Raw genomic sequence first — 113438 nt, 5'->3', positions numbered from 1 at the left:
CCGAGGTAATGCTCGATGGCAAGGTAGGCAGCGATATACGGGTCGAGCTCGTTCAGATCGAACCGCCCTTGATAGATGGCCTGTTTGAAGTCCAGCGCCAGGCAGCGCAGCTGCGGATACTGACTGGCGTAGACCTCCACCAGCAGCAGCTTGAACAGCGATTTGTAGGGCGAGGCTATGGCCTTGTAGAGCTGCCAGAGTCCGGCGCCGACGAACTCGCCGGGCGGCACCTGGCCCAGGTGGCCGAGGTCGAGTACTTCGTCGGCGCGCACGAAACGCTTGGCCAGCAGCGTCGCCACATACTCGTCGTAGCGGTGCTCCTCGTAGTCCGGCACCAGCCACCAGAGCGGGGTGCGCCCGCCGAGCCAGAGCGCCGTACGGTAGAACTCGTCGAGCAGCAGGTAGTGCTGGGTGGTGCCACAGTCATCGGAGGTCAGCCTGGCTTCGCGCTGGCCATGGGTGAATCGTTGCGGATCGACCAGAAAGAAGTGCGCTTCGCTGCCCTGGCTCGCCGCCCAGGCTTGCAGCAGTTCGCACTTGCGGCGCAGCTCCTCGATCTGGCCGGCGTCCAGGGCGGGGTCGTGGCAGACCCACACGTCCAGATCGCTGTGTTCGTCCTGCGCCACGGTGCCGAGGCTGCCCATGAGGAACAGGCCGAGTATCGGCTGCGGCAGTTTTCCGCGCGCCGACTTGTAGGCGAACGAGCGGCTCAGGCGCTGTGCTTCGGCGAGCTGTTCGGCGTCCGGCACGAAGTGCGCGAGTCCGGCAGGGGTAGTCGCCGAGACATAGCCGGGGAGAATTGGATGGTTGACGTGAAACAGCAGCGGCAGCAACTTCAGCACCTGCTGCTGGCGCGTCGACATGGCCTGCAGGGCCCGCTCCAGGCGTGCCGAGTTGACCGCGAGAAAGCGCGCCCGCAGCGTGGTCAGCACCTTGCGGTCGATGCCTTCTTCGAGAATCGGGTGGATGTGTTGGGTGCGGGTCATTGTGGTTCGTGCAGGCGAGGCTAACCCCTGTTCATCGGCCAATCGGCGTGCGGCTTGAGGTGCGGTGCAAGTTTGCCTGCAGTGAGCGACCAACGGCCAGGGCCGGCGTCATCCGTGCCCTGGACTGGTGAAGCGGAACGGCATGGCGATGTCAGGCCGTGACGGTTTCCGAGAGGATGGTATGCAGCGTTTGCGCCTGTTCGGCCGCGTCGCGGCCAAGGCTGGTGAGGTAACCGCCGTCGGCCTGGGTGATCAGGCCCTTGGCGTGGAGGCGGCCGAAAGCGGCGATGGTGGCGGGGCTGGCTTCGTGATGCACCTTCAGCCCTTCCTGCAGATTTTCCAGATTGAACTGTCGGAGTACGTCCAGTTCGGCAACCAGCTCAGGGGTGTACGACATGCTCGCTCCTCGGATGGTGGGCTCATGCCCTGTTTGCTGAGTGTAGATGCTGTCGGTGGCCCTGCCTTGATCCAGATCCTATTCGGATGCTTCCGGCAGTTCCGGCAGCTGGCGCAGCATGGCCTCGTAGGCGGCACCGTCGAAAGGACGGTCCTCGCTGAGCATCGTGCGGATCTCATGGGCCAGGACCAGCGCCATCATCTGCAGGCATTCGTCCCGCTCGTAGCCGACCAGGGTGAGCTTGTTCAGCGTGGCCTGGGTAGCCGCGGGCTCGCCGGCTTCAAGTTGGTTCTCGATCGCCTGGATCAGGGTCGACTCGGCGAAGGCTTCATCTTCATCGTTGCTGGGATTGTCTTGCACCATGGCGGGGGTCTCGTCGAGCGGTGCCGGATTTTCTGCGTCCAGCTGGCAGATCGTGCAGCTGCCGTCATCCGGGCGGTTGGTTTCGACGTAGCGTACCCGGCGTTGGGCGGCCTGGCGATCAGCATCGACGCGATAGCGGGGGCGGTCTGAATCGGACATGGGTTCCTCCATACGGATGCGTCCAGCTAAGCACCTGCTGCCACGTGGAGCAATGCTGCGGTGTGCGGTGCGTCAGTCCATCAGGCTCAGGGCCAGGCAGAGCAGGCCAAATGCGCTCCAGACCAGCGAAAAGATGATTGGCGTGCGCAGCGAAAACAGCAGGGTGCGCTTGTAGCGAGGCCCACCGACCGGGCTGCTGCCTTCGCCGAACAGCGCCGATTCGTTGTTCGGAAGCATGCCGACGCGGCCTTCGAGCTGCAGCAGTTCGGACTGTTTCTGATGCCAGCGCTCGATGACGTCGAAATTGGACTTGATGCCGGGCATCGCGTGCAGCGATGTGATGAGGCCAAGCACCGAGAGAATCGCCGGCACCACCAGGCGGAACAGCTCGCCCCATTCAGGGTTGCTGTTGGCCATCGACGAGGCAAAGGCAATCATCAGGAACGACTGCGACGACAGGTAGGCGCTGGTGCGTTCGGCCAGCAGCGAGGACTCGAAATGTATTTCGGAGCGGTAGAAGGTCAGGCGCTCCTTGGGCGAGTCGAAGAGCTCGGCGCCCTGGGTGTCCTGGTTCAGCAGCAGGGTGCGCAGGTCGGTCATGCAGGCCTCGGCGAATGCGGCGGCGGACATGGGAGGAGTCGCCGGCGGTTGCATGTAGGTCAAGCGTAATGCGTGAGAGTTCCGGTTGATGACTCAGTTGTCAGCGTTGCCGCGAGGGCTGTCCGCGTGCGCGTCGCGACAACGCCAGAGCAGCAAGGTCAGCGCCAGAAAGGCCAGCGACCAGCAACCGGCGGCGAGCAGCAGCCAGGCTGGGTGAGGCTGACTCAGCAGGGCGGGCAGCACGCGAGCCAGCGCCGCCAGGGTGATCAGCAACGCCACGCCCTGTATCCAGGGCTGCGCCCCGGGATCGCGGAAACGGTAGATCAGCCGCGTGCGGGCCATGACCGCGAAAGTCAGACTGCCCAACGCGCCGACGGTCAAGGCGTGCAGCGTTGCGTTCAATGGCAGCGCCGGTAGCAGCGTACCCAGGCCAAGCAATAGCAGGCCAATGGCGAGCCAGGCATAGCCGAGCAGCAGCGTCAGCAACTCCGGCCGCGCGCAGCGCCAGGGTTGCCAGCGCAGCAGGCGGATGGTCGTGAGTACGGCAGCGGCGACCAGTACGGCGCCGGTGAGTTGCCGGGTCAGCGGCCAGGGCAGGAGATTCAACAGCAGGGCGAGGCCGAGCAGGATCAGCACGGCGCCTTCGATCTGCGGCTGCACCCGCGCATCCAGTCGCCATCCCCGGCTCTGCGCGTAACCGGCGATGGCTGGCGCGATGATCCGTCCGCCCATGAAGAACATCAGGGTGGCGAGCAATAGCAGCGCCTCCTCCAGCATGAGGCGGTCGTAGCTAGCTCCAAAGCCGCCGCTGGCGATGGCGCTGAGCAGACTCAGCCCGGCGACCACGGGTGCGACGCTCTGGTTACGCCATTTCTTCGCGGCGCCGAGAAAGCGCGGCAACACTTTCCAGGCAAGGCCGGTGGCAAAGGCGGCGGCGCAGATCAGTGCCAGCCACGAGCCTGGCCACAGCAGGAAGCTCAGTCGTGCCAGCGCCCAGCAGCCGAGCAGCGTCAGGGTAAAGCGCAGTCGCTGCGGGCCGAGCAGGTAGCCGGCGATCACCGCCAGGGCAAAGCCGAAGAGCATTTCGTGGGCGTGACCGGCGGATGTGGCGAGCCCGGGCAACGCGGGAAGCAGGCCAAGTAGTGCCAGTACCGAATACGGCAGGATCAGCGCCGCGTAGAGCGCGGCAGCTGGGAAGAACCAGGTATTGGCAAAGGGCAGGCGCGCTTTGCGCGGCGGCACCGCGGCGGGTGGCGCAGGCGTGCTGGAACGATTGCTCAACCGGCCGCGAACTCTGACAGTGCGTCGCCGGCAAGGCGGTAGCCGATCCACTCGTTCTGCGGCCTGGCGCCGATGGATTCGTAGAAGTCGATGGCTGGCTGATTCCAGTCCAGCACCGACCACTCGAAGCGCCCACAGCCGCGTGCCACCGCCAGTTTGGCCAGATAACGCAGCAGCGCCTTGCCGGCGCCGACGCCACGCTGCTGCGGGGTGACGTAAAGGTCTTCCAGATACAGACCGTGCTTGCCCAGCCAGGTCGAGTAGTTGAAGAAATACACCGCATAACCGATCGGCTCGCCGTCCAGCTCGCAGATCAGGCCATGTGCGGTGCTGCCGTCGGCGAACAGGCTGTTCTCGATGCCGGCGACGTCGGTCTTGACCTCGTGCTCGGCCTTTTCGTAGATGGCCAAGTCGGTGATGAAGCGCAGGATCAGCGCGGCGTCTTCGCGAACCGCGGGGCGAATGTGCAGAGACATTACAGGCAGGCCCTCAATAAGGTTTAACGGGACGACAGGTTCGCCAGAAAGGCGTTGATGGCCTGCCGTGAGTCCAGTCGTAGGTATCGGCAGGATGGCGGTGCGTTACGCATTTCCTCGGCGTAGCGCTGCCGGTAAACCGGGTGGCGGGTCCACGACCAAGCCAGGATGGATTGGCGTGGGTTCAATTTGAATAAATTGCTCCAGCGCTCGCGGTTGCCATTCCACAACTCCTCACGGCAGGCCAGGCGTCGCAGGGTGCGCCAGATGACTTGGCGCATTACCTTGTGGCGTGGCAGATCCAGCCAGATCACCATGTCCGAGCGCTCTCGCACCAACGGGCGCACCGCTGAATAATTGCCTTCTGCGACCCAGCCGTCGCCCTGCAGCGCATCACGGGTCGCCTGCTGAAACTGCTCGGTGGGCAATGGCTGCCAGCCCGGTTGATGGAACAGGGCATCCAGCTCGATATGGCGATAACCGAGCTGCTGCGCCAGACGGCGCGACAGCATGGTCTTGCCGGCACCTGAACAGCCGACCACCGAAATACGGCGGCCAGACGTGATCATCTGGTCGTCAGCAGATTCTTGCCACGAGCCACCGCGGCGCGCACCTGGTTCGGCGCGGTGCCGCCGATATGGTCGCGGGCGTTGACCGAGCCTTCCAGGGTCAGCACGGCAAACACGTCGTCAGTGATCTGGTCGCTGAACTGGCGCAGCTCGTCGAGGCTCATCTCGGCCAGGTCCTTGCCGGTCTGCACTCCGTACTTCACTGCGTGGCCGACGATCTCGTGGCAGTCGCGGAACGGCAGGCCCTTGCGCACCAGGTAATCGGCCAGGTCCGTCGCGGTGGAGAAGCCGCGCAGCGCCGCTTCGCGCATGATTTCGCGCCTGGGTTTGATCGCCGGGACCATGTCGGCGAAAGCTCGCAGGCTGTCGCGCAGGGTGTCGGCGGCGTCGAACAGCGGCTCCTTGTCTTCCTGGTTGTCCTTGTTGTAGGCCAGCGGCTGGCCCTTCATCAGCACCAGAAGGCCTGCCAGCGCGCCAAATACGCGGCCGGTCTTGCCGCGCACCAGCTCGGGTACGTCCGGGTTCTTCTTCTGCGGCATGATCGAGGAGCCGGTGCAGAAGCGATCCGGCAGGTCGATGAACTGGAACTGAGCGCTGGTCCAGAGCACCAGCTCTTCGGAGAAGCGCGACAGGTGCATCATCGCCACCGAGGCGGCGGAACAGAATTCGATGGCGAAATCGCGATCGGACACGCCATCCAGCGAGTTGCCGGAGATCGCTTCGAAACCCAGCAGTTCGCAGGTGATTTCCCGCTGGATCGGATAGGTGGTGCCGGCCAGCGCGGCCGAGCCGAGCGGCATGCGGTTGGTGCGCTTGCGGCAGTCGACCAGGCGCTCGTAGTCGCGGCTGAGCATCTCGAACCAGGCCAGCAGATGGTGGCCGAAGGTCACCGGCTGCGCGGTCTGCAGGTGGGTGAAGCCGGGCATGATGGTGTCCGCTTCGGCTTCCGCCAGACCCAGCAGGCCTTCTTGAAGACGGGTGATTTCGCCGAGGATCAGGTCGATTTCGTCACGCAGCCACAGGCGGATGTCGGTGGCGACCTGGTCGTTGCGCGAGCGGCCGGTGTGCAGCTTCTTGCCGGTCACTCCGATGCGGTCGGTCAGGCGTGCTTCGATGTTCATGTGCACGTCTTCCAGGTCGACGCGCCAGTCGAAGGTGCCGGCTTCGATTTCGCCCTGGATGTCTTTCAGATTGGCGATGATCTGGTCACGCTCATCGGCGTTCAGCACGCCGGCTTTTTCCAGCATCGTCGCATGGGCGATCGAACCCATGATGTCGTGGCGGTAGAGGCGCTTGTCGAACTCGACGGAGGCGGTGAATCGGGCGACGAAGGCGTCGACGGGCTCGCTGAAACGGCCGCCCCAGGACTGGTTGGTCTTGTCGGTGCTCATGTATGCGCTCGCTGAAATCCGAAGGCTGAGGAAAGGCGGCGATGATAACAGGGATGGCGCCGCTGTCGGGGACGTCGCCGCTACGGCGGCGAAGGGTGAGCTGGCTGGCAATTCCGGATTATTCCACTTGGCTGACCGGCGCCCGGCTTGCCGTTGACCGGGTGTGCAAGGAAACTGCCGGGCAGGTAAACCACAGGCTGAAGCGCGTGAAATCCACTGCCGTATCCGATGACTTCTTCGTCCCCGAGCTGTGCCAGCCCGATGCCTTGCTTGGCCTGGTCCTGCTCGCCGAGTTGCTGGTGTTCGTGCTGGTGCTGGCTGAGCCGATGCAGCCGGGCTTTGACTGGATGCGGCTGGCGCTGACGTCGTTGTTCGTGCAGTGGATCGTGCTGCTCTCGGCCGGCACCATGTGTCTGCTGCGGCCCGTGCTGGCGCGTCTGCGCACCGCCTTCGCCGGGCTGGCCTGCTGCGCGCTGGTGGTCGGGCTGACCCTGGCCTGCACCGCGGTGGCCGATATCTACCAGCTCGGCGGCCCGCTTTCGCGCGACGGGGAGGTCAATCTCTACCTGCGTCACGCGCTGATCAGCCTGATCATGTCCGGGCTGTTGCTACGCTATTTCTATCTGCAGAGTCAGTGGCGCCGCCAGGAGCAGGCCGAGCTGCGGGCGCGGATCGAGTCGCTGCAGGCGCGCATCCGTCCGCATTTCCTGTTCAACAGCCTCAACAGCATCGCCGCACTGGTGGCCAGCGATCCGGTCAAGGCCGAGCAGGCGGTGCTGGATCTGTCGGACCTGTTCCGTGCCAGCCTGGCGCGGCCCGGCACGTTGGTGGCCTGGAGCGAAGAGCTGGAGTTGTCGCGGCGCTACCTGTCGATCGAACAATATCGCCTGGGCGACCGTCTACAGATGGACTGGCAGGTCGCCGGCGTACCGGACGATCTGCCGATTCCGCAGCTGACGCTGCAACCGTTGCTGGAGAATGCGCTGGTGTATGGCATCCAGCCCCGTATCGAGGGAGGTGTGGTGAGCGTAACCGCCGATTATGTCGATGGCGTGTTTCAGTTGGTGGTCAGCAACCCCTTCGACGAAACCGCTCAAGCGCAGGCTTCACGCGGGACACGGCAGGGTCTGCAGAACATCGACGCACGATTAGCGGCACTTTTCGGTCCGCTAGCGAGTCTCAGCGTGGAGCGCCGTGAAGGCCGCCATTACACATGTCTACGCTATCCATGTGCGAGACAAACGCAGGAAGCCAGATCTATATGAATGTCCTGATTGTCGATGACGAACCTCTAGCCCGCGAGCGCCTCAGCCGACTGGTAGGTGACCTCGACGGCTATCGTGTCCTCGAGCCCGCTGCCAGCAATGGCGAAGAAGCACTGACGCTGATCGAGGAACTGCGCCCTGATGTCGTGCTGCTGGATATCCGCATGCCGGGGCTAGATGGCCTGCAGGTTGCAGCCAGGCTTTGCGAGACGGATGCGCCGCCTGCCGTGATCTTTTGTACTGCCCATGATGAATTTGCTCTGGAGGCTTTCCAGGTCAGCGCGGTTGGCTATCTGGTCAAGCCGGTGCGCCCGGAACACCTCACCGAGGCCTTGAAGAAGGCGGAACGGCCGAACCGAGTGCAGCTCGCTGCGTTGACCCGGCCGGCAGCGGTTTCCGGTGCCGGGCCACGCACCCACATCAGCGCGCGTACCCGCAAGGGCATCGAGCTGATTCCGCTGGACCACGTGATCTACTTCATCGCCGACCACAAGTACGTCACCCTGCGCCATATCGGTGGCGAGGTGCTGCTGGACGAGCCGTTGAAGTCTTTGGAAGACGAGTTCGGCGAGCGCTTCGTGCGTATTCACCGCAACGCGCTGGTGTTCCGTGATCGTATCGAGCGCCTGCAGCGCACGCCGCTCGGGCATTTCCAGCTGTTCCTCAAGGGGCTCGAGGGTGAGGCGCTGACGGTGAGCCGTCGCCATGTGGCCGGTGTGCGCAAGCTGATGCAGAACCTCTGAACCAGTACGGTTCGCTGCGTTGGAGGCCGTCAGCTCGTGCAGCTGGCGGGCGCTGGCGCGGTGGCGTGACACCACCTTTTACTTGATTCCGGCCAACCCAGGCTGGTTGTCCGGCCTGTTATCATCGCCGGCAATTCACTGTTCTGGAATTGCCCATGTCTCGCGAAATTCGCATCGCTACCCGCAAGAGTGCCCTGGCCCTGTGGCAGGCCGAATACGTCAAGGCGCGCCTGGAGGCGTCGCACCCAGGGCTGAAGGTCAGCCTGGTGCCGATGGTCAGCCGCGGCGACAAGCTGCTTGACGCGCCGCTGGCGAAGATCGGCGGCAAGGGCCTGTTCGTCAAGGAGCTGGAAACGGCGCTGATGGAGAACGAAGCGGACATCGCCGTGCACTCCATGAAGGATGTGCCGATGGAGTTTCCCGAAGGGCTAGGCCTGTACTGCATCTGCGAGCGCGAAGACCCGCGCGACGCCTTCGTCTCCAATCATTTCGACGACCTCGATGCACTGCCGCCCGGCAGTGTGGTCGGCACCTCGTCGCTGCGCCGTCAGGCGCAGCTGCTGGCACGTCGGCCGGACCTGAAGATCCAGTTCCTGCGCGGCAACGTTAACACCCGACTGGCCAAGCTCGATGCTGGCGAGTACGACGCCATCATTCTCGCTGCCGCCGGGCTGATCCGCCTTGGCTTCGGTGAACGCATCCGCTCCAGCATCAGCGTCGACGAGAGCCTGCCGGCCGGCGGTCAGGGTGCGGTCGGCATCGAATGCCGTACCACCGACAGCGAACTGCATGCGCTGCTGGAATGCCTGAACCACGCGCCGACCGCGACACGTGTCGTCGCCGAGCGCGCCTTGAACAAGCGCTTGAACGGCGGCTGCCAGGTGCCGATCGCCTGTTACGCGGTGCTCGAAGGCGAGCAGCTGTGGTTGCGCGGATTGGTCGGCCAGCCGGACGGCACCGTGCTGCTGCGCGCCGAGGGCCGTGCGCCCGCCGCCGATGCCGAGGCGCTGGGTGTGCAGGTTGCCGAAGCGCTGCTGGATCAGGGCGCGGAGCAGATTCTCCAGGCAGTCTACGGCGAGGCTGGTCACGCGTGACCAGCTGGCGTCTGCTGCTGACCCGGCCGGCCGAGGAGTGTGGCGCGGTTGCGGCGGTATTGGCTGAAGCAGGGATTCACAGTGCCAGCCTGCCGCTGCTGGCGATCGAACCCTTGCCGGAAACCGCCGAGCAGCGCGCGACGGTTCTCGAGCTGGATCGCTACTGCGCGGTCATTGTGGTCAGCAAGCCGGCGGCCCGGCTGGGTATCGAGCTACTCGATCGCTATTGGCCGCAACCTCCGCTCGGCCCAGCCTGGTTCAGCGTCGGTGCCGCCACCGGCGCGATACTCGCCGACTACGGACTGGACGCCAGCTGGCCGGAGCGCGGCGACGACAGCGAGGCGCTGCTGGCGCTGCCGCGGCTCGGCGAGGCGTTGGCCCGACCCGATCCGAAGGTGCTGATCCTGCGCGGGGAGGGCGGTCGCGAGCTGCTCGCCGAGACATTGCGCGCGCGCGGGGTGCAGGTGGATATCCTCGAGCTGTACCGGCGCTACTTGCCCGATTACCCCGCGGGAACGCTCGCCGCCACGCTCCGCTCGGAACGGCTCAACGGCCTGGTGGTCAGCAGTGGGCAGGGTTTGCTGTCGCTGCGTGAGCTGGCGGCCGATACCTGGCCTGAATTGCTTGAGCTACCCTTGTTCGTACCCAGTCCGCGGGTAGCGGAGATGGCTCGGCAGTTGGGCGCCAAACGAATTGTGGATTGCCGCGGCGCCAGCGTCGCGGCCTTGCTGGCGGCGTTGCGGGAAACCGCGGTGGCCGCCTCCTGAAGCAAAGGATGGAAACGTGAGCGAAGCAGATTCCAAGAAAGAACCGCTGCAACCCCCCGCCAGTGAGCCGACCCCCGCTGTTGATCCGGTCAAACCCGCCAAGCCTGCGCCATCCAGGCCGGCGTCCAGCGGTGGCGGGAAGTCTCTTGCGGCTCTGGCCTTGCTGGTCGGCCTCGGCGGTGTGGCGCTTGGCGGCTATGGCGTCTGGCAGCTGCAGCAGCTTGGCGCCGACGAGGATCGTCAGCTCGAAGCCCTGCAGAGTGCCGATGAGAAGACTCGCCAGCTGGCCGAGCGTGAGCGTGAGCTGGCGGCACGTCTGGGCCGGCTGGAGCAGCTGCCTTCGGCTAGCGAGCTGGAGGAGCGGCGGCGCTTGCTGGCGACATTGCAGAGCGATCAACAGCGCCTTTCCGGGCGTGTCGAGCAGGTGCTCGGTGCCAGTCGCGAAGAGTGGCGCCTGGCCGAGGCCGAACACCTGCTGCGCATGGCGATGCTGCAGCTCTCAGCCATGCAGGACGTGAACAGCGCCGAGATGCTGGTGCACGAAGCTGACCTGATTCTGCAGAAGCAGGACGACCCCGGTGCCTACAGCACGCGGCAGAAACTGCTGGAAGGGCTCGAAGCCCTGCGCAGCCTGCCGGAGCTCGATCGCACCGGGCTGTTTCTGCAGCTCGGCGCCTTGCGCGGGCAAACCGCTCAGCTCAGCGCGCTGGCACCGGAGTTCGTCAATGGCGAGGCGCAGTCGGAAAGCGCGCAGGACAGCCGCTGGCAGCGCTGGCTGAACGAGCTGACGCGCTATGTGCGTGTGGAGTTCGATGCCAGTGGCGACGTCAAGCCGCTGCTCGCCGGGCAGACCCTGGGGCAGGTGCGACTGGCCCTTTCGCTGGCCATCGAGCAGGCCCAGTGGGCGGTGCTCAATGGCAATGCCGAGGTCTACCGGCAGTCGCTGGAGCAGGCCAGCTCTGTGCTCAAGGATCACTTCAGCGAAGACAATGGCCAGGCGAGTGGCCTGCGCAAGCGTCTCGACGAGCTGTCACGGCGCGAGGTGGAGGTGACCCTGCCTGATCTCGCGCCAGCATTGCAGGCGCTGCAGGGCTACGTGCAGAAGCGTGAGCGCGGCGATGAGGCGCAAGCGCCGGAATCGTCTGAATCCTCAGATTCGCCGGCTCAGCCCGAGGCGGAGAGTGAGGCGCAGGAGGCTCAGCGCACATGAAACGTCTGGCTCTTGTATTCATCCTTCTGCTGGCGATCGCGGGCTTTCTCGGCTGGGCAATCAGCCAGAGTGCCGGCTACGTGCTGATCACCTACGACCAGTTCCGTTACGAATCCAGCTTCTGGGTATTCCTCGCCCTGGTCGGCTGCCTCTGGCTGGTGGCCATGGTGGTGCACTGGTTGCTCGGGCTGCTGCAGGTCTCCGGGGCGCTGGTCAACCCCTGGTCGCGCCGGCACCGCGTCCGGCGGGTGGAGAAGGCTTCTCGCCGTGGGTTGCGCGAGCTTGCCGAGGGGCAGTGGGCGCCGGCGCTGGGGCATCTGCAGCTGGCGGCAGAAAAGGATCAGCAGCCGCTGGTGCATTACCTGGGTGCTGCGCGCGCAGCCAATGAGCTGGGTGAATATGCGCAGAGCGACGAGCTGCTGCAGAAGGCGCGCGAGCGCGAGCCCGAGGCGGCGCTGGCGATCGGCCTGACGCAGGCGCAGCTGCAGATCGCCCGCGGCCAGTATGTCGAGGCGCGCGCATCGCTTGGTGACCTGCAAAACGATCATCCGCGTCACCCTTACGTTCTTACCTTGCTCCAGCAACTCTACGTGCAGCTGGAGGACTGGTCGGCGCTGTGCCGGTTGCTGCCGGAGCTGCGCAAGCACCGCGTGCTGCCACCGGCACGCCTGAACGAGTTGGAAGTGCTGGCCTGGACTGCCGCGGTGGAACAGGCCGGTCAGCCGTCCGAACTGCCTGCCGAGACCAGCCTCGAAGCGCTGAACCAGCGCTGGCAGACTGTGCCCAGCGCGCTGCGCAGCGAGCCGTTGGTGGTGCGTGCGTATGCGGATGGGCTCGCTCGTCTCGGCGCCCAGGTGAAGGCCGAAGAGGTGCTCTACACGGCGATCAAACGCCAGTTTGATGATCGCCTGGTCGAACGCTATGGAAGGGTGCAGGGCCGCGATCCGGCGCGCCAGCTCGCACACGCCGAAGGCTGGCTCAAGGATCATCCACAGAACCCGGTGCTGCTGCTGGCGCTGGGGCGGATCAGCCTGCGCAACGAGCTGTGGGGCAAGGCGCGTGATTACCTGGAAGCGAGTCTGCGCTTCGATCATCGTCCGGAAACCTGTGCCGAGCTGGCGCGGCTACTAGCTCAGCTGGGTGATACCGAAAGCAGCAATCGGCTATTCCAGCAGGGCGTGGTTCTGCTCGATCGCAATCTCCCGGCCACCTTGTGATCGGTTAGTCAGGTCCGCCATGTGGCGGGCCTGACGCTGCCGCGCGGCTTGTAAGCCTATCGACGTTTCCACTACCGTAGCGAACTTTTCCAGCTAGTGGAGCCATCATGCGCCTGGCCAGCCCTCGTTCCCTGTTCGCTCTCGCCTCTCTGGGCAGCGCCCTGCTGATCGCCATCGCGCTCTACATGGAGCACGTGATGGGGCTTGCGCCTTGCCCACTGTGTATTGTCCAGCGCATCTGCGTCATCGGTTTCGGCCTGATCTGCCTGGCCGCGGCGATTCACGGGCCCGCAAAGACGGGGCGGCGTGTCTACTCCGGTTTCGCCTTGCTCTTCGTGGCTGCCGGCGCGGCCACGGCGATTCGCCAGATCTGGTTGCAGAGCGTGCCTGCCGATCAGCTGCCGAGCTGCCTGCCGAGCCTGGAATACATGATGGAGGCGTTGCCGTTTCAGGAGATCGCGCGGCTGGTGCTGCACGGTACCGCCGAGTGCGCCGAGGTGAGCTGGACCATGCTCGGCCTGAGCATCCCCGAGTGGAGTCTGCTGGGCTTCATCGGCATGGCCATCGTCTGTGCGTGGCAACTGCTGCGTCGCGACTGAACCGATCTTTACCTTCCCCTGGCGAACTCCCGTCACGCTTGTGCGGTCTTCTTCTCGACGTGCGGTATCCACCCGGTGCCGCTGCGCTCGAAGATTCGTCGGCATTTTGCTTGATGCTTCGAGCAGCGCGGCATAGTCTGCTCGTGCGGTGACGGATTCTTGCCACTCGTCACCGTCACTCACCCAAAGGCCGATACCGAAAGACAAAAACGTCTCGGAATGGCGTAAAGCAACATCGATTAGGGAAGTGAGGTCATCATGCTCGAGAGCTGTCGGAATGCCCAGGAACGCTGGGGTGGTGTACATCTGCTGATCGACCGTTGGTTGAACGAGCGCCACGCGCTTATCAATGCGTACGACGGGCTGCATACCGAGCGTGACGATGCCGCCGCTCGCCAGGCCCTGCAGCGGTTTTGCGAATATCTGGTCGACTACGTCTCTGCCGGCCACTTCGAAATCTATGAACAACTGCTCGCCGAGGCCGAAGCCTTCGGTGATGCTCGTGCCATCGAACTGGCCAAGCAGATCTATCCGCGTATCGAAACCATCACCCAGGTCTCGCTGGGCTTCAACGATCGTTGCGAGAAGGGCGATTGCTTGGGTAGCCCGGGCTTGGCCGATGAGCTCAAGAAACTCGGTCAGCTGTTGCATGAGCGGTTCGAGCTGGAAGACTGCCTGATCGAGGTGCTGCATACCGCGCATAAGCAGGCGGCTGCTCCGGCCTGAGATCTTCCATCCGCTTCGGCGGGTGTGGCGCTTCGCGTCCCCTGGCGGCCACCTGGCGGGCCGTCTAGTATGGGGGCATCGTTCCCGCCAGGAGGCACTTTCATGCCCGCGAAGAAGAAGTCGGTCACCACTCCGCTGCATCTGTTGCAGCAGCTTTCCCACAGTCTCATCGAGCATCTGGACAAAGCCTGCAGCCAGGCGATCAAGGATGCGGAAAGTGCGCTCGCCAAGCTGCAAAAGCAGCGTGGCAAGGCGCAAGACAAATTGACCAAGGCGCGCGCCAAGCTCGACGAGGCCGGCAGCACGGGCAAGACCAAGGCGCAGACCAAAGCGCGCTCCCGGCTCGGCGAGCTGGAAGAATCCCTTGCATTGCTGCAGAGCCGGCAGAGCGAAACCCTGACTTACCTGGCCGACCTCAGGCGCGATGCCGAGCAGAGCCTGAAGCTGGCTCAGGGCATCCGCAAGGTCGCAGATGACGCTGACAAGGCCTTGCGCGCCCAGCAGCAGGCGACGGCCGTCAAGCCCGCCGCAACCTCCCGTCAGGCAGCGCGCAAGCCGGCCAGCAAGGCCGCCCCGACTGCAGCCAAATCGCCAGCAGCATCCGCCAAGGCTCCGACCACCAAGGCAGCGACAGCGCCGGCGGCTAAAACGCCAGCCAAGGCTCCAACGAAAGCACCGACCAAGACAGCAGCGAAGACATCAGCTGGCGGTGCCGCGGCCAAGCCTGCAGCCTCACGTCCTGCAACGGCCAAGGCACCGACTCGCGCCCGCTCGGCTACTGTGGCCAAACCCGCTGCGGCCGCGCAATCAGCTGACAGTGCAGCGCCCGCCGCGGCTGACTCAGCGGCCAAGCCTGCGACTGCGAAGCCCGCCGCCAAGGCCGTGGCGAAAAAGCCTGCCACTCGCAAACCTGCAGCCAAGCGCACCGCGACTCAGACACCGGCCAGCTCCAGCTGAGTCTGATAGGCCGCGTTGCGCAGGGTTTCCAGCGCAACGCGGCAACTACCTTTCGGCGCAAGAGCGCTCAACCACTGGTTGGCGTCAGCGCTTTCGTCCCATTCGCGGCTTGCCGTCTGTAGCCGTTCCAGCAGGCTGCGCTCGGCTTGCAGTTCCAGTGTCTTGAGTGTTTTGCGCAGTTCTCGCAGCGCTTCGTCCTGTTCAGCCGGCGAGCGCCATGCCTGACGCAGTTCGCGCAGCGGCTCCACCACTATGTGTCGCCAGGGTGCAGCGACTTCTTCCAGCGCACACATCCGCTCCTGATTGCAGGCCACCCCGCGTGCTTCCAGCCAGGCCGCGCAGATCAGCACACAGACGTCCGCCCCCTGACTTTGCAGTTCCAGGCAGGCAGTCTCGACCCCCTCTCGTGCGTAGCAGTTGAGGGCAAACGTCCAGAGATCCAGGTTGGGCATAAGTGGTACGCCTTTTTTTGCGGGTGGCCCGGCTGGCTTTCCAGGCGAACTGATAAACTCGCCGGCATTATGATCCGACTCCAGAACCTCACTCTACAGCGTGGCCCGCAGCGTTTGCTGGAAGGCGCCGAGCTGACCCTGCACCCCGGCCAGAAGGCCGGCCTGATCGGCGCCAATGGCGCTGGCAAATCCACCCTCTTCGCGCTGCTGCGTGGCGAGCTGGTGCCCGACGGCGGCGATTGCCAGTTGCCGCCGGACTGGCGCATCGCGCACATGCGCCAGGAGATCGATACCCTCGATCGCCTGGCCGTGGACTATGTGCTTGATGGCGACGTCGAGCTGCGGCGCATTCAGCGCGAGCTTGCCGCCGCCGAACAGGCCCACGATGGCAATGCGCTGGCGCGTCTGCACACCGAGCTGGACAACGTCGACGGCTACAGCGCCGACGCCCGCGCGCGCAAGCTGCTCGCCGGGCTGGGCTTTGCCAACGAGCAGATGGCGCTGCCGGTCAGCAGCTTCTCCGGTGGCTGGCGCATGCGTCTCAACCTTGCTCAGGCACTGATGTGCCCGTCCGACCTGTTGCTGCTCGACGAACCGACCAACCACCTCGATCTCGATGCGATCCTCTGGCTCGAGGACTGGCTCAAGGGCTACCCCGGCACCCTGCTGCTGATTTCCCACGACCGCGACTTCCTCGACTCGGTGGTCGATCACGTCATCCATCTGGAGCAGCGCAAACTGACGCTTTACCGCGGCGGCTACTCGGCCTTCGAAAGAACTCGCGCCGAGCGTCTGGCGCAGCAGCAGCAAGCTTTCGAGAAGCAGCAGGCGCAGCGCGCCCACATGGAAAGCTATATCCGCCGCTTCAAGGCCCAGGCGACCAAGGCACGCCAGGCCCAGAGCCGGATCAAGGCGCTGGAGCGCCTCGAAGAACTGGCGCCGGCGCACGTGGACTCGCCGTTCGACTTCCGCTTCCGCGAGGCGGACAAGGTGTCCAGCCCCTTGCTGGACCTCGCCGAAGGGCGCCTCGGCTACGGCGAAAAGATGGTGCTGGACAAGGTCAAGCTGCAGCTGGTGCCCGGCGCGCGTATTGGTTTGCTGGGGCCGAATGGTGCCGGCAAATCAACGCTGATCAAGACACTCTCCGCTGAACTGGCCCCGCTGTCCGGCCGCCTGCAGCGCGGCGAGAACCTGGCGGTCGGCTATTTCGCCCAGCATCAGCTGGATTCGCTCGATCCCAAGGCCAGCCCCTTGCTGCACCTGCAGCGCATCGCTCCGGCCGAGCGCGAGCAGACGCTGCGTGATTTTCTCGGCGGCTTCGATTTCCGCGGCGCGCGCTGCGACGAGCCGGTGCTGAATTTTTCCGGCGGCGAGAAAGCGCGCCTGGCCCTGGCGCTGATCGCCTGGGGCAAGCCCAACCTGTTGCTGCTCGACGAACCGACCAACCACCTCGACCTGGAAATGCGCCTGGCCCTGACGCTTGCCCTGCAGGATTTCGAAGGTGCGGTGCTGGTCGTATCCCACGACCGTCATCTGCTCAAGAGCACCACCGACGAGTTCCTGTTGGTCGCCGACGGCCAGGTGCAGAGCTTCGACGGCGATCTCGAAGACTATGCACGCTGGCTGGTGGATTACCGTACGCGCCAGCAACCCGTGGCCAGCGGCGAGCCAGCGGCGGACAAGACCGACAAGCGTGCTCAGCGTCAGGCCGCCGCCGCCCTGCGCCAGCAGTTGGCGCCGCACAAGCGCCAGGCGGACAAACTGGAGAAGGATTTGGCGATGGTGCACGAGAAGCTGGCGACGCTCGAGGCGCAGCTGGGCGACAGTGCGCTTTATGAGTCTGCTCGCAAGGACGAGTTGCGCCAGCTGCTGGCCAAGCAGACGGAGCTGAAGGTTCGCGAAGGCGAGCTGGAGGAAGCCTGGCTGGAGGCGCTGGAAATACTGGAGAGCCTGCAGGCGCAACTGGAGGCCAGTGCATGAGCGAACCCTGGCTGACATTGGTTGAAGAATGGCGCTTGCAGTGGATGCTGGGCTTGCAGGTGCTGTTGATCCTGCTGGTCGCCTATGTCCTGCAACGCTTGGTCGCCCGTGGACTGACTCGGCTGTCGTCGCGTTATCCGTTGCCGCCGGAATTGCTGATCCCGGTGCGCGGCGGTATTCGCTGGTTCATCATCGGCGGCGCACTGCTCATGGTGCTGGAGCGCTTCGGCGTCTCCGCCACCGTGCTGTGGACAGCCATCTCCGGTTTTGTCGCAGTGGCGGCCATCGCCTTCTTCGCGATCTGGAGCGTGCTGTCCAACCTGCTCTGTGCGGTGCTCATCCTCACTGTCGGCCCGTTCCGGCTGGGCGATGTGGTGGAAATTGTCGAGGCGTTCGACAAGCCGATCGTCAAGGGTCGGGTCATCGACATCAATCTGGTCTACACCACCCTCGAAGAGGTGGCCGAAGCCGGAACCGGCGCTATCGTGCAGGTACCCAACAGTCTGTTCTTCCAGAAAGCCGTGCGCCGTTGGCGTGGCAGCGAAGTGCAGCTCTACAACCGTAACCCCAGCGAGTAATAACCCTCATGGAATGGCTCAGCAACCCTGAGATATGGGTCGCCTTTCTGACCCTGACCGCCCTGGAAATCGTCCTCGGCATCGACAACATCATCTTCATTTCGATTCTGGTCAGCCGCCTGCCCAAGGAGCAGCAGCCGAAGGCGCGCTTCTTCGGCCTGGCGCTGGCCATGGGCACGCGGATCCTGCTGCTGCTATCCATCGCCTGGGTGATGCGCCTGACCAATGACTTGTTCACGGTGCTGGGCGAGGGCGTTTCCGGGCGCGACCTGATCCTGTTCTTCGGAGGCCTGTTCCTCCTGTTCAAGAGCACCATGGAGATCTGGCACAGCGTCGAAGGCGAGGAAGAGGAGCAGGCTGCGGGCGCCGCCGTGGTAAAGGCCGGGTTTATCGGGATCATCCTGCAGATCGCGGTGATCGACATCATCTTCTCGCTGGACTCGGTGATCACGGCGGTCGGTCTGGTGCAGAACGTCCCGGTGATGGTCGCGGCGATCGTCATCGCGGTGCTGGTGATGATGCTGGCTGCCGGTACCATCAGCGAGTTCATCGACAAGCACCCGACGCTGAAGATTCTGGCGCTGTCGTTCCTCATCGTCGTCGGTACGCTGCTCATCGCCGAAGCCTTCGATGTGCATGTACCGAAGGGCTACGTCTACTTCGCGATGGCTTTCTCGCTGGGCGTCGAGGCACTGAACATCCACATGCGCAAGGCGATGAAGCGCAAGCTTAAAGAACCGGTCAAACTGGGCAAGGACATGCCGGACTGAACCGAAGCGCCGGCTGGACCGCCGGCGCTCGTTGAATGGAGGTAATCAGCATGTCTCTGGAAACCTGGCTCGCGTTCTTCGTTGCCTGTTGGGTGATCAGCCTGTCGCCAGGCGCCGGCGCCATCGCGTCGATGTCCTGCGGGCTGCAGTACGGCTTCTGGCGCGGCTACTGGAATGCCATCGGCCTGCAGCTGGCGTTGGTCCTGCAGATCGCCGTGGTCGCGGCCGGCGTCGGTGCGGTGCTGGCCACCTCGGAGCTGGCGTTCAGCCTGATTAAATGGTTCGGTGTCGGCTATCTGCTCTGGCTGGCCTGGAAGCAATGGCAGGCGCAGCCTGAGGCGCTGGATGATTCCGCCGCCCCGCGACCCATCGGCAGGCCGCTGAGCCTGATGCTGCGCGGGTTTGTGGTCAACGCCAGCAACCCCAAGGCAATCGTTTTCATCCTCGCCGTACTGCCGCAGTTTCTCGACCCGCAGCGGCCGTTGCTGCTGCAATACAGCGAGATGGCCGCGACCATGGTGGTGGTCGACCTGATCGTCATGGCCGGCTACACCGGGCTGGCGGCGAAAGTGCTGCGGCTGTTGCGCACGCCGCGTCAGCAGCGCCTGGTCAACCGCAGTTTCGCCGCAATGTTCGCCGGCGCGGCGGCGCTGCTGGCGACCGTAAGGCGCGCGGTGGCATGAGCGAGGCAACCGCCATGCGCGTGTGGATCGATGCCGATGCCTGCCCGCGCGCAGCCAAGGACCAGGTGATCAAGTTCGCCCTTAAACGGCGGTTCGAGGTGCTGCTGGTTGCCGGCCAGAGCCAGGTCAAGCCGGCGTTCGCCTGCGTGCGGCTGATCGTGGTGCCGAGCGGGCCGGATGCAGCCGATGACTATCTGGTCGAACATGCCGAGCCCGGTGATCTGGTGATCTGCAGCGACGTTCCGCTGGCCGATCGACTGGTGAAGAAGGGCGTCGCGGCGCTCGACCCGCGCGGTCGCGAGTTCGATGAGCGCAACATGGGCGAGCGGCTGGCGGTGCGCAACCTGTTCACCGATCTACGCGATCAGGGCCAGATGGGCGGCGGCCAGGGGGCCTACAGCGAGCGCGACCGCCAGGCTTTCGCCAATTCCCTGGATCGCCTGCTCACGCGATTGTCGCGCCCGCAGTGAGCGGCCGCCGCGCGGCCAGCCAGTCGCGCAGTGCCGACAATGGCAGCGGGCGGCTGTAGTAGTAGCCCTGGATGTAATCGCAGCCGTTTTCGCGCAGGTAGGCCAGCTGTACCTCCTCCTCGACGCCTTCGGCCACCACCTTGAGACCGAGTTTATGCGCCATGGCGATGATCGCCGCGGTGATGGCGCGGTCATTGGCCTGCTCGGCGATTTCCTGAACGAAGGCGCGGTCGACCTTGAGGGTGTCCACCGGCAGCTTGCGCAGGTAGGCCAGCGAGGAATAGCCGCTGCCGAAATCATCGATGGACACCTTCACCCCGAGTTCACGGACGGCATCGAGGGTGCGCACCGCTGCGCCAAGGCTGTTCATCAGCGCATTCTCGGTGACTTCCACGGTCAGCCGCGCCGGGTCGAGACCGGTACGTTCGAGAATGCGCGCGACGACCTCCGGCATCTGCAGATTGGACAGGTTGAGCGCTGAGCAATTGACCGCTACCCGCAGGTCGTAGCCCTCATCGAGCAAGGCGACCAGGTCGGCACAGGCGCGGCGCGCGACCCAGGCGTCCAGCTCGGCGACGAAGCCGTGTTGCTCGGCTAGTCCGACGAAGCGCTCGGGGCTGATGAAACCCTGCTGCGGATGCTGCCAGCGCACCAGCGCCTCGAGGCTCACCGGCTCGCCGCTGCGGCCATCGACGATGGGCTGATAGTTCACGCTGAGGAGGTTTTCGTTCAGTGCCCGGCGCAGGTCCTGTTCCAGCGACAGATCCTCCTGGGCGCGCAGTTCCAGCGCGGGGTTGAAGCGCAGGCTGCGGTTGCGGCCGCTGGCCTTGCACTGGCCGACCGCGAGGCCGGCGTGGCGGAACAGCGCATCGAAGTTCAGGCCGTCTTCGGGGTACTGGCTGATGCCGATGCTGGCGGTCAGGCGCAGCTGGGTGTCGCCGAGGGTGAAGGGCGGGCGCAGCTGTTCGAGGATGTGGTTGGCCAGCGCCTGGGCCTGCTCCCACTGGCCGAGGGTCAAGACGCAGAACTCGTCGCCGGAGAAGCGCGCCAGCATGTCGTGCTGACCGAGTACCGCGCGGATTCGATGCGCCGCCTGTTGCAATGCCAGGTCGCCGCTGCGGTGGCCGAGGCTGTCGTTGATGCGCTTGAAGTTGTCCAGATCCACCACCAGCACGGCCAGCGCCTGACGTTCCTCGCGCGCGGCCAGGACCTGGGTGACCATCTCGGTGAAGGCGCGACCGTTGAACAGGTTGGTCAGCGGGTCGTAATGGGTCATCGCGTTTAGCTGGTGCTCGGCCTGGTCGAGTGCCTGGCGTTGCTCGCTGAAGCGCTGCTCGGCCCAGCTGGCGGCGATGCCGGTGACGATCACCAGCAGCGCGACCAGACCGATTGCCGATGCGAGGACGGCATGCTGGCCGCCATGACTGCCGAACGGGGCGGTGTGCTCCAGCATGTGGGCGGGGACTGCCATGGTCAGCGCATGCATGCCGGTGTAGTGCATCGAAACGATCGCCGCGCCCATCAACAGGCTGCAGAGCAGGCGCTGCCAGTGCTGGTGCCGGCTCTGGCTGGCGCGGAAGTGATATCCCAGCACCAGCGCGGCGATCGAGGCGCCGATGGCGATCAGAACAGAGGCAGCGAAGGCCAGCGGTGCGTAGTAGAGCGTCGCCAGCGAGCGTATCGCCGCCATCCCGGTGTAGTGCATGGCGGCGATGCCGAAGCCGGCGGCCGTGCCGGCCAGCGCGTACTGCGGCACGCTGAGGCGGTCGCGGCCGAGTAGACGCATCACCACATAAGACACGGCCATGGCGATCAGCAGCGAAAGCAGGGTGATGCGATGGTCGTAGCTGATATCCAGCGGCGCGCTGAAGGCCAGCATGCCGATGAAGTGCATCGACCAGATGCCGCCACCCAGAGCGAACGCGCCGACCCAACGCCACAAGTCGCGGCCGCGCGGGCTGCCGCTGCGGCTGACCCGCTTGGCCAGCGCCAGCGCGGTGAACGCCGCCGCGCTGGCGACCAGGTAGGAGAGAACGACCAGCAGAGGGTCGTGACTGTGGCCGAGCAGGGCAACCTGGTCGGCGGGAAGGTCGGAAAACAGAAGTCTGGACACGCGGCGGCACTCGAACAGTCGGGCGTCCTGCCTCGTGAGAATAGTGGCGCATAGCCATCTGCGGCAGAGTGTACGAGAGGTCACCCTGGCCGCCAATCTCCTATCGGCTGATCAACCGCAAAGATAAGTGCCGGTGCCCACGGCGATCAGGGTGCCCAGTTCGTTGTGCAGCTCAGAACGCACCACCGCGACCTTGTTGCCCGAGCGCAGCAGCATCGCACTGGCACTGAAGCGGGTGCCTCGGCCTGGGCGCAGGTAGTCGATGCGCAGGTCGATGGTTCCCAGCCGGGAAAGCCGTGCGGCGCGCTCCTGGGTAGTCAAATGGCGATGCTTGTCGAAGGCACCGAGCATTGCCATCGCCCCGCCGGCCACGTCCAGCAGCGAGGCGATGACCCCGCCATGCAGGATGCCGTGGACGAAGTTGCCGACCAGCTCCGGCTTCATCGGCAGGTGCATGACGACCTGGGAGGTCGATACCTCGTCCAGTTCTATGCCCAACGCCTGGTTGAAGGGGATGCGTTCGAACATCTGGCGTACCGCCTGGGCCTGCTCGGCGAGCAGGGCGTCGTCGTGGTTCATGGTCGGCGTTCCTGTGGATGAGCGATCAAGCTGCCCGAGGATGTTCGCGCTGAACAGAGTGGCGGCACGAGCAGCCGCGGCTTTGGCGGCTTTCGCGCAAAAAAATCCCGGGCGGACCCGGGATCATTCGGCGGCGTTCGGATCAGTCTTCGGTGGTCATTTCCAGTACCCGGTCGACCAGCTTGTAGATGCCCGAAGCGGCTTCGCTGATGGATTGCGCCAGCATGTACGCCGGTGTGGTGACCAGTCGATGCTGCTTGTCCACGACGATGTCGCTGACTTCGCACGCCTGATGCTCGGCGCCCATCTGCGCGACCGCCTTGGCGGCATCGGCCTCGTCACTGCCAAGAGTACAGACCACGCCGGCGCCGAAGATCTGCGCGGCCATGGTCGGCGCGATGCACATCATCCCGACCGGCTTGCGTGCCTCGGCAAAGGCCTGCGCGAGCGCCACCACATCCGGCAGTGCCTTGCTGCTGGCGCCTTCGGTAGCGAAATTGGAGAGGTTCTTCGCGGCGCCGAAACCGCCAGGGATGATCAGCGCGTCGAAATCCTCGGCGCGCGCCTCGCGCAGATCCTTGATCTCGCCGCGGGCCAGGCGAGCGGATTCGGTCAGCACGTTGCGCGACTCCGGCATCTCGTCGCCGGTCAGGTGATTGATCACGTGCATCTGCGCGATGTTCGGTGCGAAGCACTGCACCTTGACGCCACGCTGGTCCAGGCGCAGCAGGGTGATGACGCTTTCGTAGATCTCCGAGCCGTCGTAGACGCCACAGCCGGAGAGGATCACGGCGACTTTCTTGTTCATAGTGGTACTCCTGGTCAAGTTCAGCGGCCCTGCGTCGGGCACGGCGGATGCGTTCGATGCTAATACCTGGGACGGTTCCAGGTAAGCCCCACACGTTCCGTTGGATTCGCGCGATGCGCCGGTGTTCATTGCCGCAGGTCTGGCGCGGCAGTTTGCGCCTGATCAAAGCACTGGCAGTCGCCGGCATGGCTGGCGACAATGGGCGCGGTTTCGGAGGCCCGACGGCCTGGCGTTGTCATCATTTCGTCATGTGTCGGGCCTATAAACGTCATATTCGCCCGTTCTGCGGGCCAGGAGTCCGTCGTGAGTTTCGTTCCTGCCAGCCGGCTGTTCCCCGCTACTCGTCTGCGTCGCAATCGTCGTGACGATTTTTCCCGCCGTCTGGTGCGCGAAAATGTGCTGACCGTCGATGACCTGATCCTGCCGGTGTTCGTGCTCGACGGCGAGAACCGCCGCGAGCCGGTGCCGTCGATGCCGGGAGTGGAGCGACTGTCCATCGACCTGCTGCTCGAGGAGGCTGAAGAGCTGGTGGCGCTGGGCATTCCGGCGCTGGCGCTGTTTCCGGTGACACCGCTGGAGAAGAAGTCCCTCGATGCGGCCGAAGCCTGGAACCCGGAGGGCATCGCCCAGCGCGCCACGCGCGCCTTGCGCGCGCGTTTCCCTGAGCTGGGGATCATCACCGACGTAGCTCTCGATCCTTTCACCACGCACGGCCAGGACGGCATTCTCGACGACAACGGATACGTGCAGAACGATGTCACTGTCGACGCGCTGGTCCGCCAGGCGCTGTCCCACGCCGAAGCCGGCGCTCAGGTGGTCGCGCCGTCGGACATGATGGATGGTCGTATCCAGGCGATTCGCGAGGCGCTGGAAGTGGCCGAACACCACAACGTGCGCATCATGGCCTACTCGGCGAAATACGCCAGCGCCTATTACGGCCCGTTCCGAGATGCGGTGGGCTCTGCCGCCAACCTCGGCAAGAGCAACAAGAATACCTATCAGATGGACCCGGCCAACGGTGACGAGGCGCTGCACGAAGTGGGCGCCGACCTGGCCGAAGGCGCGGACATGGTGATGGTCAAGCCCGGTCTGCCCTACCTGGATATCGTCTGGCGGGTCAAAGATGCCTTCAAGGCGCCGACCTTCGTCTATCAGGTCAGCGGCGAGTACGCCATGCACATGGCCGCCATCCAGAATGGCTGGCTGAGCGAGGCCGTCATCCTTGAGTCTTTGGTCGGCTTCAAGCGTGCCGGGGCCGATGGCATCCTGACTTACTTCGCCAAACAGGCGGCACAACAATTAAAACGGGGCCAGTGAGCCCTTTCGAGGCAAAGCGATGATCAACCAGGGACTCAGCGAAAAGGATCTGCAGGACGCCGTGGTCGGCGAGGTGCTGGAACAGACGTTGCCCGAGGTGGTGTCTGCGCCACTGGAAGTCGTCGAGGAGACGCCGGTCGCGCTGGTGACCAACCTGGACGACAGTGCGCTGTACATCCATCGCGAGCTTTCGCAGCTTCAGTTCAACGTCCGCGTGCTCGAGCAGGCGCTGGATGAGTCCTATCCGCTGCTGGAGCGGCTGAAGTTCCTGCTGATCTTCTCCAGCAACCTAGATGAGTTCTTCGAGATTCGCGTCGCCGGACTGAAGAAGCGCGTCACCTTCGCCCGCGAACAGGCGGGCGCCGACGGCCTGCAGCCGCATCAGGCGCTGGCGCGAATCTCCGAGCTGGTCCACGAACAGGTCGACCGCCAGTACGCGATCCTCAACGACGTGCTTCTGCCAGCGCTGGCCGAGCATCAGATCCGCTTCATTCGCCGCAGGCACTGGACGGCCAAACTCAAGACCTGGGTGCGCCGCTATTTCCGCGACGAGATTGCGCCGATCGTCACGCCGATCGGTCTCGATCCGACCCATCCGTTCCCGCTGCTGGTGAACAAGAGCCTGAACTTCATCGTCGAGCTGGAAGGCGTCGATGCCTTCGGCCGCGATTCCGGTCTGGCGATCATCCCGGCGCCACGCCTGCTGCCGCGGGTGATCCGCGTGCCGGAGTCGGTCGGCGGCGCCGGCGACAACTTCGTCTTCCTCTCCTCGATGATCCATGCCCATGCCGACGACCTGTTCCACGGCATGCGGGTCAAGGGCTGCTACCAGTTCCGCCTCACCCGTAACGCCGACCTTTCGGTTGACACCGAGGACGTCGAGGACCTGGCACGCGCGCTGCGTGGCGAGCTGATCTCGCGTCGTTATGGCGATGCCGTGCGCCTGGAAGTGGCCGATACCTGCCCGCAGCACCTGGCCGATTTTCTGCTCAAGCAGTTCAGTCTGGGCGAGGGCGAAATGTACCGGGTCAACGGCCCCGTCAACCTGACCCGCCTGTTCAGCATCACCGGGCTGGACAGCCACCCGGAGCTGCAATACAGCCCATTCACACCATCAATTCCGAAGTTGCTGCAGAACAGCGACAAGATATTCAGTGTGATCAACAAGCAGGACATCCTGCTGCTGCACCCGTTCGAGTCCTTCACGCCGGTGGTCGATCTGCTGCGTGAAGCTGCGAAGGACCCGTGCGTGCTGGCGATCAAGCAGACGCTGTATCGCTCGGGTGCCAATTCGGAGATCGTCGATGCGCTGGTCGATGCGGCGCGCAGCGGCAAGGAAGTTACCGCGGTGATCGAACTGCGCGCCCGCTTCGACGAGGAATCCAACCTGCAGCTCGCCAGCCGCCTGCAGCAGGCCGGCGCGGTGGTGATCTATGGCGTGGTCGGCTACAAGACCCACGCCAAGATGATGCTGATCCTGCGTCGCGAAAATGGCGAGCTGTGCCGTTACGCGCATCTGGGCACCGGCAACTACCACGCGGCCAACGCCCGGCTGTATACCGACTACAGTCTGCTGACATCCGATGACGCTCTGTGTGAGGACGTCTCCAAGCTGTTCAGTCAGTTGATCGGCATGGGCAAGACCATGCGCATGAAGAAGCTGCTGCACGCGCCATTTACCCTGAAGAAGACGCTGCTCGACCTGATCGCGCAGGAAACCCAGCACGCGGCCGAGGGGCGGCCCGCGCATATCATTCTGAAGATCAATGCGCTGACCGATCCGAAGATGATCAAGGCGCTGTACAAGGCCAGCCAGACCGGCGTGCGCGTCGATCTCATCGTGCGTGGCATGTGCTGCCTGCGGCCGGGCATCGCCGGTGTCTCGCACAACATCCATGTGCGCTCGATCATCGGCCGGTTCCTTGAGCACAGTCGGGTGTTCTACTTCCAGAATGACGGTGACGAGAAGCTCTACCTGTCCAGTGCCGACTGGATGGAGCGCAACCTCGATCGTCGGGTGGAAACCTGTTTCCCGGTGGAAGGCAAGAAACTGGTGATGCGGGTTAAGAAGGAGCTGGAAGGCTTCCTCAGCGACAACACCCAGAGCTGGATTCTGCAGCCTGACGGCAGCTACCTGCGCAACAGTCCCACCGGTAATCAGAATGCGCGCAACATACAGAGTACGTTGCTGGAGCGTCTCACCGGGCCGCAGGTCGGCGTGCGCTGAGTCAGGTGTTTCCCGCGGTGCGTTTTCAGGCATGTGGCTGGCGCGCGCCGCGTCGGCCTGGCTGAGGAGGCGAAGACTGGTTACCTGTATCATCAAGGGCCCCTAGGGCCCTTGTTTCATTTCATCCGCAGTTCGTAGCCCACGCGCGCGAGCCAGGCGGCTTCGGCCTCGAAGTCGGCCCTGGTCAGTGGGTTCGCGCCCAGCCAGCCGGTCGGGAAGATCAGCTCCAGGCCCCTTTCGGTCGCCTTTAGCTGCACCTCGGAGACGGCGTTGGCACCGCGGATGTGGTGGAACAGGATGGCGAAGCGCAGCAGGATGCACAGTCGCACCAGTGCATCGGCATCGACCCCGGTCTCGCCGAACTTGTCCTGAGGAATATTGCGTCGGTGGCCGCGCACCAGCAGCGCCAGCATCAGCTGATCCTGACGGGAGAAGCCGGGCAGGTCGGAATGCTCGATCAGGTAGGCGCCATGCTTGTGGTAGTGGTAGTGCGCGATATCCAGGCCCACTTCATGGACCCGTGCAGCCCAGGCGAGCAGCTCCCGGTGCCAGTCCTGATCCAGGCTCCACGCCTCGGCCACCTGGTCGAACGCCTCCAGCGCCTTGGCTTCGACTCGCGCGGCCTGTTCCATGTCGACATGGTAGCGCTCCATCAGGAAGCTCAGCGAGCGGTCGCGGATGTCCTCGTCATGGTGACGGCCTAGCAGATCGTAGAGCACCCCTTCGCGCAGGGCGCCTTCGGAGTGGGTCATGCTGCTGATCTCCAGCGCATCGAATATCGCCTCGAGAATCGCCAGGCCCGCAGGAAACACGCCGCGACGGTCCGGCTTGATGCCGTCGATGTCGATCTTCTCCACGTCGCCGAGCTTGAACAGCTTGCGTTTGAGCCATCCCAGCCCTTCGAGGTTGACCTCGCCGTTGCCGAAGCCGCCGCTCTTGATCGCCAGACCGACGGCTCGGATGGTGCCGGACGCGCCGATGGATTCCTGCCAGCCGAGCCGGCGCAGACCATGCTCGATGCCCATCAGCTCTACCCGCGCGGCGGTGTAGGCCTGGGCGTAGCGTGCCGGGGTGATCTTGCCGTCACGGAAGAAACGTTGGGTGTAGCTCACGCAGCCCATCTGCAGGCTTTCGCGCAGCTGCGATTCGAACCCTTCGCCGATGATGAACTCGGTGCTGCCGCCGCCGATGTCTGCCACCAGGCGGCGGCCGGAACTGCTCGGGATGGTGTGCGACACGCCGAGATAGATCAGGCGCGCTTCTTCGCGGCCGGAGATGACCTCGACCTGATGGTTGACGATCTCTTCGGCGCGGCGGATGAAGGTGGCGCGATTGCGCGCTTCACGCAGTGCGTTGGTGCCGACGATGCGTACGGCGCCCTGCGGCAGATGATTGACCAGCTGGGCGAAGCGACGCAGACAGTCCAGCCCACGCTGCATGGCGGCCTCGTCGAGTAGACGGTTTTCGTCGATCCCGGCAGCCAGCTGGACCTTCTCGCCGAGCCGTTCGAGGATGCGCATTTCGCCATTGCTGGTGCGCGCGAGCACCATGTGAAAGCTGTTCGAGCCCAGATCCAGGGCGGCGATCATGGGAAAGGTCTCAGCGGTGTTATGGCGCATTGGGCAGTCTCGATGCAAAACTCAGACATCCTGACATGATCGCCCCCATCCGCCAACGCAGTCGTTGACGCACGGAGGCGCCGCTCGCGGGCGATCGTCGCCGACCCGAGGGTCTGCAGCTTTCGATCCGCTCACAGTAGGGCTATGATGGCGACCTTTCCGTTCCGACCCTGGAGAAAATCCATGAGCGAATACATCAACAATGTCAGCGACAGCAGTTTCGAGCAGGACGTCCTCCAGGCCGACGGTCCCGTACTGGTCGACTACTGGGCCGAGTGGTGTGGTCCGTGCAAGATGATCGCGCCGGTACTCGACGAGATCGCCAAGGACTACGAAGGTCGTCTGAAGGTTTGCAAGCTCAATATCGACGAGAACCAGGAAACCCCGCCGAAGTACGGCGTGCGCGGTATCCCGACGCTGATGCTGTTCAAGAACGGCAACGTCGAGGCGACCAAGGTCGGTGCACTGTCCAAGTCGCAGCTGGCGGCGTTCCTCGACAGCAACATCTGACTTCGCCGAAGTTCCCCTCTAAAGCCCTCGCAGTCGCGGGGGCTTTTTTCATCGGCAGGGTGGACGCTTCGTCTGCACGGTGCTAAATTCGGCCTCGCGACGCATTCTTCCGTCGCCCTCTGCACGCCGTCGCCGACGCACTTCAGCCTCATAAAGCACAACGAACCTGTTCGTCTCTTGCTGCGCGGCTTCTCAAGCTAATCGCTTTCTACATCCTTCCTGACTCTCTCTATGAATCTGACTGAACTCAAGCAAAAGCCCATCACCGAACTGCTGGAAATGGCCGAACAGATGGGCATCGATAACATGGCCCGTTCGCGCAAGCAGGACGTGATTTTCTCCCTGCTCAAGAAGCACGCTAAAAGCGGCGAGGAAATCTCCGGTGATGGCGTGCTGGAGATTCTCCAGGACGGCTTCGGCTTCCTGCGCTCTGCGGATTCTTCCTACCTGGCCGGCCCGGACGATATCTACGTCTCGCCCAGCCAGATTCGCCGCTTCAACCTGCGCACCGGTGACACCATCATCGGCAAGATTCGCCCTCCGAAGGAAGGTGAGCGCTACTTCGCCCTGCTCAAGGTCGACTCGATCAACTACGATCGGCCGGAGAACGCGAAGAACAAGATCCTCTTCGAGAACCTGACCCCGCTGTTCGCCAACGAGCGCCTGAAGATGGAAGCCGGCAACGGTTCCACCGAAGACCTCACCGGTCGCGTAATCGACCTCTGTGCTCCGATCGGCAAGGGCCAGCGCGGCTTGATCGTCGCTCCGCCAAAGGCGGGCAAGACGATCATGCTGCAGAACATCGCCAGCAACATCACCCGCAACAACCCCGAGTGCCACCTGATCGTTCTGCTGATCGACGAGCGTCCGGAAGAAGTGACCGAGATGCAGCGCACCGTGCGCGGCGAAGTGGTCGCCTCCACCTTCGACGAGCCGCCAACCCGTCACGTGCAGGTCGCTGAGATGGTGATCGAGAAGGCCAAGCGCCTGGTCGAGCACAAGAAGGACGTGGTCATTCTGCTCGACTCCATCACCCGTCTGGCGCGTGCCTACAACACCGTGATCCCGAGCTCCGGCAAAGTGCTCACTGGTGGTGTCGATGCCCACGCCCTGGAGAAGCCCAAGCGTTTCTTCGGTGCCGCGCGCAACATCGAGGAAGGCGGTTCGCTGACCATTCTCGCCACCGCGCTGGTGGAGACCGGCTCGAAGATGGACGAGGTGATCTACGAGGAGTTCAAGGGCACCGGTAACCTGGAGCTGCAACTGGATCGTCGCATTGCCGAGAAGCGTGTCTTCCCGGCCATCAACATCAACCGTTCGGGTACTCGCCGCGAAGAGCTGCTGACCAGCGAGGAAGAGCTGCAGCGCATCTGGATCCTGCGCAAGCTGCTGCATCCGATGGATGAAAGCGCTGCGATTGAGTTCCTGCTCGACAAGCTCAAGGACACCAAGACCAACGACGAATTCTTCATGTCCATGAAGCGCAAGTAAGCGACTCGTCGTTGCCAACAAGGCCGGGGAAACCCGGCCTTCGTTTGTCTGCAGGTTTTGGAAAACCCGACGCGGGCGCTAAACTTTGCGCCTCGTCCCTGCCGGCCCATGCGAGGCTCAAGCATGCAGTATCGCGATCTGCGCGACTTTATCAGCGGCCTGGAAAAACGCGGTGAGCTCAAGCGCGTCACGGCTGCTGTCTCCCCGGTTCTGGAAATGACCGAAATCTGTGACCGCACCCTGCGCAAGCAGGGCCCGGCACTGCTCTTCGAGAACCCGACGGGTTTCGACATGCCGGTGCTTGGCAATCTGTTCGGCACGCCGCAGCGGGTCGCCCTCGGTATGGGCGCCGAGGATGTCTCCGAACTGCGTGAGATCGGCAAGCTGCTGGCGTTTCTCAAGGAGCCGGAGCCGCCGAAGGGGTTGAAGGACGCCTGGAGCAAGCTGCCGATCTACAAGAAGGTCATCAGCATGGCGCCCAAGGTGCTCAAGGACGCGTCCTGCCAGGAAGTGATCATCGAAGGTGATGACGTCGACCTGGGGACAATCCCCGTACAGCACTGCTGGCCGGGCGACGCCGCGCCGCTGATCACCTGGGGTCTGACCATTACCAAGGGGCCGAACAAGGAGCGGCAGAACCTCGGTATCTACCGCCAGCAGGTCATCGGCCGCAACAAGGTGATCATGCGCTGGCTCAGCCATCGTGGTGGGGCCTTGGATTTCCGTGAATGGTGCAATAAGTACCCGGATCGGCCGTACCCGGTCGCCGTGGCACTGGGCGCGGATCCGGCGACGATTCTCGGTGCGGTGACGCCTGTGCCCGATACGCTGTCCGAATATGCCTTCGCCGGCCTGTTGCGCGGTTCGCGCACCGAGCTGGTCAAGGCGGTCGGCTCTGATCTGCAGGTGCCGGCGTACGCCGAGATCGTCCTCGAAGGGCATATCCATCCGGGCGAGATGGCCGATGAAGGACCTTACGGTGACCACACCGGCTACTACAACGAGGTCGACCGCTTCCCGGTGTTCACCGTCGAGCGCATCACCCATCGCCGAAACCCGATCTACCACAGCACCTATACCGGGCGTCCGCCGGATGAGCCGGCGATTCTCGGCGTGGCGCTGAACGAGGTGTTCGTACCGATCCTGCAGAAGCAGTTCCCGGAAATCGTCGATTTCTACCTGCCGCCGGAAGGCTGTTCCTATCGCATGGCGGTGGTGACCATGAAGAAGCAGTATCCCGGCCACGCCAAGCGGGTCATGCTCGGCGTGTGGAGCTTCCTGCGTCAGTTCATGTACACCAAGTTTGTCATCGTCACCGACGACGACATCAACGCCCGCGACTGGAACGATGTGATCTGGGCCATCACCACACGCATGGATCCCAAGCGCGACACGGTGATGATCGACAACACGCCGATCGACTACCTGGATTTCGCCTCGCCGATCTCCGGGCTGGGCTCGAAGATGGGCCTGGATGCCACCCACAAATGGCCGGGCGAAACCAACCGCGAATGGGGGCGGGTCATCGTTCAGGACCCGGCGGTGAAGCAGCGGGTTGATGAACTCTGGTCGCAGCTGGGTATCGACTGACATATCCGAAGAGGCGGGCCCGAGCCCGCCCGAAAGCCTTGGCGGGTCATCCCGTTCACTGATAAGACGTGCACATGAAAGTTACTTTGCAGCCATCCGGCGCCGTGCTCGACGTGCGGCCCGGCGAACGATTTCTCGATGCCGCCAGGCGTCTGGGCTACGAATGCCCGCAGAGCTGTCGCAACGGCAATTGCCACATCTGCGCCTCGCTGCTGGTCGAAGGACGTGTGCGGCAGGCCGGCGAGGTGCGCGATCACGGCGAACTGCTGGCCTGCCTGGCCGAGCCACTGGAAGACTGCGTGCTGCTGTGGGATGGCGTGCTGGCGCCCGGCGAATTGCCGGTACGCGAGCTGAGCTGCCAGCTCAGTGGCTACGAAGAGGTCGGTGGCGATGTGGTGCGCTTGCGCCTACGCCTGCCGGCCGGTCGCCAGCCGCGCTATCACGCCGGTCAATATCTGTTGCTGCAACGGGAGGACGGTGAGTGGTCCGCGTTTTCCCTCGCCTCTGCTCCCGGCAGCGGCAGAGAGCTGGAGCTGCACGTGCTGGCGCGTGAGGAATCCGCGATCGAGCTGCTGGCATTCCTGCGGCGGCAGGGCTTTGCGCGGATCCAACTGCCATTCGGCGACACGCATCTGGCAGAACTGCCGGACGGTCCCTTGGTGCTGGTTGCAGCGGGCACCGGCATGGCGCAGATGCACAGTCTGATCGAATATTGCCGCGCAGCCGGGTTCTCGCATCCGGTGCATCTGTACTGGGGTGTTCGCCATCCCGAAGACTTCTATCAGCTGTCGCACTGGGATGAATGGCAGGGCATGAGCAATCTGCATCTGCACCGTGTCGTCAGCGACGTCTGCGGCTGGGAAGGTCGCTGCGGCATGCTGCACGAAGCGATTCGCGAGGATTTCAACGATCTCAAACCGTTGCATATCTATGCCAGCGGCTCGCCGTCGATGGTCTATGGCACGCTGGATGCGTTGGTGGAGGCGGGGATGGACCCGCATCAGATGCGCGCTGACGTGTTTGCCTACGCGCCGCGGGAAAGCTGATTCGCTTTGCTGCGCCAGAATGAAAAACGCCGGGTCGAAAGCCCGGCGTTTTTCGTTCAGCGCGTCTGCCGCTGTTGCAACAGCAGGTTCTTATAGCCGCTGGCGGCCAGCGTCTTTTGTGCGGCATTCAGTTGCTCGCGGCTGCCGAAGGGTCCGACCAGTACGCGATACCAGGGCTCATCACGCACCTTGACGCTTTCCACGCGCACGTCCTGACCAAGCAGGATGATCTGCGCGCGTACCCGATCAGCCTCCGCCTGCTGGCGGAACGAGCCGGCCTGCAGAAAGAACTGGGTAACTGGTGCCTTGGCCACAGTGGGCGGCGGCGGTGGTACCTGGCCATTGAGTGCGGCCTGCGCGCGGGCTTCGTCGATCTTCGCTGCTTCCTCCGGCGTTACCGGCTTAACCGGCGGTTCCGGCTGCTTGGCTTCCGGCGGCAGAATCACTTCCGACTCCGGCAGCAGCGTATAGAAGTCGTACTTCGGCTTGGTCGCCTGCTCGCTCGCTGGCGTGCGCTTGGGCTGCTCCTTGATCGCGGTCTTGGGTGCGTCCTTGTTGCGCTTGACCTCCTCTCCACCCGGTTCGAGGCTCATCAGAAACATGATGAAACCGCCGATGACCAGGCCACAGACCAGCCAGATCCAGCCTGGTACGGCCTGTTTGGCCGGCGCCTGATAGCGGCTCGCGCCTCGTTTGGGCGCGGCTTTCTTCCTTGCAGCCACTTACATGCGCTCCAGAGTTTCCAGGCCGAGAAGTTCCAGGCCCTGCTTGAGGGTCTTGCCGGTCAGGGCAGCGAGGCGCAGTCGACTCTGCTTCTGCTCTGGCTGTTCGGCGCTGAGGATCGGGCAGTGCTCGTAGAAACTGGAGAACAGCCCGGCCAGATCGTACAGGTAAGCGCACAGCAAGTGCGGTTCGCCTTTCTCACCGACGCTGTTCAGCACTTCGCCGAACTGGGCGAGCTTGGCGGCGAGCGCCAGTTCCTGCTCAGCCTCGAGCTGAATCTGCCCGGCGATCTCATCGATGCCTTGACCCAGCTTGCGGAAAACGCTGGCCACGCGGGTGTAGGCATAGAGCAGGTATGGCGCGGTGTTGCCTTCGAAGCTCAGCATCAGTTCGAAGTTGAAGCGATAGTCGCTGGTGCGGTGCTTGGACAGGTCGGCATATTTGACGGCGCTGATACCCACCGCGCGGGCGATCTGGCGCAGCTCGGCTTCATCGAGGTCCGGATTCTTGCCCTTGACCAAGGCATAGGCGCGCTGCTCGGCTTCGTCGAGCAGATCAATCAGCTTTACCGTGCCGCCGTCGCGGGTCTTGAACGGGCGGCCGTCGGCGCCGTTCATGGTGCCGAAGCCCATGTGCTCAAGCTGCATACCGGCATGGACAAAGCCGGCGCGACGCGCCACTTCGAAAGCCATCTGGAAATGCAGGGCCTGGCGCTGATCGACGAAATACAGCGCGCGATCGGCATGCAGGACCTGGCTGCGGTAACGCATGGCCGCCAGGTCGGTTGTGGCGTAGAGGTAGCCGCCGCCGGCCTTCTGCACGATCACCGGGAGCGGATTGCCTTCGGCGTTCTTGAATTCGTCGAGGAAGACGCACTGCGCGCCGTTGTCCTCGGTGAGCAGACCTTTACTGCGCAGGGCTTCGACGATATCTGCAAGCTCGCCGTTGTAGGCGCTCTCACCCTTGACGTCGGCCGGGGTCAGCTTGACGTTGAGGCGGTCGTAGATCTTCTGGCAGTGCGACAGGGAAATATCGTTGAAGCGCGTCCACAGGCTCAGGCACTGTGCGTCCCCGGCTTGAAGCTTTACCACCAGTTCGCGGGCGCGGTCGGCGAACTCGGCGGACTCGTCGAAGCGCTGTTTCGCTGCGCGATAGAACTGCTCCAGGTCGGACAGCTCGCTTTCCGCCGCCGCCGGTTTTTCCTCGAGGTAAGCCAGCAGCATGCCGAACTGGGTGCCCCAGTCGCCTACGTGGTTCTGCCGGATCACCTCGTCGCCGAGGTACTCGAGCACACGACCGACGGCGTCACCAATAATGGTCGAGCGCAGGTGGCCAACATGCATCTCTTTCGCCAGGTTCGGCGATGACAGGTCGATCACCACGCGCTGGGGCGCCGACGCCTTGCGCACTGCCAGCTGTGGATCGGCCAGGGCCGCTTCGAGGCGCCCGGCCAGTGCGTCGCTGTTCTGGAAGAAGTTCAGAAAGCCTGGTCCGGCGATTTCCACCTTGCTGATCTGCGCGTCCTGCGGCAGCGCGGCGATCAGCTTCTCGGCCAGGTCGCGCGGCTTCAGCCCGGCCGGTTTGGCCAGCATCATGGCGATGTTGCTGGCGAAATCGCCGTGGCTCTTGTCCCTGGTGTTTTCCACCTGAATCGCGGGGGTCAGCCCTTCAGGCAGGACGCCTTCGGCGGTCAGGCGGACGAGGGCTTGCTGGATCAGGTGGCGAATGCTGTCTTTCATGGTCGGCTCAGTCCGCAAGTGTGCGCGAAAACCCGGCATTATCGGGGCGCGATGGGTATCGCTTCAAGGTGCGTGGCGCGCAGGGCGGCAAAAGTCCGGGTTTCGATCAGGCGATCAGAACAGATCGATCGGGTCGACATCCAGGCTCCAGCGCACGGCGCGACCGCCGGGCAGTTGTTCGAGCACCGGGACCCAGGCGTCCATCAGCCGGTGCAGGGTCGCCCGCGCGTTGCCCTGAAGCAGTAATTGCGCCCTGTAGCGGCCGGCACGCCGTTCCATCGGTGCGGGAACCGGTCCGAGCAGGTCGACGCCGTTGAGCTGCAGCTGGTCGAGCAACTGTTCGGCGAGGTTGCAGGCGTCGTCGAGGAAGGCTTCGGCCTGGCCGGGCTTCTGTGCCTCGGCGCGCAGCAGCGCCAGATGGCTGAACGGCGGCAGGCCGGCCGCGCGGCGCTCGGACAGGGCCTGCTCGGCGAAGGCGAAATAACCCTGTTCGGTCAGCTGCACCAGCAGCGGATGGTCGGCCAGATGCGTCTGGATGATGACCTTGCCAGGCTCCTCTGCGCGCCCGGCGCGCCCGGCGACCTGGACAATCAGTTGGGCCATGCGCTCGCTGGCGCGGAAGTCGGCTGAGAACAGCCCGCCGTCGGCATCGAGAATCGCCACCAGCGTGACGCGCGGAAAATGGTGACCCTTGGCGAGCATCTGCGTGCCGACCAGCAGGCAGGGTTCGCCTCGGTTGATGGTGCCGATCATCTGCTCCATCGCGCCCTTGCGCGAGGTGCTGTCGCGGTCGATACGCAGCACCGGATAGTCGGGAAAGAGGATGCCCAGGCGTTCCTCGGCGCGTTCCGTTCCGGCGCCAACCGGGCGCAGATCCACCTTGCCGCAGTCCGGACAGTTGCGCGGCGGTCGCTCGACGTGCCCGCAGTGGTGGCAGCGCAGTTCGTTGTGACGTTGATGCAGGGTCATCCGCGCGTCGCAGCGTGGGCACTGGCTGAGCCAGCCGCAGTCATGGCAGAGCAGGGTGGGGGCGAAGCCACGTCGGTTGAGGTAGACCAAAACCTGCTGGCCGGCGCCGAGGGTTTGGGCGATGGCCTGTTGCAGCGGGCCGGATATGCCGGCGTCCAGCGGGCGACTCTTGACATCCAGGCGCAGGAAGCGCGGCGACTGTGCATTGCCGGCCCGTTGCGTCAGCTTGAGCAGCGCATAGCGGCCGCTGTGGGCGTTGTGCAGGCTTTCCAGAGAGGGCGTGGCCGAACCGAGCACAATCGGCAGGTTCTCCTGGCGCGCGCGCAGCAGGGCCAGATCGCGGGCGTGGTAGCGCAAGCCTTCCTGCTGTTTATAAGAGGCGTCGTGCTCCTCGTCGATGATGATCAGGCCGGGATTCTTCATCGGCGTGAACAGGGCCGAACGGGTACCGATGATGATGTCCGCCTCGCCATCGCGGGCGGCGAGCCAGGCATCGAGTCGTTCACGATCGTTGACGTTGGAGTGCAGCAGCGCGATCCGGGCATTGAAGCGCTGTTCGAAGCGGGCGAGCGTCTGCGGCCCCAGGTTGATCTCGGGGATCAGCACCAGCGCCTGCTTGCCGGCTTCCAGTACGCGATGAATCAGTTGCAGGTAGACCTCGGTCTTGCCGCTGCCGGTCACCCCCGCCAGCAGGAACGCCTGAAATCCTCCGAGGCCCGCGCTCACCGCCTCGAAGGCCGCGCGTTGCTGTGTATTCAAGGTGAGCTCGGCCTGTAGCAGCCAGCCGCCACTGTGCCCGCGCGTCGGCCTGCTGCGGCGGGATTCGATACGCACCAGCCCCTTTTCCAGCAGCAGATCGAGGCTGTCCTTGTTCAGTTGCAGTTTGCTGAGCAGCGCATGTGGCAAGCCGTGAGCGTGCTGGGCGATGGCCTTCAGCGCTTCGCGCTGCCTGGGAGCACGAACCAATCGCGGATCGTCAGGGCTCGCGCCTTCGGCTACGTGCCAGTAGCGCTCTTGTCGCGCTTCGGCGGGTTCGCCCTGACGCAGCAGTACCGGTAGTGCCCAGCTGAGGGTGTCGCCAAGGCTGTGCTGATAATACTGCGCGGTCCACAGGCAAAGCTTGAATAGCGGGGCGGGCAGGGGTGGTTTGCTATCCAGCAGTTCCAGAGCCGGCTTGAGCTTTTCCGCCGGCACTTCGCTGTGGTCGCTCAGCTCGACCAGAATGCCGACCACTTCGCGTCGACCGAATGGCACGCGCAGGCGTACGCCTGGTTGAAGAGCAGCGGGTGACACGCCAGCCGGCGGCAGGTAATCGAACAGGCGACGCAGGGGTGAGGGCAGCGCCAGGCGGAGGATGCTGGAAGACACTCGATGATCCTTGGTGATGTGCGGCGATGGTAAACGATGACGCGATTCGGCGTCGTCGCGAGCGCGCCAGCGGCTCAGCGCGTCTGTCGCCCGCGCTTGCATCACCCTAGCGCTCTGGTATGATTCGCGCCCTACTTCGTGCGGTACTCGACATAGGGTCGGGTGGCGGCACACAATCCTAGAGGATTCACCATGAAAGCCGATATCCATCCTAATTACGTCGAAATCGAGGCCACCTGCAGCTGTGGCAACGTCATCAAGACCCGCTCCACGCTGGGCAAGAACCTGAGCCTCGACGTGTGCTCCGAGTGCCACCCGTTCTACACCGGCAAGCAGAAGGTGCTGGATACCGGCGGCCGTATCGATCGCTTCAAGCAGCGTTTCGGTGTGTTCGGCGCCAAGTAAGCTGGCGTACCGGGAATCCAATGGGGTTTTCCGAGCACATGAAAAAGGCGTCCCTGGTGGGCGCCTTTTTCGTTTCCGTCTTCTGGCAAATTCAAGCGCTTGCCTTTTGCCCGTCGCCGGGGCGCTTGTCGACGCTGGAAGTGGCCCAAGTCGTTGACGGCGATACGCTGCGTCTGGTCGATGGTAGCAGCGTGCGGCTGATCGGCATCAACACGCCGGAGCTGGGTCGTGACGGGCGCAAGGCCGAGCCTTTCGCACTGGCCGCACGGCGCCGACTGCAGGCATTGGTGCAGGTCAGTGACGGGCGGGTCGGTCTGGTCCTGGGTCAGGAGCGGCAGGATCGCTATGGGCGCACGCTGGCCCATGCTTATGACGCGCAGGGACGTAATCTCGAAGCCGTGCTGCTGGCCGATGGTCTTGGCTTCATGGTCGCGGTGGCGCCGAATACACGGCTGGTGGCCTGTCAGCAGCGGGCCGAGCAGCAGGCGCGGCAAAACGGTCTGGGTGTCTGGCGCGAGCTGAAGCCCGGCTCGCCGCAATCGTTGAAGCGTGGTGGCTTCGCGCTGCTCGATGGCAGGGTCGAGCGGGTCGAGCGCAATCGCGGCGGCTATTGGCTGGAAATGGATGGTCCGCTGGTGGTGAACATACCGCCGCAGGCGCTTGACGCATTCGATGTCCGGACAATGACCGTGCTTGCCGGGAAGCGACTCGAGCTGAGGGGCTGGGTAGTCGACCGTCGCGGACGGGTGGGTGCCGGGCAGGCCCGCTGGATGCTGCGCGTCACCCATCCGGCGATGCTGGGGTTGTCGCGCTGATCGGCTGTTCGTACCGGCGCGTGAATCTACCCGGAAAGTCGTAGCGGCTTGGGCTTGACAGTCAGCCGGCCCGCTGGCTTGTGAGTGCGCTTGTTCTTGGCGTATGCTCGACCGCCTGTCTGTCCCAGTAAAATAAGCGGAAATGCCACATGACTGACCTGAAAACTGCCGCGCTCGAATACCATGCCCAGCCCCGTCCAGGGAAATTGAGCGTCGAGCTGACCAAGCCCACCGCCACTGCTCGTGATCTTTCCCTGGCCTACAGCCCGGGTGTAGCTGAGCCTGTGCGCGAGATCGCTCGCGATGCGGAACTGGCTTACCGCTACACTGGCAAAGGCAACCTGGTGGCTGTTATCTCCGACGGCACCGCTATTCTCGGCTTGGGCAACCTTGGCCCGCTGGCTTCCAAGCCGGTGATGGAAGGCAAGGGCGTGCTGTTCAAGCGTTTCGCTGGCGTCGACGTATTCGACATCGAAGTCGATGCGGAAAGCCCGCAGGCCTTCATTGATACCGTCAAGCGCATCTCGATCACCTTTGGTGGCATCAATCTGGAAGATATCAAGGCGCCGGAGTGCTTCGAGATCGAGCGGGCGCTGATCGAGCAGTGCGATATCCCGGTTTTCCATGACGACCAGCATGGCACCGCCATCGTGACGGCTGCCGGCATGCTCAATGCGCTGGAAATCGCCGGCAAGACTCTCGAGCAGGCCAAGATCGTCTGCCTCGGTGCTGGGGCTGCCGCAACCTCGTGCATGAAGCTGCTGGTCAGCATGGGTGCGAAAATCGAGAACATCTTCATGATCGATCGCAAGGGCGTCATCCACGCCGGCCGTGACGATCTGAACCAGTACAAGGCTGTGTTCGCCCATGAAACCGACAAGCGCACTCTGGACGATGCGCTCGAAGGTGCCGACGTTTTCGTCGGCCTGTCAGGCGCCAACCTGCTGAGTCCGGAAGGTCTCAAGCGCATGGCGGCCAATCCGGTCGTCTTCGCCTGCTCCAATCCTGATCCGGAGATCAGCCCGGAGCTGGCGCATGCGACGCGTTCGGACGTGATCATGGCAACTGGTCGCTCGGACTACCCGAACCAGGTCAACAACGTACTGGGCTTCCCGTTCATCTTCCGTGGTGCGCTGGATGTTCGCGCCAAGCGCATTAACGAGGAGATGAAGATCGCGGCCGCCATTGCGCTGCGCGATCTCGCCAAGTTGCCGGTGCCGGCTGAAGTGGCTGCTGCATACGGTGTGGATAGTCTGGAATTCGGCCGCGAGTACATCATTCCGAAGCCAATGGATCCGCGTTTGATTACGTTGGTGTCTGATGCCGTGGCCAAGGCAGCCATCGAAAGTGGCGTGGCGACATTGCCTTACCCGTCGCATTATCCGCTGCAGTCGGTTAACGACGTTTTCAACGGCTGACCGCGCTGAAAAAACAAACCCCGCCAAGGCGGGGTTTTTTGTTGCTGGCGAAAACCGGTCGATCAGAACAGATCCAGCGGGGCGACTTCATCGGCCGGAAGAGGGCTTCCAGGTGCCTGGGTTCCAGAGTCGAATTCACCCATGGGGGGCGGCGAATCCTCGCTCTTGAAGACCTCGAAATAGGCGTCAGGCGTGCTGGGTGTGGCAGAGCGACCGCTGACCGGATCGATGCGCAGCTTGAGCAGCCCGTCCGGCTCCGCTGGCGGGTGCTCGGGCATGTCCTTTAGCACTGCGCTCATGTAGCTCATCCAGATCGGCAGAGCGACCGTGCCGCCATATTCGTTGCGCCCCAGGCTTTGTGGCTGGTCGAAGCCCGCCCATACCGTGGTTACGATGTCGGCGTTATAGCCGGAGAACCAACTGTCGATGGAGTCGTTGGTGGTGCCGGTTTTGCCTGCGATGTCACCGCGCCCCATGGCCAGCGCACGTCGCCCTGTGCCGCGCTTGATAACGTCCTGCAGCATGCTGGTCATGATGTAGGCGGTACGTTCATCGAGTACCTGCTCGGCAAGGCGTGGTTCGGCGTCGAGTACCTCGCCGTCATTCAGGTCTCTAGTGTCAGGCGCTGCGTAAGCCTCGGCCTCTGTTTCCTCGATCTGGGTATTTCGCGATGGCACGCGTGCCGGGTTGGCCTCGAAGAGCAGCTTGCCTTCACGGTCTTCTATGCGCTGGATCAGGTATGGCTCGATCTTGTACCCACCGTTTGCAAAGGTCGTCCAGCCGGTGGCGATCTCCATAGGTGTAAGCGTCGCCGTACCCAATGCCAGAGATAGGTTGCGCGGCAGGTCCTGCGGATTGAAGCCGAAGCGGCTGATGTAATCAACCGTGTGGTCGATGCCCATTGTCTGCAGCAGGCGAATCGAAACCAGATTCCTCGATTTGTACAGCGCCTCGCGCATGCGGATCGGACCGAGGAACGTATTGTTGTCGTTCTTCGGGCGCCAGATGCGGTCCATGCCCTGTTCGACAAAGACGATGGGGGAATCGTTGACCAGGCTCGCGGCGGTGTAGCCCGCGTCCAGCGCTGCGCTGTAAATGAACGGTTTGAAGCTTGACCCGGGTTGGCGCTTGGCCTGGATGGCGCGGTTGTAGTTGCTCTGGCCAAACGAGAAACCGCCTGCGAGCGCTTCGATCGAACCATCCTGGGGGTCGAGTGAAACCAGTGCCGCCTGCGCCTGCGGCACTTGGCTGAATACGGCTGTTTCATCATCCTGCCAGCGAATGCGGACCACGTCGCCTAGCTTGACCACGTCGGCTGGGCGCTGCGGCCTTGGTCCCATGCTGTTGATGCCGAGGTAGGGACGGGCCCACTTCATGCTGTCCCAAGCGACTGCGTGCTCGTTTCCGTCGCGCGTCAGCACCAGAATCCCGCTGGTCTCTACCTGCGTGACGACGGCCGGCTGCAGCCCGGAAAGGCTTCGGTACTTGGCCAGCTCGCTGGGCCAGCTATCGCGCGGCAGTTCTGCGAGGCGCGCTTCCGGTCCGCGGTAGCCGTGCCGCTGGTCGTATTCAATCAGTCCATTGTCGAGTGCGAGGTTGGCAGCAAGCTGCCGCTCGCTGGACACCGTGGTCTTTACCCGGAAGCCATCCGTGTAGGCGGCGCTGCCGAAGCGGCCCACCATCTCGGCGCGCGCCATCTCCGCGATGTAGGCGGCATCCAGCTCGGGGGCGGCGCCGTGGTACCGAGCGGTCTCAGGTTCGGCGAGTGCTTGCCGATAGCTAGTTTCATCCAGTGAGCCAAGTCTGTGCATGCGGCCCAGGATCCAGTCGCGTCGCTCTTTGCTGCGGGTCGGATTAACCAATGGATTGAATGCAGAAGGTGCCTTCGGCAGGCCGGCGATCATCGCCAGCTGTGCGACGCTAAGCTCCGAAATGGGCTTGCCGTAATACACCTGAGAAGCCGCCTCGATTCCATAGGCACGATTGCCAAGGTAGATCTTGTTGACGTACAGCTCGAGGATTTCGTTCTTGCTGAGCTCTCGCTCTATCTGCAATGCCAGCAGTATCTCGTTGATCTTGCGCGAGAAACTCCGCTCGCTGGTAAGGAAGTAATTCTTTGCCACCTGCATGGTAATGGTGCTGCCGCCGGTCTGAATCTGCCCACTTTTCAATAATTGCGTGGCAGCGCGCATCAGGCCGGTTATGTCGACGCCATAATGATTAGCGAAATTGTCGTCCTCGGCAGCCAGCAGTGCGTGGATGAATTCCTCAGGGATGTCCTCGAAGTGGATCGGTGAGCGTCGCATTTCCCCGAACTCGGCGATCAGCTTGTCATCCGCGCTATAAACCCGCAGCGGAATTTGAAGCTGTATGCTCCGCAGGGAATCGACGGAGGGGAGGTTGGGGCTGAGGTAGAGAAATGCGCCGCTGATGCTGAGCAAGAGTGCGCAAAAGACTGCGAAGCACGACCAGAGAAAAAATTTCAAAAAACGCATCAGGGTTCTTGGAATCCAGGATTTGGGGGAGGAAGACTGCGGCGATGCTGAAAGGGAAAACCGTTCACATTATATGCGGTTTTTTTGCCGGGTAGCCATTTGCGCTTCTGTCAAGGCTGTTATCTAATGTGGATAAACATAATTAATCCGTAACTTGCGGATAAAGATAGGAAATCGGTCGTGCTAGGGCTCTTCACTAAGAAAGCGAACACGCTGCTTGGGATCGATATCAGTTCGACCTCAGTCAAGCTCCTCGAATTAAGTCGATCAGGTAGTCGCTACCGCGTCGAGGCGTATGCTGTCGAGCCGCTCCCGGCAAACGCCGTAGTTGAAAAGAACATCGCCGAGCTCGAGGGCGTCGGCCAGGCATTGCAGCGGGTGGTTGCCAAGGCCAAGACCGGATGCAAGTCTGCGGTAGTGGCTGTTTCAGGTTCCGCGGTAATCACCAAGATCATCGAGATGGATGCTGGTTTGTCCGACGAAGAGCTCGAGAATCAGCTGAAGATCGAGGCGGACCAGTACATTCCCTATCCGCTGGAAGAAGTGGCGATCGACTTCGAAGTCCAGGGGCCGGCTCCTCGCTCTCCTGGCCGAGCAGAAGTCCTGCTCGCCGCTTGCCGCAAGGAAAACGTCGAAATTCGTGAGGCAGCGCTTGCGCTGGCGGGGCTCACTGCCAAGGTGGTTGACGTCGAAGCCTATGCGCTTGAGCGGTCATACGGGCTACTCGCTCCACAGTTGGGTGCGGCGCATGGAGAGCTGACCGTCGCCGTGGTGGATATCGGTGCCACCATGACTACCCTCAGTGTTCTGCATAACGGTCGTACTATTTATACCCGTGAACAGCTTTTTGGCGGGCGTCAGCTGACGGAGGAAATTCAGCGACGCTACGGCCTTTCACAAGAAGAAGCTGGTCTAGCCAAAAAGCAAGGCGGCCTCCCAGACGACTACGACAGTGAGGTTTTGCTTCCGTTCAAAGAGGCAGTTGTGCAGCAGGTTTCTCGCTCGTTGCAGTTCTTCTTTGCGGCAGGACAGTTCCATGATGTCGACTGCATCCTGTTAGCGGGCGGGACGGCATCGATACCTGGGTTGGATCACATGATTCAGCAGAAGATCGGTACTCAGACTCTAGTTGCGAATCCATTCGCCGATATGGCGTTGAGCAGCAAAGTGAATGCTGGAGCGTTGGCTAGCGATGCGCCGGCCTTGATGATTGCTTGTGGCCTGGCGCTGAGGAGCTTCGACTAATGGCGCAAATCAACTTGCTTCCGTGGCGTGAACAGCTGCGTGAAGAACGAAAGCAGCGTTTCCTAGCGTCTCTGGTCGGTGTGCTGGTCATAGCGGCTGGTCTGGTCTTTCTTGGAGATCGTTATTTCCAAGCTGCGATTGAGCAGCAGAGTGCGCGCAACGAGTTTGTCAAAAAGGAAATTGCGGTTCTTGATGCTCGTATTAAAGAAATCAAGGAATTGAAAGAGCGTCGTCAGCAACTACTGGAGCGAATGAAGATCATCCAGGACTTGCAAGGTAATCGACCTATTATCGGGCGAGTTTTTGATCAGCTTGTAAGAACTCTGCCGGATGGAGTGTATTTCACTTCGGTAAAAATGACCGGAAAGAACATTGCGATCATTGGTGCTGCCGAATCGAACAATCGTGTCTCCAACCTTATGCGCAATCTTGATGCCTCTGATTGGCTCGAAGCGCCGAATCTGAACGAGGTGAAAGCCGTCACCGCCGGTGCCGTGGATCAGGAAAATGTGTTCCAGCTGACGGTTCAGCAAACGCAGCCGGTTGCCGCTACGGAAGGAGCAAAGCCATGAGTCTGGCTGAATCGTTAGATAGTTTTCGCAAGATAGACTTCGCTGATCTCGATCTTAATAACCTCGGTTCTTGGCCTGCGCCGGTCAAGTTCATTGCTGGCGTTATGCTTCTCGCAGCGGTGCTTGCTCTAGGTTATTACTTTCATTTGCAGGATATGCAACTGCAATTGGAGCAGCAGCGCGCTCAGGAAGAAACCTTGAAGCAGCAGTTCTCGACCAAAGCGTTCCAGGCCGCCAATTTGGAAGCTTATAAAGCGCAAATGGCCGAGATGGAAACGTCGTTTGGTGCGTTATTGCGGCAACTGCCAAGCGATACCGAGGTCCCTGGGCTTCTGGAAGACATCACTCGAACGGGTCTCGGTAGTGGGCTGGAGTTCGAGGAAATCAAGTTGCAGCCAGAGGTGGCTCAGCAGTTTTATATCGAGTTGCCTATAAATATCAAGGTCGTTGGGGGATATCACGATCTGGCAACTTTCGTGAGTGGTGTGGCAAGCCTTCCGCGTATCGTCACGCTACATGATTTCGAGATCAAGACTGAAAAGAACGAAGCTACATCAAAATTGCGTATGAACATCGTCGCTAAGACTTATCGTTATAACGACAAGGGGCTGCAGAAATGAATCGCGCAAGACTTACTGCGTTGGGCTTAAGTCTGGTTGCGCTGACTGGCTGCGACAGCAGCAACGACTTCGGCGATCTGCAGCAATATATGAATGAGGTCAGGGCGAAGCCGAAAGGGACAATTGAGCCGCTACCGGCATTCATTCCCTACGAAGCCTTTACCTATAGCGCTGCCGCCCTGCGACATCCGTTTCAGCCTCCCGTCAAGCTTGATTTAACCCAGCGGCAAAAGGGCTCAAAAGATATCCAGCCCGATGAGTCGCGAGTTAAGCAGTTTCTTGAGGGGTTCAATATCGAGAACTTCACGATGGTAGGCACGTTAGCCAATGGTGGGGGGCGGTACGCCTTGATCAAGGGCGGCGACGGGGTTCATCGCGTCAAGATTGGTGACTATTTGGGGCGCAACCATGGCCGTATCGTCGAGATCAGCGATGCGGGAGTGGATGTAGTGGAAATCGTACCTGATGGAGAGGGTGGGTGGCTCGAGCGCCCGCGCAGTCTGACCTTGAAAGAGCGCACCTAGCGCGGGGCAAAAGCATGGAAAACCTTTACCGGTCTGCACAACGGAAGCAATTTATGAACACTACCCTTTCACGCCTAGGTATCTCTTTGCTGGCGGCGTTTATTTCTCCAGCCCTGCTGGCGGCCAACCTGAACGCCCTCGATGTCGCTGCGCTGCCTGGCGACCGTGTTGAATTGAAGCTTGCGTTCGACGAACCGGTGGCTACACCGCGTGGTTATACCCTCGATCAGCCTGCGCGGATCGCGCTCGACCTGCCCGGCGTATCCAATAAGCTCGGAGCGAAGAATCGCGAGCTAGGAGTTGGCAATGCGCGGAGCGTGACCGTCGTTGAAGCCCAAGGCCGTACCCGACTGATCGTTAATCTCAATACTCTGGTGCCCTACTCCACTCGCGTAGATGGTAACAATCTCTTTGTGGTACTGGGCGAAAGTTCGGGTGCTGTACGTGCCCCAGCTGTTTCAGCTGCGCCCGTTGCTCCAGTGGCTGCGCCTGCCAAGGCGATGGCTGTAGGTAAGGCGATCGAGAATATCGATTTCCGTCGGGGTGAAGACGGTGCCGGGAACGTCGTTATTACGCTCTCTGACCCATCGGTAGGCTCGACCATTGAGGAGCAGGGCGGAAAGATTCGTGTCCTCTTCGACAAGGCTCAACTGCCAGAGGCGCTGCGTGTTCGTCTTGATGTTCAGGATTTCGCTACGCCCGTGAAATTTGTCGATTCGTCCGCTCAGGCCGGTGGAGCAAGTGTCGCCATCGAGCCGACCGGTCGATACGATTATCTGGCGTACCAGACAGACAACAAACTGACTATCAGCATCAAGCCTCTGACCGAGGATGAAGCCGAGAAGCGCAAGGCTGAGCGCTTTGCTTATTCGGGCGAGAAACTCTCGCTCAACTTTCAGGATATCGACGTTCGTTCCGTACTGCAGCTGATCGCTGACTTCACCGATCTGAACCTGGTGGCGAGCGATACCGTCGCTGGCAACATAACCCTGCGTCTGCAAAACGTGCCTTGGGACCAGGCGCTGGATCTGGTGCTTAAAACCAAAGGGCTGGATAAGCGCCAGGTTGGTAACGTGCTGCTGGTCGCGCCTGCCGACGAGATTGCTGCCCGTGAGCGTCAGGAGCTTGAGTCGCAGCGGCAGATCGCCGAGCTTGCTCCACTTCGTCGCGAGGTCGTTCAGGTCAATTACGCAAAGGCTGCCGATATTGCGCGGCTTTTTCAGTCGGTGACGGGTAGCGATGCCATTACAGCCGATCGAGGTTCGATCGCGGTCGACGATCGTACAAACAACATCATTGCGTATCAAACGCAAGAGCGGCTGGATGAATTGCGCCGCATCGTTGTGCAGCTAGATATTCCTGTGAGGCAGGTAATGATTGAAGCGCGCATCGTCGAGGCTAACGTTGGGTACGACAAAGCGCTTGGAGTTCGGTGGGGCGGCAATTACACCAACGATAATTGGGGGTTCTACGGTAAAGATGGCGCTATTGGTGTTGACGAAGAAACAGGGCGTGCAGGTTTGCCTGGAACCGACAAAGTCGGTAACTTCACCCTGAAGGATGCTTTGGCGCCGGTTCCATTCGTCGACTTGGGTGTGGCGAATAGTACCGCCGGGATCGGGATTGGCTATGTGTCGGACTACGGCATCTTAGATCTGCAGCTGTCTGCAATGGAAAAGACCGGGAATGGGGAGATCGTTTCGCAGCCCAAGGTCGTAACGGCTGATAAGGAAACCGCTAAGATCTTGAAGGGTTCCGAGATACCCTATCAAGAGGCCAGTTCGAGTGGTGCCACCTCTACATCCTTCAAAGAGGCAGCGCTGTCGTTAGAGGTGACGCCGCAAATCACTCCTGACAACCGCATCATCATGGAAGTCAAGGTCACAAAGGACGCCCCTGATTTCGCCAACGCACTGAATGGCGTGCCCCCGATTAACAAGAATGAAGTCAATGCCAAGGTCCTTGTGACGGATGGAGAGACGATAGTCATTGGTGGCGTCTTCTCCAATAGCCAGATCAGCAGTATCGAAAAAGTTCCTTTCCTGGGTGATGTTCCGTTCGTTGGTCGTTTGTTCCGACGAGATATAGTAGAAGATACGAAATCCGAGCTTTTGGTTTTCCTAACGCCTAGAATCCTCAACTATCGAGCGGTCGCCGTAGGGCAATAGTCGTTGCAGAACTTCATTCTCGTAGGCCCGATGGGTGCTGGCAAAAGCACCATCGGGCGTTTGCTTGCCAAAGAGCTTCGTCTCCCATTCAAGGATTCCGATAAGGAGATCGAACAGCGGACCGGTGCCAGCATTCCACTGATCTTTGACGTGGAGGGTGAGGGCGGCTTTCGTGAGCGGGAGCGGGCGGTGATCGCCGATCTCTGCCAGCTCGAGGGAGTGGTGCTGGCCACTGGCGGTGGTGCGGTGTTGCGAGAGGATAATCGGCAGGCCCTTCGTGCGGGTGGGCAAGTCGTCTATCTTTGCACGTCGGTCGACCAGCAGCTCGAACGCACCGCCCGCGACCGCAACCGGCCGCTATTGCAGGCTAGTGATCCCCGCAGCGTTCTGTCCGCCCTCATGGCCATTCGCGATCCGCTATATCGCTCGATAGCGGACGTCATCATCGAAACCGACGAACGTCCGCCGCGGATGGTTGTGACGGAAATTCTCGACCGGCTCGCGTCTTTACCGCCTCGTGAAAGCCGGGATGAATCTGCGCTATCCTAGACCCCTTTATTGTTGGGGGCCCCATGCAGACTCTTCAGGTCGATCTCGGTGAGCGTAGCTATCCCATTCATATTGGCGAGCGGTTGATTGATCGCGCCGAGCTGTTTTCCGACAGGATCCGCGGGCGGCAGGTGGCCGTTGTCACCAATGAAACTGTTGCGCCCCTGTATCTCGATCGACTGACTCAGACCCTTTCCGACTACACCGTTACTCCGGTGATTCTTCCCGACGGGGAGGAACACAAGAATTGGCAAACCCTGCAGCTCATCTTCGACGCTCTGCTCGGAGCTAGGCACGATCGCAATACCACGGTCATTGCGCTGGGTGGCGGCGTCATTGGCGATATGGCGGGCTATGCAGCTGCCAGCTATCAGCGTGGCGTGGACTTCATTCAGGTTCCCACCACGCTATTGTCGCAAGTGGACTCCTCGGTTGGCGGCAAGACCGGTATCAATCACCCTCTAGGCAAAAACATGATCGGGGCGTTCTATCAGCCCCGAGCGGTCATCATTGACACCGCGACCTTGAAGACATTGCCGCCTCGTGAGCTTTCTGCGGGGCTGGCTGAGGTGATCAAGTATGGGCTTATCTGCGACGAGCCCTTCCTTGGCTGGCTTGAGGCAAATGTTGATCGACTTCGAGCGCTTGATCCTGTGGTGCTGACGGAGGCGATCCATCGCTCCTGCGCTGCAAAGGCCAAGGTGGTGAACGCTGATGAGCGCGAGTCCGGCGTGCGCGCGATTCTCAATCTAGGTCACACATTTGGCCACGCGATAGAAACACATATGGGCTATGGCGTCTGGTTGCATGGTGAGGCCGTGGCGGCGGGAACCGTGATGGCGTTGGAGATGTCTTGTCAGCTGGGCTGGATCACGCGGATGGAGCGTGACCGGGCCATCAGGTTGCTGCAGCGCGCGGCGCTTCCGGTCGTGCCCCCCGCGCAGATGAAGCCGCAGGACTTTCTCGAGCACATGGCCGTCGACAAGAAGGTTCTGGACGGTCGGCTGCGCCTCGTTTTGCTGCGGCGAATGGGCGAGGCTGTTGTGACCGGGGACTTCCCTCGCGACGTGCTGGAAACCACCTTGAGCGCCAGTTACGGTGCAATGACGGAACACCTTGGAGCATAAGAAAATTTCCATGACCAGTTTGTCTGCGGACGACGCGTTTCTGAATCACTATGGCTTCAGCCATGACCCGTTTGCTGCCCGCGTTCCGGGCTTCAAGTTCTTTCCCGCGCAGCGCAAGCCGGTGCTTGGGCAGCTTCATCATCTGGCACGCTACAGCCAGCTGCTGCTGCTGGTTACCGGGCCGGAGGGAAGTGGCAAAACCTTGTTGCGTCAGGCACTGGTTGCCAGTAGCAACAAGCAGGCGGTTCAGAGCGTAGTCATTACCCCTCAGGCTACGATGGATGCGAGCGCGCTGTTGGCACAGATCGCTCAAGCACTGAACAGCCAGGAGGCCGATTTCGACGGCGTGATGGCTCAGGTCATCCAGCTGGCGTTGACAGGTCAGGAAGTCTATCTATTGGTAGACGACGCTGAGCTGTTGACGGGTGCTGCGGTGGAAACCCTTCTGCGTCTGGCTGCGGGCACCCCTGAGGCCAGGCCGCATGTGTTCCTGTTCGGTGAGTCTGCGCTTGGCGGGCGGCTCGAGGCCTTGAGTGATGGCGAGGAGCGCTACCATGCCATCGCGCTGCAGCCGTATGAAGAGGACGAAACCAGGGAGTACCTGGCATTGCGGCTGGAGGGCGCCGGTAGCGGCCTAGAGTGTCTGAGCGAAGAGCAGATTGGTCGTATCCATGAGCAGTCTGGTGGTTGGCCGGGGGCGATCAATCAGTTGGCCCGAGACGAGCTCATCGCCGCGATGCAGAGCAAGCGCGGGCGGCGGAAATCGGGCGGTATCGGATTTCCGCTACCCAAAAAACATTTGGTTGCTGTAGTCGCAGTCCTTGTTCTTATAGCGGTCGGCTTTCTTTTCTTGCGTGGCGGCGATTCCGAGCGCCCTTCGGCCCCCGAAGTGACCTCCCTGCCGCTCGATGGTTCGTCTGCCTCGGGGCCGTCTGATGAGACCGGGGAGCAGGACCCGGCTGCCATCGAGTTCGATGGACAAGAGCGGCCGTTGTCCCTGCCACTGGGTGGCGACGCACAGCCGGTGGTGCGCGAGCCGCTGGCGGCCGCTGCTGGTGGCGAGAGCGAGGACGAGAATGGCGGGCCCACCGCGAATGCCGCAGTCCCTACAATTCCTGCACCAGCACCAGCACCAGCACCAGCACCAGCACCAGCACCAGCACCAGCACCAGCACCAGCACCAGCACCGAGCGAGCGTGTTCAGCCCGCACCCGCTCCGCAAGTTGCTGCTCCGGCTCCGGCTCCCGCTCCGGCGCCTGCGTCACCCCAGGTGCGGCCGAATGCCGCAGAGCGTGCGCCTGCTGCAGCAACTGCCTCGGGTTCAACCAATAGCTCTTGGTATGCGAGCCAGCCGGGAAGCAATTATCTGGTTCAGATCCTGGGGACCCGTGTCGAGAAGAACGCTCAAGCAATCGTCCAGCAGCATGGCGGTAACTACCGATACTTCGCCAAAGTGCATGAAGGCAAGCCGCTCTACGTCGTGACTTACGGCAACTTCGCGAATCGTGCTGCTGCTGTCGCGGCGGTCAAGACGCTGCCCGTCTCGTTGCAGGCTGGCAAGCCGTGGGTACGAAATTTGGCAAGCGTGCAACAGGAAATCAAACAGGCTCGATAGAAAAATGCCCCAAAAAAGTGCGCAATGCACCTTTTTGGGGCTTGCAAAAATAAATTGTGTCGCTCTAGCTGGCTTTGTAAACTGCTCCCCCTTTTGCCCACGTGAATGACGGGGTGAGTCTCTGCCCGTCAATAAGGGGTTGATTTACAACGCATTTAGCTGGTGGAGTGCCTATGAGAGCAGGTCTTTTTCGTCCTGAAGAGTTCAAGGATAACTGCGGCTTCGGTCTGATTGCCCACATGCAGGGCGAGGCTAGCCATCACCTGCTAAAGACTGCCATTCAGTCCCTGACCTGCATGACTCACCGCGGTGGCATCAACGCTGACGGCAAAACCGGTGACGGTTGCGGTCTGCTGATGCAGAAGCCCGACGCATTTCTGCGTGCCCAGGCTCTGGAGCATTTCAACGCCGAGCTGCCTGCGCAGTATGCCGTCGGGATGATCTTTCTGGATCAGGACGACAGCAAGGCGGACCAGGCCCGCGCTCGTCTCAGTGAAGAGATTATTGCCCAAGGTCTGACGCTGGTCGGCTGGCGTGAAGTGCCGGTCGATACCAGCGTGCTGGGCCAGCTTGCTCTTGAGCGTCTGCCGCGGATCGAGCAGGTCTTTGTCTCCGGCGATGGCTTGGACGAACGCGAGTTCGGCATCAAGCTGTTCTTCGCACGCCGCCGCGCCGAAGTCGCGCTCGCCGACGACAGCGCCTTCTACGTTTGCAGCCTCTCCGACAAGGACATCATCTACAAGGGCCTGATGATGCCCGCCGACCTGGCGCAGTTTTATCCTGACCTGGGCGATGAGCGTCTCGCCACTGCGATCTGCGTATTCCACCAGCGTTTCTCCACCAACACCATGCCGCAATGGCGCCTGGCTCAGCCGTTCCGTTTCCTCGCGCACAACGGTGAGATCAATACCATCACCGGCAACCGTAACTGGGCGCAGGCACGTCGCCTGAAGTTCGCCAACGAGCTGCTGCCCGACCTGGAAAGCCTGTCGCCACTGATCAATCGCACCGGCTCGGACTCTTCCAGCATGGACAATATGCTTGAGCTCTTGGTCACCGGCGGAATGGATCTGTTCCGTGGCCTGCGTATGATCATTCCCCCGGCGTGGCAGAACGTCGAGACCATGGACCCCGATCTGCGGGCGTTCTATGAATTCAACTCCATGCACATGGAACCCTGGGATGGCCCGGCTGGCGTGGTGCTGACCGACGGTCGCCATGCAGTCTGCCTGCTCGACCGCAACGGCCTGCGCCCGGCGCGCTGGGTGACCACCAAGAACGGCTACATTACCCTCGCCTCCGAAGTTGGCGTCTGGGATTACAAGCCGGAAGACGTCCTGGCCAAGGGCCGCGTCGGGCCGGGGCAGATCCTCGCCGTGGACACCCACACCGGCAAGGTGCTGCACACCGACGACATCGACAATCGCCTCAAGGCACAGCAGCCCTACAAGAAGTGGCTGCGGCAGAACGCCCTGCGCATCCAGTCGACCCTGGACGACAACGACCATGGTTCGGCCTTCTACGATGCCGACCAGCTCAAGCAGTACATGAAGATGTACCAGGTCACCTTCGAGGAGCGCGACCAGGTACTGCGTCCGTTGGCCGAGCAAGGCCAGGAAGCGGTCGGCTCGATGGGTGACGATACGCCCATGGCGGTCCTGTCGCGTCGTGTGCGCTCGCCCTACGACTACTTCCGCCAACAGTTCGCGCAGGTCACCAATCCGCCTATCGACCCGCTGCGCGAAGCCATCGTCATGTCGCTGGAAACCTGCCTGGGTGCCGAGCGCAATGTCTTCGAGGAAACCGCCGAGCACGCCAACCGCGCGATTCTGACCACTCCGGTGATCTCGCCGGCGAAGTGGCGGACGATCATGAACCTGGAGCGTCCGGGATTCGAGCGTCTGGTCATCGACCTGAACTACGACGAGGCCGTCGGCCTCGAGGCGGCGATTCGCAATATTGCCGATCAGGCCGAGGAAGCCGTACGTGGCGGCAAGGTCCTGCTGGTACTCAGCGATCGTCATATCGCACCAGGCAAGCTGCCGGTGCATGCTTCGCTGGCCGTGGGCGCGGTTCACCATCGTCTGGTGGAAACCGGCCTGCGCTGCAGCTGCAACATCTTGGTCGAAACCGCCACCGCCCGTGATCCGCACCATTTCGCGGTACTGATCGGCTTCGGCGCGACTGCGGTCTACCCGTTCCTTGCTTTCGAAGTGCTGGGCGACCTGATCCGCACTGGCGAAGTGCTGGGCGACCTCTATGAGGTGTTCAAGCACTATCGCAAGGGCATCTCCAAGGGGCTGATGAAGATCATCTCCAAGATGGGCATCTCGACCATCGCCTCCTACCGCGGCGCGCAGCTGTTCGAAGCTGTTGGCTTGGCTGAAGAAGTCGTGGACCTCAGCTTCCGCGGCGTGGCCAGCCGTATCAAGGGCGCGCGCTTCGAGGATCTGGAGGCCGAGCAGAAGGCCCTCGCCGCCGAAGCCTGGAGCAGCCGCAAGCCGATCCAGCAGGGTGGCCTGCTGAAGTTCGTCTACGGTGGCGAATACCATGCGTACAACCCGGATGTAGTCAGCGCGCTGCAGGTGGCGGTGCAGAGCGGCGATTACAGCCGCTTCAAGGAATACACCGCGTTGGTCGACCAGCGTCCGGTGGCCATGCTCCGCGACTTGCTCAAGGTCAAGGTGGCTGAGCAGCCGCTGGCGTTGGAAGAGGTCGAGCCGCTTGAGGCGATTCTCAAGCGGTTTGATTCCGCTGGTATTTCGCTGGGCGCCCTGTCGCCGGAAGCCCACGAAGCCATCGCCGCGGCGATGAACCGCATTGGCGCGCGCTCGAACTCAGGTGAGGGCGGTGAAGACCCGGCTCGCTACGGCACCGAGCGCAGCTCGAAGATCAAGCAGGTAGCGACCGGTCGCTTCGGTGTTACGCCGGAATACCTGGTCAACGCCGAAGTGCTGCAGATCAAGGTCGCCCAGGGCGCCAAGCCCGGTGAAGGCGGCCAGTTGCCTGGTGGCAAGGTCAATGGCCTGATCGCGCGGCTGCGCTATGCAGTACCGGGCGTCACCTTGATCTCCCCGCCGCCACACCACGACATCTACTCCATCGAGGATCTGGCCCAGCTGATCTTCGACCTCAAGCAGGTCAACCCGCAGGCGCTGGTGTCGGTCAAACTGGTGGCCGAGCCGGGCGTGGGTACCATCGCCGCCGGTGTGGCCAAGGCCTATGCCGACCTCATCACCATCTCCGGCTACGACGGTGGCACCGGCGCTTCGCCGCTGACCTCCATTCGCTATGCTGGCTCGCCGTGGGAGCTCGGCCTGGCCGAAACCCACCAGACCCTGCGCGGCAACGACCTGCGCGGCAAGGTCCGGGTGCAGACCGATGGCGGCCTGAAGACTGGCCTCGACGTGATCAAGGCCGCGATCCTCGGCGCTGAAAGCTTTGGCTTCGGTACTGCGCCGATGATCGCGCTGGGCTGCAAGTACCTGCGCATCTGCCACCTGAACAACTGCGCCACCGGCGTTGCCACGCAGAATGAGCAGCTGCGCAAGGATCACTTCATCGGCACCGTCGACATGGTGGTCAACTTCTTCCAGTTCGTCGCCGAAGAAACCCGCGAGTGGCTGGCCAAGCTGGGCGTGCGTAGCCTGGGCGAGCTGATCGGGCGTACCGATCTGCTCGAAGTGCTGCCGGGTGAAACGGCCAAGCAGAACAACCTGGATCTGTCGCCCCTGCTCGGCAGCAGCAACATCGCCGCCGACAAGCCGCAATTCTGCTTGGTCGAGAAGAACCCGCCGTTCGACCAGGGCCTGCTGGCCGAAGAAATGGTCAAGCTGGCCAAAGGCGCCATCGATGCCAAGAGCGGTGGCGAGTTCGAGCTGGAAATCTGTAACTGCGACCGCTCCATTGGTGCCCGTGTCTCCGGCGAGATCGCTCGCCAGCATGGCAACCAGGGCATGGCCGGTGCGCCGATCACCTTCCGCTTCAAGGGCACTGCCGGCCAGAGCTTCGGCGTCTGGAACGCCGGTGGCCTCAATCTCTATCTGGAAGGCGATGCCAACGATTACGTCGGCAAGGGCATGACCGGCGGCAAGCTGGTGGTCACGCCGCCGCAGGGTGCCAGCTATCGGTCCCAGGATTCGGCGATCATCGGCAACACCTGTCTTTACGGCGCTACCGGCGGCAAGCTGTTTGCTGCAGGTACCGCGGGTGAGCGTTTCGCGGTGCGCAACTCTGGCGCCCACGCAGTTGTCGAGGGTACTGGCGACCATTGCTGCGAGTACATGACCGGAGGCTTCGTCTGCGTGCTTGGCAAGACCGGACACAACTTTGGCTCGGGCATGACCGGTGGTTTCGCCTATGTGCTGGACATGGACAACAGTTTCGTGGACCGGGTGAACAACGAGCTGGTCAACCTGCAGCGCATCACCGGCGAGGCGATGGAAGCCTATCGCAGCCATCTGCAGGACGTGCTGCGCGAATACGTTGCTGAAACCGCGAGTGAGTGGGGGGCTGAGCTGCTGGATAATCTCGACGACTACCTGCGTCGGTTCTGGCTGGTCAAGCCCAAGGCGGCCAACCTGGCTTCGCTGCTGTCGAGCACCCGGGCCAACCCGCAATAACAATAAGCCGCTTCAGGCAGCGGCCCCAGCCAACGCGGGGCCGCTGCTCACCCTGATTGTCTTGCAGCCGTATGTATTGCCTACGGTTGCTGTTGAGAGGTTTTGAAATGACTGAACGTCTGAATAACGACTTCCAGTTCATCGAGGTCGGGCGCAAGGATCCGAAGAAGAAGCTGCTGCGCCAGCGCAAGAAGGAGTTCGTCGAGATCTACGAGCCCTTCAAGCCGCAGCAGGCCTGCGAACAGGCCCACCGCTGCCTGGGTTGCGGCAACCCCTATTGCGAGTGGAAGTGCCCGGTCCACAACTACATTCCCAACTGGCTCAAGCTGGTCTCCGAGGGCAACATCCTCGCGGCCGCCGAACTGGCGCACCAGACCAACACCCTTCCAGAAGTCTGCGGTCGCGTCTGCCCGCAGGATCGTCTCTGCGAGGGCGCCTGCACCCTGAATGATGGCTTTGGTGCGGTGACCATCGGCTCGGTGGAGAAGTACATCGCCGATACCGCCTTCGCCATGGGCTGGCGGCCCGACATGTCCAAGGTCAAGCCGACCGGCAAGAAAGTCGCGATCATCGGTGCCGGCCCGGCAGGGCTGGGCTGTGCCGATATTCTCGTGCGCAACGGCGTAACCCCAGTGGTGTTCGACAAGAACCCCGAGATCGGCGGTCTGCTGACCTTCGGCATTCCCGAGTTCAAGCTGGAGAAGACCGTACTCAGCCGTCGTCGCGAAATCTTCGGCGGCATGGGCATCGAATTCCGTCTTAACACCGAGGTAGGCAAGGACATCACCATCGACCAGCTGCTGGCCGATTACGATGCCGTGTTCATGGGCATGGGCACCTACACCTACATGAAGGGCGGCTTCCCCGGTGAGGACCTGCCGGGCGTGTACGACGCGCTGGATTTCCTCATCGCCAACGTCAACCGCAACCTCGGCTTCGAGAAGTCTGCCGAAGACTTCATCGACATGAAGGGCAAGAAGGTCGTGGTGCTGGGCGGCGGTGATACCGCGATGGACTGCAACCGCACCTCCATTCGCCAAGGTGCGAAGAGCGTGACCTGCGCCTACCGTCGTGATGCGGCGAACATGCCGGGCTCGCGCCGCGAAGTGAAGAACGCCAAGGAAGAGGGCGTGAAGTTCCTCTTCAACCGCCAACCCATCGCCATCGTCGGCGAAGGTAAGGTTGAGGGTGTAAAGGTGGTCGAGACACGTCTCGGCGCACCAGACGCCCGCGGTCGCCGCAGCCCGGAGCCGATTCCCGGTTCCGAGCAGGTGCTGCCGGCCGATGCCGTGGTCATCGCCTTTGGCTTCCGTCCGAGCCCGGCACCGTGGTTCGAAGCCCAGGGCATCCAGATCGACAACCAGGGCCGCGTCGTGGCACCCGAGGTGGGTCAGTTCAAGCACCAGACCAGCAACCCGAAGATCTTCGCCGGCGGCGACATGGTCCGCGGCTCCGACCTGGTGGTGACGGCGATCTTCGAAGGTCGTCAGGCTGCCGAAGGCATCATGGATTATCTCGGCGTCTGATCGGGCGTTGCCGGGCATCGAAGGGCGCCCGAGTGGCCTGATTTGAATCAAGCCCATAGCTAAATGGCACGGCGCTCGCCGTGCCTTTTTTTTTCTGCTTTGCGACAATGCACGGCACTTTTACGCTGGAACCCTGCCATGACCGTCTTGAAGAACGACCGCTTCCTTCGTGCCCTGCTCAAGCAGCCTGTCGACGTCACCCCGGTGTGGATGATGCGCCAGGCCGGCCGCTATCTGCCCGAGTACCGGGCCAGCCGCGCCAAGGCCGGTGACTTCATGAGCCTGTGCATGAATCCCGAACTCGCTTGCGAGGTGACGCTGCAGCCGCTGGATCGCTATCCGCTGGATGCCGCGATCCTCTTCTCCGACATCCTCACCGTGCCGGACGCCATGGGTTTGGGTCTGTACTTCGAGACCGGCGAGGGGCCGCGCTTCAAGAAGGTGGTGAGCACCGTTGCGGACATCGAGGCGCTGCCGATTCCCGATCCGGAGAAGGACCTGGGCTATGTGATGGACGCAGTGCGTACCATTCGCCGCGAGCTCAATGGCCGCGTGCCGCTGATCGGGTTCTCCGGCAGCCCCTGGACCCTGGCGACCTACATGGTCGAGGGCGGCTCGTCGAAGGATTTCCGCAAGTCCAAGGCGATGCTCTACGAAAACCCGCAGGCGATGCACGCCCTGCTGGACAAGCTGGCGCAGTCGGTCACCAGCTACCTCAATGGCCAGATCCTCGCCGGTGCCCAGGCGGTGCAGATCTTCGATTCCTGGGGTGGCAGCCTGTCGGCCGCGGCCTATCAGGAGTTCTCCCTGGCCTACATGCGCAAGATCGTCAATGGCCTGATTCGCGAACATGACGGCCGCCGCGTGCCGGTCATCATGTTCACCAAGGGCGGCGGCCTCTGGCTGGAATCGATGGCCGACTCGGGCGTCGAAGCGCTGGGGCTGGACTGGACCTGCGATATCGGCGAGGCACGCCGCCGCGTCGGCGGCAAGGTCGCACTGCAGGGCAACATGGACCCGAGCGTGCTCTATGCCAAGCCCGATGCCATCCGCGCGGAGGTGGCGCGCATTCTGGCCAGTTTCGGCCATGGCGAAGGCCACGTGTTCAACCTGGGCCACGGCATCACGCCGGAAGTCGATCCCGCTCATGCCGGCGCCTTCATCGAGTCGGTCCACGAGCTGTCGGCGCAGTACCACGGCTGATTTGCCAGCGGCTCCAGGAAAACGCCCCGCATTTGCGGGGCGTTTTGCTTTACCGGCTCAGTGAGCCGCTTGCGGCTCCGGCAGTGGGCGCAGGCGCGCCAGGTGCAGGGCTACAGCGAGGGCGATCAGCAACAGCGAGGCGATGAACAGACCTACGCCGTCCCAGCCGGCAGCGTGCCAGAAGACCCCGCCCAGCGTGCCGGCGATGCTCGAGCCGAGGTAGTAGCTGAACAGATAGAGCGACGACGCCTGGCCGCGAGCCTGTTGCGCGCGGCGGCCGATCCAGCTGCTGGCCACCGAATGGGCGCCAAAGAAACCGAAGGTGAACAGCAGCATGCCCAGCAGTACCAGCGGCAGTCGGTCGAACAGGGTCAGGGCCACGCCTGCCAGCATCAGAGCGATCACCAGCCAGAACACCCGGCGACGGCCGAAGCGATCGGCGAGCGCCCCCACTTGTGCCGAACTGTAGATGCCCGACAGATAGAGCACCGCCAGCAGGCCGATCATGGTCTGGCTGAGGTGGAACGGCTCGGCAATCAGCCGATAGCCGATGTAGTTGTACAGCGTGACGAAGCTGCCCATCAGCAGGAACCCCTGCAGGAACAGCCACGGCAGGACGGCATCGCGAAAATGCAGCGTGTAGCCCTGCAGCAAGCCGCGTAGGCGCAACGGGCGTGGGTGGAAGTGCCGCGACTCCGGCAGGAAGCGCCAGAGCAACAGCGCCGCCAGTAGCGCCAGACCGCCCATCACTCCGAGCACGCTGTGCCACGACAGGTAGTCCACCAGCACGCCGCTCAGCAAGCGTCCGCTCATGCCGCCGATGGCATTGCCGCCGATATACAGCCCCATCGCCAGGCCGAGGTGGTGCGGGTGGATCTCTTCGCTCAAGTAGGTCATGGCCACCGCAGCCACCCCGCTGAGCGCCAAGCCGACCAGCGCGCGCATCAGCAGTACGCCTTCCCAGCTGGGTGCGAGTGCACTGCCGACGGTGAACATGGCGGCAGCGAGCAGGGAGACGACCAGCACCTGCTTGCGGCCGATGGCATCGGAGATCGGTCCGGTGATCAGCAATCCGACGGCCAGTGTCAGGGTCGAGAGCGAAAGGATCAGGCTGCTCTGCGCTGCGTTGATGCCGAACGCCTGCGACAGCATGGGCATCATCGGCTGCACGCAGTACAGCAGGGCGAAGGTGGCGAAGCCGCCAGCGAACAGGGCCAGGGCAGTGCGCGCGAAGCGCTGCGTGCCTTTCTCGGTATGGCTGATGGGCGCGCCAGGCGCGGGTATCACTGCTGACGCGCCACTGGCGCCGTGCGTACTGCTCACGATGGAGACCTCTGTCCGATTCGCTTTTTCCGGCCAAAAGCGGCCCGTTACGCCTGTGATCATTTTTTCGATCGGCGGGCGCGATTGCTGTTGTTCGGGTTTATGGGCGAAATGATAGGAAGCTTTGTTTAAGCTATCCAATATATTATTCGACCTTATTGATATTTTTTACGAATCGTTTGGAGCGCACGTGGAACTGAGACATCTACGCTATTTCGTGGCGGTGGCCGAAGAGCTGCACTTCGGTCGAGCAGCCGAACTGCTGCGCATCTCTCAGCCGCCGCTTAGCCAGCAGATCCAGGCCCTTGAACAGGAACTGGGCGTGCGCCTGTTCGATCGCACCAACCGCCGGGTGTCGCTGACCGACGCGGGGCGGCTGTTTCTCGACGAGACCCGGCGCACGCTGGCTCAGGTGGACAAGTCGGTCGATGTGGTGCGGCGTGCCGAGCAGGGTGAGATCGGCGAGTTGCAGGTCGGCTTCACCTCGTCAGCGCCCTTTACGTCGATTCTGCCGCGGGCGATTCTGGCCTTTCGCCAGGCCTTCCCGGCGGTGCACCTCGCGCTGCAGGAGATGACCAGCAAGCAGGTGATCGACGCGGTGCAGGACGAGACGCTGCAGGTCGGCATGATCCGTCCCTTTGCCTTGCCGCCGGGCCTGCAGACCGTCGAGCTGTTCAGCGAGCCACTGGTAGCGCTGATGCATACGGGGCATTCGCTTGCCGAAGCAGGGGAGGAGGGCCTGGCTCTGGCGGAGCTGGCCGACGAGCCCTTCGTGTTCTTTCCGCGCAGCTACGGCACCGGGCTCTACGATCAGTTGCTCAATCTGGCGCGACAGGCGGGATTCAGCCCGCGCATCGCGCAGGAAGCGAACGAGGCTCTGACAATTATCGGACTGGTCGCGGCGGGATTGGGCGTGTCGGTGCTGCCGGCATCCTTTCGCCGTATCCGTATCGACGGAGTGCGCTTCCGCACCCTGTCGGATCAGGACGCCACCACAGCTGTGTGGCTGGTCAAGCGCCGCCAGGAGCAGTCGCCGCTGGCGCAGGCCTTCATGGATCTGGTGACGCGCGAGGCATTGAGGCAGCGCTGACGCCGCACCCGCAATAGTGGTTCAGGGCTGCTTGTAATGAGCGGGCGTTTCGCCCTTGTCCTGTTTCGGGACACGGGTCACGCGGATATCGGTGATGCCCATGACTTCGGCCTGCTCCAGCAGCCGCGCCTCGTCGGCGTCGGCCTTCGGCATCACCAGGCTGTTCTCGGCATCGGCATTGTGCAATTGGATGAGATGGCGCGCGGCTTCACCCTGGGACAGGCTGTCGACATCCGCGTCGTAGGTCTCGGCGCGTGGGTCGTTCTGGTAGATGTAGTTGATTTCGAAGGTGTGCGAAGACTTGCCGAACATGAGGCGCTCCAGTCGAGTTCACTGATGTTCAGTGGACTCGACGGCGCCGCCAATCGTTCCGACGGGCATCGACGGAGGGATGTAGAGCCGATGCGTAGCCCGCGCATCGGCCTGGGATGATCAACGGACGTTGGCGAGATCAGCCTTGATCGCGACGCCAGCCATGATGGCGCCAGCATGGCATTCGTATTTCTCGCTGTCCTTGTACTCGACGTGCTTGTAGTTGCTGGCGATGTTCACCACGGCATTGGCGCCGGCAGCCTTGGCGGCCTGCTGCATGGCGATCAGCGCCGATTGCAGCGCCCAGCTGCAGGCGCCTTCGTCCGTCTTGTTGAAGGCGTTGGTCTTCTTGCTGGTGGTAACACCGCTACGCACGACCTTGGCATTCTTCGGCGTCTTGCCGGCCAGGTAGAACTTGACGCTGCCATCCAGGCGGCCGGCCTGGGTGGCCTCGGCGACAACGGCGTCGAACGGCAGGTAGTGGGTGGTATCACGGGCCTGGCTGATGCCTGGCAGTACCAGAAGCGTCAGCGCTGTGCCTATCCATGCGGTTGCTCTCATCGGCTTTTTCCTTGCGGTTGTGGGTGAAAATCAGGCCCAGCGGCGGAAGATCAGCGAGGTATTGATCCCGCCAAAGGCGAAATTGTTGTTCATTACATATTCGTGCTGCATGACGCGCGGCGCACCCTGCAGATAGTCGAGCTCGCCGCAGCGCGGGTCGACCGAATCCAGATTGAGCGTATGGATGTAACGATCGCGGTTCATCATCTCGATGCTGAACCAGGACTCCAGCGCCCCGCACGCGCCCAGTGTGTGGCCAAGATAAGACTTCTGCGAGCTGATCGGCATGCTGCTGCCGAACAGTGCCTGGGTCGCCTGGGTTTCGGCGATGTCGCCCTGCTCGGTGGCGGTGCCATGGCCGTTCACGTAACCGATGGCCGCCGGTGCGAGCCCGGCATCTTCCAGAGCCAGCTCCATGGCCCGGCGCATGGTCAGTTGCTCGGGCTTGGTGGCGTGCTGGCCGTCGGCGTTGCTGCCGAAACCGACCAGTTCGGCGTGAATCGTCGCGCCGCGGGCCAGCGCATGTTCCAGTTCCTCGAGCACCAGCATGCCGGCGCCTTCGCCGATCACCAGGCCGTCCCGGTCGCTGTCGTAGGGGCGTGGCGAGGTATGCGGTGCGTCATTCTTCAGGCTGGTGGCGTAGAGGGCGTCGAAGACCATGGCCTCGGTGGCGCACAGCTCCTCGGCACCGCCGGCGAGCATCAGCGGCAGCCGACCGAACTTGATCGCCTCGTAGGCGTAGCCGATGCCCTGGCTGCCGCTGGTGCAGGCGCTGGAGGTCGGGATCACCCGACCGGTGAGGCCGAAGAAGATGCTGATATTGGCCGCCGTGGTGTGCGGCATCATGCGGATGTAGGAGTTGGCGTTCAGCCCGTCGGCCACTGAATTCAGCAGCATGTTGCCGAAGGCCTTGATCTCCTCGGTGCTGCCGGTGGACGAACCGCAGGCGACACCCATGCGACCATCGCGGATCGAAGCATCGTCTAGCAGGCCGGCATCGGCCAGTGCCCGCTCGGCGGCCAGCACCGACAGCCTTGATACGCGCCCCATGCTGCGCAGTTGCTTGCGCGTCCAGTGCGCCGGTACGACGAAGTCGTCCACGGGACCGGCCAGCCGGGTGTTCAGCTCGGTGAAGCGATCCCATTCATGCATGCGGCGAATGCCGCTGCGATTGGCGCTGAAATTGGCCTCGATGCTTGCCCAGTCGCTGCCCAGCGAGGTGATGCCGGCCATGCCGGTGACGACTACACGTCTGCCGCTCATCAGCACAGCCCTCCGTTGACGGCAATGACCTGCCGGGTGATATACGCCGCCTCGGCGGACATGAGGAAATTCACCGCACCGGCGACCTCTTCCGGGGTGCCCATGCGCTGAGCGGGAACCATCTTCAGCATTTCTTCGATGGGCAGTTCGGCATCGAGCATATCGGTATCGATCAGCCCGGGTGCAACGCAGTTGACGGTGATCCTGCGCTTGCCCAGCTCCACCGCCAAGGCCTTGGCCGCACCGATGACGCCGGCCTTGGACGCGCTGTAGTTGACCTGGCCGCGGTTGCCGATCAGGCCGGAAACCGAGGTAATGCAGACGATGCGCCCCGGCTGGCGGCGGCGAATCATCGGCATGCTCAGCGGCTGCAGCACGTTGTAGAAACCGTCCAGGTTGGTGCGCAGTACCTGGTCCCAGTCATCGTCGGTCAGCGCCGGGAAGGCGCCGTCGCGGGTCAGGCCGGCGTTGCAGACCACCCCGTAGTAGGCGCCGTGCGCTTCGACGTCGGCTTCCAGCTCACGCCGGCAAGCGGCGCGGTCGGCGATGTCGAATTGGAGGATGCGCGCGCTGCGACCCATCGCCTGGATCTCAGCCTGGACCGCTTCGGCCTGGTCGCGACGCGAGCGGCAGTGCAGCACGATGTCGTGGCCGGCCTGGGCCAGACGCAGCGCGATGGCGCGACCGATGCCGCGACTGGAGCCGGTGACGAGGACGGTTTCACTCATGGGGCAGACTCTTGTAGGTAACTCGCCACTTCGGGCGGGCGGAACACGTTCAGGCGGGCCTCGGCATGGATGCCGGGCCCCTCGAGATGACATTCGAAGACGCCCATGCCGTTATCGTCCTGCAGAGAGCGATGGGCACGGACGCGCAGGTCGGCGCCAGCCGGAAATGCTTCGACATTGCACTGGTAGCTACGGGTGCCGAGCAGAAAGCCCAGCTCCACCGGTTGGCCGGCCTGGCGTGCATGGCAGCCGGCGAACGCGGCGACGCTCTGCGCCATGATCTCCACGCCGACCCAGGCAGGCAGACTGCCGTCGGCGGCGCTGAGCAGGCCGTCGGCGCGTACCTGCAGGTGTGTCTCCACGCTGTCTTCATCGAAGCGCTCGACAGCGTCGAGCAGGATCATGTCGCCGGCATGCGGCAGCAGCTCAGCGATGGGCCAGTCGATCACGGTGCATCCCCCAGGATCAGGCTGATGTTGTTGCCACCGAAGGCGAAGGAATTACTCATCATTCGTCGCGGCCTTGTTGGATTCATTCGGGTACCCGCTGCTACCAGAAGCAATGCCGGCAACGCCGGATCGGGCTCGCCATCCCAGCGGTGCGGTGGCAGCTGCTGATCGGGATTCAGGGGAGATAGCGACAACCAGCAGAGCGCCGCCTCCAGCGCGCCGGCCGCGCCGAGGGTGTGGCCGGTCAGCGGTTTGCTCGATGAGCAGGGCACCCCATGGGGGAACAGCGCGGCGACGGCGACGCTCTCCATTGCGTCGTTGTGGGGCGTGGCAGTGCCGTGCAGGTTGAGGTAGGCGATCTGCTCGGGTGTGCAGTTGGCGCGGGCCAGCGCCTGGCGCATCGCGCTCAGGGCGCCGCGGCCGTCGGGATCGGGCGCTGAGATGTGATGGGCGTCGGAACTCGCACCGCCGCCGAGCAGGGCGATGTCGGCTTCGCCGTCGGTATCGCGGGTCATCAGGAACAGCACTGCTGCCTCACCGATGTTGATGCCGTTGCGGTTGCGCGAGAACGGGTTGCACAACGTCTCGCTGGTGGCTTCCAGCGCGGAAAAGCCCTGCAGCGTGAGATCGCTCAGGCTGTCGACGCCGCCGCAGAGCACCGCATCGCATAACCCGGCATCGAGCAGGCGCTTGGCGCTGAGCAGCGCACGGGCGCTGGAGGTGCAGGCCGTGGAGATCGAGTAGCAGGGGCCGGCCAGTTGCAGCCATTCACCGAGAAAGCTTGCCGGTGCCGCCAGCTCCTGATGCGCGTACTGGTAGCCGGGCGGAAAGGCGCCGTCGTGCAGCAGGCCGGCAATACCTTGCGCAGCTTCCTGGATGCCCGTGGTGCTGGTGCCCAGCACGACGCCAATACGATTCTGGCCGTAACGGCTGATGGCCGTTCGGATATCGCTTTCAATCTCCAGCGCGGCAGCCAGCAACAGCTGATTGTTGCGCGTGGCATGACGCGGATCGTCGCAGGGCAAAGCCGGTAGTGCGCAGCGGGCCGCTCCCACTGGTAACCGAAGGCCGGCCACCGGCTGCGGGTGAACCTGCATGCCCGATGTATCGCCGGCAAACAGCCGTCCGGCGACCTCGGCCTTGCCGCTGCCGAGCGCACAGATCACGCCGAGGGCGTTGAGGTAGGCGGTCATCGGTGCTGGCTTCCGGTCATGTCGGGCAAGGGGGCGACACCATAGGTCAGACCCGGCGCCACGTCGAGTTCGAAGCTCAGTGCCGATCGATAGCGCACCTGCCAACGCACGTCGCCAGCCTGGCGCAGCCTTCGCTCAGCGGGATCATGCTGTTCGGCCGCGCTGCCATACAAGGCGGCAAGTTGATCGTGCTCGGTCAAGGCGAACAGCAGTGCGGCGAACAGTTCGCGCGCTTCTGGATTGGGTCGTAGCAGCCCATCGGCGTGCCAGTCGCCGTCGCGCAGTTGTTGCCGCGCGAGCGGAATGCCCAGCGGATCGAGCAGCGTCCAGCGCAGTGCGGCGTCTTCGCGCTGGATCACCAGCAACCAGTCCGCAGGCTCGCTCCCCTGGCGCTGCACATGCAGCTGTAGCGGCACGACCAGCGCTGGCGTGGTTGCCGGCAGCGGTGCGCGCGTGGCGCAGCCCGCCAGCAGCACGAAGCACAGGCCGAGCAGCAGCCGCCTCATGCCCGTCGACTCATGCATCAGCCGCGCAGAGTTCGGCCAGTACGCGCAGACGGCGTTTGGGTTCGGCGACATAGGGGTTCTTTTCGTCCCAGGCATAGCCGGCGAGGATCGAGCTGATCATCCGACGGATTTCCGGCTGGGCGTGTTCGTAGTAGATCACGTCCTGGAAGCTGCAATCGTACCAACCCTCCACGTACGTCCGGAAGGTATCGACGCCGCGCTTGAGCGGCGCGGCGAACTCGGTCTCCCAGTCCACCGTTTCTCCGCTCAACTGGCGGTGCAATACGGCGGCGGCCATGTGCGCCGAGCGCATGGCGATGGTCACGCCGGAAGAGAACACGGGGTCGAGGAACTCGGCGGCGTTGCCCAGCAGGGCGAAGCCCTGACCATGCAGGCTCTTGACGTTGGCCGAGTAGCCGCCGATCAGACGCGCCGGGGTATCCCATTCGGCATTCTTGAGTATGCGTTTGAGGTTTGGCGCCTCCTGGACGAACTCGCGCAGGCAGGCATCCAGATTCACCGGTCGGCCTTCGTAGCGCTCGGCACTGGCGACCACGCCCAGCGAGCAGCGGCCGTTGCTGAACGGGATGGTCCAGTACCAGACGTCACGCAGCTCGGGATGGGTGGTGATGAGAATTTTCTCGCGGTCGAAGCGTGGATCGTCGATACGGTCCTCGATATGGGTGAAGATCGCCCGGCGCACCGGGAAGCCCGATGGCGCCTCCAGGTCAAGCAGCTGCGGCAGCACGCGGCCGTAGCCACTGGCATCGAGCACGAAGGCGGCGTCGACGCGGTACTCGCTGCCGTCGGCTCGACGGATCTGCAACCACGGCCGTTCGCCGCCGAAGTCCACTGCGGTGACTTCTTCCTCGTAGCGAATCTCCACACCCTGCAGCTCGGACTGGTCGGCCAGTAGCTTGTCGAAGTCGGCGCGCTGGACCTGGTAGGTGCTGCCGTGGCCGGCAGTGAATTTGTCGCGGAAGTCGAAATCCGTATAGCGCTCGCCCCAGCCGAAGGCCGCGCCGTGCTTGGTCTGGAAGCCCGCGGCGCGCACCGCCTCGAGCATGCCGGCTTCCTCGATGAAGTCCAGGCAGTGGGAAAGCAGGCTCTCGCCGATGGAGAAGCGCGGAAAGCGCTGACGTTCGATGATCAATACATCGTGGCCCTTGCGCTTGAGCAGCGCGCCGGCGATGGCGCCGGAAGGCCCGGCGCCGATGATCACGACTTCACGGTGTTGCAACTCAAGCGGCGCCATAGGGCCTCCCTGCATGTGGTGGTGGATATTGCTCGATGGTGGCCCAGGGGGCCAGGAAGAAACTGAACGCCAGCCCGAGGCTGACCGTGAGGCCGAAGTTGCTCACCGCCGGCGTGCTGGAAATCGCCAGCAGGCCGAACGATAGCCAGGTGGTGGTGGCCGCCAGCAGCGTACCGACCAGGCTGACTGCAACACCGCCGACCCGCTCGCGCATGAGGATCGCGTAATCGACGCCGATCGCCGTGACCAGCAGCAGGCCGAACAGCCCGAACAGGGTCAGCGGCTGACCCAGCCAGCCGAGGCTGGCCAGGCTTGCCAGCGCCGCCAGCAACGGCACCGCGATACAGCGCAAGGCGCCTGTGGCGCCGAACGGCAGGCAGAGCAGGGCGAAGATCAGCAGGCTGGCCAGCACCTTGAGTTCGGCGGCCTGCAGTTTGGTTGCGGCGAACAGCTGGTTGAGCCTGGCGGGTTGATCGACCAGCGTCGTGCCGGGCACGGCTTTGGCGATGGCTGCCAGCGCTGTGCTGTCGCGCAGTCCCTGCAGGCTGATCAGCCCGGCTACGCCATCGCTCGTTTTGCCAAGCCAGAGCGCTCGCCAGGCTTCGCCCAGCGGGCCGGCCAGCGCCGCCTCGATGGTCACCGGCGGTTGCGCCTGCAGGTGCTCGATCTCGACCCGCAGGGTGTCGACGTCGACGCCAAGCGCGGTCAGCGGCTGGCCTGCCGCGAGTAGTTGAGGCAGGGCGGCGCGCAGCTGCGCCTGCTCCGGTGCCGGCGCGAGCAACTGGCTCAAGGCGAGGTAGCCAACCAGCCGCTGCTCGGTCTGCAGAGCGTCCAGGCGGCGGCTCAGCTGCGCCTGACGCTCGAGCAGGGTGTCGGCATTTTCCGCACGCACGAGGAAATACTGACTGGTGGGCTGGAAACCGGTAATCGCAGCGATGCGCTCAGCCTGTTGCTGCAGTTCGGGTGCGCTGTTGACCCACTGGCGCAGATCGTCCTTGAACGACAGCTGCAGCACGCCGCCGAGACAAAACAGTCCCAGGCCGGCCAGCAGCCAGGGCGTGGCGATGCGCGCCAGTAACGCCTGCCTCAGCTGCAGCCAGCGCTGCGCCCAGCCCAGCGGGTGCGGCCAAGGAGTCAGATGGCCGCTGAACAGCACGGGCAGCAGGCAGGTTGTGCAGAGGAAGGCGCCGAGCAATCCGGCCGCAGAGAACACTGCCACCTGGGTCAGTGCCGGGAAGGGCGTGAAAGCCAGCGCCAGATAGCCGATCAGGTTGGTTAACAGGGCCAGCGCCAGTCCCGGCAGGATCAGACCAAGTGCGCGCCGGCCGTGCCAAGGCTGCAGCGTCCAGCTCTTGGACAGGAAGTGCAGCGGGAAATCCAGGCTCACGCCGATCAGGCTGGCGCCGAGCACCAGCGTCAGTACGTGCATCTGGCCGAACAGCGCGACGCAGGCGGCGGCCCCCGCCAGCGCGCCGACCAGCACCGGCAAGGCGGCGAGCAGGATGCGCGGCGTGCGGAACAGCCAGAGCAACAGCAGCAGGGTGGTACCCAGCGACAGGCTGCCGATCAGGCTCGCCTCGGCACGGGCCGTGTGTTGGCCATGGGCAGCATGCAGCACGCCGCCGGCACTCAGCAGTTCGCCTCCCGCCGCTTCGACGTCGTCACGGGCCCTTTCGACGAGGGTTGCCACCTGTTGCGGCGAACCCTCGTCGAAGGCATCGCCTTGCGCACGCGCATGTACGACCAGCCAGCGCTGGCCGGCATGTTCGGCGACGAGGCTGCCGTCGTTCTCGGCGCGAACATTGCCCAGCTGCGGCAACCGTTGCAGGGCCAGGCCGGCGAGGCCGAACCAGTCCTGCCCGAGCGACAGCGGGCTGGCGGCGAACGGATCATACAGGCGCTCGAGGCGCTGCTGGATGAACGACTCCGGATGTTCGATCAGCTGCTGGCGATCAGCGCCGGCAAGCAGGCCGAGGGACTGCTCGCGCAACTGGCGCGCGACGGCCGGCAGATCGGTCTGCAGCGTGTCGCGTACCTGGGCGAACAGGCCGCTGCTGCGTAGTTCGGTGGCCAGGCGCGTGGCCAGCTGCCGGGCCTGTCGCTCGTCGGCGTGGCGGACGAGCAGCATCAGGTCGCGCCTGAGTGGCTCCTGCATCCGTTCGGTCGCCAGCTGTTCGAGCGCGTCATGGCTGTCGCTGGGCAGCAGTTGCAGCAGGTTGGCGCTCAGTGGCGGGCCGTCGCGCCATTGCCAGGCGCTCAGCGCCAGCAGGCCGAGCAGCGCCAGGCAGAACAGCGCGGCCGGCCAGCGCCGGGGCTGTAGGGGTTCAGTCGGCAAGATCGCGTTGCTCGCGGGCCGTGAGGGTGTCGTCGATCCGGCTATCGAGCAGACGGATCAGCGTGCGATCGCCCTGGGCTTCGTGAAGCTCGATCTGAGTCACCGCCTCGCCGCCTTGGATATCGATGTCAGCGAAGATCTGCTTGAGCAACGCGCCGCGTGGCGTCAGTTGCAACCGCCAGGCCTTGGCTTCACCGCTAAGCTCGAGTTGAAAATCGCGTTGCAGCGCCGGGGTGTCGCCGCTCAGTACGGCGAGGAACAGCTGGTTCTGCCGGGCCGAACTGCCCTGCGGGTCGACGCCTTGCCAGCCCTGCTCGCTGCGCCGCGCGATGCCCTGGGCGGTGATGCGATAGTCCTGGCGGATCGGCTGCTGCAACAGCCAGAGCAGGCCGTGGTCGCGGGCGAGTACGAACTGGCCCCGGCTGGTCAGGGGCTGCGGCAGGGCACGAAGATGCTTTTCCTGAATGAAGTCGCCACGCACCACGGCCGGCCCGCTCAGCTGTTCGGCAAGCTGTGGCAGGTCGAAAGTCTGCGCCATGGCCATGTTGGCCGCCATCAGCAGGGCAATGGCGGTCAGGCATTTCTTGATGGTCGGGATCATGCCAGCGCGCGCTCCACCGCGTCGACGAACACCCGTGGCGAGGCCAGCAGCATCTCGCGGCTGGCGATCTCCACGGCAACCTGCACGCTGCTGCCGCGGGTCATGCGCTCGCCGGTTTCGGCATCGCGGATCAGGTAGTTGATCTTCAGGCGGTTCTCCCACTCAACCAGGTCGGCGCGCACCACGATGCGCTGGTTGAATCGCGCGCCGCGCATGTAGCGCAGCTGCACGTCGATGATCGGCCAGGCATAGCCGGCTTCGCGCATCTGCTGATAGTTGTGGCCGATACGCTCGAGCAGCGCACAGCGGGCAACCTCGAAATACTTGACATAGTGACCGTGCCAGACCACGTCCATGGAGTCGACATCGAAGAACGGCACGAGCATCTCGACCTCGGCCTGCAGTACGCCGTCCTTACGCATAAAGCCTCCAGTGGCGGTTGCGGATCTGTTCGAGGCACAGACGCAGTTCGCCTTCCAGCGCCCGGTCTTCGATCAGCGGCGGGAAGGCCTCCGCCAGTTCGCTGTGCATGGCTGCCAGTGGAGCGGGCAGCGGGCGGGCGCCTTCCTGTAGCTGACGCAGCCAGACGCCCTGCTGGGCAGCGAGCAGCGTGGCGGCGGCAACCTGCTCGCTCAACTCCAGGCTGCGCAGCGCGTCGCGGGCGGCGATGGTGCCCATGCTCACCTTGTCCTGGTTATGGCATTCGGTGGAGCGCGAGAAGACGCTGGCCGGCATGCTGTTCTTCAGCGCTTCGGCAGTCCAGGCGCTGGCGCCGATCTGCACCGCCTTGAAGCCGTGGTTGATCATCGCCGTGGCGGCCGGCGCGCCGGAGAGGTTGCTCGGCAGGCCGTGGTTGTAGCGCGTGTCGACCAGCAGGGCGAGCTGGCGGTCGAGCAGGTCGGCGACGTTGGCCACCAGGTTCTTCAGGCTGTCCATGGCGAAGGCGATATGCCCGCCGTAGAAATGTCCGCCGTGCAGTACGCGCTTGTTGTCGGCATCGATGATCGGATTGTCGTTGGCGCTGTTCAGTTCGGTTTCGATGAACTGGCGCAGCAGGCCCAGGCTGTCGGCCAGCACGCCGAGCACATGGGGCGCGCAGCGGATGGAGTAGCGGTCCTGCAATCGATGCAGCGGCGCAGCGGGCGCGTCGATGGCCAGGTCCTGGCGAATCCAGGCGGCGACCTGGGCCTGGCCAGGATGCGGCTTGGCGGCGAACAGGCGCTCGTCGAAGTGCTCCGGGTTACCTTGTAGCGCGATCACGTTCAGCGCGGTGATACGGGTCGCCAGCTGCAGCAGGTAATCGGCACGGGCATAGGCCAGGCAGGCGAGGCCGGTCATCACCGCGGTGCCGTTCATCAGTGCCAGCGCCTCCTTGGGGCGCAGGGTCAAGGGCGTCCAGCCGAGCTGACGGTGCACTTCGGCGGCGCTGCGGCGCTCGCCGCGATACAGCACCTCGCGCTCGCCGGCGAGGGTGGCGGCGACGTAGGACAGCGGGGTCAGGTCGCCGCTGGCGCCGACCGAACCTTCCTCAGGAATCAGCGGCAGCACGTCGTGTTCGAGAAACGCCTGAATGCGCTCGAGCAACTCGACACGCACGCCGGACATGCCGTGGGTCAGCGAGCGCAGGCGCGCGGCGAGCACCGCGCGGGTGGCCTCGGCCTCCAGCAGCTTGCCCAGGCCGCAACCGTGAAAGGTGAACAGATGCTGCGGCAACGCTTCGACCTGATGCAGCGGCACCGCCACCACGCAGGAGTCGCCATAGCCGGTGGTAACGCCGTAGATCACGCCTTCGCGGTCCAGCAGGGTGTCGAGAAACTGTGCGCCACGGGCGATGCGGCTGCGAAAGGCCTCGTCCGCCTGCAGTCGTGCCGGCGCACGGCGCTGCGCCACGGCCAGCACGTCCTCGATGCGCAGAAGGTTTTCGCCAAAGATCACGGGCTCAGTCACGACGCGGGTCCTGTATGTTCCAGAAGGGATAGAAGTTGAACCATTGCAGGGGGGCCTCCAGGCAGCGCGCGGCGAGGCGATCGGCATAGCGCTGCACTGCCTGCGCGATCACCGCGTCGCGGTCGGCGCGACGCCAGCGGATGCGTTCGGCGAAGGGCTCGAGATGCACATGGAAGCGCTCGTCCTGCTTGAGACAGAACAGCAGATTCACCGGGCATTCCAGCAGGCCGGCGAGCAGCCAGGGCCCCTGGGGAAAGGCCGCCGGCTGACCGAGGAAGTCGGCCATGGCGGTGCGCCCGCCATGCAGCGGCACCCGATCACCGGCAATGGCCAGCCATTCGCCGCGCTCCAGGCGCTGGGACAGTTGCAGCATGGTCGCCGGGTCCAGCTCGCTGACCTGGATCAGGCGCAGGTTGTCGGCGCCGGACTGGTCCAGCAGGCGATTGAACTGCTCGGCGTGACGGGTGTGCACCAGCACGTTCATCCGTACTTCGCCGCCCATTTCCGCCAGTGCCCGGCAGATCTCCAGGTTGCCCAGGTGCGAGCCGACCAGCAGCTGACCGCGCGGCCCGGCGAGACTGGCGTGCAGGTTGGCCGGATCGTGGATCACCAGGCGTTCCCGCCCGACTCGCCCGCTCCAGACATCCAGCTTGTCCAGCAGCGCTTCGGCGAAACTCATGAACTGGCGATAGACCGAGCGGGTGCTTGGCTGCGGTTCGGCGCGACCGCTCCAGCGCGCCAGGTTGCCCTGATACTGGCGCGCGCTGTCACGGGCGCTGCGGCCGAAGAGGTAGAAATACAGAACGATCAGATACAGCAGCGGCGCCATGGTGCGCCGGCCAAGCACCCGTACCGCCCAGGCGGTCAGGCGCATCAGCGCGAAACTGCCGCGCTCGCGCTGCGCCGCCCAGTGCGAGGGCATCGGGGCTTCGCTCATCGCTGCAGGCGCCGGGCAAGCAGTCTCGGCGCGCGCAGCAGCATGCCGAAGAACAGCCGGGCATGCATGGCCGAGATCAGCGCATTGTCCAGCCAGAGGCGGAAGTGCGAGACGCCGTCGGCCGGATAATGCACCCGCGTCGGCAGCCAGACCATCGGCTGCTGCTGCCAGTACAGACGCACCAGGATCTCGGTGTCGAAATCCATGCGCTGGCCCAGGTGCACGCGGTCGATCAACGCCAACGTCGGCTCCAGCGGATAGACGCGAAAGCCGCACATCGAGTCGCGGATCGACAGCGACAGGGTGTTGATCCAGACCCAGACGTGTGTGAGGTAGCGAGCATACAGACGGCCCTTGGGCACGCTGGCGTCATAGTGCGGATAGCCGCAGATCAGCGCGTCCGGTGCCTGGCTGGCGCGATCGAGAAACAGCCCGACGCCGGAGAGATCGTGCTGGCCGTCGGCGTCGACCTGCAGCGCATGGCTGAAGCCCAGGCGCCCTGCTTCGCGCAGGCCGCTGATCACCGCGCCACCCTTGCCCTGGTTGCGCTGATGACGGAGCAGGAAGACCTCCGTTTGCTCGGCCAGCTCGTCGATGACCGCCGCAGCGGCAGGGGAGGAACCGTCGTCCACCAGCACGCAGGGCAGGTCCGCGGCACGCAGCGCAGCGACCACTGCGGGCAGGCTGCGCTCGTGGTTGTACACCGGGATCACCGCGCAGGGCTTGAACCAGTCGTCTTCCGGCTGCATGAGCGTTCGAACCATCGCGGTTGCAGCCACTACGGGTGGCAGCTCGTTCAAAGTGGTCATGGCTGCGCTCCCAGCAGAATGCGCCCGGATGAGCAGGGCTTGTCGTCGTTGTGATAGCTGAAGTACAGCTTGCCGCGCTCATGATCGAATCGCAGGCTCAGTTGCAGCCGGTCGCCGGGCCGGGCGAGCTGCTGGAATTTCAACACTTCCATGCCGCCGAAACGTGGCGGCAAGTCGTCGATCAGTTCGCGCGCGAGGTCCATCGCCCACTCGATCTGGACGACGCCTGGCAGCACCGGCGTGCGCGGGAAATGGCCGCTGAAGTGCGCCAGATCGAGCGGCACGCGCAGCTCGATCTGCCAGTGATCGTCTTTCCACTGCAGCGCCAGGCGCTCCGGTTGACGGGTGCGAGGTGCTTGCAGCCAAGCATCCAGTTCGGCCTGTGGCAACTTGCCCTGAGGATTGACCGGTAGCTCGCGCACCAGCCGCCAGCGGCGCGGCAGGGCGAGTGCCTCGCAATCGGTGCTCAGCTGTTTGCGCAATGCCTGGGTGACGCTGCGGCGCCCCTGATTGCGTAGCGCGAACACCCCCGCATCGCTCAAGGCCACGAGCGCGCCGAGATAGGCCCGGTTGTCCTGAATCACCCCCAAGCGCGCTTCGCTGACGAACGGATGCTCGGCCAGTGCACGCTCCAGCATCGGCAGCGAGATGCGTTTTTCTTCCAGCTTGACGATGCGGTCCAGCCGGCCGCGCAGGGTGAAACGACCATCGGCGTGCAGCTCGGCGCCATCGGCGGTCTGCTCCACATGGCCGCGGCCAAGCCACGGCGACGCCACGCGCAGCGCGCCTTGGTCGTCCTGGGCAAGCTCGACGCCCGGTAGCGGCTGCCAGAGCTCGCCACTCTGACGCCAGGCGATGCCGCCGGTTTCCGAGCTGCCATATATCTCCGTGGGCCACTGGCCAAGGCGCTGATGCAGAAATTCACCAGCTTCTGTTGGCAGCGGGCCGCCGGAGGAAAATACCCGGCACACCTGACGCAATGCCGGCCAGTCGAGGTTGTCGCCCATGCGCTTGAGCAGTGCGGGGCTGGCGACCCAGCAGAACGATCGCTGCTCACGGCTGGCCCGTTGCATGTCTTCGGCGAACGGCAGGGCGCGTCGCAGAAAAGGGCGGCCAGCACAGAGTGGCCAGAGCACCCGAAACAGCAGCCCGTAGATGTGCTGCGTGGCGACGCTGCCAATCACCGCGGAATCGCCGAGATCGGCGCCCCACAGGGCCTCCAGTGCTTCGACTTCACTGGCCAGCTGATGCAGGCGCTTGTCGATCAGCTTGGGCTCGCCGCTGGAGCCCGACGTGCAGAGTGTCAGGCCGAGCAGTTCGGGATCGAGCGCGGCGGCAGCAAGAGGTGCCGCCTGCAGGTCGGCAAGGGCGGTGTCGCCCGCCTGATCGGTCAGCCAGAGGTCCGCCAACGGGCTCAGCCGTGCCCTACTGGCCGGTTGCAGGTCGGCAGGCAGCAGCACGCGGACCCCGGCGCGCCAGGCGCCAAGCATAGCGGTAGCCAGTTGTCCGGCGTCTTCCAGGTGCACAGCGATGGTTCGCACGCCGCGCTGCTGCAGGCCGCCGGCCAGTTGCAGCGCTTTCTGCTGCAGCTGATCGAGCGCAAGCGTGGGGGTGTCGGTTACCGGGCGCGGCGCGCTTCGAACCAGCAGTTCGCACAGCCCAATCCAGTTCACGGGCGCCCCCTCACACGCTGACGCACAAGCCACTCGCCGGAGAACAGCAGGCCCATCAACAGATAGGCGATCAGCCCGTTGTATAGCGTCCACCAGGCCAGCGGCGCCCACAGCGTCAGCGCTGTAGCAATCGAGCCGTTGAAGATGAAGAAGCCTACCCAGACCCTGGTCACCTGCCGCGTATAGCGCACACCTGAAGGCGACAAATCCGGGTCCTGCAGGCGCGCCAGGCGCTCGATGACCGGCATCCCGCTGAACAGGCTGCCGGCGAACAGCACCAGCATGGCCGCGTTGATCAGCACCGGATACCAGCGCAGCAGGGCGGCGTTATCGAGCAGCCCGAGTAGCAGACAGAACAGCAGCGCGGTGCCGGCCGTCCAGCGGCTTGCAGCACCGTCTTTACTCAGCAGGCGGGTCAGCCAGAGCGCTCCTAGGAGCGCCGCGAAGATCCGCGGCGAGAGGTGCTCGATACCGAAATAGACGGCGAAGGGATATGCCAGCCCGATGAGGAGCAGCACGAAACCCGCCATCCGCGTCACGCCGGCCGGGATCTTGGAAATAGATGTCAGCATCAGAAAAGTCCGGAAATGCCCTGGGTACGCCGTGCGCCACTCGTGTGGTGAGGTCGCTCGCGTCGGTCAGGCTGTCTCCGTATTGGTCAGGCGGTACACCGCCTCGACTACATCGCCCACAGTGCGCACGGCCTTGAATTCTTCCGCGGCGATCTTCTTGCCGGTCTGGCGCTTGATGTGGTCGATCAGGTCGACGGCGTCGATGCTGTCGATCTCCAGGTCCTGATACAGGTTGGCTTCCAGGGTGATGCGCTCGGGCTCGAGCTCGAACAGTTCGACCAGGGCGTCACGCAGGGTCTGGAAAATCTCGTTGCGGCTGTTCACGGGAGATACTCCTCAGGCGATGGCGCGGTTGGCGCTGACGAAGGCCGCCAGGCTGTCGACGCTGGCGAAATGCTTGCGAGTGTCCTTGGCGTCCGCATCGATCTTGATGCCGAAGCGCTTCTGGATTGCCAGGCCCAGTTCCAGCGCGTCGACCGAGTCGAGCCCGAGGCCTTCGCCGAACAGTGGTTGATCGGCGGCAATATCGTCCGGACCGAGGTCTTCCAGGCCCAGCGCGTCGATGATCAGTTGCTTGATTTCACGTTGTAGTTGTTGGCTCATCGAGTGCGAGCTCCTTTATGAAGTGTCGGTGCAGATGGTCATTCAGTCGCCGCGAGGCGATCGGGGCAGCGCCTTGGGCGGCGAACGCCTGTGGGTCGATGTCGCTGCCCACGCGCAGATGAAAGTGAAAACGCCGTGATGGTATGCGATACCAGGGCTCGGCTTTGGTCAGCGTGGTTGGCGTCACGCTGATCACTACCGGCGTCACCAGCCTTGCGCCGCGCAGGGCGATGGCCGCTGCGCCGCGGTGAAACTGCGGCGGCTGCCCGGGCGTGGTGCGGGTGCCTTCGGGAAAGATGATCAGGGTCTGACCTTGCTGCAGGGCCTCGGCGGCTTCGTCGAGCATTTCGGCGCTGCCGTTGTTGCTGATGTACTGCGCAGCGCGAATCGGGCCACGGGTAAAGGGGTTGTCCCACAGGCTCTGCTTGACCACGCAGTTGGCGTCGCGGATCAGGGCGATCAGCACGACCACATCGATCAGCGACGGGTGATTGGCAATAATCAGCTGGCCCGGACGCCCCAGCCGCTCGGCGCCTTCGACTTCATAGGTCAGTACGCCGCTGCGATACATGAACTGCACGAATAGCCAGAACAGCCTGCTCACGGTCTGTCGCGCACGGCGACGGTGGGTGGCGGCATCACCTGGGAGCAGCGAAAGCAGCGGGAATATGATCAGCCGCAGGCACAGGCCGCCGATGCCGAACAGGGCGAACGACAGGCCGGTGGCGATGAGTCGCCACAGCCACGGCGCGTTGGGCCGCTTCAGCGAGTCCGCTGCCAGTTCCATTTGCGCGTCTTCCAGTGATGCGTGAATTGGGAGTGGTCGTGGAGCAAGGCCCGAATCAGTTGCAGAGCATGGACTTGCGGTTGCGACGGGCTTTCATCGGTGGGCTGCAGTTGCAGCTGCCAGCTGTCGCCCGCGGTCAGGCGTAGCGCCAGTGCATAGGGAATGCTGCAGTCGTCTATCCAGGGGCGGTAGGCCTCGGGAGGCGATTCTTCGGCGATCACCAGCAGCACGGCCGGCGCGCCTTCGTTCAGCAGCAGCGCAGCTTCGAGCACCGCGTGTTCCAGGCCATCGCCCTCTGCTGCGATCGCGGTCATTTCGCTGGGGTCGCCCTGGAAGATCGACCAGAGCCCGACGATCGCATTGTGCACGGAAAGGCTGAACTGGGTTGGCGAGAGCGGCTGCGCGTTGGCCAGATCGCTGAGCAGGGCGAAATTGCGGGTGGTTTCCCCGTGGCGCGAGGCGTAAACCAGCGGCATCGGGGCACGGCCTTCGCTGAGCGGCTGGGCGACGGCGAACACCATTCGTGCCAGTCGACTCAGGCGGCGGCGCTGCATCGCCGGCAGAAAGGACACATCCGGCTGCGCTTCGGGATCGTCCGGCCACTGACTGGCACTCGCCCAGCGCAACCAGTCGGCCTGGCAGGCGCGGCCCGGAGCCCAGGCCTGCCATTGGTCGATGTCGAAGCGTATAGCGCTCATGCTCGCGCGGCTCTCGTAGCGAGACCGGCGTGCAGACGTCCGTGTAGTGCTTGCATTGGAAGTGCCGCTCGAAAAGTGCGGGCATTATCCAAGTGCGATGAACGCTAGGCAAACATTGCGATACATATCCTGATAGGAGGTCGCAGTTGATGCGGAACTCGTCACTCCAACGACTGTCTGCGGCCAGCGGCTGTGGTCAGCTCACGCCGTGCTGCGCCAGCCACGCCATCAGCTGCGGCAACGGCATGGCGCCGCTCTGTCTGGCGACCTCACGGCCGTTGCGGAACAGGATCAGGCTGGGAATCGAGCGGATGCCAAGTTGCGTCGACAGCTGTGCATTGGCCTCGCTGTCGAGCTTGGCCAGGCGGCAGCGGCCCTGGAGCTGACTGGCAGCCTGCGCAAAGGTCGGGGCGAAACTGCGGCAGGGCCCGCACCAGCTGGCCCAGACATCTATCACTAGCGGCAGGTCGCCCTTGATCTGGTTGGCGAACTGGCTCTGTTGCAAGTCGAACGGAGCGTTTGGCAACGCCTCGGCCTTGCACCGACCGCAGCGCGGTGCGTCGTGCAGCCGGTCCGCGGGGATACGATTGAGGCTGGCGCAGTGCGCGCAGGGGACGATCAGGGATTCGGTCATGACGAGGCTCCACGGCGGTATGCCCTTAATGTGGAGCCTCGGCGGCGGATATCAAGCGCGAGTCAGCCCTTGGACGCGCTCAGCGCCTGGGCCAGATCGGCGAGGATGTCGTCGATGTGCTCGATACCGATGGATAGCCGGATCAGGTCCTGTGACACACCGGCGCGGGCCAGTTCCTCGGCATTCAGCTGGCGGTGCGTGGTGCTGGCTGGATGGCAGGCCAGGGACTTGGCGTCGCCGATGTTCACCAGCCGCACCACCAGCTTGAGCGCGTCGATGAAGCGCGCGCCGGCTTCCATGCCGCCCTCGATACCGAAGCAGAGGATCGACGCCGGCATGCCTCCCATATAACGGCGAGCCAGTTCGTGCTCGGGGTGATCCGGTAGCCCGGCGTATTTGACCCAGGACACTTGCGGATGCGCCTGCAGGAACTCGGCGACCTTCAGTGCATTCTCGCAATGGCGTTCCATGCGCAGCGCCAGGGTTTCCAGCCCCTGCAGGATCAGGAACGAATTGAATGGCGAAATTGCCGCGCCCATGTTGCGCAGCGGCACCACGCGGCAGCGGCCGATGAAGGCGGCGGGACCGAACGCTTCGGTGTAGGTTACGCCGTGGTAGGACACATCGGGCGTGTTCAGCAGGGCGAAGCGCTCCTTGTGCTGCGCCCAGGGAAACTTGCCGGAGTCGACCACGATGCCGCCGATGCTGGTGCCGTGGCCGCCCATGTACTTGGTCAGCGAGTGCACGACGATGTCCGCGCCATGCTCGAAGGGGCGGCAGAGCATCGGCGTGGCGACGGTGTTGTCAACGATCAGCGGCACGCCGTGGCGGTGTGCGGCTTCGGCCAGGGCGGCTAGGTCGATGATGTTGCCCGCCGGGTTGCCGATGGATTCGCAGAACACCGCCTTGGTGCGTTCGTCTATCAGCGCTTCCAGGGCGGCGATGTCATCGTGGGCGGCGAAGCGTACTTCGATGCCCTGGCGCGGCAGGGTATGGGCGAACAGGTTGTAGGTACCGCCGTAGAGCTTGGCGACCGATACGATGTTGTCGCCGACTTCGGCGATGGTCTGGATGGCGTAGGTGATTGCCGCCATTCCTGAGGCAACGGCCAGTGCCGCCACCCCGCCTTCCAGTGTCGCGACGCGCTGCTCGAGCACGTCGGTGGTGGGATTCATGATGCGTGTATAGATGTTGCCCGGCACCTTCAGATCGAACAGGTCGGCGCCGTGCTGGGTGTCGTCGAAGGCATAGGAAGTGGTCTGGTAGATCGGTACCGCCACCGCCCGGGTGGTCGGGTCCGGGCTGTAGCCTGCATGGATGGTGAGAGTTTCCAGTTTCATGGCGCGCTCCTTGTTCTTGTTCGTCGGGGGCAAAGGCCCGAGAGCATGAAACTGAACGCCTGGACGGTCAATGATCCAGGGCAAGCCTTATCGTCAGAGCGGCGTGAGCGGCCAGAACAGCGGAATCACCAGCGTCGCCACGACCCACAACAGCAGGTTCAGTGGTATGCCCACCTTGAGGAAGTCGGTGAAGCGGTAGCCACCGGCGTTGTAGACGAAGGTGTTGGTCTGATAGCCGATCGGCGTGGCGAAACTGGCGCTGGCGGCGAACATCACGGCGACCACGAACGCGCGCGGGTCGACTCCCAGATGCTGGGCCAGGCCGATTGCGATCGGAGTGATCAGTACGGCCACCGCGTTGTTCGACAGCATCTCGGTGAGCATCGAGGTCAGCAGGTAGATGAACGACAGCATGAACAGCGGGCCGGCCCAGGGGGTAATGGCCGTCACGTTCTGCACGACCAGCTGTACCAGGCCAACTTTGTCCATGGCGATGCTGATTGCCAGCATGCCGAAGATCAGGCTGAGGATCTTCCAGTCGACTGCCTTGTAGGCGTCCTCGACGTCCAGACAGCGCGTCGCCAACACCGCGGCCGCACCAATGATCGCCAGGCCTTCGATCGGCATCACGCCAAAGGCTGCCAACACCATGACCGCCAGGGTGGCGATGATCGCGATCGGTGCCTTGTCGCGGCGAAAGGCGCGCTCCTGTATCGCGTTGAGGCTGATCAGCTCGCCGTTGTCGGCGAAACGCTTGATCTGCGCGGGCGTGCCCTCGACCAGCATCACATCGCCGAACTGCAGCTGGAAATCGTCGAAGTTGCCCTGAATGTTCTCGTCCTGCCGGTGCACGGCCAAGACGCTGATGCCGTAGCGCGCGGATAGGTCGAGGTCGCGCATCGGTCGGTGGCTGTAGCGCGAGCCGCGGCCGACGATGGCTTCGGCAAGGATCACGTCTTCGCTGCTGATGGTTTCGAAGGCGTCGCCCCGGTTAAAGGTCAGGTGGCCGCTTTCGCGCAGCTCCACCACGTCCTTTACCTGGCCATGGATCATCAGCAGATCGCCGGCGGTCAGGGTGAAGTCATGCTCCGGGCGGCTGAACAGCTGCGCGTTGCGGTTTACCTGCAGCACTTGCAGCCCGCTGCCGCCGTTCAGGTTGGCCTCGGCGAGGGTCTTTCCGATCACTGGTGAGTTCGACGGCACGCGCAGCTCGGTCATGAAGTTGCGATCAAGGCGCGGGCCGAGCAACTTGGACAGGGTGTCGCGTTCCGGCAGCAGATGCTTGCCGATGGTCAGCAGATAGACCATGCCGGCGGCGGCCATGATCAAGCCCGCCCCGGTGATCTCGAACATGCCGAACGGCGCCAGCCCAGCCTTGCGCGCCACACCATCGACGAGGATGTTGGTCGAGGTGCCGATCATCGTCAGCGTGCCGCCGAGAATCGTGGCGTACGACAGCGGAATCAGCAGTTTCGAGGGCGTCGTGCCGGCGCGCTTGGCCAGGGAAATCGCCACCGGCGTGAGGATCGCCACTACCGGCGTATTGTTCAGGCAGGCGGAAATCACCAGTGCGGTGATCGTCAGGCCGAACAGCACTCGTGTAGGGCTGGTGCCCACCAGATTACCGAGCCAGTTGCCCAGCGCATCGATGCAGCCGGTGCGTTCGAGCGCCGCCGAAATGATGAACATGCAGGCGATGGTGACCGGGGCCGAGTTGGACAGCACGCCGAGCACTTCCCCGGGCGTCAGCAGCTGCGTCGCCAGCAGCACCGCCACGGCAATCGCCACGACGATATCCGGGCTCCAGCTCTCTCTTACGAACGCCACCAATACCCAGATCAGCAAGGCGCAGACGAACAACAGCGGCAGCGATTCTGGAAGCATGGACGTCCTTAAGGGTGGCGACTGAGGCGCGCGTCGAAACAACGGGCCCGCGGCGCAAGATAGAGACGTCAACTTAGAGAGTCCAGAAACCTTTCCTGATGTTTATATGCGATTTGGTTATTAATGGAGAATGGGCGCGGCCGGCGAGCGGAGGGCTGAACCCGGCGGCGTCGCTGAGTCGTCCGTCAGCAGGGATAAACGAAAAAGCCGCGCAGTGCGCGGCTTTAAAAGGTGGTGGGCCCACACGGACTCGAACCGTGGACCAAAGGATTATGAGTCCTCTGCTCTAACCAACTGAGCTATAGGCCCCCAGAAGGCCGGCGGATTATACCGGCGGTATGGCGGCTGCGCCAATCGAAGCTAGCTGCTCCGAGGCATACGGCAGAAAAAAGAACCCCCGGCATGCCGGGGGTTCTGGTCTTACTCGTCGAGGAAGGAGCGCAGATGCTCGCTTCTCGTCGGGTGGCGCAGCTTGCGCAGCGCCTTGGCTTCGATCTGACGGATTCGCTCGCGGGTGACATCGAACTGCTTGCCGACTTCCTCGAGGGTGTGGTCGGTGTTCATGTCGATGCCGAAGCGCATGCGCAGTACCTTGGCTTCACGTGCGGTGAGGCCGGAGAGCACTTCGCGAGTGGCTTCCTTGAGGCTTTCCACAGTGGCTACGTCAATTGGCGACTGCATGGCCGAGTCTTCGATGAAGTCACCCAGGTGCGAGTCTTCGTCGTCACCGATTGGCGTTTCCATGGAGATCGGCTCTTTGGCGATCTTCAGTACCTTGCGGATCTTGTCCTCGGGCATTTCCATGCGTTCGCCCAGCTCTTCAGGTGTGGGTTCGCGACCCATTTCCTGCAGCATCTGACGGGAGATGCGGTTGAGCTTGTTGATCGTCTCGATCATGTGCACCGGGATACGGATGGTCCGCGCCTGGTCGGCAATGGAACGAGTGATCGCCTGGCGAATCCACCAGGTGGCGTAGGTCGAGAACTTGTAGCCGCGGCGGTATTCGAACTTGTCCACCGCCTTCATCAGGCCGATGTTGCCTTCCTGGATCAGATCGAGGAACTGCAGGCCGCGGTTGGTGTACTTCTTCGCGATCGAGATGACCAGGCGCAGGTTGGCTTCAACCATCTCTTTCTTCGCACGGCGGGCTTTGGCCTCGCCGATGGACATGCGACGGTTGATGTCCTTGATGTCAGCGATGACCAGGTCGCATTCCTGTTCCAGCTCGATCAGCTTCTGCTGGCAGCGAACGATGTCTTCCTTGCGGTTGCCGATGGCTTCGGCGTACTTGCCTTTGCCGGAAGCCAGCTGCTCGGCCCAGTCGAGATTGGTCTCGTTGTTCGGGAACTGACGCAGGAAGTCGGCGCGCGGCATGCGGGCGTCACGCACGCACAGCTGCATGATGGCGCGTTCCTGGGCGCGGATCTGGCTCAGGGCGTTGCGAACGCGCTCGACCAGTGCGTCGTACTGCTTGGGTACGAGCTTGATCGGCATGAACAGGATGGCGAGTGCTTCGAGCTCCTCGACGGCCTGCTGGCTGGCGCGGCCGTGCTTCTTCAGCGCCTTCTTGGCTTTCTCCAGCTGCTCGGCGACTGCGCCGAAACGCATACGCGCGACCTCGGGGTCCGGGCCGCCATCGCCTTCTTCCTCTTCGCTGTCGGAGTCGTCCTCTTCCTCATCATCCTTGTCGTCGGCCGCCGGCTTCGCGGTGGTCTGCGGAGTTTCCGGCTCGACCTCCTGAGGACCAGCGGCGCCGTCGTCGTCAGGGTCGATGTAACCGCTGAGGATGTCGGACAGGCGGCCACCTTCGGTCGTCACTCGCTCATAGTCGGCGAGAATGCTGTCGACGGTGCCAGGGAAGTGAGCGATGGCGCTCATCACTTCGCGAATGCCTTCCTCGATGCGTTTGGCGATTTCGATCTCGCCTTCGCGGGTCAGCAGTTCGACCGTGCCCATTTCACGCATGTACATGCGAACGGGATCGGTGGTTCGGCCGATGTCGGTCTCGACCGCAGCGAGTGCGGCTGCGGCCTCTTCGGCAGCGGCTTCATCGGTATCGGCTTCGGCCAGCAACAGGGCATCGGCATCCGGGGCAACCTCGAATACATTGATACCCATGTCATTGATCATGCGAATGATGTCTTCCACCTGTTCCGGATCGGAAATATCCTCCGGTAGGTGGTCGTTGACCTCTGCGTAAGTCAGGTAACCCTGCTCACGGCCACGCTGGATCAACTCTTTGAGGCGGGACTGCTGTTGCGCTTTTCCGGACATATAACCCTATCCACTGAAGGTTCTGGCGGGCTGAAAACAAGCTGAGCATTATAGCCGAGCTAGGACCTCAGACGCCAGTTGAGGTCGGTGTAGCGGGTATTGCATTACGGCTCAGCAGGTTACGCAGTTGGTCTTTTTCCTCTGCGCTGAGTTCACCTTGGCGAGCCTTACGCAGCAGGCTTTCGAGTCGGCGTTCCCGCTGTCGGGCGGCAAGGCTATTAATGGTGTCGAAAAACTGCTGTTCAAGGTTATCGGCCGAGATCAGCCATTCTTTCTCTGCAAGTGCGCGTAAAAGTCGCCCTTGGTCGGTTCCATGCCAGCGGGCGATCAGCTGCAGGCTGCGCAGCTTCGGGTTCTTCTGCAGCGTGCCAAGCAGAGCAACGAGCAATTGTGCGTATGTGTCGTCTTCTGCGGCGAAATGGCTGACGTCCTCGACCTTCTGTGCTAGCTCCGGATGGTGCAGCAACGTCCGCAGCGTGGTCAGGGTCGGCGGCTCGACGGTAGCTGGCGTACGCGGACCGCGAGGTTTGAAGTCTGGTCGCTGCCCGGATTTTTTCCAGTCTTTCTTCCATTCCTTTTTTTCGCCGCGTTGTGGCTTGGGCGCTTCGGGAGGTTGGAAGTAGTCGGTCTCGGCGTAGTGCGAACCCGTGTCGTAATAGGCGGCGTCGTCGTACTCGACCGAGTTGTTGCTGGGAGCGGTGGTTGGCGCTGCTGCCATATGCTGCAGTGCTTCCCCGTTCAGACCAGTGATCTCGGTGAGACGCTGGCGCATCAATGCGCGCAGGTTTGCACCGGGAATCTTTTCGATAAGCGGCGCTGCCAGGGTGGCCAAGTGGGCCTTGCCTTCCAGTGAGCGTGGATCGGCTTCGTCGCTCAGTTGCTGGAAGAAGTAATCGGCCAGTGGCTGTGAGTGCTGCTGAATGCGCGCGCGAAAAGCATCGGTGCCCTCGGCGCGGACCAGTGTGTCCGGGTCCTCTCCGTCGGGCAGGAACAGAAAGCGCGCCCGGCGGCCATCCTGCAGGTTCGGTAGCGTGGCTTCCAGTGCTCGCCAGGCGGCTTTGCGTCCGGCCGCGTCGCCATCGAAGCAGAACAGCACGCTGGGTACGATGCGGAACAGGCGCTTGAGATGCTCTTCGCTGGTTGCCGTACCAAGGGTGGCCACGGCGTTGCGCAGGCCTTGCTGGGCCAGTGCAATGACGTCCATGTAGCCCTCGACCACCATGATCTCGTCGAGATCTCGGTTGGCCTGCCGCGCTTCGTAAAGGCCGTAGAGTTCCTGGCCCTTGTGGAATACCGGGGTTTCCGGCGAATTCAGGTACTTGGGCTTGTCGTCGCCCAGAACGCGACCGCCGAAGGCAATGACCCGGCCGCGGCTGTCGCGGATGGGGAACATCACGCGATCGCGGAAGCGGTCGTAGCGTTTGCCGTTCTCGGCGTTCTCGATCAGCAGGCCGGCGTCGATCAGCGCTTTCTGCTGCAGCGCATCGCCGCCGAGATGCTTCATCAGGTTGTCCCAGCCGGGCGGGGCGAAGCCCAATCCGAAATCCCGGGCAATCACGCCGGACAGGCCGCGGCCCTTGAGGTACTCCACGGCCGACTTGCGGGTCGCGTGGCTTTTAAGGGCTTGGCGGTAGTAATCGGCGGCGGCAGCCAGCAGTGGGTAGAGCGGCGAATCGACCGGCTGGCGTGGCTTGTGTTTGCGGCCGCTTTCCTCGTGGGGGACTTCCATTCCCGCGCGCTTGGCCAGTTCCTCGACTGCCTGGGGGAAGTCCAGCTGGTCGTGGTCCATGACGAAGCCCAGCGCATTGCCGCCAGCGCCGCAGCCGAAGCAATAGTAGAACTGCTTGTCCGGACTGACGCTGAACGAGGGTGTCTTTTCCTTGTGAAAAGGGCAGAGGGCGCTGTAGTTCTTGCCGGCCTTTTTCAGTTGGATGCGCGAGCCGACCACCTCGACGATGTCGGAGCGGTTGAGCAGGTCGTCGATGAAGGATTGGGGGATCAGGCCGGCCATAGAGGTATCTGATTACGCTCGCATTGCATGAGCCGGAAATGAAAAAACTCCGGCCTTTCGCCGGCTGGCGAAGCGGAGTAAGCATGCAATGCAAAGCCCGGCCTGAGCCGGGCTTGATGCGACGTCAGCTGTACTGGATTAGTACAGGCGGACGCTGCGGCGCTGCTCGCGCTGCACTTTCTTGGCGTGACGCTTGACTGCAGCGGCAGCCTTGCGCTTGCGCTCGGAAGTCGGCTTCTCGTAGAACTCGCGCGAGCGGACTTCGGCCAGAACGCCTGCTTTTTCGCAGGAACGCTTGAAGCGACGCAGTGCTACGTCGAAGGGTTCATTCTCTTTAACTTTGACAGCGGGCATCCAGGACTTACCTTCACTTGATTACCGGTGGCAACGCGCTTCGGCAATGACTCGCAAGCACGCTGGTTTTAAGGGTTGCGGATGTTACCCGCTCCAATTGCGGAATGCAAAGCCCCTGATCGAAAAGCGCTGGTCGGTCGGACGGCCCGACGATTAATATGCACGGCTTCATTCGCCCTCCGGAAAGGTTGAACCCATGCTGGTGCTGGGGTTGGAAACGTCCTGCGACGAGACTGGTGTCGCGCTTTACGACAGCGAAAAGGGCCTGCTGGCCGACGCGCTATTCAGCCAGATCGACCTGCATCGCGTCTATGGCGGCGTGGTGCCTGAGCTCGCCTCGCGCGATCACGTGAAACGCATGCTGCCGCTGATTCGCCAGGTGCTGGAGGAGGCGGGCCGCGAGGCCGGCCAGATCGATGCGGTGGCCTATACGGCCGGTCCCGGACTGGTCGGTGCGCTGCTGGTTGGGGCCTCCTGCGCCCAGGCGCTGGCGTTGGCCTGGGGCGTACCGGCTGTCGGCGTGCACCATATGGAAGGTCACCTGCTGGCACCGATGCTCGAAGCGCAGCCGCCGCAGTTCCCGTTCGTCGCTTTGCTGGTGTCGGGTGGCCATACGCAGCTTGTTCGCGTGGATGGCATTGGCCGGTACGAGCTGCTCGGCGAATCGGTGGACGATGCCGCTGGCGAGGCCTTCGACAAGACCGCCAAGCTGATGGGCCTGCGTTATCCCGGCGGGCCGGAAATTGCCCGTCTGGCCGAGCAGGGCACTCCGGGACGCTTCGTCTTTCCGCGGCCGATGACTGATCGGCCCGGTCTGGATTTCAGTTTCAGCGGCCTGAAGACCTTTACCCTCAATACCTGGCAGCAGTGCCGCAGCGCGGGCGACGAATCCGAGCAGACCCGCTGCGACATCGCGCTGGCGTTCCAGCAGGCTGTGGTCGAGACGCTGACCATCAAGTGTCGCCGAGCCCTTAGGCAGACGGGCCTGACGTCGCTGGTCATCGCCGGCGGGGTCAGCGCCAATCAGTCTCTGCGCCAGGCGCTGGAGCGGATGCTCGGTGAGTTCAACGGTCAGGTCTTCTATGCGCGGCCACGTTTCTGCACCGACAACGGTGCGATGATCGCTTACGCTGGCTGTCAGCGCTTGCTCGCCGGGCAGCATGATGGTCCGGCGATCACCGTACAGCCGCGTTGGTCGATGGACACACTGCCGGCGATCTGATGAGCGTCAGAGCGGTCAGAAATGCCGTTCCCGGCCGGCGAAAAGGTCGCGCACGTTGCTGCGATGGCGCCAGACGATCAGTGTGGCGAGCAGGCTCATCGGCAACAGCGCGCCGGGTTGCTGCCAGGCCAGCAGTGGCAGGCATAGCGGCAGGGCAATAAGGGCAGCCAGCGAGCTGGTCCGGGTCAGGCGGAATACCAGCAGCCAGGCGACGATGGCCAGCAGTGCGGCCGGCGGGTAGAGCGCGAGCAGGGTGCCGGCGGCGGTGGCGACACCCTTGCCGCCACGGAAGCGAAAATACAACGGATAGAGATGGCCGCAGACCGCTGCCAGACCGATCCAGGCCTGTTGCTGGACGGACATGTCCAGCGAGGCGGCCAGCAGTACGGGCAGCAGGCCCTTGAGCAGATCGCCGAACAGCGTGCAGATCGCCAGTCGCTTGCCTGCCAGGCGAAGCATATTGGTGGCGCCGGGATTGCCGGAGCCGCCGGCGCGCGGGTCGGGCATTCCGGCCAGGCGGCTAAGCAGTATGGCGAATGACAGCGAGCCGATCAGGTACGCGAGCAAGGTCAGCAGCCAGAACATGGAATCCATCCGGGGCAGGGAGCCTCTGAGTCTAACGGCGCGTTTCGAGCTTGTCGTGCCGCAGGAGAACGTTGCGTGGATACAGTCTTCATCGAAGGCCTGGAAGTGGATACGGTAATCGGCGCTTACGACTGGGAGCGCGGGATTCGCCAGTGCCTGCAGCTCGACCTGACGCTGGGCTGGGACATCCGTCCCGCCGCCGAGCATGACGAGCTGGACAAGGCGCTGGATTACGCCCAGGTCGCGGCGACCATCGATCGCTTTGCTGCCGAAGCTCGCTTCGAATTGGTCGAGACGTTCGCCGAGCGTCTGGCGCAAAAGTTGATGAGCGAGTTCGGCATCGTGTGGCTGCGCCTGCGGGTCACCAAACCAGGCGTCAATGCGCGTGCCCGTGCGCTGGGCGTGGAGATCGAACGCGGATGTCGCTGACCCCCGTCATGCTCGGCCTGGGCAGCAATGTGCAGCGCATCGAGCGCCTGCATGCCGGGCTCGATGCGCTGGCCGAGCTGCTGCAGGATATGCGTTGCTCGCCAGTGTTCGAGAGCCTGGCGGTGGGCTATAAAGGCGACAACTTCTACAATCTGGTGGTCGCCGGCTACACCGACCTGCCGCTGACGGAACTGGACCGCCGGCTCAAGTTCATCGAGGCGGACAACGGCCGTTACGCGCCGGATCGCAAGGGGTTGCCGCTGGATATCGATGTGCTGCTGTATGGCGAGCTGGTCGGCAACTTCCATGGCTTGCTGCTGCCGCGTGCGGAGATCCTGAAGAACGCCTTCGTGCTCTGGCCGCTGGCGTTATTGGCGCCGACCGTCAAACATCCCGCTGCAGGCGAGGCCTTTGCCGATCTGTGGGCGCAGTCATCCATCGACCAGCAGCTCTGGCCGGTGCCGTTTCAGTGGCGCGGCAGCGAGCTTACGCCTGCCGATCTGATCCGCAACCATCCTCCACAGCGCGCCTGAATTGCCTTACTGCGAATATTCTCGGCAGTAGATGCTCAGGGTATCGAGGCGCGCAGCACCGAGCGCTTTGCCCAGCTCGGCACCTTTGAATCCTTGCTCCAGCAGCGGTTTGACCGACACGGCACGGGCCGCGCTGGCCGCGCCGTGCAGATAATCGGCTTCGAAGAGCAACTCGCCGGGCGCGTCTGCCAGGGCGCGCATTTCACAAGCCGCGACGAACTGCTCGAAGCGCTCCGGCCGACGGTAGATGTCGAAATGCTGCAGCATGTCGAGCAGTGCATCGGCATGCAGTTTCTTGGCGTTGAACGCGTCATCCTGATACCTGCCGAGCAGCATCGCCAGCTCTTGGCAGTCCCTCGGCGCCTTGCAGCGCTGGTTGAGTGTATCGATGGCGGCCAGACGTGGTTGCTGGCTATCGGCCGACGTCGTGCAGCCAAGTAGCAGGCAGGCCCAGCGTACCGGCAGTGGCTGGGCATGTTCGGCGCACTGCCGAAGCGTGCCAAGCAGGTGCCCACGGGCAGCATTGCCCTTGGCGAAGGTGGCGGCCAGTTCCGGGAACAGCTCTGCCAGCGCATCACAGTCCTGCAGCACCTGAATGAACACATCCGGCCGCGGCTCCATCAGCGCACGCGAAATCTCTTTCCAGCTGCGCTCCGCCGTCAGCGCCGACAACTCGCCGGAGCGTGCCAGTCGGCGCATCAGTTCCAGCGTTTCGTCGGCGATACGGAAGCCAGTCTCGGCGTAGCGTGCGGCGAAGCGCGCTACGCGCAGAACACGCAATGGATCTTCGGCGAAAGCGGGGGAAACGTGGCGCAATAGCCGTGCCTGCAGGTCGCGTTGTCCGCCGTATGGATCGATCAGCTGGCCCTGGTCATCTTCGGCGATGGCATTGATGGTGAGATCGCGGCGCTGCAGGTCTTCTTCGAGGGTGACGTCGGGGCTGGCATGGAAGGTAAACCCGCCATAGCCACGACCGCTTTTGCGCTCGGTGCGCGCCAGGGCGTATTCCTCGCCGGTCTGCGGGTGCAGGAAAACCGGGAAGTCCGCACCGACCGGGCGGAAGCCGCTGGCCTGCATTTCTTCCGGCGTGGCACCGACCACCAGCCAGTCGACCTCGGTCACCTGGCGCCCCAACAGACGGTCGCGCACCGCGCCGCCGACTTTATAGATCTGCATGTCCACCTCCGTTGGCGCGGAGGATAAAGGATATCGGCGCTGAGGCTACAGCGTGGCGGGTAAGGACGGGCCGCGGAGGTGGGCCGCGGCCCACTGTCAGGCGAAGTTCATGCCGGGAAAACGGTTGTCGGGTTCTGCCTCGCTGCTGGGTCTTGGTGGCATGTGATGGGTATTGACCAGCTTGTCGTCCTGCATCGACTGCAGGTGAACATCGAAGCCCCACAGCCGATGCAGATGCTTGAGCACCTCTTCGGTGGACCCGCCCAATGGCTTGCGGTCGTGCTGCATGTGACGCAAGGTCAGCGAGCGATCGCCGCGACGGTCGACGTTCCATACCTGGACGTTGGGCTCGCGGTTGCCGAGGTTATATTGCGCGGCGAGCAGTTCGCGAATGGTGTGGTAACCGCTTTCATCGTGGATCGCCGGGACCAGCAGCTCGTCCTTGCGGTCATCGTCAAGGATGCTGAACAGCTTGAGGTCGCGGATCACCTTAGGCGAGAGAAACTGCAGGATAAAGCTCTCGTCCTTGAAGTTGTTCATGGCGAATTTCACCGTGGTCAGCCAGTCGCTGCCGGCGATCTCCGGGAACCAGCGCTTGTCCTCCTCGGTGGGGTGCTCGCAAATCCGGCGGATGTCCTGGTACATGGCGAAGCCCAGGGTGTAGGGATTGATGCCGCTGTAGTAGGGGCTGTCGAAGCCTGGCTGGTAGATCACGCTGGTATGCGACTGCAGAAACTCCATCATGAAGCCGTCGGTGACCAGGCCCTCGTCATACAGATCGTTGAGCAGGGTGTAGTGCCAGAATGTCGCCCAGCCTTCGTTCATCACCTGGGTCTGGCGCTGTGGATAGAAGTACTGCGCGATCTTGCGCACGATACGCACCACCTCGCGCTGCCATGGCTCCAGCAGCGGGGCATGCTTCTCGATGAAATAGAGGATGTTTTCCTGCGGCTCTGCCGGGAAACGCTGACTGTCCGCCAACCCATCGCCCTTGTCCGTGCCCTTGGGAATGGTGCGCCAGAGGTCGTTGATCTGCCGTTGCAGATGCTCCTCGCGATCCTTCTGGCGTCGGCGCTCTTCTTCTGCAGAGATGGGGTAGGGACGCTTGTAGCGGTCGACACCGTAGTTCATCAGTGCGTGGCAGGAGTCGAGCAGGTCTTCCACCGCATCGATGCCGTGCCGCTCCTCGCATTGCATGATGTACTGCTTGGCGAACACCAGGTAATCAATGATCGAGCTGGCGTCGGTCCAGGTGCGGAACAGGTAATTGCCCTTGAAGAAGCTGTTGTGCCCGTAGCTGGCGTGGGCGATCACCAGTGCCTGCATGCACATGGTGTTCTCTTCCATCAGGTAGGCGATGCAGGGATCGGAATTGATGACGATCTCGTAGGCCAGACCCATCTGCCCGCGCTTGTAGTGTTTCTCGGTGTGCAGGAACTGCTTGCCGTAGGACCAGTGGTGGTAACCCAGCGGCATGCCAACCGAGGCGTAGGCGTCCATCATCTGCTCGGCGGTGATCACCTCGATCTGGTTCGGGTAGGTGTCCAGCGCGTAGCGCTCGGCGATGCGGCCGATCTCGCGGTCGTACTGCCGAATCAGGTCGAAGGTCCATTCCGAGCCGGTGGAAATGGGCTGTCGCTTCATGCTGCACACCTCAGCTGGTCATGCGCCGCTGGAAGAGTTCGCGGAACACTGGGTAGATGTCCCCGGCGCTGACCAACTGCTGTTGGGCGAACGCATCGGAAAAGGCTTCGGCGACCTGGTTGTACTCGTACCAGAGCGCCTGGTGCTCGCGCGGGGTGATTTCAACGTAGGTGAAATACTGCACGAACGGCATGATCTGGTTGATCAGGATGTCGCGGCAGAGCGGCGAGTCGTCGTTCCAGTTGTCGCCGTCGGAAGCCTGCGCGGCGTAGATGTTCCACTCGTTGGCCGGGTAACGCTCGGCCATGATCTCCTGCATCATCTTCAGGGCGCTGGAAACGATGGTGCCGCCGGTCTCCCGCGAGTAGAAGAACTCTTCCTCGTCGACTTCCTTGGCGCTGGTGTGGTGACGGATGAACACCACATCGATCTTGTCGTAGTTCCGCTTGAGGAAAAGGTACAGCAGGATGAAGAAGCGCTTGGCGATGTCCTTGGTGGCCTGAGTCATGGAGCCGGAAACGTCCATCAGGCAGAACATCACCGCCTTGGAGCTGGGGTTGGGATGCTTGACCAGCAGGTTGTATTTCAGATCGAAGGTGTCGAGGAATGGCACGCGTTTGATGCGCGCCTTCAGCCTTTCGATCTCCTCCTCGGTGGCCTTGATGTCGCCGAAGTTGTTCGGCTCCTCAAGACGTAGTCGCTCCAGCTCTGCCTTCAGTGTGCGCAGTTGTGCACGGCTGCTGCCAGATAGCGCAATGCGTCTGGCATGGGCCGAGCGCAGCGTGCGCACGATGTTGATGCGCGACGGGTTGCCCTCGTTGCTGATGCCGGCCCGCACGGTTTTGAAGGTATCGGTGCCGGTCAGGTGACGCTTGACCAGATTGGGCAGCTCCAGGTCCTCGAACATGAAATCGAGGAATTCTTCCTGGGTGATCTGGAAGACGAAGTCGTCCATGCCGTCGCCGCTATTGCTGGCCTGGCCGGCGCCCTGGCCACCGCCGCCGCCCTGCGGCCTGGGGATGCGTTCGCCGGCAACGAACTCCTTGTTGCCGGGATGGACGATGGTCTGGCGGCCGCCGCGGCCGTGGTGCAGCACCGGCTCATCGATGTCGCGGCCGGGAATGCTGATCTGCTCGCCATGTTCCATGTCGGTGATGGAGCGCCGGCCGACGGCTTCCTCCACCGCCTTCTTGATATGCCCACGGTACCGCTGCAGGAAACGCTGGCGGTTCACCGTGCTCTTGTTCTTGCCATTCAGGCGACGATCGATCACGTAGCTCATAGGCCCTCCGGGCTTGGCTGAAACCATAGGCCTGAAGCTGGAAGCGTGCCGCGATGCTTCCAGCTTCAGGCTTCCAGCCACTTACTGCGATTTACGCACCCGCAGATACCATTCGGACAGCAGGCGAACCTGCTTCTCGGTGTAGCCACGCTCGACCATGCGCACGACGAAATCGTTGTGCTTCTTCTGGTCTTCCTTGCTCGCCTTGGCGTTGAAGCTGATGACTGGCAGCAGGTCCTCGGTGTTGGAGAACATCTTCTTCTCGATCACCACGCGCAGCTTCTCGTAGGACAGCCACGACGGATTCTTGCCGTTGTTGTTGGCCCGCGCGCGCAGCACGAAGTTGACGATCTCGTTGCGGAAGTCCTTCGGATTGCTGATGCCGGCCGGCTTCTCGATCTTCTCCAGTTCCTCGTTGAGCGCCACGCGATTGAGGATCTCGCCGGTTTCCGGATCGCGGTACTCCTGATCCTGAATCCAGAAATCCGCATACAGCACGTAGCGGTCGAAGATGTTCTGCCCGTACTCGCTGTAGGACTCGAGGTAGGCAGTCTGAATCTCCTTGCCGATGAACTCGATGTAGCGCGGCGCCAGGTACTCCTTGATGAAGCGCAGGTAGCGTTCGCGCATCTCGGCGGGGAACTGTTCCTGCTCGATCTGCTGCTCCAGCACGTAGAGCAGGTGCACCGGGTTGGCGGCGATCTCGTGTGGGTCGAAGTTGAAGACCTTGGACAGGATCTTGAAGGCGAAGCGGGTGGAAAGGCCGTTCATGCCTTCGTCGACGCCGGCGGTGTCGCGGTATTCCTGGATCGACTTGGCCTTGGGATCGGTGTCCTTGAGGTTCTCGCCGTCATACACGCGCATCTTCGAATAGATGTTGGAGTTCTCCGGCTCCTTCAGGCGCGACAGCACGGAGAACTGTGCGAGCATCTTCAGGGTGTCCGGCGCGCAATGAGCATGGGCCAGCGAGCTGTTGGTCAGCAGCTTGTCGTAGATCTTGATCTCGTCACTGACCCGCAGGCAGTAGGGCACCTTGACGATGTAGATACGGTCGATGAAGGCTTCGTTGTTCTTGTTGTTGCGAAAGCTGTGCCATTCCGACTCGTTGGAGTGGGCCAGCAATATGCCGCTGTAAGGAATTGCGCCGAGGCCTTCGGTGCTGTTGTAGTTGCCTTCCTGGGTGGCGGTCAGCAGCGGGTGCAGCACCTTGATCGGTGCCTTGAACATCTCGACGAACTCCATCAGGCCCTGGTTGGCCCGGCACAGCGCGCCCGAGTAGCTATAGGCGTCGGCGTCGTTCTGCGGAAACTCTTCCAGCTTGCGGATATCGACCTTGCCCACCAGCGAGGAGATGTCCTGGTTGTTCTCGTCGCCCGGTTCGGTCTTGGCAACCGCGATCTGGTTGAGGATCGACGGGTACAGCTTGACCACGCGGAATTTGGAGATGTCGCCGCCGAACTCCTGCAGGCGCTTGGTGGCCCAGGGCGACATGATCGAGTTCAGGTAGCGCCGTGGGATGCCGTAGTCCTCCTCGAGGATCTGCGCATCTTCGATTGGGTTGAACAGCCCCAATGGCGACTCGAACACTGGCGAGTCCTTGATTGCGTAGAAGGGCACATGCTCCATCAGCTGCTTGAGCTTCTCGGCAAGCGACGATTTACCCCCGCCCACCGGACCGAGGAGATAGAGGATCTGCTTCTTCTCTTCCAGCCCCTGCGCGGCGTGACGGAAGTAGGAAACGATCTGGTCGATGCACTCCTCCATGCCATGGAAATCCTCGAAGGCCGGATAACGGCGGATCACCTTGTTGGAGAAGATGCGCGACAGTCGCGAGTCGACCGATGTGTCGACCAGTTCGGGCTCGCCGATCGCCATCAGCAGGCGCTCGGCGGCGCTGGCATATGTACCTGGGTCCGCCTTGCACAGATCGAGATATTCCTGAAGGGAATACTCCTCCTGGCGGGTCGCTTCGAAACGTTGTTGGAAGTGGCTGAAAATGCTCATGACTTCACCTCGATCGATGCACGAATAGGCGCGTCATCAGGCACTCTGGGCCCGGCCGAAGTGGCGGCCAGTGGAGTTCCCCCGAACACCTAATGGTCGAAACCCTGAAATCCGTCAGCCGTTTCCCGGCTTCGTTTATTTGGATGGCCTGAACTCAAGGATAGTTCGGATTCGGCAAGATCAAGGGCGGGGAGGGAATTTAGGCGCTGCCGTTCGGCTGTTGATAGCGCCTAGCCCGCGGATGGCGGGCTATCGGGGGGAAATAAATTTTTACGCTTGTTCTTCGCCGCGCTCGACATCGGCCGGATAGGTGTGGCGCCAGAGTTCGAAGCCGCCGTCGAGGCTGTAGACGTCCGAAAAGCCCTGATTGACCAGATAGGCCGCTGCGCTCTGGCTGGAGTGGCCGTGATAGCAGGTGACGATCAGCGGCTGGTCGAGATCGGCGGCGGCAATGAAATCCGGCAGCGAGTGGTTGTCCAGATGCAGCGAGCCACTGATATGGCCATTGGCATAGCTGTGCGGATCGCGGATGTCCACGATCACGGCGCCGCTGCTGCGCATGGTCTGCGCCTGTTCTGGCGGGATGCGTTTGAAGTCTGTCATGCGGGTTTCCCGTGTTCACATTCGCAGCGGTGCATTTCGCCGCTGTCGAGGTTCATCAAGGTCATGGCGTTGCCCCAGACGCAGCCAGTGTCCAGCGCGAAGACGTTCGGCTCGTCGCACTGACCTTCCAGCGCGGCCCAGTGACCAAAGATCAGTTTGACGTTGCGGGTCTTGCGATTGGCGTGGCTAAACCAAGGCGAGTAGCCGGCGGGGGCGCTGTCGGCGCCTTCCTTCGCTTCCAGATCGAGCGTGCCGTCGGCCTTGCAGAAACGCATGCGGGTGAAGTAGTTGGTGATCAGGCGCAGTCGCGGCACCCCGTGCAGCTCCTTGTTCCATTTCGACGGTTGATTACCGTACATGCCGTCGAGGAACGGCATCAGCAGTGCGTCGTCCTGCAGTGCCTGCTCGACTTCCGAGGCGCGCTTGATTGCCTTTTCCAGCGACCACTGCGGCGGAATGCCGGCATGCACCATCGCGGTGTGGCGCGCGGCTTCGTAATGGATGAGCTTCTGCTGGCGCAGCCAGTCGATCAGGTCGGTCCGATCCGGCGCGACCAGAATTGCTTGCAGCGTGTCGGACTTGCGCATGCGCTCTATGTTGTGAGCCACAGCCAGCAGGTGCAGGTCGTGATTGCCGAGGACGGTGATTGCGGACGACCCGAGATCGCGTACGAAGCGCAGTGCCTCGAGCGATTGCGGGCCGCGGTTGACCAGGTCGCCGGCCAGCCACAGGCAGTCTCGCGAAGGGCTGAAGTCGACGCGCTCCAACAAACAGGTCAGCGGTTCGAGGCAACCTTGCAGGTCGCCGACGGCATAGGTCGTCAATGCAATGCTCCGGGTACGGCCAGGCGGAACGGCGCAATAAGCGCATCGAAACTGTGACCATCCTCGGCCAACATCTCATAGCTGCCTTGCATGCTGCCGACACAGGTGGCCAGCAGCGTTCCGCTGGTGTAGACGTGGTGTTCGCCTGGTGCGATCAGCGGCTGCTCGCCAATGACGCCGGCACCGCGCACTTCCTGCACCTGACCGTCGCCATCGGTGATGATCCAGTGTCGCGACAGCAGCTGCGCTGCCACCTCGCCATTGTTTTCGATGGTTACGGTGTAGGCAAAGGCATAGCGGTTTTGTTCCGGCTCCGATTGCGCGGCCAGATAGCGAGGCGTGACGCTGACGTCGATGCGGTAGCGGTTATCGTCGGACATGAGTCTGCTCGCTGTTGAAGGCAGGGTAGAGACCGAAGCCTCAGCTGCGTTCTGTCAATTGATCGGAAAGGCGAACGAAGGCCGCCAGATCCAGTTGTTCGGGACGCAAGCTGCCATCCACATCCGCCGCTGCGATGGCGTCGGCGTCCAGCAGCCCCTTGAGGGTGTTGCGCAAGGTCTTGCGCCGTTGGTTGAACGCCTCGCGCACTACGCGCTCCAGTTGATGGTGATCGCGCGCTGGATGCGGCAGCGTCTCATGTGGCACCAGGCGAACGATCGCCGAATCGACCTTTGGCGCTGGGTTGAACGCGCCCGGCCCGACGTTGAACAGGTGCTCTACCCGGCAGTGATACTGCACCATGATCGACAGTCGGCCCCAGTCGCCGCCGCCGGGCGTAGCCGCAAGGCGTTCGACCACCTCCTTCTGCAGCATGAAGTGCATGTCGCGGATCAGATGCGCGTGGTCGAGCAGGTGAAAGATCAGCGGGGTAGAGATGTTGTATGGCAGGTTGCCGACGATGCGCAGGCTGTTCGGCTCTGCGCTGAGGTGACCGAAGTCGAACTTCAGCGCGTCGCCCTGGTGCAGATTGAAGTTCTCGCGCCCGGCGAATTTGCCCTGCAGGATGGGGATCAGGTCGAGGTCGAGCTCGACGACATCCAGATGTGCGCCGCTGTCGAGCAGTCCCTCGGTCAATGCGCCTTGGCCTGGGCCGATCTCCACCAGTCGTTCACCCGGCTTGGCATGAATCGCCCGCAGGATGCGGTGAATGACGCCAGCGTCGTGCAGGAAGTTCTGGCCAAAGCGCTTGCGTGCGCGGTGCTGATAATCGGACATCGGGGCTCCAGGGCGCAGCTTGAAGCCTGAAGCTCAAAGCTGAAAACGAATAAGGCGCGTATTTTAGCAGGCGAGGGCGGCAAGAAGATCGTTCGAGCCGCGTGGGGTGCGTGCTAGCTCTGGCTGCCGACCATCTGGTAGGCCGTTTCCAGTGCGACCCGCAGGCTGCCAGTGTCGATCTTGCCGCTGCCGGCCAGATCCAGCGCGGTGCCATGATCTACCGATGTGCGAACGATCGGCAGGCCCAGGGTCACGTTGACCGCGGCACCGAAACCCTTGTACTTGAGTACCGGCAGGCCCTGGTCGTGGTACATCGCCAGCACTGCGTCGCAGAACTCGAGATTTTTGGGGGTGAACAGCGTATCGGCTGGCAGCGGGCCGATCAGATCAAGCCCCTCGTCACGCAGCCTGGTCAGCACGGGCTCGATGATCTCGATTTCTTCGCGGCCCAGGTGGCCGCCCTCACCCGCATGCGGGTTCAGGCCGCAGACAAGAATACGTGGTTGGGTAATGCCGAACTTGCTGACCAGATCGTGGTGCAGGATTCGCGTAGCCCGCTCCAGGCGCTCCGCGGTAATCGCTGCGGCGACATCCTTGAGCGGCAGGTGGGTGGTGACCAGCGCGACACGCAATCCGTGCGTGGCCAGCATCATGACCACCTGCTCGGTGCGGGTCAGCTCGGCGAGAAACTCGGTATGGCCTGAAAAGGGGATGCCGGCCTCATTGATCACACCCTTGTGCACCGGCGCGGTGATCATGCCGGCGAAGCTGCCGTCGAGACACCCGTTTCCAGCTCGGGTCAGCGTTTCCAGTACATAGTGGCCGTTGCGCGCGTCGAGCTGGCCCGCGATCACCGGTGCATCCAAGGGAGTATCCCAGACATACAGACAGTTGGCCGGCGCCGGTTGGCTTGGCCAGCCATGTGGCCCGACTTCCCGCAGCTCAATCGTCAGCCCCAGTTGCGAGGCGCGCTCTGCCAGCAGCGAACAACTGGCGATGGCTACCAGGATCTGAGGCTGGGCCTCGCGCGCCAGCAGCAGGCACAAGTCCGGGCCAATGCCGGCCGGTTCGCCGGGGGTGAGAACGAAGGGGCGGGGAGCGGTCATCAGGCTTCTCTCTGCATGGCGTGTGGCGTTCAACCGCCTGAAATGAAAACGGGGTGGCGACCCTTCGGCCATCACCCCGCATTCCTGTTGCTTGTAGGTACAGCGTGAAGCTTAGAGCTTGATCTCGACGTAAGCTTCGTCGCGGATCTGGCGTAACCACGCCTGCAGCTCTTCGTCGTACTTGCGGTTGCGCAGCAGGCTCAGCGCCTGTTGCTCGCGGAACTGCTCACTGGCATCGGTCGCACGGCGGCCGAGCACCTCGAGGACGTGCCAGCCGTAGGGAGACTTGAACACCGGGGACAGTTCGCCGCTTGCCGTATTGGCCATGACTTCGCGGAACTCGGGCACCAGAGAGGCCGGGTCGATCCAGTTCAGGTCGCCGCCGTTGAGCGCCGAACCAGGGTCTTCGGAAAAGCTCTTGGCCAGCTCGGCGAAGTCTTCGCCAGCGCTGATGCGATCACGCAGGCGCTGCACCAGCAGGCGGGCCTCTTCTTCGCTACGGATTGCGCTGGGCTTGATCAGGATGTGGCGGACATGCACTTCGTCACGCACCTGTGTTTCGCCTCCGCGCTTCTCCAGCAGCTTTACCATGATGAAGCCTGGCGGCGTGCGGACCGGTTCGGTGACCTCGCCAACCGACAGCTCGCGCACGGCAGTATCGAAGGGCGGTGGCAGCTGAGCCGCTTTGCGCCAGCCCATGTCGCCGCCTTCCAACGCGTTCTCGCTACCGGAGCGCGCGACGGCCAGGCGAGAGAAGTCTGCGCCCTGCTGAAGCTGCTGGTAGGTATCCATGGCAGCGCGTTCGGCGGCCTGGATGGTTGCGGAATCCGCAGCTTCTGGTACCGGGATGAGGATATTGGCCAGGTGGTATTCCTCGGACAATTGCAGCTTGCCGAGGTCGGAGGCCAGGAAGTTCTGCACTTCCTGGTTGGACACCTGAATGCGTTCCGCCACTCGACGCTGACGCACGCGGCTGATGACCATCTCGCGACGGATCTGCTCGCGGGCCGTTTCCAGGCTCAGGCCGTCGCGCACCAGAGCTTCACGAAACTGCTCCGGCGACATGTTGTTGCGCTGGGCAATGGTGCCCATGGCCTGATTGAGTTCTTCATCGGAAATGCGTATGCCGGAGCGCTCACCGATCTGCAGCTGCAGGTTCTCGGTGATCAGGCGCTCCAGCACCTGCTGTTGCAGGACGTCCATGGGCGGCACATCGGCGCCGCGCTTGTCGATGGTCTGCTGAACTTCGCGAATACGCTGTTCGAGCTGGCTTTGCATGATGACGTCGTTATCGACAATAGCCACCACGCGGTCGAGGGGTTGAACCTGGGCGAGGGCTGCAGGCGCGAGGCTCGCGCCGCTCAGCAGCAGAGCGCCGAGCGCGAGCGGGCGCAGTACTTCAGAAAGCTTGATCTTCACGTTCACGGTAGCCTTGTATGCTTTCGTCGAGGAGTGCGTCAGTTGCACCGCCAATTACGTTGCCTAGTCCTTTAAATACGACTTGCAAGAAAATCCCGGTATCCGGTTCATCGTTTACATCCGGATTAAGATCGGTTTCGTCATAATCGATCCAGTAGCGGTTAATAACTCGCAGTTTCCAGCAGCAGCTGTCGTACTCGAAGCCGCCGAAGGCTTCCAGGGTACGGCTACGGCCGTAATCGTGCTGCCAGCGTCCGATGACACTCCACTGCGGAGCGACCGGCCAGATGAAAGAGAAGTCATGCTGGTCGATCTTGTAGTAGTCCTTGATGTAGTTTGCCTGTCCCGGCTCGCCGAAATCACTGCCATAAGTCCACCTGCCGCTGGCTTGGTCATAGCGCATGGTGTCGTTGCGATAGCGGTATCCAACGTTGACGATCTTACGAGGATTGTCCGCCGGCTGGTAATGCCACATGGCGCTGCCAGAGCGCGTGCTGTGACTGTCTGGGTCCCAGTTGAATGTCGAGGTGAAGTGCCAATCACGGTTGTAGCGATACATGTACTCGAGCGCATAGGGCGAGACCGAAGACTGTTCAGTATCTCGTTCGCGATAGTTGACGCCCGGCATCTGGACCTTGCGGTCCTTGAAGTAATAGGTCTGACCAATGCTGACCCGCTGGCGCTCGAAGCCGTTAGGCTCGATCCAGCGACTGGATACACCAAGCGATACCTGGTTGGCATCACCGATACGGTCCTTGCCGCTGAAGCGATTCTCGCGCCATAGCGAGGAGTAGCTGAAGCTGCTTTCGCTGGTGTCAAAGACTGGGATCTCGTCTTGGTCCTCTTCCGGCACGTAGAGGTAGAACAAGCGTGGCTCGAGAGTCTGCCGGTAGGCATTGTCGAATACTTGCGTGTCCCGATCGAAATACAGGCCCGAGTCGACGCTAAAAATCGGCACGCTGCGGTCAGGGGAGTCCTCGAACTCCCGCCCAAGGGTCGCGAGGCCGCGGTTATCCAGATCTAGATCGTACTGCGTATACGCGTACTTGACCGAGGGCTGCAGGAAGCCCCAACTCCAATTCAACGGCAGGGTGACACCCGGCTCCAGATGTATGCGCTCGCCTTCGGCACGATTCAGGCCGCTGACATTCTCGTCATACCAAGGCTGTGGGGTGCCGTCTTCATTAATAAAGTCTCCACTGCGCAGGTCGCGCTGGAAGCTCACGAACTCGGTGTTGTAGTTGAAACGTAGGCCGCCCGGCTGGAAGGGCAATGCGCCGTCGAGGGTCAGCTGCGGCAGGCGCTCATAAGGCGTCGTGTCGATTACGCTGGTGGCCTCGTAGGCATGCACATTGAGACGGGCCGTGTAGGTGTCGCCGCGCCATGAGAGCGTACCGCGTTGATCGAGGAACTCTGGCTGGCTGATGCCCAGCTGGGTATCCAGGTCCTGGAAGTAATAGGGGTCGCTGATATCGGTATAGTCGACCTCGGCCAGCAGGCGCGAGTCGAGCCCCGTACGGTTCTGCCAGCTGTACATCCAACGCTGGTCTTCATACTCGGACTGCAGATGACGATCATCGTTGCTGTCGTCCAGGTAGGCCGCGCCGAACTGGCCCTCGCTGCTGCGGGTCAGGTAGCGGAACTCGCCTTCCATCAGCAGACCGCGGTCGGTCATCAGGTGCGGATACAGCGTCGCGTCGAAGTTCGGTGCCAGGTTGAAGTAGTAAGGCGTCAACAGCGCGAGGCCGGTATCGCTGGACGTGCTGATGGTCGGCATGAGGAAGCCCGATTGGCGCCGGTCATCGATGGGGAAATGGATGTAGGGGGTGTAGAACACCGGGACATCCTTGAGCCGCAGCGTGACGTTGGTGGCCGAGCCAAAGCCCGTGGCCGGGTTCAACGTGACGTTGTTGCCTTGCAGGTGCCAGCTGTTTTCGCCGGGCTCGCAGCTGGTGTAGGTACCGTCCTTGAGGCGAAGGATCGCGGTTTCTTCACGCTTGGCGTATTGCGCGCTGCCACGCACCTTGCCGGAATGCACGACGTACTCGGCGTTTTCCACCTTGGCTTCGCCGCTGTCGAGGAATATCTCGGCGCGGTCGCCGACCAGCAATGCATCGCGGTCGCGGAAGCGGACATTGCCGGTCAGATCGCCGCGATTTTCCAGCTGGTGCAGGCTGGCTTCGTCCGCCTCGACCTGAATGCTGCCCTGACGCAGCAACACGTCACCGGCGAGGGTGGCGACTTCCTGTTCCTGCTCGTAGCGGGTGGCTTTGGCCGACACATAGGTCGGCGCTTCGCTCATCGGGGTGGTGTCGAACTTGCCGGGACGGTCGGGCTCGACATAGGTACCGGCGCAGTAAGGACCGGTTTCGGCGAGCTGAGCCGGGGTCAGCTGCTCGCGCGGAACCCAGTCGAGATGGCTGTAATCGGCGCTGCGAGAGGCGAGGGCGCGGCCCTTGCTTTCGGTGACCAGCTTGGTGGTGGCCGTTGGCGCTTGCGCCTTGCTGCTCGTCGACTTGGCGGTGCTCGATGTGCTCACGGTGCTGCCGCTGTGTACCGGGCGCGGTGGCAGGGTCTGACTGGCTTCATTGGACGCGCAGTTCCAGCCGCCGGAGGCGTCGGGCTGGCAGGCGAACTGTTCGGCTGCGAAGACAAAAGGTACAGCTACCGGTTGCAATGCAAGCAGACCGCCAGTAACCAGTAGAGGGAATTTTTTACGAAACGCGGGGTATTTGACTGCCATCTTGTTTTTTGGTCCGTGCTTGCGGCGAGCCATCGGCCGGCTGGGCCGCACGCCTCTCGATGGGCTGAGAAAGATGCAGGATAATAAAGCATGACCCGCCTATCGGCTAGCGCCGTGGAGACCCCCTGGATGCCGCATCAAGATCAACGTCTGCTGGACCTTAGCACCTGGCTGGAACAGCAATTACCCGAAGTCTTCGTCCGTTGCGGCTGGGGCGAAGTGCCGGCGGCGCAGCTCACTGCGGCCAGCAGCGATGCCAGCTTCCGCCGTTACTTCCGCTGGCAGGGTGGCGAGCGCAGCCTGATTGTGATGGACGCACCGCCGCCCCAGGAAGACTGCCGACCCTTCGTCAAGGTCGCGCAGATGCTGGATCAAGCCGGCGTCCATGTGCCGCAGATACTGGCCTCCGATCTTGAGCGCGGCTTCCTGCTGTTGACCGATCTGGGCCGCCAGACCTATCTGGATGTCATTGATCAGAGCAATGCCGGACAGCTGTTCGAAGACGCCGTGGAGGTCTTGCTGAAGTTCCAGCTGCATCCGGTGACCCAGCCGATGCCGGCATACGACGAAGCGTTGCTGCGTCGCGAATTGCAGCTGTTCCCCGAGTGGTATGTGCAGCGCCATCTCGGCCATACGTTAACTGAAGCGCAGCAGGCTGCGTGGGAGCGTATCTGTCGGCAACTGATCGACTCGGCGCTGGCGCAGCCACGGGTGCTGGTGCATCGCGACTACATGCCGCGCAATCTGATGATCAGCGAGCCCAACCCTGGTGTACTGGATTTTCAGGACGCGGTGCTCGGCCCGGTCAGCTACGACATCACCTCGCTGTTCAAGGACGCCTTTCTCAGCTGGCCCGAAGCGCAGGTGCGGGCCTGGCTCGAAGGCTACTGGCACAAGGCGCGCGCTGCTGGTGTGACGCTGCCCGAATCGCTCGGCGAGTTCCTGCGTGCCAGTGACCTGATGGGACTGCAGCGCCACCTCAAGGTGATCGGCATTTTCGCGCGCATCTGCCATCGCGACGGCAAGCCGCGTTACCTCGCTGACGTGCCGCGCTTCTTTGCCTATATCGAGGCCGTGCTGGCGCGCAGACCGGAGCTGGCCGAGCTGCAACAGCTGCTGGCAGAGCTGCCGCAGGCGCCGCACGCATGAAGGCGATGATTCTGGCCGCCGGCAAGGGCGAGCGGCTGCGCCCGCTGACGCTGCACACGCCGAAGCCGCTGGTTCGCGCCGCCGGTGTGCCGCTGATCGAGTACCACGTTCGTGCGCTGGCCGCCGCGGGTTTCGAGGAGCTGGTGATCAACCACGCCTGGCTCGGCCAGCAGATCGAAGACTATCTGGGCGACGGCAGCCGTTTCGGCGTGACCATCCGCTATTCGGCCGAGAGTGAACCCCTGGAAACCGGCGGCGGGATTCACCGGGCGTTGGGGCTGCTCGGCGATGAGCCGTTCCTGGTGGTCAACGGCGATATCTGGACCGACTACGATTTCGCCCGGCTGAGACGGCCGCTTCACGGGCTCGCGCATCTGGTGCTGGTGAACAATCCGCCGCACCACCCCAGGGGTGATTTCAGCCTGGGCGAATCGGCCGTCACGCAGCCTGAGGCCAATGGCGACGCGCTGACCTACAGCGGCATCTCCGTTTTGCATCCGGCGCTATTCGAAGGCTGCCAGCCGGGAGCCTTCAAACTGGCGCCGTTGCTGCGACGAGCCATGGCTGATGGACAGGTGAGTGGTGAGTGCCATGCCGGGCTCTGGGTGGACGTAGGCACCCATGAGCGTCTGGCGGAAGTCGAGCAACTACTGGAGGCGCGACGCTGACATGTTCTGGCCCATCACGCTGTTGGGGCTGCTGATCGGCTGGTTGCTGGCCAGCATTCCGGGGGCTTTGCTCGGCGGTCTGCTGGGGCAGGTGCTCGATCGTCGTCTGGGGCTCGATTCCTGGACCAGGCTGCGTGCGCGCCTGGCCGGCAAGCCGGTGCTGCAAGGCCGGGATTTGCTGTTCTTCCTGTTGGGGCGTCTGGCCAAGAGTGGCGGTCGCGTGAGCCCGGCGCATATCCAGGCCGCACGTGACGAGATGCGCCGGCAGGGGCTCGATGCCGCCGCGCAGCAGCAGGCCATCGCCGCCTTCAACCGCGGCAAGTCGAGCGGTGACGGCCTGCGCGATACCCTGCAACGGCTGCGCAGCCAGCGCGAGGAAAGCCGCCGCCTGATCCAGGCCTGCTGGCGCATGGCACGTGCGCAGGGAAGCATGGGCGCACGCGAGCACGAGCTGGTGCTGCTCTGGGGCAAGTGGCTGGGTTGGGATGCCGCCGAGGTGGCGGCGCTCGATCCGGGCGCGACCCGACGCAAGGAGGCGCCGGCCGGTCGGGGTGGTGCTTACGAGCAGGCCATGCAGCTGCTGGGTGTGCGTCCGGATACCGACCCGCAGCTGATCAAGCGCGCTTATCGGCGTCTGCTGAGCAAGCACCATCCGGACAAGCAGGCGGGGGCTGGTGCGAATGCCGCCCAGGTGCGCGACGCCACCGAGCGCACCCGCGAGCTGCACAGTGCCTACGCATTGATTCGCGAGCGCCGCGGCTTTCGCTGAGCGGGCGTCACTGTGCCGGCTTGCGCTCCAGCCAGCCCCGCACGCGACGCACCAGTTGTTCCTGGTCGGTATTGCGGTCACCGGTCAGGCCTGGCAGTGCGACCAGTCGGTAGTCCGGGTGCCCGGCACGGCGCGCTGCATTGCGCCGTTGCAGTGCCTGCTGATTTGCGGCTGCTCCGGTGCCCGTATAGAAGTCGCCGATGGCGGCGGGTAGCGTTGCGAGATAGCTCTCCAGCGGCTGTTCCCGCTGCAACGGTGCGCGTGGATCGATCACCACCAGTTGCCCGACATCCTTTGGCTGAAGCTGTGCCAGGTACTGGCTCGCCCAGTAGGCGCCGGTGCCATGGCCGATCAGAACAATCGTCGACGCCTGCAGTGAGCGCGCATGCTCGATGGCAGCATCCAGGCGCGCCAGCATGCGCTCGGCATGAGTTGGGGGCGGCGTGTCCTGCTCGGCTTGTGGCGGCGTCGATTCGTCGTTGTCCGTGGCTGCCGTCTGCTCAGGCAGGTAGCCCGCCGAAGTGGTTTGCGCCGCGGCCGGCTGGGTATCGGTGGCGTCAGGCTCAGGGTTTTCTTCCGTTTCGGGCTTCTCTTCCGCAGCCGGGGCTTCTGGCGCTGGCGGGCGCGGGCCAGGGCTAAGCGCCGGATCAGCGGGTGTCAGGCTGAGGGTATGCCAGCCATGTTCGGGAAGGCCGCGCCGTAGCGGGCCGATTGCGCGTGGCCAATCGGCGGTTTCGCCTTCGCTCGGCATAATGACGAGCACGCCGCGGGCCTTCGCAGTATTGGCCGGGTGCCAGAGCGCGAGGAATTTGTCCTCGTCGCCGAGCTGCAGCTGGGCGGCGGCCTCGAGCTGTCGTTGCAGCCCTGCGGCCAGCGCCTCGCTACGAGTTTGTGGCGATGGTCGTGGCGTTGCTGCTGGCTCCTCCGCCGGTGCTTCCTGAGGCGCCTCCGGTTCCTGCGCCGCTGCGATGTACGGCACGCCGCCGCCAAGCGCGACGCCGAACAAAAGCACGAAAGCAGACAAGCGACGCATGGATTGTCTCCGCTATGGATGCCGGTACCACGCTGGCGCCGGCAGGGGTTATGCATTACAACAGCGTGTCGGCACGCCCATCAATTGCGTGAATATATGCTCGCCTTATACCTGCGTTTCCTTCTCCTCCTTGGCCTGACGCTGCCTTTCGCGGCTGGTGCCGTGTCGCTTGACGACGATAGTCGCGCCTGGCTGGAGCAGCATCCGGAGTGGCGGGTCGGGGTGGTGATGGGTGCGCCCTATGCCGAGTATGACCAGCGCCAGCGGCGCCTGTCAGGGTTTCATGTGCGGCTGATGGAGCAGCTGGCGACCGACCTCGGCGTGCGCCTGCAGTGGCGCCGCTTCAATGACGAGGCCGCGCTGGAGAAGGCCGCTCGGGGGGGCTTGATCGATGTGGCCCCCGGCTTACGGCAGACGCCGGCAGGCTTGCGGCTGTGGCGATATAGCGATCCCTTTCTGCGTATCCCGCGCCTGCTCGTCGGTGATCGTGGCGGCCCGCGTGCAATCGATCTTGAATATCTGCACCCGAGCGAGCTGGTCTCCGCCGTCGGGCCGGGACCGATCACCGAGTTCCTCGCCAGCAACTATCCCAATATCACCGTGCTGACCGCGACCAGCCAGGGCGATGCGGCGCGCCAGGTACTGGAAGCCAAGGCAAGCTACGCCGTCATTGACGAGCCGGTGTTCGGCCGCCTTTCGCAGCAGGTGGAGTACGACTCGCTGGCGGTGGTGGGTGATCTGGGCAACCCGCAGCTTCTGCGTATCGCCTCGCGGCGTGACAGCCCGGAACTTGCCGCCGTGCTCGAGGCGGCGATACGGCAATTTCCGGCGCGGGAATTCAGTCAGCTGCAGGAACAGTGGCTCAAGACCCGCAGCATCGACCTCGGTCGCGAGGTCAGCTACTGGCGCAGTCTCAGCCTTTTGCTCGGCGTGTTGTTGCTGGCCTGCCTGCTGATGCTGGCCTGGCAGCGCCATCAGCATGGCCTGCTGGAAAGCCGGCTGAAGACCGCCCGGCGCGATATCGAGCTGCGCGAGGCGGCCGAAGAAGCGCAGCGTTTGACGCAGTTTTGTCTGGATCACAGCACCGTCGGCATCCTCTGGCTCAACTGGGACAGCCGCGTGCGTTACGCCAACCAGGCCGCCGAGGTGCTGCTCGGGCATTCCTCCGGCGGACTGCTGGATCACCCGCTGGAAACATTCGACCCGGCGCTGGGCATGGATGCCTGGCTCGCGCGCTGGCGCGCTGCCCGCACGGGCGAGGATGATCGCCAGGTACACGAATGCGAATGGCTGCGCGCTGACGGCCAGCGCTTTCCGGCGGCCGTCACCTACAGTTTTCTGCGCTTCGGCAGCCGTGAATATCTGGTGGTGTTTCTCGCCGACATTACCGAGCGCCGTCGCGCCAGCGCCCAGCTGCAGGAAAGCGAGGCGCGTCTCAAGGCAATGGCCGGCAACGTGCCCGGGCTGGTGTTCCGCCTGGAGCGGGACGGGCCGCAGGAACCGGTGCGAGTGGCCTATATCAGCGAAGCCAGTCAGCGCCTGGTGGGCTATTCCGCCGAGCGCCTGTTGCAGCCGGGACTTGGCATCCGCAGCCTGGTGCACGCCGATGACGAGGCAGGCTACTGGGCCAGCCAGCAGCTGGCATTGGAGAAAAGCCAGGACTGGCGCTGGCAGGGGCGCATTCTCAATCGCGACGGCGAAGTGCGTTGGGCGGATATCCGCGCCTCCGTGCGCGGCCAGCCGGATGGCCGCCAGGTATGGGACGGCATCGTCTGGGATATCACCGACAACAAGCGCATCGAGCTGGAGCTGGATGCCTCGCGCGCGCAGTTGCGCGAGCTGGCCGCGCACCTGGAGACCGTGCGCGAGGAGGAGAAGGCGCATATCGCCCGCGAAGTGCACGACGAGCTGGGCCAGGTGCTGACCGTACTCAAGCTGGAAACCTCGATGTGCGAGCTGGGCTTCGCCGACCTCGATCCGGCCCTGGCGCAGCGGCTGGAAAGCATGAAGCGGCTGATCGCCCAGCTGTTCCAGCGGGTGCGCGATGTCGCCACCGCGCTGCGCCCGCCGATTCTCGATGCCGGCATTGCCTCGGCCGTGGAATGGCAGGCGCGGCGCTTCGAGGAGCGCAGCGGCGTGGCTTGTCTGGTCGAAGTGCCGGAATGCCCGCCGTTGCTGGGTAACGCGAAAGCCATCGGCCTGTTCCGCATTCTTCAGGAGTCGCTGACCAACGTGATGCGTCACGCCCAGGCGCAGACGGTCAGCGTGCAGCTACTGCTCGAAGGCAACATGCTCTGTCTGCGCGTCAGCGACGATGGTTGCGGTTTTCCTGTGGCCGCGCGCGGCGCCGGCAGTTCGTTCGGCCTGGTCGGTATGCGCGAGCGGGTGCAGATGCTCGGCGGGCAACTGATAATCGACAGCCAGCCCGGCGAGGGCACCACCATCACGGCGCGGGTTCCACTGGACCCGGTGCCGCTTCCATCAGCCGCAAGCACTGGAGCATTGCCGACATGATCAGGGTCATGGTCGCCGAAGATCACACCATCGTCCGCGAGGGCATCAAGCAGCTGATCGGCATGGCGCGTGACATGCAGGTGGTCGGCGAGGCTGCCAATGGCCAGCAGTTGCTCGACCAGTTGCGCCAGATCAGTTGCGATGTGGTCCTGCTGGACATCTCCATGCCCGGCGTCAACGGCCTTGAGGCGATTCCACGGATTCGCGCGCTGAACCAGCCGCCGGCGGTGCTGGTGCTGTCGATGCACGACGAAGCGCAGATGGCCGCGCGCGCGCTGAAGATCGGCGCGGCCGGCTATGCGACCAAGGACAGCGAGCCGGCGCTGCTGCTCACCGCGTTGCGCAAGGTCGCCGCGGGCGGCCGCTACATCGATCCGGCGCTGGCCGACCGCATGGTCTTCGAGGTCGGTCTGACCGATTCGCGACCGCCCCATGCGCTGCTGTCCGAGCGCGAGTACTCGGTGTTCGAACGCCTGGTACAGGGCGATTCGGTGAACGACATCGCCGGCAAGCTGGCGCTGAGCAGCAAGACCATCAGCACCCACAAGGCGCGCCTGATGCAGAAGCTGGCGGCACATTCGGTGGCCGACCTGGTGCGCTACGCCTTGGAGCACAAGCTGGTCTGAGCGCCGCCCGCCGACCCGTCTGTAGGGCGTTCCCTACACGCGACTCTCCCCAACGCCTAGGCCAATCGCTCCGCTGCGCCGATTTTGCCGTGCCCGTCGCCCTTCTACGCTGTGGCCACGGTTCAACGGTTAGGCAGGTGCAGCAGCATGGTCGAGTCAACGGCGAACGATATCCTGGTGAGCTTTCGCGGCGTCCAGAAGAGCTATGACGGCGAGTCGCTGATTGTCCGGGATCTCAACCTGGACATCCGCCGCGGCGAATTCCTCACCCTGCTCGGGCCGTCCGGCTCGGGCAAGACCACCAGCCTGATGATGCTGGCCGGCTTCGAGACGCCCACCGCGGGGGAGATTCTCCTCAATGGCCGGGCGATCAACAACGTGCCGCCGCACAAGCGCGACATGGGCATGGTGTTCCAGAACTACGCGCTGTTCCCGCACATGACCGTGTCGGAAAACCTGGCGTTCCCCCTCAGCGTGCGCGGCATGGCCAAGCCGGACATCAAGGAGCGGGTCAAGCGCGCGCTGGCGATGGTCCAGCTGGAGGGCTTTCGCAACCGCTATCCGGCGCAGCTCTCCGGCGGCCAGCAGCAGCGCGTGGCGCTGGCGCGGGCGCTGGTGTTCGAGCCGCAACTGGTGCTGATGGACGAACCCCTGGGCGCGCTGGACAAGCAACTGCGCGAGCAGATGCAGATGGAGATCAAGCACCTGCACCAGCGCCTCGGCGTCACCGTGGTGTACGTCACCCACGATCAGGGTGAGGCGCTGACCATGTCCGATCGCGTCGCGGTGTTCCATCAGGGACAGATCCAGCAGATCGAAGACCCGTGCACGCTCTACGAAAAGCCGCTGAACACCTTCGTCGCCAACTTCCTTGGCGAGAACAATCGGCTGCCGGCGCACCTGCTGGAACAGCGCGGCGACAGCTGCACGGTCAAGCTGGAGCGCGGCGAAACCGTCCAGGCGCTGGCGGTCAACGTCGGCGCCACGGGCAGTCCGGTCAACCTGTCGATTCGCCCGGAGCGCGTGCTGCTCAACGGCGCCAGCGCCAGTTGTCCGAACCGCTTCACCGGTCGTGTTGCCGAGTTCATCTACCTCGGCGACCACATCCGCATCCGCCTGGAGGTCTGCGGGGTCAGCGACTTCTTCGTCAAGCAGCCAATTGCCGAGTTCGACCACGCCCTGCGCGTGGGCGATGTGGTGCCGATCGGCTGGCATGTCGAGCACGTCCGTGCGCTGGACCCGCTGCAGGCGGCCTGAGGCATTACAAGAACCCTAAAACTGCATCATGGAGCGAACTGGTATGAGCAACTACCTGAAACTGTCCGCGCTGGCGCTCGGACTCGTCTGTGCCGGCCAGGCCGCCGCCGACAGCCTGACCGCGGTGAGCTTCGGCGGTGCCAACAAGCAGGCGCAGACCAAGGCCTTCTACGAGCCCTGGGAAGCGGCCGGCAACGGTCGCCTGATCGCTGGCGAGTACAACGGCGAGATGGCCAAGGTCAAGGCGATGGTCGACACCAACAGTGTGTCGTGGAACCTGGTCGAGGTGGAATCGCCGGAGCTTTCGCGCGGTTGCGACGAGGGGCTGTTCGAGGAGCTCGACCCGGGCATCGTCGGCAATCCGGACGACTTCGTCGAAGGCGCGATCCAGCCCTGCGGCGTCGGCTTCTTCGTCTGGTCGACGGTGCTGGCCTACAACGCCGACAAGCTCAAGAGCGCGCCGTCCGGCTGGGCGGATTTCTGGGATACGGAGAAATTTCCCGGCAAGCGCGGCCTGCGCAAGGGCGCCAAGTACACCCTCGAATTCGCGCTGATGGCCGACGGCGTGCCGGCCAAGGAGGTCTACAAGGTGCTGGCCACCAAGGACGGCCAGAACCGTGCCTTCAGGAAGCTCGATCAGCTCAAGCCGCATATCCAGTGGTGGGAAGCCGGCGCACAGCCGCCGCAGTTCCTCGCCTCCGGCGACGTGGTGATGAGCAGCGCCTACAACGGCCGCATCGCTGCCGTGCAGAACGAGAGCAACCTGCAGATCGTATGGAACGGCGGCATCTACGACTTCGATTCCTGGGCCATCCCCAAGGGCGCCAAGAGTCAGGAGCAGGCACGCAAGTTCATCGCCTTCACCGTCGAGCCGCAGCAGCAGAAGGCCTATGCCGAGAACATCGCCTACGGTCCGGCGAACACCCAGGCCGTGTCGTTGCTGGATGAAAAACGCCTGGCGCAGATGCCCACCGCGCCGCAGAACATCGCCGATCAGGTGGCGATGGACGTGACCTTCTGGGCCGACTACGGCGAACAGCTCGAACAGCGTTTCAACGCCTGGGCAGCACGCTGACCCCGGAGCCCCGCCGCACTGGCGGGGCCGGTCCCAGCCATCGGAACGAATCGCGGAGTCATCATGGCCACAGCTATATCCCTGCCGGCGAACCAGATCGCCGAGCCCAATCTGAAGCAGCGGCTGGCGCGCGCCGAACGGGTGAACAAGCTCAAGTCGCAGGCACTGATCGTGCCGCTGCTGCTGTTCGTGCTGCTGACCTTTCTGGTACCCATCGCCTCGCTGCTCTGGCGCAGCGTCGAGAACCCCGAGGTGGTGAACACGCTGCCACGCACGCTGGCGGCGCTGGCCGAATGGGATGGTCGTGGGCTGCCAGCGGATCCGGCCTATCAGGCGCTGGCCGAGGATCTGTATCAGGCGCGCCGTGAACAGAGCCTCGGCGATCTGTCCAAGCGGTTGAACATGGAGCTGGCGGGCTATCGCAGCCTGCTGACCAAGACTGCGCGGGCGATGCCCTTTCGCGAGACACCAGCGTCCTATCAGGAGGCACTGGAAGCCCTCGATGAGCGCTGGGGCGATCCGGCGTTCTGGCAGGTGATCCAGCGCAACGACAGTGCGGTGACCGGCTACTACCTGCTGGCGGCGCTGGATCACCGCATCGACGAGCTGGGCGAGCTGGCCAAGGTCTCGCCGGATCAGGCGGTATATCTGGACATCTTTGCTCGCACCTTCTGGATGGGCCTGGTG

General features: G+C 63.3%; 103 protein-coding genes and 1 tRNA gene (2 of these 104 only partly in view). 46 read left to right on the top strand and 58 right to left on the bottom strand.

The window, feature by feature from the left end:
- The 8 genes from LLJ08_RS18045 to argH all read right to left on the bottom strand — a co-directional run.
- Positions 1 to 986: the 5' end (the start) of a class I adenylate cyclase gene (locus LLJ08_RS18045; RefSeq protein WP_228207606.1), read on the bottom strand. 1837 nt of this gene lie to the left of the window's left edge; the window shows 986 of its 2823 coding nt (coding positions 1–986); its start codon is at positions 984 to 986; the stop codon falls past the left edge of the window.
- 151 nt (positions 987 to 1137) lie between these two features.
- A complete protein-coding gene (locus LLJ08_RS18040) occupies positions 1138 to 1383 on the bottom strand; it encodes a TIGR02647 family protein (RefSeq protein WP_014821758.1) in 246 nt (81 codons plus the stop codon).
- A gap of 78 nt (positions 1384 to 1461) precedes the next feature.
- Positions 1462 to 1905 carry a hypothetical protein gene (locus LLJ08_RS18035; protein WP_228207605.1) on the bottom strand — a complete coding sequence of 148 codons (444 nt, stop codon included), beginning with the start codon at positions 1903 to 1905 and terminating at the stop codon, positions 1462 to 1464.
- 72 nt (positions 1906 to 1977) lie between these two features.
- Positions 1978 to 2505: a hypothetical protein gene (locus tag LLJ08_RS18030; protein WP_228208959.1), complete on the bottom strand. Its 528-nt coding sequence runs from the start codon at positions 2503 to 2505 to the stop codon at positions 1978 to 1980.
- Between the two features lie 93 nt (positions 2506 to 2598).
- Complete coding sequence (locus LLJ08_RS18025; protein WP_228208958.1) at positions 2599 to 3747, bottom strand: NnrS family protein; 1149 nt, start codon at positions 3745 to 3747, stop codon at positions 2599 to 2601.
- Between the two features lie 35 nt (positions 3748 to 3782).
- Positions 3783 to 4262 carry a GNAT family N-acetyltransferase gene (locus LLJ08_RS18020; protein WP_228207604.1) on the bottom strand — a complete coding sequence of 160 codons (480 nt, stop codon included), beginning with the start codon at positions 4260 to 4262 and terminating at the stop codon, positions 3783 to 3785.
- Positions 4263 to 4285: 23 nt separating this feature from the next.
- Complete coding sequence (locus LLJ08_RS18015) at positions 4286 to 4831, bottom strand: AAA family ATPase (protein ID WP_014821753.1); 546 nt, start codon at positions 4829 to 4831, stop codon at positions 4286 to 4288.
- Positions 4828 to 6222, bottom strand: a complete 1395-nt coding sequence (argH, locus tag LLJ08_RS18010) for an argininosuccinate lyase (RefSeq protein WP_228207603.1) — start codon at positions 6220 to 6222, stop codon at positions 4828 to 4830. Before argH ends, LLJ08_RS18015 begins: the two co-directional genes overlap by 4 nt.
- A 206-nt stretch (positions 6223 to 6428) precedes the next feature.
- Here argH and LLJ08_RS18005 point away from each other — a divergent pair, with 206 nt between their 5' ends.
- From LLJ08_RS18005 to LLJ08_RS17965, 9 genes are all read left to right on the top strand, one after another.
- Positions 6429 to 7487: a sensor histidine kinase gene (locus LLJ08_RS18005; protein ID WP_041015348.1), complete on the top strand. Its 1059-nt coding sequence runs from the start codon at positions 6429 to 6431 to the stop codon at positions 7485 to 7487.
- On the top strand, positions 7484 to 8230 hold the full coding sequence (locus tag LLJ08_RS18000; RefSeq protein WP_014821750.1) for a LytR/AlgR family response regulator transcription factor: 747 nt from the start codon (positions 7484 to 7486) through the stop codon (positions 8228 to 8230). Before LLJ08_RS18005 ends, LLJ08_RS18000 begins: the two co-directional genes overlap by 4 nt.
- A gap of 155 nt (positions 8231 to 8385) precedes the next feature.
- Complete coding sequence (gene hemC, locus LLJ08_RS17995; RefSeq protein ID WP_014821749.1) at positions 8386 to 9324, top strand: hydroxymethylbilane synthase; 939 nt, start codon at positions 8386 to 8388, stop codon at positions 9322 to 9324.
- Positions 9321 to 10091: a uroporphyrinogen-III synthase gene (locus LLJ08_RS17990; RefSeq protein WP_125877003.1), complete on the top strand. Its 771-nt coding sequence runs from the start codon at positions 9321 to 9323 to the stop codon at positions 10089 to 10091. Before hemC ends, LLJ08_RS17990 begins: the two co-directional genes overlap by 4 nt.
- Positions 10092 to 10107: 16 nt before the next feature.
- Positions 10108 to 11301 (top strand): uroporphyrinogen-III C-methyltransferase, encoded by a 1194-nt coding sequence (locus LLJ08_RS17985; protein ID WP_228207602.1) that lies wholly within the window; start codon positions 10108 to 10110, stop codon positions 11299 to 11301.
- Positions 11298 to 12518 carry a heme biosynthesis HemY N-terminal domain-containing protein gene (locus tag LLJ08_RS17980; protein ID WP_228207601.1) on the top strand — a complete coding sequence of 407 codons (1221 nt, stop codon included), beginning with the start codon at positions 11298 to 11300 and terminating at the stop codon, positions 12516 to 12518. The genes LLJ08_RS17985 and LLJ08_RS17980 overlap by 4 nt, the downstream gene beginning before the upstream one ends.
- Before the next feature lie 107 nt (positions 12519 to 12625).
- Positions 12626 to 13117, top strand: a complete 492-nt coding sequence (locus LLJ08_RS17975) for a disulfide bond formation protein B (protein ID WP_014821745.1) — start codon at positions 12626 to 12628, stop codon at positions 13115 to 13117.
- 258 nt (positions 13118 to 13375) lie between these two features.
- On the top strand, positions 13376 to 13843 hold the full coding sequence (locus LLJ08_RS17970; RefSeq protein WP_014821744.1) for an Rsd/AlgQ family anti-sigma factor: 468 nt from the start codon (positions 13376 to 13378) through the stop codon (positions 13841 to 13843).
- Positions 13844 to 13945: 102 nt separating this feature from the next.
- A complete protein-coding gene (locus LLJ08_RS17965) occupies positions 13946 to 14800 on the top strand; it encodes an AlgP family protein (RefSeq protein ID WP_228207600.1) in 855 nt (284 codons plus the stop codon).
- On the opposite strand, the gene LLJ08_RS17960 is transcribed toward LLJ08_RS17965, so the two are convergent.
- Positions 14776 to 15252, bottom strand: a complete 477-nt coding sequence (locus tag LLJ08_RS17960; RefSeq protein ID WP_041015167.1) for a TIGR02444 family protein — start codon at positions 15250 to 15252, stop codon at positions 14776 to 14778. The two genes, LLJ08_RS17965 and LLJ08_RS17960, sit on opposite strands and share 25 nt — an antisense overlap.
- A 69-nt stretch (positions 15253 to 15321) precedes the next feature.
- Between LLJ08_RS17960 and LLJ08_RS17955 the strand changes: the two genes are divergently transcribed.
- The 5 genes from LLJ08_RS17955 to LLJ08_RS17935 are packed head-to-tail and all read left to right on the top strand — an operon-like array spanning position 15322 to position 19733.
- Complete coding sequence (locus LLJ08_RS17955; protein ID WP_102832905.1) at positions 15322 to 17232, top strand: ATP-binding cassette domain-containing protein; 1911 nt, start codon at positions 15322 to 15324, stop codon at positions 17230 to 17232.
- On the top strand, positions 17229 to 17810 hold the full coding sequence (locus LLJ08_RS17950; RefSeq protein WP_101276082.1) for a mechanosensitive ion channel domain-containing protein: 582 nt from the start codon (positions 17229 to 17231) through the stop codon (positions 17808 to 17810). The genes LLJ08_RS17955 and LLJ08_RS17950 overlap by 4 nt, the downstream gene beginning before the upstream one ends.
- An 8-nt stretch (positions 17811 to 17818) precedes the next feature.
- Complete coding sequence (locus tag LLJ08_RS17945; RefSeq protein ID WP_102832904.1) at positions 17819 to 18580, top strand: TerC family protein; 762 nt, start codon at positions 17819 to 17821, stop codon at positions 18578 to 18580.
- 50 nt (positions 18581 to 18630) lie between these two features.
- A complete protein-coding gene (locus LLJ08_RS17940; RefSeq protein ID WP_102832903.1) occupies positions 18631 to 19263 on the top strand; it encodes a LysE family transporter in 633 nt (210 codons plus the stop codon).
- Between the two features lie 14 nt (positions 19264 to 19277).
- Positions 19278 to 19733: a YaiI/YqxD family protein gene (locus LLJ08_RS17935; RefSeq protein WP_003301085.1), complete on the top strand. Its 456-nt coding sequence runs from the start codon at positions 19278 to 19280 to the stop codon at positions 19731 to 19733.
- On the opposite strand, the gene LLJ08_RS17930 is transcribed toward LLJ08_RS17935, so the two are convergent.
- The 3 genes from LLJ08_RS17930 to elbB all read right to left on the bottom strand — a co-directional run bounded on the left by LLJ08_RS17930 (position 19708) and on the right by elbB (position 23233).
- Positions 19708 to 21846 (bottom strand): putative bifunctional diguanylate cyclase/phosphodiesterase, encoded by a 2139-nt coding sequence (locus LLJ08_RS17930; RefSeq protein WP_102832902.1) that lies wholly within the window; start codon positions 21844 to 21846, stop codon positions 19708 to 19710. The two genes, LLJ08_RS17935 and LLJ08_RS17930, sit on opposite strands and share 26 nt — an antisense overlap.
- Before the next feature lie 111 nt (positions 21847 to 21957).
- Complete coding sequence (locus LLJ08_RS17925; RefSeq protein ID WP_003301083.1) at positions 21958 to 22425, bottom strand: thioesterase family protein; 468 nt, start codon at positions 22423 to 22425, stop codon at positions 21958 to 21960.
- A gap of 142 nt (positions 22426 to 22567) precedes the next feature.
- Positions 22568 to 23233 carry an isoprenoid biosynthesis glyoxalase ElbB gene (elbB, locus tag LLJ08_RS17920; protein WP_044315177.1) on the bottom strand — a complete coding sequence of 222 codons (666 nt, stop codon included), beginning with the start codon at positions 23231 to 23233 and terminating at the stop codon, positions 22568 to 22570.
- 303 nt (positions 23234 to 23536) lie between these two features.
- On the opposite strand from elbB, the gene hemB reads away from it, so the two are divergent.
- Positions 23537 to 24550: a porphobilinogen synthase gene (gene hemB, locus LLJ08_RS17915; protein WP_014821735.1), complete on the top strand. Its 1014-nt coding sequence runs from the start codon at positions 23537 to 23539 to the stop codon at positions 24548 to 24550.
- A gap of 19 nt (positions 24551 to 24569) precedes the next feature.
- Positions 24570 to 26777 carry a polyphosphate kinase 1 gene (ppk1, locus tag LLJ08_RS17910; protein WP_041015164.1) on the top strand — a complete coding sequence of 736 codons (2208 nt, stop codon included), beginning with the start codon at positions 24570 to 24572 and terminating at the stop codon, positions 26775 to 26777.
- Between the two features lie 116 nt (positions 26778 to 26893).
- On the opposite strand, the gene ppx is transcribed toward ppk1, so the two are convergent.
- A complete protein-coding gene (ppx, locus tag LLJ08_RS17905) occupies positions 26894 to 28396 on the bottom strand; it encodes an exopolyphosphatase (protein WP_014821733.1) in 1503 nt (500 codons plus the stop codon).
- Positions 28397 to 28579: 183 nt separating this feature from the next.
- On the opposite strand from ppx, the gene trxA reads away from it, so the two are divergent.
- The 4 genes from trxA to LLJ08_RS17885 all read left to right on the top strand — a co-directional run bounded on the left by trxA (position 28580) and on the right by LLJ08_RS17885 (position 33033).
- Positions 28580 to 28906, top strand: coding sequence for a thioredoxin TrxA (trxA, locus tag LLJ08_RS17900; protein WP_003283463.1), 327 nt, complete (start codon positions 28580 to 28582; stop codon positions 28904 to 28906).
- 231 nt (positions 28907 to 29137) lie between these two features.
- Positions 29138 to 30397 (top strand): transcription termination factor Rho, encoded by a 1260-nt coding sequence (rho, locus tag LLJ08_RS17895; protein ID WP_014821732.1) that lies wholly within the window; start codon positions 29138 to 29140, stop codon positions 30395 to 30397.
- A gap of 123 nt (positions 30398 to 30520) precedes the next feature.
- Complete coding sequence (gene ubiD, locus LLJ08_RS17890) at positions 30521 to 31987, top strand: 4-hydroxy-3-polyprenylbenzoate decarboxylase (RefSeq protein WP_228207599.1); 1467 nt, start codon at positions 30521 to 30523, stop codon at positions 31985 to 31987.
- A 74-nt stretch (positions 31988 to 32061) separates the two neighbouring features.
- Positions 32062 to 33033 carry a CDP-6-deoxy-delta-3,4-glucoseen reductase gene (locus LLJ08_RS17885; protein WP_031298059.1) on the top strand — a complete coding sequence of 324 codons (972 nt, stop codon included), beginning with the start codon at positions 32062 to 32064 and terminating at the stop codon, positions 33031 to 33033.
- Between the two features lie 56 nt (positions 33034 to 33089).
- On the opposite strand, the gene LLJ08_RS17880 is transcribed toward LLJ08_RS17885, so the two are convergent.
- The 3 genes from LLJ08_RS17880 to LLJ08_RS17870 form a co-directional block, all read right to left on the bottom strand.
- Complete coding sequence (locus LLJ08_RS17880) at positions 33090 to 33755, bottom strand: SPOR domain-containing protein (RefSeq protein ID WP_042926338.1); 666 nt, start codon at positions 33753 to 33755, stop codon at positions 33090 to 33092.
- Positions 33756 to 35495, bottom strand: a complete 1740-nt coding sequence (gene argS / locus LLJ08_RS17875; RefSeq protein ID WP_228207598.1) for an arginine--tRNA ligase — start codon at positions 35493 to 35495, stop codon at positions 33756 to 33758.
- Between the two features lie 114 nt (positions 35496 to 35609).
- Positions 35610 to 37832 (bottom strand): primosomal protein N', encoded by a 2223-nt coding sequence (locus LLJ08_RS17870; protein WP_228207597.1) that lies wholly within the window; start codon positions 37830 to 37832, stop codon positions 35610 to 35612.
- A 192-nt stretch (positions 37833 to 38024) separates the two neighbouring features.
- Between LLJ08_RS17870 and rpmE the strand changes: the two genes are divergently transcribed.
- The 3 genes from rpmE to LLJ08_RS17855 all read left to right on the top strand — a co-directional run bounded on the left by rpmE (position 38025) and on the right by LLJ08_RS17855 (position 40470).
- Positions 38025 to 38237 (top strand): 50S ribosomal protein L31, encoded by a 213-nt coding sequence (rpmE, locus tag LLJ08_RS17865; protein WP_014821726.1) that lies wholly within the window; start codon positions 38025 to 38027, stop codon positions 38235 to 38237.
- Positions 38238 to 38257: 20 nt separating this feature from the next.
- Positions 38258 to 39052, top strand: a complete 795-nt coding sequence (locus LLJ08_RS17860) for a thermonuclease family protein (RefSeq protein ID WP_228207596.1) — start codon at positions 38258 to 38260, stop codon at positions 39050 to 39052.
- 149 nt (positions 39053 to 39201) lie between these two features.
- Entirely contained in the window at positions 39202 to 40470 is a 1269-nt protein-coding gene (locus LLJ08_RS17855) for a malic enzyme-like NAD(P)-binding protein (RefSeq protein ID WP_014821724.1), read from the top strand.
- 62 nt (positions 40471 to 40532) lie between these two features.
- On the opposite strand, the gene LLJ08_RS17850 is transcribed toward LLJ08_RS17855, so the two are convergent.
- Positions 40533 to 42965 (bottom strand): penicillin-binding protein 1A, encoded by a 2433-nt coding sequence (locus tag LLJ08_RS17850; protein WP_228207595.1) that lies wholly within the window; start codon positions 42963 to 42965, stop codon positions 40533 to 40535.
- Between the two features lie 180 nt (positions 42966 to 43145).
- On the opposite strand from LLJ08_RS17850, the gene LLJ08_RS17845 reads away from it, so the two are divergent.
- From LLJ08_RS17845 to hemE, 11 genes are all read left to right on the top strand, one after another.
- Positions 43146 to 44210: a pilus assembly protein PilM gene (locus tag LLJ08_RS17845; RefSeq protein ID WP_023446117.1), complete on the top strand. Its 1065-nt coding sequence runs from the start codon at positions 43146 to 43148 to the stop codon at positions 44208 to 44210.
- The gene (gene pilN, locus LLJ08_RS17840) at positions 44210 to 44782 is read left to right on the top strand and encodes a type 4a pilus biogenesis protein PilN (protein ID WP_014821721.1); all 573 of its coding nucleotides are present in this window, start codon (positions 44210 to 44212) and stop codon (positions 44780 to 44782) included. The genes LLJ08_RS17845 and pilN overlap by 1 nt, the downstream gene beginning before the upstream one ends.
- Positions 44779 to 45402, top strand: coding sequence for a type 4a pilus biogenesis protein PilO (gene pilO / locus LLJ08_RS17835; protein WP_003301043.1), 624 nt, complete (start codon positions 44779 to 44781; stop codon positions 45400 to 45402). The genes pilN and pilO overlap by 4 nt, the downstream gene beginning before the upstream one ends.
- Positions 45399 to 45926: a type 4a pilus biogenesis lipoprotein PilP gene (gene pilP, locus LLJ08_RS17830; protein ID WP_228207594.1), complete on the top strand. Its 528-nt coding sequence runs from the start codon at positions 45399 to 45401 to the stop codon at positions 45924 to 45926. Before pilO ends, pilP begins: the two co-directional genes overlap by 4 nt.
- A gap of 53 nt (positions 45927 to 45979) precedes the next feature.
- Positions 45980 to 48094 carry a type IV pilus secretin PilQ gene (locus LLJ08_RS17825; RefSeq protein WP_228207593.1) on the top strand — a complete coding sequence of 705 codons (2115 nt, stop codon included), beginning with the start codon at positions 45980 to 45982 and terminating at the stop codon, positions 48092 to 48094.
- A 3-nt stretch (positions 48095 to 48097) separates the two neighbouring features.
- On the top strand, positions 48098 to 48643 hold the full coding sequence (gene aroK / locus LLJ08_RS17820) for a shikimate kinase AroK (protein WP_014821719.1): 546 nt from the start codon (positions 48098 to 48100) through the stop codon (positions 48641 to 48643).
- Between the two features lie 23 nt (positions 48644 to 48666).
- Positions 48667 to 49770, top strand: coding sequence for a 3-dehydroquinate synthase (gene aroB / locus LLJ08_RS17815; protein WP_228207592.1), 1104 nt, complete (start codon positions 48667 to 48669; stop codon positions 49768 to 49770).
- A 10-nt stretch (positions 49771 to 49780) separates the two neighbouring features.
- Positions 49781 to 51385, top strand: a complete 1605-nt coding sequence (locus LLJ08_RS17810) for an AAA family ATPase (RefSeq protein WP_228207591.1) — start codon at positions 49781 to 49783, stop codon at positions 51383 to 51385.
- 173 nt (positions 51386 to 51558) lie between these two features.
- On the top strand, positions 51559 to 56007 hold the full coding sequence (gene gltB / locus LLJ08_RS17805; RefSeq protein ID WP_228207590.1) for a glutamate synthase large subunit: 4449 nt from the start codon (positions 51559 to 51561) through the stop codon (positions 56005 to 56007).
- 107 nt (positions 56008 to 56114) lie between these two features.
- Positions 56115 to 57533, top strand: coding sequence for an FAD-dependent oxidoreductase (locus LLJ08_RS17800; protein ID WP_003283491.1), 1419 nt, complete (start codon positions 56115 to 56117; stop codon positions 57531 to 57533).
- A 138-nt stretch (positions 57534 to 57671) separates the two neighbouring features.
- Positions 57672 to 58736, top strand: a complete 1065-nt coding sequence (hemE, locus tag LLJ08_RS17795; protein WP_228207589.1) for a uroporphyrinogen decarboxylase — start codon at positions 57672 to 57674, stop codon at positions 58734 to 58736.
- 57 nt (positions 58737 to 58793) lie between these two features.
- Here the strand turns inward: hemE and LLJ08_RS17790 are convergent, their stop codons facing one another.
- Positions 58794 to 60059, bottom strand: coding sequence for an MFS transporter (locus LLJ08_RS17790; protein WP_228207588.1), 1266 nt, complete (start codon positions 60057 to 60059; stop codon positions 58794 to 58796).
- 190 nt (positions 60060 to 60249) lie between these two features.
- Here LLJ08_RS17790 and LLJ08_RS17785 point away from each other — a divergent pair, with 190 nt between their 5' ends.
- Positions 60250 to 61149 carry a LysR family transcriptional regulator gene (locus LLJ08_RS17785; RefSeq protein WP_125896745.1) on the top strand — a complete coding sequence of 300 codons (900 nt, stop codon included), beginning with the start codon at positions 60250 to 60252 and terminating at the stop codon, positions 61147 to 61149.
- Positions 61150 to 61170: 21 nt separating this feature from the next.
- On the opposite strand, the gene LLJ08_RS17780 is transcribed toward LLJ08_RS17785, so the two are convergent.
- The 27 genes from LLJ08_RS17780 to rpsU all read right to left on the bottom strand — a co-directional run bounded on the left by LLJ08_RS17780 (position 61171) and on the right by rpsU (position 86875).
- A complete protein-coding gene (locus LLJ08_RS17780) occupies positions 61171 to 61461 on the bottom strand; it encodes a hypothetical protein (RefSeq protein ID WP_023446022.1) in 291 nt (96 codons plus the stop codon).
- Between the two features lie 120 nt (positions 61462 to 61581).
- A complete protein-coding gene (locus LLJ08_RS17775) occupies positions 61582 to 62022 on the bottom strand; it encodes an excinuclease ATPase subunit (RefSeq protein ID WP_023446021.1) in 441 nt (146 codons plus the stop codon).
- Positions 62023 to 62052: 30 nt separating this feature from the next.
- Positions 62053 to 63285: a beta-ketoacyl-ACP synthase gene (locus LLJ08_RS17770; protein ID WP_228207587.1), complete on the bottom strand. Its 1233-nt coding sequence runs from the start codon at positions 63283 to 63285 to the stop codon at positions 62053 to 62055.
- The gene (gene fabG / locus LLJ08_RS17765; RefSeq protein WP_023446019.1) at positions 63285 to 64013 is read right to left on the bottom strand and encodes a 3-oxoacyl-ACP reductase FabG; all 729 of its coding nucleotides are present in this window, start codon (positions 64011 to 64013) and stop codon (positions 63285 to 63287) included. Before fabG ends, LLJ08_RS17770 begins: the two co-directional genes overlap by 1 nt.
- Entirely contained in the window at positions 64010 to 64462 is a 453-nt protein-coding gene (locus tag LLJ08_RS17760) for a hotdog family protein (protein WP_228207586.1), read from the bottom strand. Before LLJ08_RS17760 ends, fabG begins: the two co-directional genes overlap by 4 nt.
- Positions 64459 to 65655: a beta-ketoacyl-[acyl-carrier-protein] synthase family protein gene (locus LLJ08_RS17755; protein WP_228207585.1), complete on the bottom strand. Its 1197-nt coding sequence runs from the start codon at positions 65653 to 65655 to the stop codon at positions 64459 to 64461. Before LLJ08_RS17755 ends, LLJ08_RS17760 begins: the two co-directional genes overlap by 4 nt.
- The gene (locus LLJ08_RS17750) at positions 65652 to 66161 is read right to left on the bottom strand and encodes a DUF3261 domain-containing protein (RefSeq protein WP_228207584.1); all 510 of its coding nucleotides are present in this window, start codon (positions 66159 to 66161) and stop codon (positions 65652 to 65654) included. The genes LLJ08_RS17755 and LLJ08_RS17750 overlap by 4 nt, the downstream gene beginning before the upstream one ends.
- A gap of 10 nt (positions 66162 to 66171) precedes the next feature.
- Positions 66172 to 67416 carry an NAD(P)/FAD-dependent oxidoreductase gene (locus tag LLJ08_RS17745; protein ID WP_228207583.1) on the bottom strand — a complete coding sequence of 415 codons (1245 nt, stop codon included), beginning with the start codon at positions 67414 to 67416 and terminating at the stop codon, positions 66172 to 66174.
- Entirely contained in the window at positions 67403 to 69751 is a 2349-nt protein-coding gene (locus LLJ08_RS17740) for an MMPL family transporter (RefSeq protein WP_228207582.1), read from the bottom strand. The genes LLJ08_RS17745 and LLJ08_RS17740 overlap by 14 nt, the downstream gene beginning before the upstream one ends.
- A complete protein-coding gene (locus tag LLJ08_RS17735) occupies positions 69741 to 70352 on the bottom strand; it encodes an outer membrane lipoprotein carrier protein LolA (protein ID WP_228207581.1) in 612 nt (203 codons plus the stop codon). The genes LLJ08_RS17740 and LLJ08_RS17735 overlap by 11 nt, the downstream gene beginning before the upstream one ends.
- Positions 70349 to 70774, bottom strand: a complete 426-nt coding sequence (locus tag LLJ08_RS17730) for an acyl-CoA thioesterase (protein WP_228207580.1) — start codon at positions 70772 to 70774, stop codon at positions 70349 to 70351. Before LLJ08_RS17730 ends, LLJ08_RS17735 begins: the two co-directional genes overlap by 4 nt.
- Complete coding sequence (locus LLJ08_RS17725; protein WP_228207579.1) at positions 70767 to 72299, bottom strand: HAL/PAL/TAL family ammonia-lyase; 1533 nt, start codon at positions 72297 to 72299, stop codon at positions 70767 to 70769. Before LLJ08_RS17725 ends, LLJ08_RS17730 begins: the two co-directional genes overlap by 8 nt.
- A complete protein-coding gene (locus LLJ08_RS17720; protein WP_228207578.1) occupies positions 72292 to 73236 on the bottom strand; it encodes an LpxL/LpxP family acyltransferase in 945 nt (314 codons plus the stop codon). The genes LLJ08_RS17725 and LLJ08_RS17720 overlap by 8 nt, the downstream gene beginning before the upstream one ends.
- Positions 73233 to 73985, bottom strand: a complete 753-nt coding sequence (locus LLJ08_RS17715) for a glycosyltransferase family 2 protein (RefSeq protein ID WP_228208957.1) — start codon at positions 73983 to 73985, stop codon at positions 73233 to 73235. The genes LLJ08_RS17720 and LLJ08_RS17715 overlap by 4 nt, the downstream gene beginning before the upstream one ends.
- A gap of 56 nt (positions 73986 to 74041) precedes the next feature.
- A complete protein-coding gene (locus LLJ08_RS17710; protein ID WP_228207577.1) occupies positions 74042 to 75718 on the bottom strand; it encodes an acyl-CoA synthetase family protein in 1677 nt (558 codons plus the stop codon).
- Entirely contained in the window at positions 75715 to 76290 is a 576-nt protein-coding gene (locus LLJ08_RS17705) for a COG4648 family protein (RefSeq protein ID WP_228207576.1), read from the bottom strand. The genes LLJ08_RS17710 and LLJ08_RS17705 overlap by 4 nt, the downstream gene beginning before the upstream one ends.
- Positions 76291 to 76356: 66 nt before the next feature.
- The gene (locus tag LLJ08_RS17700; protein ID WP_023446006.1) at positions 76357 to 76614 is read right to left on the bottom strand and encodes an acyl carrier protein; all 258 of its coding nucleotides are present in this window, start codon (positions 76612 to 76614) and stop codon (positions 76357 to 76359) included.
- A gap of 12 nt (positions 76615 to 76626) precedes the next feature.
- Positions 76627 to 76893 carry a phosphopantetheine-binding protein gene (locus LLJ08_RS17695; protein WP_003301002.1) on the bottom strand — a complete coding sequence of 89 codons (267 nt, stop codon included), beginning with the start codon at positions 76891 to 76893 and terminating at the stop codon, positions 76627 to 76629.
- Positions 76871 to 77680: a lysophospholipid acyltransferase family protein gene (locus LLJ08_RS17690; protein ID WP_023446005.1), complete on the bottom strand. Its 810-nt coding sequence runs from the start codon at positions 77678 to 77680 to the stop codon at positions 76871 to 76873. The genes LLJ08_RS17695 and LLJ08_RS17690 overlap by 23 nt, the downstream gene beginning before the upstream one ends.
- Positions 77656 to 78378: a beta-ketoacyl synthase chain length factor gene (locus LLJ08_RS17685; RefSeq protein ID WP_023446004.1), complete on the bottom strand. Its 723-nt coding sequence runs from the start codon at positions 78376 to 78378 to the stop codon at positions 77656 to 77658. Before LLJ08_RS17685 ends, LLJ08_RS17690 begins: the two co-directional genes overlap by 25 nt.
- A gap of 196 nt (positions 78379 to 78574) precedes the next feature.
- Entirely contained in the window at positions 78575 to 79012 is a 438-nt protein-coding gene (trxC, locus tag LLJ08_RS17680) for a thioredoxin TrxC (RefSeq protein WP_023446003.1), read from the bottom strand.
- 62 nt (positions 79013 to 79074) lie between these two features.
- Positions 79075 to 80352, bottom strand: coding sequence for a bifunctional O-acetylhomoserine aminocarboxypropyltransferase/cysteine synthase (locus LLJ08_RS17675; RefSeq protein WP_228207575.1), 1278 nt, complete (start codon positions 80350 to 80352; stop codon positions 79075 to 79077).
- Positions 80353 to 80445: 93 nt separating this feature from the next.
- Positions 80446 to 82236, bottom strand: coding sequence for an SLC13 family permease (locus LLJ08_RS17670; protein ID WP_014821706.1), 1791 nt, complete (start codon positions 82234 to 82236; stop codon positions 80446 to 80448).
- Between the two features lie 232 nt (positions 82237 to 82468).
- Positions 82469 to 82545: transfer RNA gene (locus LLJ08_RS17665), tRNA-Ile, on the bottom strand.
- Between the two features lie 111 nt (positions 82546 to 82656).
- The gene (gene rpoD / locus LLJ08_RS17660; protein ID WP_014821693.1) at positions 82657 to 84510 is read right to left on the bottom strand and encodes an RNA polymerase sigma factor RpoD; all 1854 of its coding nucleotides are present in this window, start codon (positions 84508 to 84510) and stop codon (positions 82657 to 82659) included.
- A 67-nt stretch (positions 84511 to 84577) separates the two neighbouring features.
- A complete protein-coding gene (gene dnaG, locus LLJ08_RS17655; RefSeq protein ID WP_228207574.1) occupies positions 84578 to 86521 on the bottom strand; it encodes a DNA primase in 1944 nt (647 codons plus the stop codon).
- 138 nt (positions 86522 to 86659) lie between these two features.
- On the bottom strand, positions 86660 to 86875 hold the full coding sequence (gene rpsU / locus LLJ08_RS17650) for a 30S ribosomal protein S21 (RefSeq protein WP_003296736.1): 216 nt from the start codon (positions 86873 to 86875) through the stop codon (positions 86660 to 86662).
- 196 nt (positions 86876 to 87071) lie between these two features.
- Between rpsU and tsaD the strand changes: the two genes are divergently transcribed.
- Complete coding sequence (tsaD, locus tag LLJ08_RS17645; RefSeq protein WP_228207573.1) at positions 87072 to 88097, top strand: tRNA (adenosine(37)-N6)-threonylcarbamoyltransferase complex transferase subunit TsaD; 1026 nt, start codon at positions 87072 to 87074, stop codon at positions 88095 to 88097.
- 15 nt (positions 88098 to 88112) lie between these two features.
- On the opposite strand, the gene plsY is transcribed toward tsaD, so the two are convergent.
- Complete coding sequence (gene plsY / locus LLJ08_RS17640) at positions 88113 to 88682, bottom strand: glycerol-3-phosphate 1-O-acyltransferase PlsY (protein ID WP_031297964.1); 570 nt, start codon at positions 88680 to 88682, stop codon at positions 88113 to 88115.
- Positions 88683 to 88757: 75 nt separating this feature from the next.
- Between plsY and folB the strand changes: the two genes are divergently transcribed.
- Both folB and folK read left to right on the top strand, forming a co-directional pair.
- A complete protein-coding gene (folB, locus tag LLJ08_RS17635) occupies positions 88758 to 89111 on the top strand; it encodes a dihydroneopterin aldolase (protein ID WP_041015150.1) in 354 nt (117 codons plus the stop codon).
- Positions 89102 to 89644, top strand: a complete 543-nt coding sequence (gene folK / locus LLJ08_RS17630; protein ID WP_041015149.1) for a 2-amino-4-hydroxy-6-hydroxymethyldihydropteridine diphosphokinase — start codon at positions 89102 to 89104, stop codon at positions 89642 to 89644. The genes folB and folK overlap by 10 nt, the downstream gene beginning before the upstream one ends.
- Positions 89645 to 89650: 6 nt before the next feature.
- Here the strand turns inward: folK and LLJ08_RS17625 are convergent, their stop codons facing one another.
- The 11 genes from LLJ08_RS17625 to LLJ08_RS17575 all read right to left on the bottom strand — a co-directional run bounded on the left by LLJ08_RS17625 (position 89651) and on the right by LLJ08_RS17575 (position 103660).
- The gene (locus LLJ08_RS17625; RefSeq protein ID WP_228207572.1) at positions 89651 to 90820 is read right to left on the bottom strand and encodes a multifunctional CCA addition/repair protein; all 1170 of its coding nucleotides are present in this window, start codon (positions 90818 to 90820) and stop codon (positions 89651 to 89653) included.
- A gap of 96 nt (positions 90821 to 90916) precedes the next feature.
- On the bottom strand, positions 90917 to 92464 hold the full coding sequence (locus LLJ08_RS17620) for a SpoVR family protein (RefSeq protein ID WP_042924565.1): 1548 nt from the start codon (positions 92462 to 92464) through the stop codon (positions 90917 to 90919).
- Between the two features lie 10 nt (positions 92465 to 92474).
- Positions 92475 to 93746: a YeaH/YhbH family protein gene (locus LLJ08_RS17615; protein WP_014821685.1), complete on the bottom strand. Its 1272-nt coding sequence runs from the start codon at positions 93744 to 93746 to the stop codon at positions 92475 to 92477.
- A gap of 81 nt (positions 93747 to 93827) precedes the next feature.
- Positions 93828 to 95750 (bottom strand): PrkA family serine protein kinase, encoded by a 1923-nt coding sequence (locus tag LLJ08_RS17610; protein ID WP_014821684.1) that lies wholly within the window; start codon positions 95748 to 95750, stop codon positions 93828 to 93830.
- A gap of 270 nt (positions 95751 to 96020) precedes the next feature.
- On the bottom strand, positions 96021 to 96353 hold the full coding sequence (glpE, locus tag LLJ08_RS17605) for a thiosulfate sulfurtransferase GlpE (RefSeq protein WP_003300975.1): 333 nt from the start codon (positions 96351 to 96353) through the stop codon (positions 96021 to 96023).
- Complete coding sequence (locus LLJ08_RS17600) at positions 96350 to 97177, bottom strand: symmetrical bis(5'-nucleosyl)-tetraphosphatase (RefSeq protein ID WP_228207571.1); 828 nt, start codon at positions 97175 to 97177, stop codon at positions 96350 to 96352. The genes glpE and LLJ08_RS17600 overlap by 4 nt, the downstream gene beginning before the upstream one ends.
- A complete protein-coding gene (gene apaG, locus LLJ08_RS17595; protein ID WP_023445891.1) occupies positions 97174 to 97557 on the bottom strand; it encodes a Co2+/Mg2+ efflux protein ApaG in 384 nt (127 codons plus the stop codon). The genes LLJ08_RS17600 and apaG overlap by 4 nt, the downstream gene beginning before the upstream one ends.
- Before the next feature lie 40 nt (positions 97558 to 97597).
- Entirely contained in the window at positions 97598 to 98392 is a 795-nt protein-coding gene (gene rsmA / locus LLJ08_RS17590; RefSeq protein ID WP_228207570.1) for a 16S rRNA (adenine(1518)-N(6)/adenine(1519)-N(6))-dimethyltransferase RsmA, read from the bottom strand.
- A gap of 113 nt (positions 98393 to 98505) precedes the next feature.
- A complete protein-coding gene (pdxA, locus tag LLJ08_RS17585; RefSeq protein ID WP_228207569.1) occupies positions 98506 to 99498 on the bottom strand; it encodes a 4-hydroxythreonine-4-phosphate dehydrogenase PdxA in 993 nt (330 codons plus the stop codon).
- A gap of 111 nt (positions 99499 to 99609) precedes the next feature.
- Entirely contained in the window at positions 99610 to 100917 is a 1308-nt protein-coding gene (locus LLJ08_RS17580; RefSeq protein ID WP_041015346.1) for a peptidylprolyl isomerase, read from the bottom strand.
- Complete coding sequence (locus LLJ08_RS17575; RefSeq protein WP_228207568.1) at positions 100898 to 103660, bottom strand: LPS-assembly protein LptD; 2763 nt, start codon at positions 103658 to 103660, stop codon at positions 100898 to 100900. Before LLJ08_RS17575 ends, LLJ08_RS17580 begins: the two co-directional genes overlap by 20 nt.
- A gap of 129 nt (positions 103661 to 103789) precedes the next feature.
- Here LLJ08_RS17575 and LLJ08_RS17570 point away from each other — a divergent pair, with 129 nt between their 5' ends.
- From LLJ08_RS17570 to LLJ08_RS17560, 3 genes are read left to right on the top strand one after another with little or no spacing between them, the layout of a single operon-like run.
- The gene (locus tag LLJ08_RS17570) at positions 103790 to 104809 is read left to right on the top strand and encodes an aminoglycoside phosphotransferase family protein (protein ID WP_228208956.1); all 1020 of its coding nucleotides are present in this window, start codon (positions 103790 to 103792) and stop codon (positions 104807 to 104809) included.
- Positions 104806 to 105477: an N-acetylmuramate alpha-1-phosphate uridylyltransferase MurU gene (murU, locus tag LLJ08_RS17565; RefSeq protein WP_228207567.1), complete on the top strand. Its 672-nt coding sequence runs from the start codon at positions 104806 to 104808 to the stop codon at positions 105475 to 105477. The genes LLJ08_RS17570 and murU overlap by 4 nt, the downstream gene beginning before the upstream one ends.
- Before the next feature lies 1 nt (position 105478).
- The gene (locus LLJ08_RS17560; RefSeq protein WP_228207566.1) at positions 105479 to 106246 is read left to right on the top strand and encodes a TerB family tellurite resistance protein; all 768 of its coding nucleotides are present in this window, start codon (positions 105479 to 105481) and stop codon (positions 106244 to 106246) included.
- A 7-nt stretch (positions 106247 to 106253) separates the two neighbouring features.
- On the opposite strand, the gene LLJ08_RS17555 is transcribed toward LLJ08_RS17560, so the two are convergent.
- Positions 106254 to 107279, bottom strand: coding sequence for an alpha/beta hydrolase family protein (locus LLJ08_RS17555; RefSeq protein WP_228207565.1), 1026 nt, complete (start codon positions 107277 to 107279; stop codon positions 106254 to 106256).
- Positions 107280 to 107375: 96 nt separating this feature from the next.
- Here LLJ08_RS17555 and LLJ08_RS17550 point away from each other — a divergent pair, with 96 nt between their 5' ends.
- The 5 genes from LLJ08_RS17550 to LLJ08_RS17530 form a co-directional block, all read left to right on the top strand.
- A complete protein-coding gene (locus LLJ08_RS17550) occupies positions 107376 to 109793 on the top strand; it encodes a PAS domain-containing sensor histidine kinase (protein ID WP_228207564.1) in 2418 nt (805 codons plus the stop codon).
- Entirely contained in the window at positions 109790 to 110419 is a 630-nt protein-coding gene (locus LLJ08_RS17545) for a response regulator (RefSeq protein ID WP_228207563.1), read from the top strand. The genes LLJ08_RS17550 and LLJ08_RS17545 overlap by 4 nt, the downstream gene beginning before the upstream one ends.
- A gap of 147 nt (positions 110420 to 110566) precedes the next feature.
- Positions 110567 to 111676, top strand: coding sequence for an ABC transporter ATP-binding protein (locus tag LLJ08_RS17540; RefSeq protein WP_138300970.1), 1110 nt, complete (start codon positions 110567 to 110569; stop codon positions 111674 to 111676).
- A gap of 43 nt (positions 111677 to 111719) precedes the next feature.
- Positions 111720 to 112751 carry an ABC transporter substrate-binding protein gene (locus tag LLJ08_RS17535; RefSeq protein ID WP_419585749.1) on the top strand — a complete coding sequence of 344 codons (1032 nt, stop codon included), beginning with the start codon at positions 111720 to 111722 and terminating at the stop codon, positions 112749 to 112751.
- Between the two features lie 63 nt (positions 112752 to 112814).
- A protein-coding gene (locus tag LLJ08_RS17530; protein ID WP_228207561.1) for an ABC transporter permease crosses the window boundary here: on the top strand, positions 112815 to 113438 show its 5' portion. Its footprint extends 630 nt past the window's final position; 624 of the gene's 1254 nt are visible here — the first part of the coding sequence; the start codon lies at positions 112815 to 112817; the stop codon falls past the right edge of the window.

The organism is Stutzerimonas chloritidismutans (assembly GCF_020783375.1).
Taxonomy (GTDB): domain Bacteria; phylum Pseudomonadota; class Gammaproteobacteria; order Pseudomonadales; family Pseudomonadaceae; genus Stutzerimonas; species Stutzerimonas kunmingensis.
The sequence above is the reverse complement of the archived record's forward strand: the minus strand, read 5'-3'. Positions and strand labels throughout refer to the sequence as shown.

What these genes read in the sequence shown, in the direction of transcription:
- glpE (WP_003300975.1), bottom strand. Translation starts at nt 96,353, where the DNA reads ATGACAGACTTCAAACGCATCCCGCCAGAACAGGCGCAGACCATGCGC.
- ppx (WP_014821733.1), bottom strand. Translation starts at nt 28,396, where the DNA reads ATGCGCCATAACACCGCTGAGACCTTTCCCATGATCGCCGCCCTGGAT.
- LLJ08_RS17555 (WP_228207565.1), bottom strand. Translation starts at nt 107,279, where the DNA reads ATGCGTCGCTTGTCTGCTTTCGTGCTTTTGTTCGGCGTCGCGCTTGGC.
- pilN (WP_014821721.1), top strand. Translation starts at nt 44,210, where the DNA reads ATGGCGCAAATCAACTTGCTTCCGTGGCGTGAACAGCTGCGTGAAGAA.
- LLJ08_RS17685 (WP_023446004.1), bottom strand. Translation starts at nt 78,378, where the DNA reads ATGAGCGCTATACGCTTCGACATCGACCAATGGCAGGCCTGGGCTCCG.
- LLJ08_RS17550 (WP_228207564.1), top strand. Translation starts at nt 107,376, where the DNA reads ATGCTCGCCTTATACCTGCGTTTCCTTCTCCTCCTTGGCCTGACGCTG.
- rsmA (WP_228207570.1), bottom strand. Translation starts at nt 98,392, where the DNA reads ATGTCCGATTATCAGCACCGCGCACGCAAGCGCTTTGGCCAGAACTTC.
- rpsU (WP_003296736.1), bottom strand. Translation starts at nt 86,875, where the DNA reads ATGCCCGCTGTCAAAGTTAAAGAGAATGAACCCTTCGACGTAGCACTG.
- LLJ08_RS17950 (WP_101276082.1), top strand. Translation starts at nt 17,229, where the DNA reads ATGAGCGAACCCTGGCTGACATTGGTTGAAGAATGGCGCTTGCAGTGG.
- apaG (WP_023445891.1), bottom strand. Translation starts at nt 97,557, where the DNA reads ATGTCCGACGATAACCGCTACCGCATCGACGTCAGCGTCACGCCTCGC.
- trxA (WP_003283463.1), top strand. Translation starts at nt 28,580, where the DNA reads ATGAGCGAATACATCAACAATGTCAGCGACAGCAGTTTCGAGCAGGAC.
- fabG (WP_023446019.1), bottom strand. Translation starts at nt 64,013, where the DNA reads ATGAGTGAAACCGTCCTCGTCACCGGCTCCAGTCGCGGCATCGGTCGC.
- trxC (WP_023446003.1), bottom strand. Translation starts at nt 79,012, where the DNA reads ATGACCGAATCCCTGATCGTCCCCTGCGCGCACTGCGCCAGCCTCAAT.
- murU (WP_228207567.1), top strand. Translation starts at nt 104,806, where the DNA reads ATGAAGGCGATGATTCTGGCCGCCGGCAAGGGCGAGCGGCTGCGCCCG.
- tsaD (WP_228207573.1), top strand. Translation starts at nt 87,072, where the DNA reads ATGCTGGTGCTGGGGTTGGAAACGTCCTGCGACGAGACTGGTGTCGCG.
- LLJ08_RS17825 (WP_228207593.1), top strand. Translation starts at nt 45,980, where the DNA reads ATGAACACTACCCTTTCACGCCTAGGTATCTCTTTGCTGGCGGCGTTT.
- LLJ08_RS17570 (WP_228208956.1), top strand. Translation starts at nt 103,790, where the DNA reads ATGCCGCATCAAGATCAACGTCTGCTGGACCTTAGCACCTGGCTGGAA.
- LLJ08_RS17885 (WP_031298059.1), top strand. Translation starts at nt 32,062, where the DNA reads ATGAAAGTTACTTTGCAGCCATCCGGCGCCGTGCTCGACGTGCGGCCC.
- LLJ08_RS17960 (WP_041015167.1), bottom strand. Translation starts at nt 15,252, where the DNA reads ATGCCCAACCTGGATCTCTGGACGTTTGCCCTCAACTGCTACGCACGA.
- LLJ08_RS17975 (WP_014821745.1), top strand. Translation starts at nt 12,626, where the DNA reads ATGCGCCTGGCCAGCCCTCGTTCCCTGTTCGCTCTCGCCTCTCTGGGC.
- folK (WP_041015149.1), top strand. Translation starts at nt 89,102, where the DNA reads ATGTCGCTGACCCCCGTCATGCTCGGCCTGGGCAGCAATGTGCAGCGC.
- LLJ08_RS17695 (WP_003301002.1), bottom strand. Translation starts at nt 76,893, where the DNA reads ATGAGCCAACAACTACAACGTGAAATCAAGCAACTGATCATCGACGCG.
- LLJ08_RS17615 (WP_014821685.1), bottom strand. Translation starts at nt 93,746, where the DNA reads ATGAGCTACGTGATCGATCGTCGCCTGAATGGCAAGAACAAGAGCACG.
- LLJ08_RS17980 (WP_228207601.1), top strand. Translation starts at nt 11,298, where the DNA reads ATGAAACGTCTGGCTCTTGTATTCATCCTTCTGCTGGCGATCGCGGGC.
- pdxA (WP_228207569.1), bottom strand. Translation starts at nt 99,498, where the DNA reads ATGACCGCTCCCCGCCCCTTCGTTCTCACCCCCGGCGAACCGGCCGGC.
- LLJ08_RS17855 (WP_014821724.1), top strand. Translation starts at nt 39,202, where the DNA reads ATGACTGACCTGAAAACTGCCGCGCTCGAATACCATGCCCAGCCCCGT.
- LLJ08_RS17705 (WP_228207576.1), bottom strand. Translation starts at nt 76,290, where the DNA reads ATGCTGACATCTATTTCCAAGATCCCGGCCGGCGTGACGCGGATGGCG.
- rpoD (WP_014821693.1), bottom strand. Translation starts at nt 84,510, where the DNA reads ATGTCCGGAAAAGCGCAACAGCAGTCCCGCCTCAAAGAGTTGATCCAG.
- pilO (WP_003301043.1), top strand. Translation starts at nt 44,779, where the DNA reads ATGAGTCTGGCTGAATCGTTAGATAGTTTTCGCAAGATAGACTTCGCT.
- LLJ08_RS17945 (WP_102832904.1), top strand. Translation starts at nt 17,819, where the DNA reads ATGGAATGGCTCAGCAACCCTGAGATATGGGTCGCCTTTCTGACCCTG.
- LLJ08_RS17810 (WP_228207591.1), top strand. Translation starts at nt 49,781, where the DNA reads ATGACCAGTTTGTCTGCGGACGACGCGTTTCTGAATCACTATGGCTTC.
- pilP (WP_228207594.1), top strand. Translation starts at nt 45,399, where the DNA reads ATGAATCGCGCAAGACTTACTGCGTTGGGCTTAAGTCTGGTTGCGCTG.
- argH (WP_228207603.1), bottom strand. Translation starts at nt 6,222, where the DNA reads ATGAGCACCGACAAGACCAACCAGTCCTGGGGCGGCCGTTTCAGCGAG.
- LLJ08_RS17620 (WP_042924565.1), bottom strand. Translation starts at nt 92,464, where the DNA reads ATGAAGCGACAGCCCATTTCCACCGGCTCGGAATGGACCTTCGACCTG.
- LLJ08_RS17560 (WP_228207566.1), top strand. Translation starts at nt 105,479, where the DNA reads ATGTTCTGGCCCATCACGCTGTTGGGGCTGCTGATCGGCTGGTTGCTG.
- LLJ08_RS17800 (WP_003283491.1), top strand. Translation starts at nt 56,115, where the DNA reads ATGACTGAACGTCTGAATAACGACTTCCAGTTCATCGAGGTCGGGCGC.
- LLJ08_RS17575 (WP_228207568.1), bottom strand. Translation starts at nt 103,660, where the DNA reads ATGGCAGTCAAATACCCCGCGTTTCGTAAAAAATTCCCTCTACTGGTT.
- LLJ08_RS17675 (WP_228207575.1), bottom strand. Translation starts at nt 80,352, where the DNA reads ATGAAACTGGAAACTCTCACCATCCATGCAGGCTACAGCCCGGACCCG.
- LLJ08_RS17970 (WP_014821744.1), top strand. Translation starts at nt 13,376, where the DNA reads ATGCTCGAGAGCTGTCGGAATGCCCAGGAACGCTGGGGTGGTGTACAT.
- LLJ08_RS17775 (WP_023446021.1), bottom strand. Translation starts at nt 62,022, where the DNA reads ATGAGAGCAACCGCATGGATAGGCACAGCGCTGACGCTTCTGGTACTG.
- LLJ08_RS17955 (WP_102832905.1), top strand. Translation starts at nt 15,322, where the DNA reads ATGATCCGACTCCAGAACCTCACTCTACAGCGTGGCCCGCAGCGTTTG.
- ubiD (WP_228207599.1), top strand. Translation starts at nt 30,521, where the DNA reads ATGCAGTATCGCGATCTGCGCGACTTTATCAGCGGCCTGGAAAAACGC.
- LLJ08_RS17610 (WP_014821684.1), bottom strand. Translation starts at nt 95,750, where the DNA reads ATGAGCATTTTCAGCCACTTCCAACAACGTTTCGAAGCGACCCGCCAG.
- ppk1 (WP_041015164.1), top strand. Translation starts at nt 24,570, where the DNA reads ATGATCAACCAGGGACTCAGCGAAAAGGATCTGCAGGACGCCGTGGTC.
- argS (WP_228207598.1), bottom strand. Translation starts at nt 35,495, where the DNA reads ATGAAAGACAGCATTCGCCACCTGATCCAGCAAGCCCTCGTCCGCCTG.
- LLJ08_RS17545 (WP_228207563.1), top strand. Translation starts at nt 109,790, where the DNA reads ATGATCAGGGTCATGGTCGCCGAAGATCACACCATCGTCCGCGAGGGC.
- LLJ08_RS18000 (WP_014821750.1), top strand. Translation starts at nt 7,484, where the DNA reads ATGAATGTCCTGATTGTCGATGACGAACCTCTAGCCCGCGAGCGCCTC.
- LLJ08_RS17735 (WP_228207581.1), bottom strand. Translation starts at nt 70,352, where the DNA reads ATGATCCCGACCATCAAGAAATGCCTGACCGCCATTGCCCTGCTGATG.
- LLJ08_RS17730 (WP_228207580.1), bottom strand. Translation starts at nt 70,774, where the DNA reads ATGCGTAAGGACGGCGTACTGCAGGCCGAGGTCGAGATGCTCGTGCCG.
- LLJ08_RS17540 (WP_138300970.1), top strand. Translation starts at nt 110,567, where the DNA reads ATGGTCGAGTCAACGGCGAACGATATCCTGGTGAGCTTTCGCGGCGTC.
- LLJ08_RS17715 (WP_228208957.1), bottom strand. Translation starts at nt 73,985, where the DNA reads ATGCAGCCGGAAGACGACTGGTTCAAGCCCTGCGCGGTGATCCCGGTG.
- LLJ08_RS17935 (WP_003301085.1), top strand. Translation starts at nt 19,278, where the DNA reads ATGCGCGTGTGGATCGATGCCGATGCCTGCCCGCGCGCAGCCAAGGAC.
- LLJ08_RS17750 (WP_228207584.1), bottom strand. Translation starts at nt 66,161, where the DNA reads ATGAGGCGGCTGCTGCTCGGCCTGTGCTTCGTGCTGCTGGCGGGCTGC.
- LLJ08_RS17770 (WP_228207587.1), bottom strand. Translation starts at nt 63,285, where the DNA reads ATGAGCGGCAGACGTGTAGTCGTCACCGGCATGGCCGGCATCACCTCG.
- LLJ08_RS18035 (WP_228207605.1), bottom strand. Translation starts at nt 1,905, where the DNA reads ATGTCCGATTCAGACCGCCCCCGCTATCGCGTCGATGCTGATCGCCAG.
- LLJ08_RS18015 (WP_014821753.1), bottom strand. Translation starts at nt 4,831, where the DNA reads ATGATCACGTCTGGCCGCCGTATTTCGGTGGTCGGCTGTTCAGGTGCC.
- dnaG (WP_228207574.1), bottom strand. Translation starts at nt 86,521, where the DNA reads ATGGCCGGCCTGATCCCCCAATCCTTCATCGACGACCTGCTCAACCGC.
- LLJ08_RS17690 (WP_023446005.1), bottom strand. Translation starts at nt 77,680, where the DNA reads ATGGAACTGGCAGCGGACTCGCTGAAGCGGCCCAACGCGCCGTGGCTG.
- LLJ08_RS17925 (WP_003301083.1), bottom strand. Translation starts at nt 22,425, where the DNA reads ATGAACCACGACGACGCCCTGCTCGCCGAGCAGGCCCAGGCGGTACGC.
- LLJ08_RS17860 (WP_228207596.1), top strand. Translation starts at nt 38,258, where the DNA reads ATGGGGTTTTCCGAGCACATGAAAAAGGCGTCCCTGGTGGGCGCCTTT.
- elbB (WP_044315177.1), bottom strand. Translation starts at nt 23,233, where the DNA reads ATGAACAAGAAAGTCGCCGTGATCCTCTCCGGCTGTGGCGTCTACGAC.
- LLJ08_RS18030 (WP_228208959.1), bottom strand. Translation starts at nt 2,505, where the DNA reads ATGACCGACCTGCGCACCCTGCTGCTGAACCAGGACACCCAGGGCGCC.
- LLJ08_RS17850 (WP_228207595.1), bottom strand. Translation starts at nt 42,965, where the DNA reads ATGCGTTTTTTGAAATTTTTTCTCTGGTCGTGCTTCGCAGTCTTTTGC.
- LLJ08_RS18020 (WP_228207604.1), bottom strand. Translation starts at nt 4,262, where the DNA reads ATGTCTCTGCACATTCGCCCCGCGGTTCGCGAAGACGCCGCGCTGATC.
- hemE (WP_228207589.1), top strand. Translation starts at nt 57,672, where the DNA reads ATGACCGTCTTGAAGAACGACCGCTTCCTTCGTGCCCTGCTCAAGCAG.
- gltB (WP_228207590.1), top strand. Translation starts at nt 51,559, where the DNA reads ATGAGAGCAGGTCTTTTTCGTCCTGAAGAGTTCAAGGATAACTGCGGC.
- plsY (WP_031297964.1), bottom strand. Translation starts at nt 88,682, where the DNA reads ATGTTCTGGCTGCTGACCTTGCTCGCGTACCTGATCGGCTCGCTGTCA.
- LLJ08_RS17965 (WP_228207600.1), top strand. Translation starts at nt 13,946, where the DNA reads ATGCCCGCGAAGAAGAAGTCGGTCACCACTCCGCTGCATCTGTTGCAG.
- LLJ08_RS17535 (WP_419585749.1), top strand. Translation starts at nt 111,720, where the DNA reads ATGAGCAACTACCTGAAACTGTCCGCGCTGGCGCTCGGACTCGTCTGT.
- aroB (WP_228207592.1), top strand. Translation starts at nt 48,667, where the DNA reads ATGCAGACTCTTCAGGTCGATCTCGGTGAGCGTAGCTATCCCATTCAT.
- LLJ08_RS17745 (WP_228207583.1), bottom strand. Translation starts at nt 67,416, where the DNA reads ATGGCGCCGCTTGAGTTGCAACACCGTGAAGTCGTGATCATCGGCGCC.
- hemC (WP_014821749.1), top strand. Translation starts at nt 8,386, where the DNA reads ATGTCTCGCGAAATTCGCATCGCTACCCGCAAGAGTGCCCTGGCCCTG.
- LLJ08_RS17670 (WP_014821706.1), bottom strand. Translation starts at nt 82,236, where the DNA reads ATGCTTCCAGAATCGCTGCCGCTGTTGTTCGTCTGCGCCTTGCTGATC.
- LLJ08_RS18040 (WP_014821758.1), bottom strand. Translation starts at nt 1,383, where the DNA reads ATGTCGTACACCCCTGAGCTGGTTGCCGAACTGGACGTACTCCGACAG.
- LLJ08_RS17720 (WP_228207578.1), bottom strand. Translation starts at nt 73,236, where the DNA reads ATGAGCGAAGCCCCGATGCCCTCGCACTGGGCGGCGCAGCGCGAGCGC.
- LLJ08_RS17780 (WP_023446022.1), bottom strand. Translation starts at nt 61,461, where the DNA reads ATGTTCGGCAAGTCTTCGCACACCTTCGAAATCAACTACATCTACCAG.
- rho (WP_014821732.1), top strand. Translation starts at nt 29,138, where the DNA reads ATGAATCTGACTGAACTCAAGCAAAAGCCCATCACCGAACTGCTGGAA.
- LLJ08_RS17755 (WP_228207585.1), bottom strand. Translation starts at nt 65,655, where the DNA reads ATGACCGCCTACCTCAACGCCCTCGGCGTGATCTGTGCGCTCGGCAGC.
- LLJ08_RS17625 (WP_228207572.1), bottom strand. Translation starts at nt 90,820, where the DNA reads ATGCAGATCTATAAAGTCGGCGGCGCGGTGCGCGACCGTCTGTTGGGG.
- rpmE (WP_014821726.1), top strand. Translation starts at nt 38,025, where the DNA reads ATGAAAGCCGATATCCATCCTAATTACGTCGAAATCGAGGCCACCTGC.
- LLJ08_RS17940 (WP_102832903.1), top strand. Translation starts at nt 18,631, where the DNA reads ATGTCTCTGGAAACCTGGCTCGCGTTCTTCGTTGCCTGTTGGGTGATC.